Source organism: Saccharibacillus sacchari DSM 19268 (genome assembly GCF_000585395.1).
Taxonomy (GTDB): domain Bacteria; phylum Bacillota; class Bacilli; order Paenibacillales; family Paenibacillaceae; genus Saccharibacillus; species Saccharibacillus sacchari.
Genome location: NZ_KK073875.1, coordinates 553872 through 669214 on the forward strand (window position 1 = coordinate 553872; position 115343 = coordinate 669214).

Annotated in this window: 96 protein-coding genes, 2 tRNA genes, 1 pseudogene and 1 riboswitch (2 of these 100 cut by a window edge); of the genes and pseudogenes, 29 read left to right on the forward strand and 70 right to left on the reverse strand. The window is 53.2% G+C overall.

Going from position 1 to position 115343, the window contains the following annotated elements; genetic code table 11:
* A pseudogene (locus SACSAC_RS02500) lies at window positions 1-656 on the forward strand (LutB/LldF family L-lactate oxidation iron-sulfur protein) (its annotated part extends 757 nt beyond the left edge of the window); the annotation flags it as partial.
* A gap of 164 nt (window positions 657-820) precedes the next feature.
* Window positions 821-1528, forward strand: coding sequence for a LutC/YkgG family protein (locus SACSAC_RS02505; RefSeq protein ID WP_245608566.1), 708 nt, complete (start codon window positions 821-823; stop codon window positions 1526-1528).
* 115 nt (window positions 1529-1643) lie between these two features.
* Here SACSAC_RS02505 and SACSAC_RS02510 read toward each other — a convergent pair whose 3' ends face one another.
* From SACSAC_RS02510 to SACSAC_RS02560, 11 genes are all read right to left on the reverse strand, one after another.
* On the reverse strand, window positions 1644-2609 hold the full coding sequence (locus tag SACSAC_RS02510) for a 4-hydroxy-3-methylbut-2-enyl diphosphate reductase (protein WP_037283116.1): 966 nt from the start codon (window positions 2607-2609) through the stop codon (window positions 1644-1646).
* Window positions 2610-2750: 141 nt separating this feature from the next.
* Window positions 2751-4319 (reverse strand): sensor histidine kinase, encoded by a 1569-nt coding sequence (locus SACSAC_RS02515; protein WP_051506810.1) that lies wholly within the window; start codon window positions 4317-4319, stop codon window positions 2751-2753.
* Window positions 4320-4338: 19 nt separating this feature from the next.
* Window positions 4339-5031: a response regulator transcription factor gene (locus SACSAC_RS02520; RefSeq protein ID WP_037283118.1), complete on the reverse strand. Its 693-nt coding sequence runs from the start codon at window positions 5029-5031 to the stop codon at window positions 4339-4341.
* Between the two features lie 118 nt (window positions 5032-5149).
* Window positions 5150-6832 carry a S1C family serine protease gene (locus SACSAC_RS02525; RefSeq protein WP_037283120.1) on the reverse strand — a complete coding sequence of 561 codons (1683 nt, stop codon included), beginning with the start codon at window positions 6830-6832 and terminating at the stop codon, window positions 5150-5152.
* Window positions 6833-7141: 309 nt separating this feature from the next.
* Window positions 7142-7840: a class I SAM-dependent methyltransferase gene (locus SACSAC_RS02530; protein WP_037283122.1), complete on the reverse strand. Its 699-nt coding sequence runs from the start codon at window positions 7838-7840 to the stop codon at window positions 7142-7144.
* Window positions 7840-8496 carry a response regulator gene (locus tag SACSAC_RS02535; protein WP_037283124.1) on the reverse strand — a complete coding sequence of 219 codons (657 nt, stop codon included), beginning with the start codon at window positions 8494-8496 and terminating at the stop codon, window positions 7840-7842. Before SACSAC_RS02535 ends, SACSAC_RS02530 begins: the two co-directional genes overlap by 1 nt.
* Window positions 8408-9532, reverse strand: a complete 1125-nt coding sequence (locus SACSAC_RS02540) for a sensor histidine kinase (protein ID WP_037283126.1) — start codon at window positions 9530-9532, stop codon at window positions 8408-8410. Before SACSAC_RS02540 ends, SACSAC_RS02535 begins: the two co-directional genes overlap by 89 nt.
* A gap of 12 nt (window positions 9533-9544) precedes the next feature.
* On the reverse strand, window positions 9545-10843 hold the full coding sequence (gene liaF, locus SACSAC_RS26720) for a cell wall-active antibiotics response protein LiaF (RefSeq protein ID WP_051506811.1): 1299 nt from the start codon (window positions 10841-10843) through the stop codon (window positions 9545-9547).
* A 149-nt stretch (window positions 10844-10992) separates the two neighbouring features.
* Window positions 10993-11193: a hypothetical protein gene (locus tag SACSAC_RS02550; protein WP_037283128.1), complete on the reverse strand. Its 201-nt coding sequence runs from the start codon at window positions 11191-11193 to the stop codon at window positions 10993-10995.
* Between the two features lie 219 nt (window positions 11194-11412).
* Entirely contained in the window at window positions 11413-13350 is a 1938-nt protein-coding gene (gene thrS, locus SACSAC_RS02555; protein ID WP_037291857.1) for a threonine--tRNA ligase, read from the reverse strand.
* A 676-nt stretch (window positions 13351-14026) separates the two neighbouring features.
* Window positions 14027-14728 carry an HAD family hydrolase gene (locus SACSAC_RS02560; protein ID WP_037283130.1) on the reverse strand — a complete coding sequence of 234 codons (702 nt, stop codon included), beginning with the start codon at window positions 14726-14728 and terminating at the stop codon, window positions 14027-14029.
* 231 nt (window positions 14729-14959) lie between these two features.
* Here SACSAC_RS02560 and SACSAC_RS02570 point away from each other — a divergent pair, with 231 nt between their 5' ends.
* The 4 genes from SACSAC_RS02570 to SACSAC_RS02585 all read left to right on the forward strand — a co-directional run bounded on the left by SACSAC_RS02570 (window position 14960) and on the right by SACSAC_RS02585 (window position 20049).
* Window positions 14960-16777 (forward strand): S9 family peptidase, encoded by a 1818-nt coding sequence (locus tag SACSAC_RS02570; protein ID WP_037283133.1) that lies wholly within the window; start codon window positions 14960-14962, stop codon window positions 16775-16777.
* A gap of 252 nt (window positions 16778-17029) precedes the next feature.
* Complete coding sequence (locus tag SACSAC_RS02575; RefSeq protein ID WP_037283137.1) at window positions 17030-17998, forward strand: iron-hydroxamate ABC transporter substrate-binding protein; 969 nt, start codon at window positions 17030-17032, stop codon at window positions 17996-17998.
* A gap of 9 nt (window positions 17999-18007) precedes the next feature.
* The gene (locus tag SACSAC_RS02580) at window positions 18008-19027 is read left to right on the forward strand and encodes a FecCD family ABC transporter permease (protein ID WP_037283139.1); all 1020 of its coding nucleotides are present in this window, start codon (window positions 18008-18010) and stop codon (window positions 19025-19027) included.
* The gene (locus SACSAC_RS02585; protein ID WP_037283141.1) at window positions 19024-20049 is read left to right on the forward strand and encodes a FecCD family ABC transporter permease; all 1026 of its coding nucleotides are present in this window, start codon (window positions 19024-19026) and stop codon (window positions 20047-20049) included. Before SACSAC_RS02580 ends, SACSAC_RS02585 begins: the two co-directional genes overlap by 4 nt.
* Before the next feature lie 88 nt (window positions 20050-20137).
* Here SACSAC_RS02585 and mqnC read toward each other — a convergent pair whose 3' ends face one another.
* The 6 genes from mqnC to SACSAC_RS02615 form a co-directional block, all read right to left on the reverse strand.
* Window positions 20138-21274: a cyclic dehypoxanthinyl futalosine synthase gene (gene mqnC / locus SACSAC_RS02590; protein WP_037283144.1), complete on the reverse strand. Its 1137-nt coding sequence runs from the start codon at window positions 21272-21274 to the stop codon at window positions 20138-20140.
* A 281-nt stretch (window positions 21275-21555) separates the two neighbouring features.
* Window positions 21556-21918, reverse strand: a complete 363-nt coding sequence (locus SACSAC_RS02595) for a DUF1304 domain-containing protein (protein WP_037283148.1) — start codon at window positions 21916-21918, stop codon at window positions 21556-21558.
* A gap of 85 nt (window positions 21919-22003) precedes the next feature.
* Complete coding sequence (locus SACSAC_RS02600) at window positions 22004-23281, reverse strand: trans-sulfuration enzyme family protein (protein ID WP_037283152.1); 1278 nt, start codon at window positions 23279-23281, stop codon at window positions 22004-22006.
* A gap of 1 nt (window position 23282) precedes the next feature.
* Entirely contained in the window at window positions 23283-24467 is a 1185-nt protein-coding gene (locus tag SACSAC_RS02605) for an aminotransferase class I/II-fold pyridoxal phosphate-dependent enzyme (RefSeq protein WP_037283155.1), read from the reverse strand.
* Window positions 24468-24623: 156 nt separating this feature from the next.
* Window positions 24624-25577, reverse strand: coding sequence for a homoserine O-acetyltransferase MetA (metA, locus tag SACSAC_RS02610; RefSeq protein ID WP_037283158.1), 954 nt, complete (start codon window positions 25575-25577; stop codon window positions 24624-24626).
* 764 nt (window positions 25578-26341) lie between these two features.
* Window positions 26342-26447, reverse strand: a riboswitch (SAM riboswitch).
* Between the two features lie 352 nt (window positions 26448-26799).
* Complete coding sequence (locus SACSAC_RS02615) at window positions 26800-27153, reverse strand: hypothetical protein (protein ID WP_037283161.1); 354 nt, start codon at window positions 27151-27153, stop codon at window positions 26800-26802.
* A 418-nt stretch (window positions 27154-27571) separates the two neighbouring features.
* Between SACSAC_RS02615 and corA the strand changes: the two genes are divergently transcribed.
* Entirely contained in the window at window positions 27572-28513 is a 942-nt protein-coding gene (gene corA / locus SACSAC_RS02620) for a magnesium/cobalt transporter CorA (protein WP_037283164.1), read from the forward strand.
* Window positions 28514-28622: 109 nt separating this feature from the next.
* Here corA and SACSAC_RS02625 read toward each other — a convergent pair whose 3' ends face one another.
* The 22 genes from SACSAC_RS02625 to SACSAC_RS27855 all read right to left on the reverse strand — a co-directional run bounded on the left by SACSAC_RS02625 (window position 28623) and on the right by SACSAC_RS27855 (window position 56229).
* Entirely contained in the window at window positions 28623-29750 is a 1128-nt protein-coding gene (locus tag SACSAC_RS02625; protein ID WP_084777882.1) for an HRDC domain-containing protein, read from the reverse strand.
* A gap of 168 nt (window positions 29751-29918) precedes the next feature.
* On the reverse strand, window positions 29919-30578 hold the full coding sequence (locus tag SACSAC_RS02630; RefSeq protein ID WP_037283167.1) for an MOSC domain-containing protein: 660 nt from the start codon (window positions 30576-30578) through the stop codon (window positions 29919-29921).
* Window positions 30579-30621: 43 nt separating this feature from the next.
* Window positions 30622-31731, reverse strand: a complete 1110-nt coding sequence (locus SACSAC_RS02635) for a phosphodiester glycosidase family protein (RefSeq protein WP_037283169.1) — start codon at window positions 31729-31731, stop codon at window positions 30622-30624.
* 741 nt (window positions 31732-32472) lie between these two features.
* On the reverse strand, window positions 32473-33405 hold the full coding sequence (locus tag SACSAC_RS02640; protein ID WP_051506812.1) for a 5'-3' exonuclease: 933 nt from the start codon (window positions 33403-33405) through the stop codon (window positions 32473-32475).
* Window positions 33402-33779 (reverse strand): arsenate reductase family protein, encoded by a 378-nt coding sequence (locus tag SACSAC_RS02645; RefSeq protein ID WP_037283171.1) that lies wholly within the window; start codon window positions 33777-33779, stop codon window positions 33402-33404. Before SACSAC_RS02645 ends, SACSAC_RS02640 begins: the two co-directional genes overlap by 4 nt.
* 9 nt (window positions 33780-33788) lie before the next feature.
* Window positions 33789-34748 carry an RluA family pseudouridine synthase gene (locus SACSAC_RS02650; protein WP_281175792.1) on the reverse strand — a complete coding sequence of 320 codons (960 nt, stop codon included), beginning with the start codon at window positions 34746-34748 and terminating at the stop codon, window positions 33789-33791.
* A 65-nt stretch (window positions 34749-34813) separates the two neighbouring features.
* Window positions 34814-35404 carry a cob(I)yrinic acid a,c-diamide adenosyltransferase gene (locus SACSAC_RS02655; protein ID WP_037283174.1) on the reverse strand — a complete coding sequence of 197 codons (591 nt, stop codon included), beginning with the start codon at window positions 35402-35404 and terminating at the stop codon, window positions 34814-34816.
* A gap of 37 nt (window positions 35405-35441) precedes the next feature.
* Entirely contained in the window at window positions 35442-35984 is a 543-nt protein-coding gene (locus SACSAC_RS02660) for a hypothetical protein (protein ID WP_037283175.1), read from the reverse strand.
* A gap of 233 nt (window positions 35985-36217) precedes the next feature.
* Entirely contained in the window at window positions 36218-36466 is a 249-nt protein-coding gene (locus SACSAC_RS02665; RefSeq protein ID WP_037283177.1) for an aspartyl-phosphate phosphatase Spo0E family protein, read from the reverse strand.
* Window positions 36467-36590: 124 nt separating this feature from the next.
* Entirely contained in the window at window positions 36591-37766 is a 1176-nt protein-coding gene (locus SACSAC_RS02670) for an aminotransferase class I/II-fold pyridoxal phosphate-dependent enzyme (RefSeq protein WP_156951109.1), read from the reverse strand.
* 79 nt (window positions 37767-37845) lie between these two features.
* Window positions 37846-38346: an Lrp/AsnC family transcriptional regulator gene (locus SACSAC_RS02675; RefSeq protein WP_037283179.1), complete on the reverse strand. Its 501-nt coding sequence runs from the start codon at window positions 38344-38346 to the stop codon at window positions 37846-37848.
* A gap of 443 nt (window positions 38347-38789) precedes the next feature.
* Window positions 38790-39209, reverse strand: a complete 420-nt coding sequence (locus SACSAC_RS02680) for a DUF350 domain-containing protein (RefSeq protein ID WP_037283181.1) — start codon at window positions 39207-39209, stop codon at window positions 38790-38792.
* A gap of 25 nt (window positions 39210-39234) precedes the next feature.
* Window positions 39235-41598, reverse strand: a complete 2364-nt coding sequence (locus SACSAC_RS02685; RefSeq protein ID WP_037283184.1) for an endonuclease MutS2 — start codon at window positions 41596-41598, stop codon at window positions 39235-39237.
* Between the two features lie 188 nt (window positions 41599-41786).
* A complete protein-coding gene (locus tag SACSAC_RS02690; protein ID WP_037283187.1) occupies window positions 41787-42887 on the reverse strand; it encodes a GGDEF domain-containing protein in 1101 nt (366 codons plus the stop codon).
* Window positions 42888-42895: 8 nt separating this feature from the next.
* Window positions 42896-47002: a cell division protein ZapA gene (zapA, locus tag SACSAC_RS02695; protein WP_037283190.1), complete on the reverse strand. Its 4107-nt coding sequence runs from the start codon at window positions 47000-47002 to the stop codon at window positions 42896-42898.
* A gap of 289 nt (window positions 47003-47291) precedes the next feature.
* Window positions 47292-49721 carry a phenylalanine--tRNA ligase subunit beta gene (pheT, locus tag SACSAC_RS02700; protein ID WP_037283193.1) on the reverse strand — a complete coding sequence of 810 codons (2430 nt, stop codon included), beginning with the start codon at window positions 49719-49721 and terminating at the stop codon, window positions 47292-47294.
* A gap of 55 nt (window positions 49722-49776) precedes the next feature.
* Window positions 49777-50793 carry a phenylalanine--tRNA ligase subunit alpha gene (gene pheS / locus SACSAC_RS02705; protein ID WP_037283195.1) on the reverse strand — a complete coding sequence of 339 codons (1017 nt, stop codon included), beginning with the start codon at window positions 50791-50793 and terminating at the stop codon, window positions 49777-49779.
* Window positions 50794-51627: 834 nt separating this feature from the next.
* The gene (locus SACSAC_RS02710; RefSeq protein WP_037283203.1) at window positions 51628-51984 is read right to left on the reverse strand and encodes a hypothetical protein; all 357 of its coding nucleotides are present in this window, start codon (window positions 51982-51984) and stop codon (window positions 51628-51630) included.
* Window positions 51985-52003: 19 nt separating this feature from the next.
* Window positions 52004-52639 (reverse strand): hypothetical protein, encoded by a 636-nt coding sequence (locus SACSAC_RS02715; RefSeq protein WP_037283206.1) that lies wholly within the window; start codon window positions 52637-52639, stop codon window positions 52004-52006.
* 35 nt (window positions 52640-52674) lie between these two features.
* Complete coding sequence (locus SACSAC_RS26725; protein ID WP_051506814.1) at window positions 52675-53217, reverse strand: matrixin family metalloprotease; 543 nt, start codon at window positions 53215-53217, stop codon at window positions 52675-52677.
* Window positions 53218-53640: 423 nt separating this feature from the next.
* Window positions 53641-55539 (reverse strand): ribosomal protection-like ABC-F family protein, encoded by a 1899-nt coding sequence (gene abc-f / locus SACSAC_RS02725; protein ID WP_037283209.1) that lies wholly within the window; start codon window positions 55537-55539, stop codon window positions 53641-53643.
* A gap of 498 nt (window positions 55540-56037) precedes the next feature.
* Window positions 56038-56229, reverse strand: a complete 192-nt coding sequence (locus tag SACSAC_RS27855) for a hypothetical protein (protein ID WP_156950927.1) — start codon at window positions 56227-56229, stop codon at window positions 56038-56040.
* Window positions 56230-56363: 134 nt separating this feature from the next.
* Between SACSAC_RS27855 and SACSAC_RS02730 the strand changes: the two genes are divergently transcribed.
* From SACSAC_RS02730 to SACSAC_RS02750, 5 genes are all read left to right on the forward strand, one after another.
* On the forward strand, window positions 56364-57362 hold the full coding sequence (locus SACSAC_RS02730; RefSeq protein ID WP_037283212.1) for a LacI family DNA-binding transcriptional regulator: 999 nt from the start codon (window positions 56364-56366) through the stop codon (window positions 57360-57362).
* Window positions 57363-57551: 189 nt separating this feature from the next.
* Window positions 57552-57713: a hypothetical protein gene (locus SACSAC_RS27860; RefSeq protein ID WP_156950928.1), complete on the forward strand. Its 162-nt coding sequence runs from the start codon at window positions 57552-57554 to the stop codon at window positions 57711-57713.
* Window positions 57710-59266, forward strand: a complete 1557-nt coding sequence (locus tag SACSAC_RS02740) for a glycoside hydrolase family 32 protein (protein ID WP_037283224.1) — start codon at window positions 57710-57712, stop codon at window positions 59264-59266. The genes SACSAC_RS27860 and SACSAC_RS02740 overlap by 4 nt, the downstream gene beginning before the upstream one ends.
* Window positions 59263-60240 (forward strand): carbohydrate kinase family protein, encoded by a 978-nt coding sequence (locus SACSAC_RS02745; protein WP_037283226.1) that lies wholly within the window; start codon window positions 59263-59265, stop codon window positions 60238-60240. The genes SACSAC_RS02740 and SACSAC_RS02745 overlap by 4 nt, the downstream gene beginning before the upstream one ends.
* A 27-nt stretch (window positions 60241-60267) precedes the next feature.
* Window positions 60268-62376 (forward strand): sucrose-specific PTS transporter subunit IIBC, encoded by a 2109-nt coding sequence (locus SACSAC_RS02750; protein ID WP_037283228.1) that lies wholly within the window; start codon window positions 60268-60270, stop codon window positions 62374-62376.
* Window positions 62377-62546: 170 nt separating this feature from the next.
* Here the strand turns inward: SACSAC_RS02750 and SACSAC_RS02755 are convergent.
* From SACSAC_RS02755 to SACSAC_RS26730, 3 genes are all read right to left on the reverse strand, one after another.
* Window positions 62547-62617: transfer RNA gene (locus SACSAC_RS02755), tRNA-Gly, on the reverse strand.
* Between the two features lie 19 nt (window positions 62618-62636).
* Window positions 62637-62713: transfer RNA gene (locus SACSAC_RS02760), tRNA-Pro, on the reverse strand.
* Between the two features lie 340 nt (window positions 62714-63053).
* Window positions 63054-65144: a putative bifunctional diguanylate cyclase/phosphodiesterase gene (locus tag SACSAC_RS26730; protein ID WP_051506815.1), complete on the reverse strand. Its 2091-nt coding sequence runs from the start codon at window positions 65142-65144 to the stop codon at window positions 63054-63056.
* Window positions 65145-65521: 377 nt separating this feature from the next.
* On the opposite strand from SACSAC_RS26730, the gene SACSAC_RS02770 reads away from it, so the two are divergent.
* Genes SACSAC_RS02770 through SACSAC_RS02780 form a run of 3 tightly spaced genes read left to right on the forward strand, consistent with a single transcriptional unit; the run spans window position 65522 to window position 68019 of the window.
* The gene (locus SACSAC_RS02770) at window positions 65522-65779 is read left to right on the forward strand and encodes a FeoA family protein (RefSeq protein ID WP_037283229.1); all 258 of its coding nucleotides are present in this window, start codon (window positions 65522-65524) and stop codon (window positions 65777-65779) included.
* Window positions 65776-67794 carry a ferrous iron transport protein B gene (feoB, locus tag SACSAC_RS02775; protein WP_037283230.1) on the forward strand — a complete coding sequence of 673 codons (2019 nt, stop codon included), beginning with the start codon at window positions 65776-65778 and terminating at the stop codon, window positions 67792-67794. The genes SACSAC_RS02770 and feoB overlap by 4 nt, the downstream gene beginning before the upstream one ends.
* 24 nt (window positions 67795-67818) lie before the next feature.
* A complete protein-coding gene (locus tag SACSAC_RS02780; protein ID WP_037283233.1) occupies window positions 67819-68019 on the forward strand; it encodes a FeoB-associated Cys-rich membrane protein in 201 nt (66 codons plus the stop codon).
* Window positions 68020-68139: 120 nt separating this feature from the next.
* Here SACSAC_RS02780 and SACSAC_RS02785 read toward each other — a convergent pair whose 3' ends face one another.
* From SACSAC_RS02785 to leuB, 8 genes are all read right to left on the reverse strand, one after another.
* Window positions 68140-69360, reverse strand: a complete 1221-nt coding sequence (locus SACSAC_RS02785; RefSeq protein WP_037283236.1) for a hypothetical protein — start codon at window positions 69358-69360, stop codon at window positions 68140-68142.
* Window positions 69357-70496 carry a DUF58 domain-containing protein gene (locus SACSAC_RS02790; protein WP_051506816.1) on the reverse strand — a complete coding sequence of 380 codons (1140 nt, stop codon included), beginning with the start codon at window positions 70494-70496 and terminating at the stop codon, window positions 69357-69359. Before SACSAC_RS02790 ends, SACSAC_RS02785 begins: the two co-directional genes overlap by 4 nt.
* Window positions 70497-70705: 209 nt before the next feature.
* A complete protein-coding gene (locus SACSAC_RS02795) occupies window positions 70706-71992 on the reverse strand; it encodes a hypothetical protein (protein ID WP_037283239.1) in 1287 nt (428 codons plus the stop codon).
* The gene (locus SACSAC_RS02800) at window positions 71989-73143 is read right to left on the reverse strand and encodes a DUF58 domain-containing protein (RefSeq protein WP_037283245.1); all 1155 of its coding nucleotides are present in this window, start codon (window positions 73141-73143) and stop codon (window positions 71989-71991) included. The genes SACSAC_RS02795 and SACSAC_RS02800 overlap by 4 nt, the downstream gene beginning before the upstream one ends.
* On the reverse strand, window positions 73144-74118 hold the full coding sequence (locus SACSAC_RS02805) for an AAA family ATPase (RefSeq protein WP_037283246.1): 975 nt from the start codon (window positions 74116-74118) through the stop codon (window positions 73144-73146). It abuts the gene before it with no gap.
* Between the two features lie 228 nt (window positions 74119-74346).
* A complete protein-coding gene (locus SACSAC_RS02810; RefSeq protein WP_037283247.1) occupies window positions 74347-74754 on the reverse strand; it encodes a hypothetical protein in 408 nt (135 codons plus the stop codon).
* A gap of 206 nt (window positions 74755-74960) precedes the next feature.
* Window positions 74961-75500: a peroxiredoxin gene (locus tag SACSAC_RS02815; RefSeq protein WP_037283248.1), complete on the reverse strand. Its 540-nt coding sequence runs from the start codon at window positions 75498-75500 to the stop codon at window positions 74961-74963.
* Window positions 75501-75631: 131 nt separating this feature from the next.
* On the reverse strand, window positions 75632-76711 hold the full coding sequence (gene leuB, locus SACSAC_RS02820) for a 3-isopropylmalate dehydrogenase (protein WP_037283251.1): 1080 nt from the start codon (window positions 76709-76711) through the stop codon (window positions 75632-75634).
* 282 nt (window positions 76712-76993) lie between these two features.
* On the opposite strand from leuB, the gene SACSAC_RS02825 reads away from it, so the two are divergent.
* On the forward strand, window positions 76994-77974 hold the full coding sequence (locus SACSAC_RS02825; protein ID WP_037283254.1) for an aldo/keto reductase: 981 nt from the start codon (window positions 76994-76996) through the stop codon (window positions 77972-77974).
* Window positions 77975-78648: 674 nt separating this feature from the next.
* Here the strand turns inward: SACSAC_RS02825 and SACSAC_RS02830 are convergent.
* From SACSAC_RS02830 to SACSAC_RS02885, 12 genes are all read right to left on the reverse strand, one after another.
* Window positions 78649-80196 (reverse strand): 2-isopropylmalate synthase, encoded by a 1548-nt coding sequence (locus SACSAC_RS02830; RefSeq protein WP_037283257.1) that lies wholly within the window; start codon window positions 80194-80196, stop codon window positions 78649-78651.
* Between the two features lie 156 nt (window positions 80197-80352).
* Entirely contained in the window at window positions 80353-81345 is a 993-nt protein-coding gene (gene ilvC, locus SACSAC_RS02835; protein ID WP_037283260.1) for a ketol-acid reductoisomerase, read from the reverse strand.
* A gap of 450 nt (window positions 81346-81795) precedes the next feature.
* Window positions 81796-82293 carry an acetolactate synthase small subunit gene (gene ilvN, locus SACSAC_RS02840; protein ID WP_037283263.1) on the reverse strand — a complete coding sequence of 166 codons (498 nt, stop codon included), beginning with the start codon at window positions 82291-82293 and terminating at the stop codon, window positions 81796-81798.
* Between the two features lie 2 nt (window positions 82294-82295).
* Window positions 82296-84056 (reverse strand): biosynthetic-type acetolactate synthase large subunit, encoded by a 1761-nt coding sequence (gene ilvB, locus SACSAC_RS02845; RefSeq protein ID WP_037283266.1) that lies wholly within the window; start codon window positions 84054-84056, stop codon window positions 82296-82298.
* Window positions 84057-84790: 734 nt separating this feature from the next.
* Complete coding sequence (locus SACSAC_RS02850) at window positions 84791-85765, reverse strand: ABC transporter permease (protein WP_037283267.1); 975 nt, start codon at window positions 85763-85765, stop codon at window positions 84791-84793.
* Window positions 85766-86842 (reverse strand): ABC transporter permease, encoded by a 1077-nt coding sequence (locus SACSAC_RS02855; RefSeq protein ID WP_037283268.1) that lies wholly within the window; start codon window positions 86840-86842, stop codon window positions 85766-85768.
* On the reverse strand, window positions 86839-88374 hold the full coding sequence (locus tag SACSAC_RS02860; RefSeq protein WP_037283272.1) for an ABC transporter ATP-binding protein: 1536 nt from the start codon (window positions 88372-88374) through the stop codon (window positions 86839-86841). The genes SACSAC_RS02855 and SACSAC_RS02860 overlap by 4 nt, the downstream gene beginning before the upstream one ends.
* Before the next feature lie 168 nt (window positions 88375-88542).
* Window positions 88543-89583 (reverse strand): BMP family lipoprotein, encoded by a 1041-nt coding sequence (locus tag SACSAC_RS02865; RefSeq protein WP_037283273.1) that lies wholly within the window; start codon window positions 89581-89583, stop codon window positions 88543-88545.
* A gap of 377 nt (window positions 89584-89960) precedes the next feature.
* The gene (rplT, locus tag SACSAC_RS02870; RefSeq protein ID WP_037283275.1) at window positions 89961-90320 is read right to left on the reverse strand and encodes a 50S ribosomal protein L20; all 360 of its coding nucleotides are present in this window, start codon (window positions 90318-90320) and stop codon (window positions 89961-89963) included.
* Between the two features lie 32 nt (window positions 90321-90352).
* The gene (gene rpmI, locus SACSAC_RS02875; RefSeq protein ID WP_037283278.1) at window positions 90353-90553 is read right to left on the reverse strand and encodes a 50S ribosomal protein L35; all 201 of its coding nucleotides are present in this window, start codon (window positions 90551-90553) and stop codon (window positions 90353-90355) included.
* 12 nt (window positions 90554-90565) lie between these two features.
* Window positions 90566-91063: a translation initiation factor IF-3 gene (gene infC / locus SACSAC_RS02880; protein ID WP_037283280.1), complete on the reverse strand. Its 498-nt coding sequence runs from the start codon at window positions 91061-91063 to the stop codon at window positions 90566-90568.
* A 290-nt stretch (window positions 91064-91353) separates the two neighbouring features.
* Window positions 91354-92592 (reverse strand): glycosyltransferase family 2 protein, encoded by a 1239-nt coding sequence (locus SACSAC_RS02885; RefSeq protein ID WP_037283283.1) that lies wholly within the window; start codon window positions 92590-92592, stop codon window positions 91354-91356.
* A 613-nt stretch (window positions 92593-93205) separates the two neighbouring features.
* Between SACSAC_RS02885 and SACSAC_RS02895 the strand changes: the two genes are divergently transcribed.
* Together SACSAC_RS02895 and SACSAC_RS02900 are read left to right on the forward strand one after the other, a co-directional pair.
* Window positions 93206-93733 (forward strand): phosphatase PAP2 family protein, encoded by a 528-nt coding sequence (locus SACSAC_RS02895; RefSeq protein WP_037283288.1) that lies wholly within the window; start codon window positions 93206-93208, stop codon window positions 93731-93733.
* 168 nt (window positions 93734-93901) lie between these two features.
* A complete protein-coding gene (locus SACSAC_RS02900; RefSeq protein ID WP_037283289.1) occupies window positions 93902-95044 on the forward strand; it encodes a UDP-N-acetylglucosamine--LPS N-acetylglucosamine transferase in 1143 nt (380 codons plus the stop codon).
* 496 nt (window positions 95045-95540) lie between these two features.
* Here the strand turns inward: SACSAC_RS02900 and trmB are convergent, their stop codons facing one another.
* Window positions 95541-96302, reverse strand: a complete 762-nt coding sequence (gene trmB, locus SACSAC_RS02905; protein WP_037283297.1) for a tRNA (guanosine(46)-N7)-methyltransferase TrmB — start codon at window positions 96300-96302, stop codon at window positions 95541-95543.
* Window positions 96303-96591: 289 nt separating this feature from the next.
* Window positions 96592-96777: a hypothetical protein gene (locus SACSAC_RS02910; protein ID WP_037283302.1), complete on the reverse strand. Its 186-nt coding sequence runs from the start codon at window positions 96775-96777 to the stop codon at window positions 96592-96594.
* Window positions 96778-97062: 285 nt separating this feature from the next.
* On the opposite strand from SACSAC_RS02910, the gene mnmL reads away from it, so the two are divergent.
* The 3 genes from mnmL to SACSAC_RS02925 all read left to right on the forward strand — a co-directional run bounded on the left by mnmL (window position 97063) and on the right by SACSAC_RS02925 (window position 100030).
* On the forward strand, window positions 97063-98031 hold the full coding sequence (gene mnmL / locus SACSAC_RS02915) for a tRNA modification radical SAM protein MnmL/YtqA (protein ID WP_037283306.1): 969 nt from the start codon (window positions 97063-97065) through the stop codon (window positions 98029-98031).
* A 4-nt stretch (window positions 98032-98035) separates the two neighbouring features.
* On the forward strand, window positions 98036-98620 hold the full coding sequence (mnmM, locus tag SACSAC_RS02920; RefSeq protein WP_037283309.1) for a tRNA 5-(aminomethyl)-2-thiouridylate-methyltransferase MnmM: 585 nt from the start codon (window positions 98036-98038) through the stop codon (window positions 98618-98620).
* A 420-nt stretch (window positions 98621-99040) separates the two neighbouring features.
* Window positions 99041-100030 (forward strand): alpha/beta fold hydrolase, encoded by a 990-nt coding sequence (locus SACSAC_RS02925; RefSeq protein WP_051506817.1) that lies wholly within the window; start codon window positions 99041-99043, stop codon window positions 100028-100030.
* Window positions 100031-100114: 84 nt separating this feature from the next.
* On the opposite strand, the gene recQ is transcribed toward SACSAC_RS02925, so the two are convergent.
* Window positions 100115-102058, reverse strand: a complete 1944-nt coding sequence (gene recQ / locus SACSAC_RS02930) for a DNA helicase RecQ (RefSeq protein ID WP_037283313.1) — start codon at window positions 102056-102058, stop codon at window positions 100115-100117.
* 483 nt (window positions 102059-102541) lie between these two features.
* Here recQ and SACSAC_RS02935 point away from each other — a divergent pair, with 483 nt between their 5' ends.
* Window positions 102542-102979 carry a carboxymuconolactone decarboxylase family protein gene (locus SACSAC_RS02935; protein ID WP_037283316.1) on the forward strand — a complete coding sequence of 146 codons (438 nt, stop codon included), beginning with the start codon at window positions 102542-102544 and terminating at the stop codon, window positions 102977-102979.
* Window positions 102980-103194: 215 nt separating this feature from the next.
* Window positions 103195-104175: an RluA family pseudouridine synthase gene (locus SACSAC_RS02940; RefSeq protein ID WP_037283318.1), complete on the forward strand. Its 981-nt coding sequence runs from the start codon at window positions 103195-103197 to the stop codon at window positions 104173-104175.
* 137 nt (window positions 104176-104312) lie between these two features.
* Here SACSAC_RS02940 and SACSAC_RS02945 read toward each other — a convergent pair whose 3' ends face one another.
* The 4 genes from SACSAC_RS02945 to SACSAC_RS02960 all read right to left on the reverse strand — a co-directional run bounded on the left by SACSAC_RS02945 (window position 104313) and on the right by SACSAC_RS02960 (window position 107724).
* Complete coding sequence (locus tag SACSAC_RS02945) at window positions 104313-105956, reverse strand: hypothetical protein (protein ID WP_037283321.1); 1644 nt, start codon at window positions 105954-105956, stop codon at window positions 104313-104315.
* A 27-nt stretch (window positions 105957-105983) separates the two neighbouring features.
* Window positions 105984-106598 carry a hypothetical protein gene (locus SACSAC_RS02950; protein ID WP_342666438.1) on the reverse strand — a complete coding sequence of 205 codons (615 nt, stop codon included), beginning with the start codon at window positions 106596-106598 and terminating at the stop codon, window positions 105984-105986.
* Window positions 106595-107239 (reverse strand): cyclodeaminase/cyclohydrolase family protein, encoded by a 645-nt coding sequence (locus tag SACSAC_RS02955; protein WP_037283323.1) that lies wholly within the window; start codon window positions 107237-107239, stop codon window positions 106595-106597. Before SACSAC_RS02955 ends, SACSAC_RS02950 begins: the two co-directional genes overlap by 4 nt.
* A gap of 68 nt (window positions 107240-107307) precedes the next feature.
* Complete coding sequence (locus SACSAC_RS02960) at window positions 107308-107724, reverse strand: DMT family transporter (RefSeq protein WP_084777887.1); 417 nt, start codon at window positions 107722-107724, stop codon at window positions 107308-107310.
* A gap of 111 nt (window positions 107725-107835) precedes the next feature.
* Between SACSAC_RS02960 and SACSAC_RS02965 the strand changes: the two genes are divergently transcribed.
* The 3 genes from SACSAC_RS02965 to SACSAC_RS02975 all read left to right on the forward strand — a co-directional run bounded on the left by SACSAC_RS02965 (window position 107836) and on the right by SACSAC_RS02975 (window position 110491).
* Window positions 107836-108036: a hypothetical protein gene (locus tag SACSAC_RS02965; protein WP_037283325.1), complete on the forward strand. Its 201-nt coding sequence runs from the start codon at window positions 107836-107838 to the stop codon at window positions 108034-108036.
* A gap of 242 nt (window positions 108037-108278) precedes the next feature.
* Window positions 108279-109280 (forward strand): Gfo/Idh/MocA family protein, encoded by a 1002-nt coding sequence (locus SACSAC_RS02970; protein WP_037283329.1) that lies wholly within the window; start codon window positions 108279-108281, stop codon window positions 109278-109280.
* Window positions 109281-109414: 134 nt separating this feature from the next.
* The gene (locus SACSAC_RS02975; RefSeq protein ID WP_051506819.1) at window positions 109415-110491 is read left to right on the forward strand and encodes an FAD:protein FMN transferase; all 1077 of its coding nucleotides are present in this window, start codon (window positions 109415-109417) and stop codon (window positions 110489-110491) included.
* A 152-nt stretch (window positions 110492-110643) separates the two neighbouring features.
* Here the strand turns inward: SACSAC_RS02975 and SACSAC_RS02980 are convergent, their stop codons facing one another.
* The gene (locus SACSAC_RS02980) at window positions 110644-112551 is read right to left on the reverse strand and encodes a bifunctional 2',3'-cyclic-nucleotide 2'-phosphodiesterase/3'-nucleotidase (RefSeq protein WP_037283334.1); all 1908 of its coding nucleotides are present in this window, start codon (window positions 112549-112551) and stop codon (window positions 110644-110646) included.
* Window positions 112552-112944: 393 nt separating this feature from the next.
* Here SACSAC_RS02980 and SACSAC_RS02985 point away from each other — a divergent pair, with 393 nt between their 5' ends.
* The 3 genes from SACSAC_RS02985 to phnE all read left to right on the forward strand — a co-directional run.
* Window positions 112945-113910, forward strand: a complete 966-nt coding sequence (locus SACSAC_RS02985) for a phosphate/phosphite/phosphonate ABC transporter substrate-binding protein (protein WP_037291877.1) — start codon at window positions 112945-112947, stop codon at window positions 113908-113910.
* Between the two features lie 198 nt (window positions 113911-114108).
* Entirely contained in the window at window positions 114109-114900 is a 792-nt protein-coding gene (phnC, locus tag SACSAC_RS02990; protein WP_037283337.1) for a phosphonate ABC transporter ATP-binding protein, read from the forward strand.
* 104 nt (window positions 114901-115004) lie between these two features.
* On the forward strand, window positions 115005-115343 hold the beginning of the coding sequence (gene phnE / locus SACSAC_RS02995) for a phosphonate ABC transporter, permease protein PhnE (RefSeq protein WP_156951110.1). It continues 408 nt past the right edge of the window; 339 of the gene's 747 nt are visible here — the first part of the coding sequence; it begins with the start codon at window positions 115005-115007; the stop codon falls past the right edge of the window.

The window sequence follows — 115343 nt, forward strand, 5'->3', positions numbered from 1 at the left end:
AAGTGCTGGATAATTTGCTTTGCCGAAGCGCGGTCGGGCAGAAATTGACGAGCTATATCACGGTGATGGGTCCGCGCGAACCCGGCGAAGTCGACGGTCCCGAGGAATTTCACTTGGTGATCGTCGACAACGGCAGATCCGAGATTTTGGCCAGTGAATTTCACGAAGCGCTGCAATGTATCCGCTGCGGCGCTTGCCTGAACGTATGTCCGGTCTATCGACATATCGGCGGACATGCCTACGGTTCGATCTATCCCGGTCCGATCGGCGCGGTCATTACCCCGCTATTGGGCGGCTATGACGACTACAAAGAACTTCCGTATGCCTCCAGCTTATGCGGCGCTTGTACGGATGTATGCCCGGTCAAAATTCCGCTGCATGAGCAGCTTGTCATGCATAGGCAGAACATTGTCTCCCAAGGGCGGACAGGCGTCGCGGATCGGGTACAAATGAAAGCGGCGAGCAAACTCCTTTCTTCGCCAGGCATGTTCCGCAGTACGCTGCGCGTCGCCTATTCGATGACCCGCCTGCTCAGCCGACACGGTCGTATCGTACGCGGTCCGGGTCCGATCGAAGGCTGGATCGGAATACGCGATATGCCGCAGCCGGTCAAAAAGCAAGACGGCTTCCGTTCATGGTACGAGAATCGCGAGCGCGTCGAACGCGCAGACGCGTTCGATGCGCCTTTGAAGGATATTCGCAAAAACGGTCTTTCCGCAAAAAGTGACGCAAACGCTGCCGTTTTGCCGAAAGCCGAGCCTGGACGCGATAGTTCGGTAGAAGAAGCGGCTGCGCCGATCGGAAAAGAAGGGAGATAACCATGAGCCGGACCGAAAGCAAAAATAGAACCGCCGATATGTCTAACCGTAACCCTTTTTTGAATCGGGTTGCCGAAAGTCTCGGACGTCCCCGCCGGACGGACGATGTAACGAGACCCGATTGGAAGCATACCGTCCATCTGGATACGTTGGCCGATTCCACGCCGGAGCAGCTCGTCGAGGTGTTGAAGGAACAATGCTTTTTCATTCATACGCAGGTGATCGAATCGACTCCACAGCTGCTGCAGGCCACGCTCGACGACTTGATCGACAGCTATGGCGGAGGTTCCGTCATTCGCTCGGGCGATCCGAGATTTTCGCAATACGATTTATCTTTCCACAATGATTTTGCCTGGTCGGCAGACGCCGCACGCGAGGAAAATATCCGTCGGGCGGAAGCCGCCAATGTCGCGATCGTCTTCGCCGACTATGCGCTTGCCGAATCCGGAACCGTCGTGCTGGAAAGTCGACCCGATCAGGGACGCGCGCTGCATTTTCTCCCGGCCCACTACATTGCGGTGATCGAACGTGATCGGATCGTGCCGCGTTCCACCCAAGCGATGGCCGAACTGAACCGTCGATACGAGAAAGGCGAAACGCTCGGTTCCTGCCTCAATCTGATCTCTGGTCCTTCCAACTCGGCGGATATCGAGATGCAGCTTGTAGTAGGCGTACACGGGCCGCTGAAGGCGACGTATGTATTGATTTGAATAGTAATCAGCGAAGGAATATCCTGTGAACCCTTCCTTCGAAAATGAATACCCAATAAAAAAGAGTGTACCCGGTTGAGTCGGCTCGCGACTGTCGGGACACTCTTTTTTACTTTTATTCCGCTTGTGCTTGGACTTTCTTTTTCTCGCGCACCGGCGGCAAAAGCTTTTTCATGTCCACCGTGCGTTTGATTTCCCACGTCGACGGATCGCTTTCTTCGAACTGCTCCAGATACGTAATGACTTCCTTCGTAATCGGCGTCGGCGTCGATGCCCCCGCCGTCACTGCCACTTTGGAAATGCCCATCAGCCACTCTTGCTTGATTTCGCTCACGTCCGAAACTCGGTAAGCGGTCGTGCCCGCGATTTCTTCCGACACCTGCGCCAGACGGTTGGAGTTGTTGCTGCGCGGGTCGCCGACCACGATCACCAGATCGGCTTGGCCGGCCTGCTCGGCAACGGCTTCCTGACGCACCTGCGTCGCCAAACAAATCTCGTTATGGACTTCGGCGCCCGGATAACGTTCCAGCAGCATTTTCATGATATTTTTGATATCCCACTGGCTCATCGTCGTCTGATTGGTGATGATGATCTTGCCCGGCGGAACGTTAAGCAGCTCGATTTCTTCTTCTTTTTCGATCAAATGCACCTTGTCCGGAGCGATACCGATCGCCCCTTCCGGCTCGGGGTGGTTCTTTTTGCCGATGTAAATGATCTCATAGCCTTCGCCCGCCTTCTCGCGGATCAAGTCGTGCGTCTTGGTCACGTCCGGACATGTCGCATCGACCGTGGTCAAACCGCGATCCCGGGCACGCTTGCGTACTTCGGGCGACACGCCGTGCGCGGTGAAAATAACCGTTCCTTTCTCCACCTGCTCCAGAATCTCCAGTCGGTTAGGTCCGTCAAGGGTAACGATTCCTTCGTCCTCGAACGATTGGGTGACATGCGCGTTATGCACGATCATCCCAAGTATATAAATAGGCCGCGGCAGATCGAGGTTTTTGGCCGCTTGTCTGGCGAGCACCATCGCGTCGACTACTCCGTAACAGTAACCGCGGGGCGCGATACGTAGAACTTCCATCTATTAGCACCTGCTTTCGGATTCATGGCTTAAGCGCGAACGATCACGCATACCCCGATTATAACGTATTCGGAAGGCCGAAGAAAGGCGACCCCGCCCACGGCACGTTATCCGCGGGCAAGATCGCCTGTTTTTGTGGGATTATTTAGCGTTACGCCGCGATTTTGCGTCTTCGGATTCCGAATCGTTCTTGTCGATCTCGTCAGGTTCGACATCGATCACTTCATCTTCGGAAGATGCTTCAGCGGCAGACGCAGCTTGGATTTCCGGGAATAACGCCGGAAGCCAGATAATGAACGTGGTTCCTTCCCCTTTGACCGTCACGACTTCGACAGACCCTTGGTGCTCGTCGATAATCCATTTCGCGATCGAGAGTCCCAATCCGGTTCCCGGCGTCTTGCCGCGCGATTCGTCCGCCCGATAGAAACGCTCGAAGATATGCGGAACTTCGTCCTTGTCCATCCCGATTCCGCTATCCTTCACGCGAATCCCGACCTGTTGACGGTAAACGACGATATCGAACGATACCTGGCCTTCCATCGTGTACTTAAAAGCATTTTCGATAAAGATAAACAGCATCTGCTGCAAATAATCTTTGTTGCCGACTACGGCAATGCCGTCGAGCGCGCTCAAATCGCCCGGTACCCATTCCGCCCGATGAGGCAGGAATTGAGCGCGACGCACGACATCTTCGACTAAGGGGCCGAGCTTCAGCAGTTCTTTTTGCATCGTCTGACCCGCGTCCGCCCGAGCCAGCGAAAGCATGTCTCCGATCAGGCGGCTCATCCGCTCGGATTCATCCGCAATATCGCCGATCGCTTCGACCGACATCTGCTTCAGATCCTCTTCGCTAAGACCGGAAGGCGCACTCTGCATCGTCCAGATCTTTTTCAACAAATCGGTATTGCCTCGAATGGTCGTCAGCGGCGTACGCAGTTCATGGGAAGCATCCGACACGAAGCGCCGCTGCGTCCGGTATGATTCCTCCAGGTCTTTATAAAAGTGCTCGGTACGCCCCAGCATCCGATTGACCGTGCTGATTAACTGTCCGACCTCGTCCTGCGGCCCCGTATAGTCGATGCGCACGCTGAGATCGCTGCTTGTCTGAACGGCATTTGCCGCCTCGATCACTTTGCCGATCGGCGCCATCGATTTACGGGCCAGGAACAGACCCAGCGTAAAAGCAAAAATCAATGTGGAGAGCGAACCCAGCACAAGGATAAACCTCAAATCGGACAGCATATTCTCCGCTTCCTCCATGCTGGCTGCGATCTGGAGCAGAACGGGAGAACCTGTCGCTTTGGTTTGCAGAACTTGCTGATACATCAGAAACGGCCTTCCGTCTTTATGAATACGGCTAAATTCCGAAGTAACCAGATTAAGCTCCGGAATATCAAATTTGAAAGTATTGCTCACAAAAGCCATATTGGTCGATTGCTTCAAGGTACCCGTATCGTAATAGTACATCTGCACGTAAAGTCGACTATCGATCGTTTTCAACAAATTTTCGATATTGATGTCGGAAGTCACCATGCCGTTTTGTTCCACGATACTTTGCCGAATCTGCTCCCGAATACGGCTTTGCCAGGTATCATACGTACTCAAGTAGGTATTGTAATACACGAATGCATAAATGATCGCGCTGAACATCAGCAGCGTCAGTGCGAGGATACCCGAATACCAAGCGGTCAGGCGTAAACGAATGGACATAACAGAGGGCTGCCCCCTTTTAGGAATCGCTTCTTAAGATGTAACCTGCACCGCGGATGGTCTGGATCAGGCGCTTGTGCTCGGCGCCTTCCGTTTTTTGCCGCAACATGGCGACGTAGACTTCCAATACATTGGATTCGCCGCTGTAATCGTAACCCCAAATTTTATCCATGATCAGGTCGCGGGACAGTACGCGTCTCGGATTGAGCATGAACAAATGCAGCAGCTCGAATTCTTTGGCCGTCAATTCGATTCGTTTGTCTCCCCGGGTAACTTCGCGCGAATCGACGTTCATGACCAAATCCTCGAACGTCAGGCGTTCTCCGTCGTCTTCGCGAACGTTGTCCGTTTTGCGCCGAAGCAAAGCGCGTACCCGCGCCAGCAATTCTTCCAGAGCAAACGGTTTGACCAAATAATCGTCCGCGCCCAGGTCAAGACCTTTCACGCGGTTTTCCAGCTCGTCTTTGGCCGTCAGCATCAGTACCGGAACGGCACTGCCCGCCTCGCGCAATCGGCGCACGACTTCGAACCCGTCCACCTCCGGCATCATCACGTCAAGCACCAATAGATCCGGATCGGTCGTTCGCATCAGCTTCAGCCCTTCCGCCCCGTTCGGCGCGGTGTGAACCTCGTAACCTTCGAAAGCCAATCCTCTTCTCAGCATGGAAATGATTTTCTCGTCGTCATCGACAACCAGTATATTCGATCGCATCTTGTCCTTCGTTCCCCTCTACGTTCTTTTTTATTATTGTAGCACCCAAGCAGCAAAAACGGGAGGGTTGCCCCTCCCGCACTCCGCCAAGCTTATGACCTTTCGCTATTGAGACAAATTATTGGCCGCCGAACGGGTTGGCGAATCCATTTTCATTCTGGCTATTGTTGTTTTGGCTGTTATTGTTTTGCTGAGCCGCATTGGACTTCTCGTATTCGTTGCGGTCGCCGATCGTTACTTTCACGTCGACCTTTTGATTATTGCGCACGACGTTCAATGTAGCGGAGTCTCCCACTTTCAGTGCCTGGATCGCCGTAATCAGATCCTGGCTGGTCGCATACGGAGTTCCGTTGACGCCCGTGATGATGTCGTAGCTGCGCAGGTCGGCTTTATAAGCCGGCGAACCGTAGAGTACTTCGCTGACGAGCGAACCTTCAGTCGTATCCACGCCCATTTGCTGCGCGATGCTTTCGGACATGGTCGTCAAGCTGGCGCCGATGAACGGAACCGCTTCTTTCGGAATTTCTTCGTTGTTTTTCAATTGTTCGACGACGCCTTTAATCGTGTTCGAAGAGATTGCGAAGCCGATCCCTTGCGCTTCCGTGCTTACCGCCGTGTTCATGCCGATGACTTCGCCGTTCAGGTTAAGCAGCGGGCCGCCGGAGTTGCCCGGGTTAATCGAAGCATCCGTTTGCAGCAGGTGTTTGTATTCCGTCGTTGCGCCCGTCGTTTCGTCGGCGATCGAAATTTCGCGTTCTTTCGCGCTGAGCACGCCCGCTGTCACGGTGTGTTCGAAACCTTCCGGGTTACCGATCGCGACGACCCAGTTGCCGATCGCGGTCGCATCGGAGTCGCCCAGCGAGATCGCCGGGAAGTCGCTTCCGTCCGTGCTTTCGATCTTCAGAACGGCCAGGTCAAGATCGGCGCTATGACCGAGCAGTTTCGCTTCGTAAGGCTTGGTCGTACCGTCCAGCGTAACCTGGATGACGTCTCCGCCTTCAACCACGTGGTTATTCGTCAAGATATAGCCTGCTTTATCGAAAATGAAGCCTGTTCCCAGACCGAGCGGAGTCAATTGACCCGAAGTGGACGAGTCGGAACTGCCGTTGCTGCCGTTTCCGTTATTGCCGTTGTTGCTGTTGCCTTGGGAATCGCCATAGAAGTAGCGGAAGAACGGGTCGTTGTAATTGCCTTGCGTGCTCGACGAGCCGCCTTTGGACAGCGTCTCGATCTTGACGACCGACGGGCTGGCTTGATTCACGACGTCCGAGATATCTTTGGACGAAGCGATCGTATACGCCGCCGTAGACACGCCGCTGGAATTTGTCGCCGCTGCGGTGGTCGTGGTCGAGGCTTGAGTCGCCGCTGCCTCATCGCCGCCGAACCAGCCTGCATGTCCTGCCGTGAAGACCGATCCCGTAATGACGATTGCGCCAAGCGCGCCTGCCGCAAACGAAGTCACCATATTTTTGAACGAAGATTTCGGCTTTTGGTTATAATTCCAGTTCCCGTTCGGGGACGAACCGTTCGATCCGGTCGGCGCGCCGTAAGAGTCATAGTTGCGAACCGGACTCGGCGGCGTCACTTCGACGTCCTGCACTTTTTTTGCCGATTCCGGATCGGAAGAACCGACCGATTGGAACGGACCGTAAGAGTAATAGTAGGAAGAGCCGTCCGGGTTGGTACCCGATTGCTCGGAGGAGCCGGCATTCGATTGATTGCCGCGGTCATCGTTGTTCGCACCGTTGCTGCCTGCTGCGTTGTTGTCTTCGAAAGAGTTTCCGTATTTCTTTTCGTCCATGTCTATTTCCTCCTCGCGTTCGGGCTATGCCGAATAACGTAATTTGGTTGGGGCGTTTCGTGAAATCTCGGGTAGATCCGGCGTCGCCTTGTTTGTTCGTCGTTTGCTTCTGTAGTTATTTTCGCCCAAGAACCTTAATTGAACATTAAAAGAGGTATAAAGATAGATAAGAAAAAGTAAATTATTTTGAATTCGCTTTCTTTCAAGCTTGGAGGAGGTTTTTGGGGAAGCTGGGGGCGCTTCCGCTAAGCAAAAAACTTCTCCATGCTTAAAAGCTCCTTCCGGGGGAAGGAGCTAAGAGTTTAAGTTCTATTGAACGGTATCAGAAGGAAGCCGAAAAGTCAGGCAGTACATCAAGCCGTCGCAAATCTCACGGGCGTTGACTTCGAGCATACCGGGAGGAACCAGTTCGATCGGAATCCGGATATCGGTTCGGTTCTTAAATCTTTTGCCTACGAACGGAATCTTCTCGTACGTGCCGGACGCGAGCCTTTCCGTTTCGTCGACGATCACGATCTTCGTTCCCGGTTTGGCTACTCGGATCATTTCCTTTACAGCCCCGGCACCGTCGTTGAAAAAATTGATGCCGCCGACATGATAGACGGTATCGAAACTGTTGTCCCCGAACGGAAGGGCTTCCGCGGAAGCGTGATACAGCGAAGCGGTCCGATTCCACTTTCGCAGATGTTTGCGGCACGCCTGAAGCATGCCCAATGACAGATCCAAGCCGTGCAAATCAATATTTTCCGGCAAATACGGAAAATTGTCTCCGGTTCCGCATGACACTTCAAGCACGCGGCCTCCGTCCGGAATTTCGAGTTCGCTCAAAAACTGATTCCGGTAAGCGGCTTCGCCACCGAATTTCAACCGAAAATAGATTTTGTTCGACAGATTGTAAAAAGGAGCGATGCGGTCGTACATTTTGCGATACTTGTCGTTGTCTCCGATCGTCTGCTCTGCTCCCGGAAACCGTTGAATATCTACTGTAGCCTGCATCGAATTTTTCATCAACGGATCATGCCTTGCCGATGCGCATAGATCGCAAGCTGCGTACGGTCTTCCAGTTCGCACTTCATCAGCAGGTTGCTGACGTGCGTTTTGACGGTTTTGATGCTGATATGTAATTCTTCGCCGATCTCTTTGTTGCCCATGCCTTCCGCGATGAGCAGCAGCACTTCTTTTTCGCGCTCGGTCAGCGGGGAGGAATCGGCTTCGACGGTGCGTTGACGAATGCCCCGGGTCAAGGCTTGGGAAACGTCTCCTGTCATGACCGGCATGCCGCGGAACGCGCCTTTTAACGCATAGATCAGTTCTTCGGCCGTAACGGTCTTGAGCACATAGCTCACCGCTCCGGCTTCGATCGCTTCCATAACCAGTTTGTCTTCCAGGAAACTGGTCAACATGACGACGCGCACAGCAGGAAATTCGGAGACGACGACGCGTGTTGCTTCGGTTCCGTTCATTTCCGGCATCATCATATCCATTAAGATCAGATCCGGCATATCGCCGCCTTCGGCGGAAATGGCGCGCAAGCGTTCGATGACCTCCAAGCCGTTACTCGCTTCTCCGATCACGTCAAACCCGGGCTCCAGCATCAAGTACGTCTTCAGGCCCATCCTCACCATGTCGTGATCGTCCGCCAGCAGGATCTTGATCTTGTCCATGCTCTTCCACTGCCTTTCCTTCTGTGAATTTTGGAATATGTACGCGAATCGTGGTTCCGGCTCCGGGTCTCGAAATAATCTCTGCCCGGCCGCCCAACTTCTCCGCCCGTTCTCGCATGGTCATCAAGCCGTACGAACCTTGTTTTTGCGCCGCGCTTCCGGAAAACCCTTTGCCGTCGTCGCTGATCGACAGCAGCACTTGGCGCTCGTTCTCGCGCAGCGACAAGCTGACGATGCCGGCATGCGCGTGTTTGACGATGTTGGCCATCGCTTCCTGCACGATCAGGAACAACTGCTGCTCGATCGCTTCGGACAACCCTTCGCACAACTCGACATCCTTCACGCCCTTCAACCCGTTTTGGATGCAATAATCCGGGAACCAACGATCCAGCGCGGCGGGCAGGTCGATCCCTTCCAGTTCGACGGGACGCAGCTGCGCGATCAACGCCCTCATCTGCTTCTGGGCCAGATTCGACATCTGAATCAACTGCTGCATCACCTGCACCGAGGCATCGGGATTCAATTCCAAGACTTTCGGCAGCGAAGCGGCAGACATATGGATGGCAAAAAGCTGTTGGCTGACCGAATCGTGCAGATCGCGCGCCATCCGGCGGCGTTCTTCGCGCACGGCGCTTTCCACCAACTGCTCCTTGCCGATCGCTTCGCTCTCCCCGAGCTTTTGCAGCAGCTTGGTCTTGGTCTCGATCGAATCCATCATGACGTTAAATTCACTGTACACGCGGGCAAAAGACTGATCGTCCGTATCGCCGAGACGCAGCGCCAGATTGCCTTGCGACACCTGGAGCATCGTATAATGAAGCACGTCGATCCGACGTTGAATCCGCTGTCCCGCAACGTATCCCGTAACGACGGCGACCAATACGGCGGCAAGCAGATAAAATACCCAGATTCGCGGAGGAAAAACCCGTACGAATCCGTACAGGCTGAACCAATACAGCAAAGCGGCGAGAATCCCGCCGCTTAGCAGAAAGTAAAACATCAATTCCCATTTCGTGTTTTTCAGTAAGTTTCCCATAACCGCCCGCCTTTACCCTACGATATTGACGTTGACGTCCGAGATGAACGAGCTGACGTTAATCTTGATCCGTTTCGCGCAATCGTCATAGTTTCGCGTTTCGTCGGCGCCGCCGACCATGCCGCTTCGCGTGTTGCCCAATACGTTGTGGTTACCGAGGAAGGAGCTGGTGTTTACTTTGACTCCGACTTCCGGGTCGTTCGGCATGTAGATCACGACGTCTCCGATAAAGCTCGATATATTGATTTTCGTTGTTCCGTAAGGAATCTGTGCCTTCGTCAGATCGATGACCGTGTCTCCGATAAAATGGGAAACGTTCAACGGTTTGAGGCGGAAGTAATCTCTGCCGATATAATAGTCGCCGATAAAGCTCGACTCGTTAACGGTTTTGTCTTTTTTTTCTTTATCCGCCTTTTGGCGTGCTTTACGCATCTGTTCGCGATCGTAACCGCTATAGGCGTGCCTACTATCTTCGTCGCAACTATCGTAAAACCTTCCGTTGTCCGAAAAATCTTCCGGAAAAGGATCTTTTTCCAGCGAAACGGTGCCGCGCTTTTTCTTGTCTTGTTCGTGATTCATCGACTTTTTAAAATCTTTCATGGCACTGTCGACTTCGCTTTTCACTTCGTCCGCAATACGGGAAAAGTCGATTTTGCGCACCTGATCGGCTGTCTGTTTACCGAATTCGCGAGCCATGTCTCCGATTTTCTGGAATTCCGACGCATTGTCCGGACGGGGTTCGCGATCTTCCCGATCGAATTCGCGGCGAGCTTCGGGTTCCCAGTCATAACGTTTACCGTCATGTTTGCGTGCATGCTCGGGTTCGCTCTTCGGTTCGTCTTTATCCAGGTTGACGAACATTCGATCCAAAGGCGATTCCAACGGCTCGATCGGAGCTGGCGGAATCGGGGGTTGAGGGTTCGCTTTACTGCCCATAGACGAAAAATCGTCGGGGCTTTCCGGACGGGCGGACGGATATTCCGGAACCCGCTTCGGTTTAACCAGCGTGTAAATGCCGATCGCAATAAGTCCGGCAGGAATCAGGAATTTGAAAAACTCGCCTGTGCCGAGATCGGTAATGCCGAGATTGCGAGCTTGGAAATATCCGCCGATCGCGATCAAAATCAAATGGCCGACGATGCTTGAACTGTGCTTTTTGGCACCCAGCAGCTGCGAAATGCCGGTCACGATCAGAATGGTCGGCCAGAACGTCCGAATCAAATCTCCGATGCCGTAACTGATATAACCGAGTTGATAGGCCAGAAAAATGCCGCCGATCGCGATCAGCCATATGGCTCCGCTTTTCTTCATCACGTTCTCCTCCTTGTATGTGGGACCGGAAACTTCGATCGACGCTTCCGGAAACTCTCTTCTTGTTACATTCAGTCTACCGTAAGCCCGATCGAGGCAAAAGCGGCCCAAGAATGAAAACCGCCTCGGTCTCAAGACCGATATGGGCGTTATAATCGAATCCGGATCGAGTCGATGGCTAATTCTTCATTCCAGCCTTGCTTCAAGTCTTCTTGGCTTAAAGGCTTCCAATCTTGACCGCGCCGCGCCATCATCCCCGTCGCAAATCTTTGACGCTCTTTTTGTAACCCTTGTCCGAACAGCCGACCGTAAGCTTCTTTCAGCAATTTCTTCATCTTATGTTTTCTCATATCCCGCGCCTCCTCTTCGTTTTTTCCAGTATGCGCGAAAAAGCGATTTCTCTTAAGCGGCGCGGGAATGATTTGCTTTTCCGGCCCGAGAGCGAACTTTCGTCCCGCCTCCGGCCCTGCCGTTCTCCGCCTTGCGACCGAGCTGCCGCAGACCCGGAGCAAAAAGACGTAAAAAAGCCGCTCCTATTAAAGAAGCGGCTTGATTTTGAATATTCCACTTTAGATCTTGCGGGTTTGAATCTCTTCTTTTAACAGGGCAATCACTTCGTCCAACGGCTTCGCGCCGAGGTCGCCTTCGCCGCGCTTACGCACGGATACGCCGCCGGCTTCTTTCTCGTTTTCGCCGACTACGAACATGTACGGCGCTTTTTCCAGCTGCGCTTCGCGGATCTTGTAGCCCAACTTCTCGTTGCGCACGTCCGTTTCCACGCGAATTCCGGCTTTTCTCAAGCGATCCGCCACTTGCTCGGCGTATTCGCTGTAGTTGCCCGATACCGGAATGATTTTGGCTTGCATCGGCGACAGCCAAAGCGGCAGGTTGCCGGCGAAGTTCTCCAGCAAGAACGCGGTAAAACGCTCCATCGTGCTGATGATGCCGCGGTGGATCACGACCGGACGATGCTTTTGACCGTCATCGCCGATGTATTCCAATTCGAAACGCTCAGGCAGCAGGAAGTCGAGTTGCGCGGTCGACAATGTTTCTTCCTTGCCAAGTGCCGTCTTGATCTGCACGTCGAGCTTTGGTCCGTAGAATGCCGCTTCGCCCTCTGCTTCGTAGAATGGCAGTTCCAGTTCTTCGACCACTTCGCGCAGCATGCGTTGGGACATTTCCCACATCTCGTCGTTTTGGAAGTACTTTTCGGTATCTTGCGGATCGCGGTACGACAGACGGAAACGATAGCTGTCGATGCCGAAGTCTTGGTATACTTTGGCAATCAGCTTCACGACGCGGCCGAATTCTTCCTTGATCTGATCGGGACGGCAGAAGATATGCGCATCGTTCAGCGTCATCGCGCGCACGCGGTGGAAACCGGTCAGCGCGCCGGACATTTCGTAACGGTGCATCAAGCCGAGTTCCGCGATACGGATCGGCAGTTCGCGGTAGCTGTGCATGTCGCTCTTATAGACCATCATATGGTGAGGACAGTTCATCGGACGCAACACGAGCGATTCGTTGTCCAGCTCCATAGGAGGGAACATGTCTTCTTGATAGTGCTCCCAGTGTCCGGAAGTTTTATACAGCTCGACGTTGCCCATGACTGGCGTGTATACGTGTTGGTAGCCGAGACTTTCTTCCAGGTCCACGATGTAACGCTCCAGCGTACGGCGCAGTTTAGCTCCGTTCGGCAGCCAGATCGGCAGACCTTGGCCGACCAGATTGTTAAACGTGAACATTTTCAAGTCTTTGCCCAGTTTACGGTGATCGCGCTTCTTTGCTTCTTCGAGGAAATGCAAATGCTCGTCCAGCTCGGCTTTCTTGAAGAACGCCGTGCCGTAAATCCGTTGCAGCATTTTGTTCTTGCTATCGCCGCGCCAGTAAGCGCCCGCTACGCTCAGCAGTTTGAAAATTTTCAATTTGCCCGTCGAAGGTACGTGCGGTCCGCGGCACAGGTCAAAGAATTCGCCTTGATCATAGATCGTGATCGCGGAATCTTCCGGCAGCGCTTCGATCAGTTCGATTTTGTAAGGATCGCCCAGCTCGCCGAAAATTTTCAGCGCTTCTTCGCGGCTCACTTCACGACGCGTGATCGGCAGGTTTTCACCCACGATGCGTTCCATTTCTTTCTCGATCTTTTGCAGATCTTCCGGGTTGAGGCCGTGTTCGAGATCCATATCATAGTAGAAACCTTCTTCGATCACGGGACCGATGCCCAGCTTTACTTCATTCGTACCGAACAGACGACGTACCGCTTGCGCAGTCAAGTGAGCGGTACTGTGACGCACCACTTCCAAACCTTCCGGCGATCCCGGCATCACGATTTCGATCTGTGCGCCGTTTTCGAGCGGGGTGCTCAGATCGACGACGATTCCGTTTTGTTTGCCTGCCAGTGCATTTTTGCGCAAGCTGCTGCTGATCGATGCCGCAACGTCCTCGATGGTGCTGCCTGCTTCGTATTCCCGAACGGAGCCGTCCGGCAGGCTGATAGAGATAGCCATAATGATAATTCCTCCTTTGATTTTGAAAAAAGCAAATACGGAATCGGCACGCAAAAAACGCCCGTCCCGCGAAGGGACGAGCGTTATACCCGTGGTTCCACCCTGATTCGGCCCGGTTCCGCCATGCGTTCGATCTCGTCGATGTTGGCGGGACAAAAAGCCCTCATTGAGCACGTCAATAACGGAAGTGCGGTTCCGGCGTGATCTACTGTTCAGCTCTACGATTCGCGCAAGCGGAGATCCTAAGCGGAAGTTCGAAAACGCAGCTCGAAAGGGGTAAATGCGGGCCGGTCCGGAGGAAATTGCAGCCGAAGTTTCCTCTCTCTGGAGCGGTGCCGTGTGCCAGCATTCATGTCTTTGTCGTTGCTTTTGCTGCTGTTCATTATAAGCGGCAACGTTGAAAGCGTCAAGACCGGTGGGTGCGGCAGCAAAGTTACTCGGGTGCGGGAAGCGAGAAGACTCCGACAAAAATTCGTTCAATTCGCTGTCTCACTTGGAAAACTGGATTGGAATTTAAAATGTGGTTTTCCAAGTTCAAAGGCGTCTTTCACTGAATTTTTCTCTCCGTCTTCTCGCTTCCAGTTACATCGGACTTTACCGACACTTTGTTCTTCGATTCAACGAATTTATTTCTGTATCTTCTGTTTTTAAGTCGTTTGAGATTTTCTCGACACGCTTACTGCTGTTCCAGCAATTTCTGTAAATCTTCGATTTTATCGATCACGACGCCGGCCGTTTGGAGTTCGTCCGCGTCCCCGAACTCGGAACGGACGCCGACGACGGGAATTCCGGCTTCTTTGGCGGCGTCGACGTCCGACTTTCGATCGCCGACCATGAGGACTTCAGAAGTGTCCAATCCGCTTTGGCGAAGCAGTTCGCGCAGCACGTCGCTTTTTTGTTCGGCGTTTACGCTTCCCGCGCAAAGCGGATAAGTAATCAGTTCTTTCAGGCCGTCTTTGGCAAGCACGCGTGCGAGATAGGCTTCTCCGCAGTTGCTGGCCGTCGCCAGCTCGTAGCGGCCGGCCAAAGATTTCAGCAGTTCGGGCACGCCGGGCAGTACGTAGGATTGAGTATCCATCTTGTCTCGAAGCAGTTCGTTGTGCCGCTCTTTGTAATGATCCGATCTTTCGTCCGGTATTTCCGAGGCCAGCGTATTCCAGGCTTCGTCGCCGATCATCCCGAACGTCGAGTACACTTCTTCTTTTGTCGGCTGCTTGTTTGCGTCTCCGTTATCGATGGCTTCGCTGAACACTTGGTGATTCACGTCCAGCATCGCTTGCGAGGTATCGATCAAGGTTCCGTCCAGGTCAAACGCGATCACTTTGATCTGCGCCGCGTCGAATGGGATAGGAGTTTCTTTGGAATGGATTTGGGTCATGTTCGCGCCCTCCTGAGTTTTTATATGGTCGAAATAGAATATGTTCATCCTTTCTTATACCCGATTTTGCTCTTTTGTCTCTCGGTCGGAACCTCTATTATTTTCATTTATATGGAAAGGAGTGGCTTTTCGTCAGATGCGGGCAGGACTTATGAAATGAATAGCGAATAAATAGACATGTACGACCAGCGTTACTCATTCAAGGCTACCGGCCGACACAAGGAGGATTCCATGCTATCGTTCAAAAAACCTGATGTCGAGCAGTTCTTCCGTACGTTCGCGATCGAGACTTTCGCGGTTAGCCCGGACGAAGGACAGCTTGTGTTCAGCACCAACCTCAGCGGAAAGTTTGATCTGTGGGCCATGGATCTTCCGAACGCTTTTCCGTATCCGCTTACTTTTAACGGACAGAGCTGCCATGCCATCAAGTACGACAAACGGGGACGTTTTCTCGTGGTTGCATTCGACAAAGACGGCGACGAGAACGCACAGCTTTACGCGCTTCAACCCAAAGGCGGGGAGCTGCTTCCGCTTTGCGTGAAAGAAGGCCATCGCCATATGGGACCGATCTTGTCGGAAGACGGCAAACGTCTCTACTATACGTCGACCAAAGAAGACGCGACTTATCTAAGCGCCCTTTGCTGCGACCTGAACACGGGGCAAGAAGTCTCCGTGCTGCAAGGCTCCGGCGACGCTTCCGTCTTTTTGAGCGACATCAGTCCCAAAGAAGAATATCTCGTATACAGCAAACATTTTGCCAATACCTACGCCCCTGCCTTTATTTGCTTCGGGGATAAGCATGTCTCGCTCGATCCGGAAGCGGAAGGCGAATATACCGTCTCGGACAGCGTATTTACCGGCGATGCGGAGCTGCATTTCCTGACCAACGCGGGCGGCGACTTTACGTACTTCGCCCGCTTCGATATCGAGTCGGAGACCAAGACCAAGCTGCTGGACCTCGAAGGCGTCGATTTCACTTCGATTACTTACGACAAGGAACGCAAGCTGCTGTACCTGACGGCCAGCAAAGGCGTTTCCGATTATTTGTATACGTACGATCTGGAATCCGGCGCGCTGGGCGGCGTTCCGCTTCCTGTCGATACGCTCGCCTCGGTTCAAGTGGCCGAGAGCGGCAATCTGTACATTCTCGGACGCAGCTCGGTAAGCCCGACCAACATTTTCAAAAAAGAACGGTTCTCCGAAGAATGGACGCGCTGCACGAATTACGGCGTACCCGGCATCTCGGAATCGGAGTTGGTTCGTCCCGAAGTGCTGACCTATCCGTCGTTCGACGGTCTGGAGATCGAATCGCTGTTCTTCCGGGCACCTGAGGAGACGTCCAACGGACATACCATTTTGTGGCCGCACGGCGGACCTCAGGCAGCGGAGCGTCTGGGCTTCCGTTCGTTGTTCCAGTTCCTCGTCAGCCGCGGATTCAACATCTTCGCGCCGAACTTCCGGGGTTCGACGGGTTACGGCCTGGCGTTCTGCAAGCTGGTCGAAGGCGATTGGGGCGACGGGCCGAGACTGGACAATATCGCGGGTCTGGATTGGATCGCGGAAAACGGCTACGCCGAGCGGGACAAACTGCTACTGATGGGCGGAAGCTTCGGCGGATACATGGCTCTTCTGCTGCACGGACGCCATGCCGATTACTTCAAAGCCGTGGTCGATATCTTCGGACCGAGCGATCTGTTCTCGTTCATCGAATCGGTGCCTGAACATTGGAAGCCGATCATGAACAAGTGGGTCGGCGACCCTGTAGCGGACAAAGAAAAGCTTATCGCATTCTCGCCGATCACCTATTTGGACGGGATGACCAAGCCGATGCTTGTTATCCAAGGCGCCAACGATCCTCGCGTCGTCAAAGCCGAATCCGACCAGATCGTCAAAGCTTTGCACGAAAAAGGCGCAAACGTCGAATACATCGTGCTTGAAGACGAAGGTCACGGATTCTCGAAAAAAGAAAACGAAATGCGGGTCTACCGCGCCGTGCTGGAATTCCTGGAGAAAGCGATCAATGAACAGCCTGCAAGCGTCCAATCTTAACTTTCGTTTATTCTTCTCTTCGCCTGATAAGCTCGCTTTCTTGCCGTCGATTCGGCAGGAAAGCGAGCCTATTCTTTTTTCATCACGAATTTCCCAATACTGCTTACGCCGTTTGAGCATCATAGCTGGATCATCGTTTTACCCACTTCCCCTATTGACAAAGTGTCTGAGCCACCGTAATGTTGGGATATTGCGCTTGATTGATAACGATTATCGTTGTCAACTCGACATTATACCAAGGGAGTGTCTACCATGAAAAAACTGTTTCTGCCTCTTCTATTCACCCTGCTTCTGATCCTCAGCGCTTGCGGCAACCAAACAAGCACGCCAACTGCAAGCAGCAATGCCGCTACTGAAACGACGGCAACCTCGGAACCTGCCGCCGACACGACAGCCGAAGCCGCTACAGGCACCGTTACATACGAGTCCGAAAACGGACCGATCGAAGTTCCTGCCAATCCTCAGCGCGTTGTCGACTTGTCCAGCTATACCGGCAGTCTGCTTAAATTCGGCGTTCCGGTTGTCGGTGTTGACCAATGGACCAAAGCCAACCCGAATTTCGCGGAACAGTTGAAAGACGTGGAACAAGTATCCGCGGACGACGTGGAAAAAATCATCGAACTTCAACCTGACCTGATCATCGCTTCGAGCGACGTGAAGAATGCGGATAAACTTAAGCAAATCGCTCCCCTCGTGACGTACACATACAATAAAGTCGACTATCTGACTCAAATCGAAGAAGTGGCTAAAGCCGTTAACAAAGGCGAAGAAGGCGCGGCCTGGGTTGCCGACTTTAAAGCGCAAGCTCAAGCTGCCGGCGAAGAAATCAAAGCCAAAATCGGCGAAGACAAAACCGTTACGGTTATGGAAGGCGATGCCAAAGCCCTTTACATCTTCGGCGATGCCTGGGGTCGCGGTACCGAAATCCTGTATCAAGCCATGGGTCTGAAAATGCCGGAGAAAGTCAAAGAAGTCACTTCGTCGCAAGGCTATTACGATCTGTCGCTCGAAGTACTGCCTGAATATATGGGCGACTATGTGATCTTCAGCAAAACGCTGGCCGGAGACAACTCCTTCCAAGAAACCGATACGTACAAAAATATTCCGGCAGTCAAAGAAGGCCATGTCTATGAAGTTGACGCTACAGGATTCTACTTCAACGATGCGTTGTCCCTGGAATACCAACTCGATTTCTTCAAAAAATCGTTCCTGGGCGAGTAAGTTTGCGGGATGAAAAAGTCCGCTTCGCCTAACGTGCTCCGTTCCTTTCCGGTTAAGCTTCTGGCGTCTGTGATCCTGCTTCTCGTCGTATTCGTGGGCGCGATTCTGGTAGGCGCCAAAAGCGTTTCTCTCTCGGATATCTGGTTGGCTGTGACTAGCCCGAGCGTATCCAACGATGACATTTCGGTTATTCGGGAGCTTCGGCTTCCGCGGGAGATCGGCGCGTTGCTGGTCGGTGCCGCGTTAGCCGTTTCCGGCGCGATCATGCAGGGACTGACCCGCAACCCGCTCGCCGATCCCGGATTGCTCGGCATCACCGCAGGCGCCAATGCGGCGCTGGCCGTAGTCTTCGCTTTTCTTCCGGCTGCCGGGTACTTCAGCGTCATGGTCGCCTGCTTTATCGGAGCGGCCGTCGGCGTAATGTTCGTTTTCGGCATACTGGCGCTGCGCGGCAAGACATTGTCTCCGCTGCGCATGGTGCTGGCCGGCGCGGCCGTATCCGCGCTGCTGACCGCGCTCGCGGAAGCGATCAGCCTGGAATTCAAAATTTCGAAAAGCGTGTCCATGTGGACCTCGGGCGGCCTGATCGGCACGACCTGGGGCCAGCTTATGATCATCACGCCTATCATTCTGGTCGGTATCCTCGTGGCTGTTCTGCTTTCCCGCCAACTGACCATCATGAGCCTGAATGAATCGACAGCGGTCGGCCTGGGGCTGAATACGGGCTGGATCAAGCTGGTGCTCTGCATCGTCGTTACCCTGCTTGCAGGTGCCGCCGTATCGCTGGTCGGCAACCTGGCTTTTGTCGGACTGATGATTCCGCACTTGGTGCGCGTCTTCGCGGGAACCGATTATCGGACGGTTCTTCCGCTCTCCGCAATCTTCGGCGCCATGTTCATGGTCGGTGCCGATACGTTGGGACGGATGCTTAACGCGCCGCTCGAAACGCCGGTTGCCGCAATCGTCGCGGTACTGGGTCTACCTTTCTTCCTGTTTATCGTGCGCAAAGGAGGAAAGTCGCTGTCATGAAACCCGTATCCGAAAAAATCTCCTTACTGCAAAAACCGCAGTGGGTCGCCATGCTGCTTATGCTGTTGATTCTGGCCACCTTGGTTGTCAGTTTGGGCCTCGGCTCGTCGACCGTCTCGTTTGATCGCATACTGCCGACGTTATTCGGACAAGGAACGTTCAAAGATGAATTCGTCCTGTTCTCGATTCGGCTGCCGCGCATTTTGATTACCCTGCTGGCCGGGATGGCCTTGGCCCTATCAGGCTCGATTCTTCAAGGGATCACCCGCAATGAGCTGGCCGATCCGGGTATCGTCGGGATCAACTCCGGCGCGGGCGTGGGCGTAGCGATCTTTTTCCTGTTCGCTCCGCTTGAAGTCGGAACCTTCGTGTATCTGCTTCCCGTTGTCGCTTTTGCCAGCGCGCTGCTGACGGCAACCTTGATCTATCTGTTCGCTTACAAGCGCGGCGAAGGCGTCCAGCCGCTCAAAATGATTCTGACCGGCGTCGGCTTTTCCACGGCGCTGTCCGGCGTCATGATCGTGCTGATCTCCTCTGTCGACCGGGTCAAAGTAGACTTCATTTCGACCTGGTTGGCCGGGAATATCTGGGGAACCGACTGGCCGTTCGTTCTTGCTCTTCTTCCGTGGCTGGTCGTGCTGGTTCCGTACGCACTATTCAAGTCCAAAGCGTTGAACTTGCTGTCGTTAGGCGAATCGTCGGCGGTCGGCGCAGGCGTTACCGTGCAAAAAGACCGTATCCTGCTGCTGCTCGCCGCTGTCGCCCTCGCCGCTTCGGCAGTCTCCGTAACGGGCGGGATCGCGTTTATCGGCCTGATGGCTCCGCATATCGCCAGAGGCCTGGTCGGCCCGGCGCATCAGCGCTTCATGCCGATCTCCGTACTGGTGGGCGGCTGGCTCCTGCTGCTCGCCGATACCATCGGCCGGAACCTGGGAGACTCCGACGGAATCGCGGCAGGTATTATCGTCGCCTTTATCGGAGCGCCGTACTTCTTGTATTTGCTGCTGAAAAAACCAAGCTAACATGCAGACTGCACAGCTCAATGTGAATAAAAAGAAAAATCCCGATGCCGTTGGCACCGGGATTTTTTGTATTTGAATCGCCGATCAATTAGTTTTGCATAATGAAGTCGCGTTGTACTTTCACACTCTCGTCATCGAATACTTTAAGCAAATTATACTTGGTATCGCGCTGTGCAGGAATTTTGCCTGCCGCACGGATGATTTCCAGCGTTTGCTCGATGTTGACTTTATGCGTCGTGCCCGCGGCGGAGACGACGTTTTCTTCCATCATCGTGCTGCCGAAATCGTCGCAACCGTATTGCAGCGACATCTTGCCGACTTCCGGCCCCATCGTCACCCACGAAGACTGGAAGTGCTTGATGTTATCGATGAAAATGCGGCTGATTGCCACGTTTTTCAGGTATTGCTCAGGGGTTTGCTTTTCCACCTTCATGTTCGTGTTATCCGGTTGGAACGTCCAAGAGATGAACGCCAGGAACCCTTCGGAATCATAGCCGTTCTGGATGCATTCGTCCTGGGCGTCGCGTACCCGAAGCATATGCAGCGCACGCTCTTCGTAGGTTTCGCCGAAGCCGATGACCATCGTTGCCGTCGTGTTCATGCCGATTTTGTGCGCCGTCTGCATGACGTCCATCCAATCGCGCCACGAGCCCTTCAGGCGGCTGATTTTGCGTCGCGTGCGGTCGTCGAGGATCTCTCCCCCTCCGCCCGGCAGCGAATCGAGCCCGGCTTCGTGAATCGCGCGAATCGTGTCTTCCATCGACATTCCTGACAGCTTCTGCATTTTCATGATCTCCGCCGGAGAGAAAGAGTGCATGGTAATGTCCGGGAAATGCTGCTTGATCTTGCGCAGAATATCCAAGTAATATTGGAAAGGCAGATCCGGATTGACTCCGCCTTGCATCAGGATTTCCGTGCCTCCGACATCTTGGGTTTCCTGGATCTTTTGCAAAATCACTTCATCGGACAGCACGTAGCCTTCCGCCGAACCCGGACGACGGTAGAATGCGCAGAAACGGCAAAAAACGTCGCATACATTCGTATAGTTGACGTTGCGTCCGATAACGAAAGTCGTGATCGGTTCGGGATTTTTGCGAATCATCAATTCGTTCGCGACCCGGCCCAGCTTCTCGACGTCATCCGATTCATACAGGGCGATCGCGTCCTCCACGCTCAAGCGTCCCCCGTTTAAAGCTTTCTCCAATATTGCATCAACCGCACTCATTGCATGCAGCCTCCTTTGTGAAAATAAGTTCAAATAAAGTTGGTCGAATCCGTTCAGGCTGTACTGCAAAATCTCTATTTTAAAAAGTTAAAATTATAAAGGGTACTGCAATACAATTAATCCTATCACACTTCACATAAGATTTAAATATTTGTGAACGTTACGAGACTTGCAAAAAGAAAAATCGACTCGTCGACGCTTGCCTCAAATGGGATGAGACAAGCCTGAGCGAGCCGATTTTACGCGGTGATGCCGTTTACCTTCTATTTAAGCCGATCATTCTAAGCAAGCAGTACCGCAATCAGTGCGATCAATGCCGGAACAGTCTGAATAAACAGAATCTTGACCTTGGCCGTCGCTGCGCCGTAAATCCCCGCGACCATGACGCAAGCCAGGAAGAAGATTTGAATATGCGACGCCGCCTCCGCATTCGGATAGACCAAACCAAAGATCAATCCGGCTGCGAGAAAACCGTTATACAAGCCTTGATTGCCCGCAAGCGATACGGTCATGTCCGCAAATTTCTGCTCCAATCCGAAGGCTTTCATGCCGCGCGGTTTATTCCACATGAACATCTCCAACACCAGGATATACACGTGCAGAAGCGCAATGACTGCGACAAGGACGTTAGCTACCCATTCCATCGATTTCCCTCTTTTCGTTCAAGGTATGTATCTGCGTTCTCTATTTTAGCAGAAAAAACAGCTTACTCCCTTTATCCGAACAAAGTTAATCCATTAAAGCTTGTTCCAGATCGGCAATCAGGTCATCAATGTTCTCCAAGCCGACCGAGAAGCGCAGCAAACCGTCTCCGATTCCCCGTTCCAAACGAACTTCGCGCGGCATTGCCGCGTGCGACATCATCGGCGGATAAGACAGAATGCTTTCTACAGCACCCAGGCTGACCGCGACCAACGGCAGCTTCACTTTGTTGAGCAGGCGCTTGGCGCGCTCTTCCGACCCTACGTCAAACGATACGACCGCTCCGTAACCCGTGGATTGCTTTTCATGGATTTCGCGCCCCGGATGATCCGATAAGCCCGGGTAGTAGACCGAAGCAATATCGCCTCTTTCCGACAACCATTTCGCCAGTTTGCGCGCGCTCACTTCGCTTCGTTCCATCCGTGCGCCGAGCGTCTTCATGCCCCGGATCAACAGCCAACTGTCCTGCGGTCCCAATACCGTTCCCAGACCGTTTTGCAGTTTTTTCAGTTGTACGGCCAATTCGGGAGTCCGCGCAACCGCAAGTCCTGCCAATACGTCGCTATGTCCGCCAAGGAACTTCGTTGCGCTATGCAGAATGATATCGACGCCCTGTTCGATCGGACGCTGGTAATAAGGCGTCATAAACGTGTTGTCGACCAGCGTCAGCAGATCATGCTCTTTGGCCCAAGCCGTCACTGCGCCGAGATCGGTAATCTTTAGCGTCGGGTTGGACGGGGTTTCCATGAACACGCCTTTGGTATTCGGACGCAGCGCGGCTTTGACTTGCTCAAGATCGGTCATGTCCACGAACGTCGTCTCGATGTTCATCCGGCTCAAGATCGTCGTCAACAAGCGATACGTTCCGCCATAGACGTCCTCGGTTACGATCAAGTGGTCGCCTGCCGAGAAGATCATCAATGCCGCGGAGATCGCCGCCATGCCGGAAGCGAAAGCGTAACCGCCAGCGCCGCCTTCGAGCAGCGAGATGTAATCTTCGAGCGCTTGGCGCGTCGGGCTGCCCGAACGGCTGTAATCGTATTGCGGCGGATCATAAATATCGAAATGGTGGAACGTGGACGCCTGATAGATCGGAACGCTGGAAGCTCCCGTGGTCGGATCGATCTCCGCGCCGAAATGAATCAGCTTGGTATCGAAATGCCGGCCTTTGAGCGCTTCTGCTGCTTCTTCGGGCGTTTGGAGCTGAGAAGGCGCATGCTCGGCCTGTTCCGGCGTGCGTCCTTGCGGTTGAGCTGTTTTTTCCGTTCCTGTTTTCAAACTTTCTTCGCGGTTTTCGTTACTCATGCTAAGCCTCCGCTCCTTCCGTCTCGCGCAATGCGGCTTTCAATGCACCGTCGATATCGGCGATTAGATCGTCGATATGCTCAATACCGACCGAGAATCGCAGCAATTTATCGTCCACGCCGATGGCGTCGCGGATTTCCTGCGGAATATCGGCATGCGTTTGGATCGACGGATAGGTCATCAGCGACTCGACGCCTCCCAGGCTTTCCGCGAAAGCGACCAGCTTGATATTGCTCAGGATATGTTCGATCCAGCGCGCGTCTTTGACTTTGAAGGAGAAAATGCCCGTGTTCCCGCTCGATTGGCTATTTTGAACCTCGTGTCCCGGATGCTCCGGCAGTCCCGGGTGATAAACCGTTTCGATCTGAGGATGGGTTTGCAGGAAACGGGCCATCGCAAGCGAGTTGCTCTCGTGACGTTCCATCCGCAGCGCCAGCGTTTTCATGCCGCGCATTAATTGGTAAGAATCGCTCGGACTGAGTACCGCGCCGATCGAGTTGTGCAGGAAGAACATTTCTTCGGACAATTCTTTTCCTTTAGTGACGATCAATCCCGCAAGAACGTCGTTATGACCGCCCAGATATTTGGTTGCGCTATGCACGATAATATCGGCGCCAAGTTCGATCGGACGCTGGAAGAACGGCGTAAGCAGCGTATTGTCGACAATCGTCAAAATGCCATGCGGCTTGGCCCAGTCGGCTACGGCTTTGATGTCGGTTACCATCATCAACGGATTGGTCGGCGTCTCGATAAATACGGCTTTGGTGTTCGGCGTGCGCAGTTTTTCGATGCCTTCGAGGTCATTGGTATCGACGTAAGAAGCGGTGATGCCGAATCGGGACAGAATACGCTCAAGCAGACGGTACGTTCCGCCGTAAAGATCCAGCGACACGATCAGGTGATCGCCTTGGCTGAACAGGGCAAAGATCGTTTGCAAAGCAGCCATGCCGGAGCTGCATGCAAAGCCGGCGTCGCCGGATTCCAGCTTCGCCGATGCTTCTTCCAGTACGGCGCGGGTCGGGTTCTTGGTGCGCGTATAATCATAGCCTGTGCTGCGGCCGAGCCCAGGGTGACGATAAGCGGTGGAATGATAGATCGGGAAAGTTACTCCGCCTGTCTGCGGGTCTTCCAGGGAACCGATCTGAGCCAATGCGCTTTCGATTTTGAGCTGTCTGTCGTCCTTCATGTTCATTCCTCCTAAAGGGTGGGTGAGGCGCCTGGGTTGGGCTGCCTTAAAGTTCCTATTCGTATTGCTTCGCTGGGGGCTGCGCTTACGCTAGAAACTTTTCGACAGACGGACTTCGGCGGGATGGGATATAAATAAAAAGATTAAAAGATCTTTTTAGATGCCTGCGCCGTAGTCGCTGAATTCGGCTTCTTTGGATTGGTCGACCTGGTCGAAAGGCGTTTCTTGGTAGACGTAATAGTTCAGCCAGTTGGAGAACAAGAGATTGGCATGGGCTCTCCATGAAGACAACGGTTTTTGGGTCGGGTCATCACCCGGGAAATAATGTTTGGGAACGGCGACGTCAAGGCCTTTGGCGATGTCACGGTCATATTCCCATTTAAGCGAGAACGGGTCGTATTCGGAATGGCCGGTGGCGAAGATTTGTTTGCCGTCTTTGGTTGCGACGAGGTACACGCCGGCTTCTTCGGATTCGGCCAGGATTTCCAGTTCTTCGCTGCGCAGGATGTCTTCGCGCTGCACGTCGGTATGACGGGAGTGCGGGACATCGAAAGATTCGTCGAATCCGCGCAGGAGCTGTACATTGGTTTTGTTCATGGTATGCGAGAATACTCCAAAACATTTTTCAGCCAAAGGAATTTTGCTTACGCCGAAATGATGGTACAACCCCGCTTGCGAGGCCCAACAGATGTGCATCGTCGACGTGACGTTCTTTTTCGTCCAATTGAAAATCTGTTGAATCTCTTCCCAGTAGCTGACTTCTTCGAATTCAAGCTGTTCGACCGGTGCGCCGGTAATGATCATTCCGTCGAAACGCAGATGCTTGATCTCATCGAATGTTTTGTAAAACGTGTTCAGGTATTCTTCCGACGTATTTTTGGATGTGTGCGAGCTCGGGTAGAGTAGTGCAACGTCGACTTGCAACGGGGTGTTGCCGATCAAACGCAGCAGCTGCGTCTCGGTTGTTTCTTTGGTCGGCATCAAGTTCAAAATCGCGATGCGCAGCGGACGGATATCCTGGCTATACGCTCGGCTCTCGTCCATGACGAAGATATTCTCCTTCAATAGCACTTCCATAGCCGGCAAATTATCAGGCACTTTAATCGGCATCTACCATTCACTCCTTTTTGTTTTTTGGACTTTATTGAACCTTGAATTTGGACGGCGATCTATCAGGCATTCGGCAGCCGAAGCACCTTTCGAAATGTACGAATGGGTACAAAAAAGACCTTTTCCGGGCAAGCCGAGAAAGGTCTATAGAAAGCTAGCGCCTCTCTCATCTGTCAGTTACCATACGTTGCGAACAGAAAAGGCGTATTGCGCGAACGGAAGTAAGATTTCGTTCGGCTACGCGATTTCTCCAAAGATCGGTACGAGCGTCTAACGGCAAGTCGGGCATGGGCGCAACGTTTCTGTGACGGGAACTCCGATCGGCGCGTGATGACGCCGAACTCGGACTGCACAGGGATACACTTGTAAACGTTGACCTATACGACAGGCGTTGAACGGCTTGTGCCTCACCTTGGATCGCATGGTTGCTTCCGATGACGAGAAGAATTGAGCTTTATTCGCAGAGTCGGACATGGGCGTTACGTTGTCGTGACGATAAATACTGTCGGCCCGCTGGTCGCTTGCCTCGGATCGCACTCTGACAACCTTAATGACGCCCATGCGAATGACTCTTAACGGCTCGTGCCTCGTCTTGGATCGCATGGTTGCTTCCATAACGAGAAAGTTTGAGCGTTATTCGTAGAGCCGGACATGGGCGGTACGTTGTCGTGACGATAAATGCTGTCGGCCCGCTGGTCGCTTGCCTCGGATCGCACTCTGACAACCTTAAATGACGCCCATGCGAATGACTCTTAACGACTCGTGCCTCGCCTTGGATCGCATGGTAACTGCAAGAATTAGCACCGTACGACGAAGTCGCCGGTTGCCGGGTTTCATCGGGCTAGTCCCTCCACCTGCTCTTGATAAGATTCCACTTTTCGACCGGCGCGCGAACGCCGGAGGAAGTATTCAATTGTTGGGTTCCAGCTTGCGCCGGAAGAACTTTAGATCAATTATACACGAAAACAGTATTCAGGCAAGAAGCAGCTTATACAGGAATTAACCATTTTTTGCACACATTCGTGAATAAAAATACCGGAGTATGCACAAAAAGCCCGTATGCTTGCACTTTCCAGCTTTTCCGTATAGCTGACGGGCTCTGTTATTTTTTCGACAAGCCATACGGAGTTCGCTTCAAGAAGTTTCAACGCTGTATCGTAATTGCCTATGCTCAGTTGGACGGTCTTAGAACTGTTTTCGAATTGATGTAGCTGTAAAAGACTTACTGCTGACCTTCCCGCATCCTTTTCATCCAAGGCAAAACTTCGCTCTCCATCCTGGACATGCAGCTGTGCAGCTCTGCCCGCAATGTCTCTTCGCGATCATACTCGAACCATTCTTCATAAGGTCGATTCATCCAAAGATCCACTTCTGAAGAAGGACGGCGCAGGGCAAAATTGACATTCATTCGCCGCATGCGATGCCCGTCTTTTCGAGTCGCCTCCGTGAACAATTCAACCTTTTCCACAAAGCCGTCGACCTGACGCTGCAAGCACCATCTGGGCCACTTCCCGCTTAACTCGAAACCTTGTAATTCCAAGGTTTCACGGATGATCTTCGCTGCTTGGATTGCCATGTTTGCCGCTTCCTTCCCGCTCTTGATCTTTTTCTACATTTTAACGTTCTTGAAGCCGATAGTGTAAGCATAAACCTTCACAAACAAAGCCTTGAAAGCCCTCAGGGGGCAAGGTATACTTAACGAGGGTTTTATGAAAACAATTTTGAAAGCAAGAGGTGAATTTCAGATGGACGGCGACCCGAGGCCCAAGCGTAAGAGAACGCAGACTCTAGTTCAACAGCAGAAAAAACGGCCAACCGGCGCAGTGCCTCCAATTCTGGACATTCGCTGACAGGGGCCTTCCTGGCGACTGATTGCTTCAGCCGTGTCGGGACGACGCACGCTTCTTCGCGCCGGCCTGTTTTTTCCTGCGTTCTCCCGCAAATTCGAGACTATTCATGGACGACCGATGTCCCATTTCGAAGGAGTGAACGGCATGAAAATCCGGCACGTAAGAAACGGCGTATTCACGCTTATTGAAAATGAAAATCTGACTGATACCTTAACTGCACCCGAGGAAGGCTTTTACTGGATCGATGCCGACCTTGACGATATTACTTTACTGCAAGTTACGTTCGGCATGCATGATCTGGCCGTCGAGGATATGCTCGGCGAGGAAGAACAACGGCCGAAGATCGAGATTTACGAAAATCACTATTTTACCGTCGTGAACAGCATCCGCTTCGACAACGAAGAGATCTTTATGCGCGCCCTCAATATTTTCCTGGGTCGGCATTTCGTTATTACGGTTACGCGGCAGAAGATTCACGAGTTGCGCACGGTCAAACCGATCATGTGGGAAGAGGAAGTCAATACGCCCGACCGCTTCATGTATCTGCTGATCGACCGCGTGGTCGACAACTTCTTCGCGGTCGGCGACCGGATCGAAGACCAGATCGAACAGCTCGAAGAAGATATTTTGATGAATACCAAACGTACGCATCTGAACGATATCATCGGTCTGCGGGCAGAAATTCTCTGGCTCAAAAAGGTACTGGTTCCGCAGCGCGAGGTAATTAACATCTTGAACAAGAAAGACCTGCGCTTGATCGACGACGAATTGCAAAAATACTTCAGCGACATTTACGAAAATACCGTTAAAGTCTCAGAAGCTTTCGATACGTACCGCGATCTGATGGGCAACTTGAGAGAAGCTTATCAATCCAGTATCTCGAACCGCGCGAACGAGATCATGAAGGTCTTTACCGTGATTACGACGATCTTCATGCCGCTTACCGTGGTGACGGGCATTTACGGGATGAACTTCGACCATATGCCGGAACTGCACTGGACCTACGGCTATCCGATGGTCATCGGCCTGATGATCGTGCTGGGCTTGACGATGTATCTGTTGTTCCGCAAAAAAGGCTGGCTGTGAAGATTTTCCTTTCACGGACGGCAAAAGACCGTTTCGAACTTCCTTTGCCGAAGTCCGAAACGGTCTTTTCTTTGGCTGACGTTGAGGTTGATTCGTACCGTTTGCGCGTTCAGTCCGATCCGGTCGCGCGTTGGGATTTGGAGCGGTTGACCGCAACGGGCGCGATAACAACCTGCGACGACGTACCGGCCTTGCTACCGTTTTCCGCAGCGTGAGCGGAATCAGCTTCCGTTGTTCGATCGGCTTCCCGACGGTATCGGATACGCAGCAGCCGCAGTTGTTCATATAAAATGTCCTGTCCCGGCTCGCTCGGCGGTTCTTCTCCGTACACCTTTTTCAAAACAGGTTTGAGGAACGAGTCTCCCAATTCCGCGTAGGCCTCTTTGACCGCCAATTGCTGCTCTTGCGGAACCAACTGGATCTCGTGTTCGATGACCGCTTCGAGCGAATAGCCGTTCTTTTCCAGCGACTCCATCATTTCGACCAATTCGCGCCGCTCCAACCCGCTTTCCTGGCTGATCTGGGCCAACGAAACGCAGGTGCTGCCGGAACGCGTCGATTCAAGCAAAAGACGGGTTGCCCGCACTCGCTCCGCTTCGCGCTTGAATTTGCGTTCTTTGCTTTTGTACGTCCATGCTTCGAATTCTTCTTCGTCGAGACGATGCTCTACCCAATCCAACGGGAACGAATGCTTGCGCTCGATCGTCCGCGTATGCTCAAGGATGTTTTCGCCGTAACGGTTCACCGTGCTTTCGCCGATTCCCGGCAGTTCCCGAAGTTCTTCGAGCGTCTGCGGCAAAAAGGTACCGATCAAGCGCAGCGCGCGGTTGGTCGCGATCAGATAAGGCGCGCGATGTTCTTCCGTCGCTTTTACCCGGCGCCAAGCCGTTAGTTGCTTATACAACTCCTCGTCGGCATGCAGTTCGCTGTAGCAAATCAGCTTCTGCGTATAGCGGCCGCGCTGACCGGATTCGAGGAATTCCTGAAACGTGTCGCGGATGATCGGGCGATAACCTTCGGACAACTTGGCCGCAAGCTTGTGCCGGTATACGGCAAGCATCTCGTTCCACATGTCGCCTTCGTACCAAATGTCGCGCTCCGACTGTTCCCGATCGCCGCCGGCTTCCTCATGCCAACCGCATGTCCACAATCCGCCTTCTTCTTCGATCCACACCTGCGCGCCGCCGACTTCGTGTTCCCGTTCGATTTCCATTCGGTTCAAAAAAACGATTCCCACCTTAATCCCCCGCCTTTTCGCGAATTTTTCAGCCGAAACGCAAAAAACACCCCTCCTACATGGATATGTAAGAGAGGTGCTTCCTCCGCGCTTGTATGCTGTTAGGCTTATCATAACCTTTATATGGAAGGATCGTCAAGCTAAGTTGCTTCACGCATGCATCTTATCTCAGAGTTCAGCTTCCAAAGCGGCCAATCTTTTGACCAAAGAGCCTCGCCAGCCGTCGGCCAATTCGTCGATTGCCAACAGACTGCGAATGGCTTCCGCATCATTCTTCAGCTTGTATTTGATTTCGTTGGCGCGCATGACGGTCATCCCTGCCGGGTGACGCTCCAATAGCTCAACTTGATCTCCCGCCTGAACCGCACCTTCTTTTAACACCCGGAAGTAAAAGCCGCTGTACCCTGTGTCTTGCACCTGGGCAGGCAGCTCGGGTACGCCGTAGCGCACCGAAAGCTTAAAGCACGGCTGGCGCGGCTGGCTCAACTGCACCACGGCTTCGCCGATCGCAAACGTATCGCCGATGCAGAAATCTTCTTCGGCTCCGCCTTCGATCGATAAATTCTCTCCAAACGCACCGGGGCCGAGCTTCGGCAGCACGCCATTCTCCCAGAAAGGAAAGCGGTCCGTCGAATAAACGCATGCCGCCTTATCCACGCCGCCGTGATTTTTCAAGTCCGCTTGTCCGTCCCCTTCAAAGCCCAGCTTGCTCAAATATACGGCTCCGTCTACCGGATGCTTAAAAATACCGGTCTCGACTTCCTTCTTCCCGTTCGGTACTGCTTTGGGCAATCCGACATTCACTGCGGCAATCCGCACGTCTTTCATTCCGTCCGCCTCCTTTATTCTGAGATTCATTATGGCACGGATCTTATTGCATGGCTACCCACTGTCCGAATACCAAGGTGTTGCTCAATTGGCGCCCTGCGCTGGTTAACGTACGTCCATTGGCATAAAGAGCCGACGACGCGCCCCCGTCCAGATTCATTGCCTGCTTCGCGCCGAGCTTCTGCATGACCTGCGCCCATTGGCCCATGGTTGCGCCGCTTACCGTAGCCAGCATCACCGAACCGTCCGGCATGATCGCGATTCCGCTGCGCGCGCCGGAAGCGGTCAGGATCTTCGGATCGTTGAACCCTTCTCCCTTGGCGTCGAGCGATACTTTGCTGTCTTTGACCAAACGCGGACCTGCTCCGACAGCCGTTACGACATCGTCCCAGGCAATCGTTTTGCCTGCGGCATCGGTGTACGTAATCTCCATCTCGACCGTTGACCCGACTTCAAAACGTCCAACATTATCTTTCTCCGATCCGTGATAAACCAGCACATAGCCGTCGGACGGAATGGTTGTATTGGTATTTGCGCCTTTTTTGACGACTTTGCCTTTGCGTACCGTAACCGCGATCCCGCCGCTGAATCCGACATTGCTGCCGCGTGCGGTATTGTACATCAAGACGACGTTTTGCCCGGCTTCCGGCGTCCGGTTCACGAAAGTCGCATACCAGCCGAGCGTTTTGCTTTTGCCGGCTTTATCCGGTTTGCTGCTTACCGTGCCGCGGATATTCGCGCGAAGCGAATCCATAAGCGCCGTACCGTCTTTTTTGAAGCCGATGCTCGTGCCGTAATAACCGGTATGCACGATTTGTCCTTTCGAGATCAATGTCCCGTAAGGATCGGCCGGACCTCCGTACGAGTTGAAAAAAGCTCCGTTGATCGCCGCCGTCGCATTGCTGTTTTTGATGATCGAAGCAAAGCTTTGCGTTTGGCCGACTTGTCCTTGGGCCAAGCCCAGCGCTGCTTTCGTACCTTTCGGAATCGTGACCGTCTGTACGCTGTACGTACGCCCCGACACGGACACTTTGCGTACCGCCGTCGTAATCGACGCGGCCGCTTCGGCCTTCTGATCCCCCATCAGACCGAACACTCCCGTTACCGCCAGCACCCCTGCCAGCAGCATCGTTCCCCATTTCTTGCTTTTCATCACGAATCTTCTCCCCTTAACTCTTTATTGATTTTCGCTTGCCTACTCTCTTTAATTGGCGATGGAGGGGGCGATTTCCTGCTTCTCGGCGGCAGGAAATTTGCGCCGGGGTGACGCTGCGGGGGAAAGGGCCTGCGGATCGCTGTTAAAATCCGGTTTCTTTTCGATTGGACTTAAACATAGCTGGTGGTAAGAAACCGGATTTTAAAGGCGAGCGCTGACGCTTCCTCCGGCTCCTTTCCCCCTCCGCTCCCGCGCACATTTCCGCAACCTAAAGCGGAAATGCTTTTCCCCTAATACGCAAAAAAAGCGAGTATTTTTTTGCTGTTAGGGTAGATAAAAGGCGAAAGAGGATGACAAGAAATACTTTGTCATCCTCTTTCGCCCGGTTTTTGGCTTAGACTGCTGCGCTTTTTAAGGCTCTGTGGGTAAATCTTGTGGAGCGATGCCCATTGATCTATGAGCATTCGCTTTGCCCTTTCCCTCTTCCCCAATAAGGAAGAGGTTGGACGCTTGTTCGGTTGATCGCGTGCGTGCGCAGGAGCGGAGGGTGGGAGGGAGACGAAGAAGCCGAAACTTTCCAAAGGAAAGTCTCTTCGTAAGCATGTGCTAGCGCTCGCATCTAAAATCCGATTCCCTCCCCCCAGCCATGTCTTACTCCAATCAGGGGGAATCGAATTTTAGCGGCGATCGAGTCCCCTCCCACCCGCAGCGTCTCCCAAGCACAAGCACCCAAAGCGGTCAGCCGAACACGTCAGCGCCCAGCATCTTCGTTAGGCTGCTCATCTCGAGTTCCTCGAACTTCGCGGCCACCTTCGCGTCGTCCAGCTTGAACTCGCACGGATCGATCGGGCACTCCACCGGAACCTCGCAGTGAATTTCGGCGAGTTTGCGAGACATATGCAGCATATCCAGGTCGTTTTCGATCTTGGTGCGAACGGAGTTAGTCAATTTATCGAGATTGGCGAGAATACCGTCGATATCGTCGAACTCCTGCACCAGCTTGATCGCCGTCTTTTCCCCGATGCCTTTGACGCCCGGATAGTTGTCGCTGGCATCGCCCATCAGGCCTTTCATATCGATGATCTGCGAAGGCTTCAAGCCTTTTTCCTCCATCAGAAACTCCGGCGTATAGACTTGGTAATTGCCGTAGCCTTTTTTCATGATGATGACCTTGATCCGTTCGTCGGCCAATTGAAGGAGATCGTTGTCGCCGGACAAGATCTGCACATCCATGTTTTGCTCGCGGGCGCATCGTTTGGCGATGGTGCCGATACAGTCGTCCGCTTCGTAGCCGGGCACGCCGATGTTCGGAATATCCATCGCTTCGACGACTTCTTTGACCAGATCGAACTGCGGAATCAGGTCGTCGGGAGCGGCGGAGCGGTTGCCTTTATACGATTCGAACTGCTCGGTACGGAACGTGCGGCCGCCCATGTCCCAGCAGCACGCGATATGCGTCGGGTCGAATTGCTGAACGGCGTCCCACATATACCGCACGAAGCCGTAAATGCCGTTGGTCGGTACGCCTGTTGTCGTGCGACGGATATAGCCTTTGAGCGCTGTCGCATAATAGGCGCGGAACAGCAGCGCCATGCCGTCGACCAGCATCAACGTAGGTTTGCGTGCCAGTACGTTTTCCGGAAGCCCTTCAATCCCGTTATGTTCGCTCATTGATCGGTCTCCCCTTTGCTCCAGCTTTGTTCATACTGTTCAGGTTTGAATCCGATCGTTACATTCGTGCCGTCCGTCACGACCGGTCGCTTGATCAGCATGCCGTTCGAAGCCAGCAGTTCCGCGCGTTCCTCTTCGTTCAGGTCGGCCAACTTATCCTTGAGTCCGAGCGTCTTGTAGACTTCTCCGCTGACGTTGAAAAACTTTTTGGATTCCTGACCGCTTTTCGCAAACAGGTCCAGCACTTCATCCTTGGCGGGAGGCTGCTCGTTGATCGGAATCAGCTCCAGCTCATGTCCTTCGTTTTTCAGCCATTTGATCGCGTTGCGACAAGTGCTGCATTTGGCGTAGTGGTACACTTTTAGTTGGGTCATCGGTGTCGATCACATCTCTTTCTTTGATTCATCGTTTTGCAATCGCTGCTTTAACTCTTCCAGGTCAGGCGGAAAAGGGGCTTCGAACGTCATTCGCTCATGCGTGCCGGGGTGAACGAAAGCTAGACGGAATGCATGCAAAGCCTGACGACCGAGAAGACCGTCCAGCCGCTCCGAAGCCTGTCGTTCGTCTGCCGTAATCGGAGCGCCAGGCGCATATTTATACATATCGTCGCCGATCAGCGGACAGCCGATATGCGTCATGTGTACCCGGATTTGATGCGTGCGTCCGCTCTCCAATACAAGCTGCACGAGAGACGCGCGAACTGCCTCATACTGCTCCAATGTGCGGTAACGGGTCGCGGCGGGATAGCCGGACTCGGTGACGATCCGCACATGCGGATTGTCGGGATCGCGGTCGATCGCGCCTTCGATTCGGCCGCTTTCCGGCTGCGGGCAGCCATGCACGAACGCGCGGTACATTTTATCCACGGTTCCTGCAATCATCTGCTCGGAAATATGCTGGTGCACGTACGGATTCTTGGCAATGGCCAGCACGCCCGACGTTTCGCGGTCCAAGCGATGCACGGGGCGAAAACGCACCTGCTCGCCGCGTTCGCGCCAATGCTGCACGACGCCGTTCGCAAGCGTACCCGTATAATGCCCATGCGTCGGATGCACGATTACGCCTGCCGCTTTGTTGATAATCAGCAGATCTCGATCTTCGTACAGAATATCCAGCGACATCTTTTCCGGCAAAATATCATCCGATTCTTCCCGCTCCATCCGAAGTTCGACCACGTCGCCTTCCTGCACGTGCGCGCTGATATAGACCCGCTCGCCGTTCAGCGTAATGCCTCGTTCGGTCATTTTCAGTCTTGAGGTCAGCTTGCGCGATACGCCGAGACGGGTGCTCATCAACGTCTTGAGCGTCCAGCCCTGTTCGCGCGCCGTTACGGCATACACAATGGGATCGTAATAACCATGCTGCGGCTCGATCCCTTTTTCTCTCGGAAAATCATACGGTTCGATCTCTATTCACCCTGCTCTTGTTCATTTTTATCGTTGGAAAATACGCGGGCACTGCGCACGTATTCCACGTCGTCCACTCTAAGCTTGAGATTGGCGGCGCGTGCCGCGCTAAAAAAGTAATCCGACAACCGATTCAGATACTTCAGCACTTCCGGATTCACCTCGGACGTATCGGTCAACGCCACTACTCGACGTTCCGCGCGCCTGCATACCGTTCGGCAAACGTGTAACGCAGCCGCAGGCGGGCTTCCTCCCGGTAAAATGAAGCGTTCCAGCGGCGGATTGTTTGCCTCCAACCGGTCGATCCACAGTTCCAATCGCTCGGTCATCGCCGCATGGGTCTTGTACGCTTGCTGCGTTGCCGGCGTATAGGCCAGATCCGATCCGCAATCGAACAATTCCTGACCGACGACGGCCAGTTGTTCGCGCAGATCCTTGAACCGGTCATCCTGAAGAAGCGACGCGGCCTGGCCGACAAAGCTGTTCAATTCGTCAATCGTGCCGTACGCTTCCACCTGAGCATCGTCTTTTCGTACTCGCCCTCCGATTACAGACGTTTGGCCGCGATCTCCCGTTTTCGTATAAATGCGCATGTCCGCGTCCTCCCTTCTAGTAGCTTGGTAAAAGCGATTAACCTTCCGTCAGCTTCTGCAATACTTTGACCGCCGCGTCCTTATCCGGTGCATTGACCAGAACGCAAGCCAGCATATCTTCAGGCACATAGCCCGCATCCTGGAACATCTTCATATCCTTGACCGGAATCCCGAAAAGGTGCTTTTCTTGAACCGCGTCTTTTTCCCCGTCTTTCAAAACGCCGCTTTCGAAAACGCCGTCCGGATAATCCGCTTGGTCGAAATAGTCGTCGAGCACGATGTGCGCCCCGTCTTTTCCGTAAAGTTCAACCGTTTCCCTCGGAAGGATCACGATCGAATTACCCCCTGCCGCGTACTCAACCAGCACTTTTTGCAGATCGAACAACGGCGAATAGTTGAATTCCGCTTTCAAATCCGGCGCTTCGGCTGTCAGCTTTTCCTGAATGACGTCAATGCCTTCCCGGCTCGACGATCCTTTGTCCGACATAAAGATCAAAACGCCGTCTTCTTTACCACACCCGGCCAGCAGCATGATCGTCGCGATCAGCAGCAGCCAGATCCCCGCCTTTTTCCGCTTCACTCATATTCCTCCTTGGACAATTCCTTTCGTCACTCATGCGCATGCACGCCATAAAAAGTGTGTCTTAACCAATATATCATACCTGACCGCCTGCAAGCATTTCTGGCACTTTAGCAGCTTGGGCTTAACAAAAAAAGGAAGAGCTTCGATGCGAAGTCTCTTCCTTTCTGGCCGGTATGTACATGGATTTGGAATGCGTGTGTTGGAGTGAAATCGTACGCTAACCTCTTCAGTCAACGTACGAGTAGCATATATTCGTTGATCTTCAGATCCAGCCGGCTGCTGATTTCGACAACGGTCGCAGCGGTGAACGATTGTTCACGTCCGAACGTTTCTTCCATCTGGGCGCGCAAAACCCGAATCTCCTCCTGCAGGAAAAGTTCGCGTTCCGCCATTGCGCCGAAAACCTGAGCATTGCGTTGTACACGTGACGGTGCATCGCCTTGTTCATACCTCGGCTTTTGGAACGAAGCGGCAGACAAAAAAATTCCCCCTTGAAAAAGTTACCTGTTCGAGTCCCCATTATATAGAAGGATTCCAACAAAAGCAACTTCTTCAAGAAGGAGGTTTTACTCACCTTTTCGGTTTTTTACCCAAATAATACCTTTATGCGCCTTCGCGCTTTACTTTATAAACAAATTGTCCGATTCGGTCCAGCGCTTCGTTCAATTGGGCTACCGACGTTGCATAAGAGCAGCGCAAGAAGCCTTCGCCGCCGAGTCCGAACACGCTGCCCGGAACAGCCGCAACCTTATTTTCGACCAACAGCCGCTGCGCAAAGTTTTCCGAGGACAAGCCCGTGGACTGGATACTCGGGAACGCGTAGAACGCGCCTTCCGGTTCGTGGCACTCCAGACCCGCGTCGCGCAGTCCTTGTACAACGAGGCGACGGCGGCGGTTATACGACTCGACCATCTTGTTCTTTTCGCCCAGACCGTTAGTCAAAGCTTCCAATGCGGCAACCTGACCCATGACCGGCGCGCACATTACAGTGTATTGGTGGATTTTCAACATGGCGGAGATCAGCTCAGGGTGTCCGCAAGCATAGCCCATCCGCCAGCCGGTCATCGCGAATGCTTTGGAGAAACCGCTGACGAGAATCGTTCGATCTTTCATCCCGGGTGCAGCAGCAAAGCTCGCATGCTTGACTGCTCCGTAGCTCAATTCGGCATAAATTTCGTCGGAGATGACAATGAGATCATGCTTTTCCACGACCTTCGCGATCGGCAGCCAATCTTCGGCCGTCATGGTCGCTCCTGTCGGATTGCTCGGATAACACAGAATCAACACTTTGGACTTCGGCGTGATGCTGGCTTCCAGCGCTTCGGCCGTCAGCTTGAATCCGTCTTTCGCAAATGTCTCGATCCCCACCGGAATCCCGCCTCCGATCGACGTGATCGGCGAATACGAGATATAGCAAGGCTCAGGCACGAGCACTTCGTCGCCCGGACGAATCAAGGCCCGCAGCGCGAGGTCGATCGCTTCGCTGCCGCCTACCGTGACCAGCACCTCTTTTTCCGGATCATAAGACGTTCCGAACGAGCTGTCCAGATAAGACGAGATCGCTTCGCGGAGTTCCGGCATGCCGGCGTTCGACGTATACCGGGTGTAACCGCGCTCCAATGAATAGACGCAAGCTTCGCGCACATGCCAAGGCGTGACGAAGTCCGGTTCGCCTACGCCGAGCGTGATGATATCCTTGCTCGCGCTCACCAGATCGAAAAACTTGCGGATGCCCGAAGGCTTGATATCGCGTACCAGCGGCGACAAATAGCGTTCCATCGAGCCATGTTCGGAGTCCGAAGGCTGCTGAGTTCCGTTTACGTTCAATTCCCGGTTAGTAATCATCGTTTCGCATCCTTTACGGCGAGATCAGCAGACGGCGATCTTCTTCGTGCTCTTCGAAAATGATCCCGTTTTGCTTGTATTTTTTGAGTATGAAATGCGTTTTGGTCGACAGGACGGATTCGATCGGCGACAGTTTGTCCGAAACGAAACTTGCGACTTCTTTCAAGCTGAGGCCTTCCACTTCGACGAGCAGATCGTAAGCGCCCGACATCAGGAATACGGCCTTCACTTGCGGGTACAGGTAAATGCGCTCCGCAATCCCTTCAAAGCCGCGTCCGCGTTCCGGCGTAATCTGCACTTCGATCAGCGCGGTCACTTTCTCGTCGTTGACCTTGCTTTCGTTCACGACCGTCGCGTATTTCACGATGACGTGATCCTGCTCCAGCTCCGCGACCGCTTCGCGAACTTCTTCTTCCGACACGTTCAGCATCGTCGCCAGCAGCCCGTGCGTCCGCCGCGCGTCTTCTTCCAACAATTCGAGAATATCCAGCTTCAGCTTGTTCGTTTCCTTCACTACGCATGCCTCCAGATGATTTCGCTTGATAAGTGACTCTTACAGTCAGCTTCGACTTGCTTTGTTGTACCCCATCTTACCCCAAAAAATGCCCCTCCGCCACCGTCCCCGCCCAATTCAAGCATACCGCCCCTGCCCCAAAAAGCGCTTCGAGCGGATTTTTCGCTTCTTTCCCCTACCCAAAAACCCCCGCTTCCGACGGAAGCAGGGGTTGAGCTTTTGAAGAAGATTCGATGCGTCGCGCCGACCCAGCGGAGGGGGAAGGTTCAGTGCAGGAGCTAAAGCATTTCGAAGAAATGCACTTCGGAAGCCTATGCTATATTTCGCCTTTGCAGTCGGGAAGCCCCTACTTTAAATATAATCGAGCTTCCCGACTGCAACACGCGACCGAAACGAACCTTCCCCCGCAGTGCCTCCGTCGCGCCTACTCACCGAATCTTCGCTTACAAAACCGAAACTCCGATGACGTAGGACAGCGACACCGACAAGATCATCGAAATCAACCCCACCGCCCGATTATCGTTCCCGATCTCCTCATCCACCTTGAAAAACGGCGTCACGAACTCGAACAGGAAATAAGCCAGAAGCAGCAGCACGAAGCCGACCAACGACCATAACATGCTTTCGTAAATCGTCGAACCCGACTCGATGCAAAAGCGCAAAATATTGCAGATCCCGAACACCTTGCCGCCGGTCGCCATCGCGACTGCCAGATTCCCTTTGCAGATCTCGTCCCAGCATTTATAACGGGTAACCCATTCGAAAATAGACAGAAAAACGACCAGCTCCAGAACGGCTACGGAAAAATAAGCGACGGCTGCTCCGATCGGAGTCGCCAACAACGGATCGATAAACGTGTTCATTGAGTTCGAGACCTCGTTCCTTCCGTTAGTTGAGCTCAGCCACGGTTACCCCGTTGCCGCCCTCGCCATAGTTACCCAACCGGTATGACTTGACGAGCTTATGACGACGCAAATGCTCTTGGATACCCGTACGCAAAATGCCCGTTCCTTTGCCGTGAATCAGATACACTTGACCCATATTCGATAAGAACGCTTCATCGAGGAAGCGATCCGTCTCGATCAAAGCCTCTTCCAGATTCGTGCCCCGCAGATCCAATTCGGAGCGCGTGCTGTCATCCTTGGTGCGTTTGACCGCCGTGACCGGCTTTTGCTTCGGCGCGGCAACCGGAGCCGTTTGCACGCGTTCGAGCGAGTCGAGCGACACCTTCATTTTCATGATGCCGACCTGTACCAGCGCATCTTTGCCGTCCAGCTCGATGACATGACCGCGTTGGCCCAGATTCGACAAAATGACTTCGTCGCCTGCGCCGATTTTTTGCGAAGCCTTCGCTCCGGTCGGCTTTTTGACTTTTTTCACACGTGCTTCAGGTTCGGCTTCATCCAACTGTCTGCGAGCCGCGATCAGCTTATGCTCCTTGACCGAAGCCCCTTCCTCCATCGCCAGACGGCGCAGCTCGGATACCACCTCGTCGGCTTCCTTGCGCGCTTTGGCGATGATGTCTCGCGCTTCGTTCTCGGCTTTTTCGAGTCTGGCTTCGCGCTGGGATTCCTGCTTCTCCAGTTCGCGTTCGTGCCGGGTACGCAGCTCTTCCATCTCGCGGCGCAGACGCTCGGCTTCTTCGCGCTCCGCTTCCGCCCCGAGCCGGTTTTCTTCCAGCGCGCTGATCATGTTCTCGACGCGCAGGTCTTCTTCTTTGACCTCGCCGCGAGCAAAGCTCAAGATTTTGCCCGGCAGTCCCAGACGCTCCGCGATCGCGAACGCGTTGCTTCGTCCCGGCACGCCGACCAGCAGTCGGTATGTCGGACTGAGCGTTGCCACGTCGAATTCCATGCTTGCGTTGATGACGCCGTCACGCTCGTACGCATAGGCTTTTAGCTCGCTATAGTGGGTCGTGGCGACCATGCGGCAGTTGAACTGGTGAATGTATTCCAGAATCGCGATCGCCAGCGCCGAACCTTCGGCCGGGTCCGTGCCTGCGCCGACTTCGTCGAGCAGGACCAGGCTTTTCGGCGTCATGTCTTTCAGAATGCGGATAATGTTCGTCATATGGCTGGAGAAGGTACTGAGACTTTGCTCGATGCTCTGTTCATCGCCGATATCGGCGTAAATCGCGTCGAACACGCAAAGTTCGCAACCCTCATCGGCAGGCACGAACAATCCGGACATCGCCATCATGCTGAGCAAACCGATTGTTTTTAACGTAACGGTTTTGCCGCCCGTATTCGGTCCCGTCACGATGATGCTGGAAAAGTCTCCGCCCAGCTCGACGTCAAGCGGAACGACGGCTTTCGAGTCGATCAGCGGGTGACGGCCTTTGCGAATGCGCAAATAGCCGCGATCGTTCATGGTCGGCTCGGTAGCTTTCATCCGGTGAGCCAGACGTCCCTTTGCAAAAATAAAGTCCAACTGCGCCAACACGTCTACGTCGTACGCCAGCAGATCTGATTGTTCGCCGACGGCTGCCGTCAGCTTTTGCAGAATGATCTCGACTTCTTGAATCTCGCGCAGCTTGGTCTCGCGCAGCTTGTTGTTCATCGCGACAATCGCTTCCGGCTCGATGAACATCGTCGCGCCCGAGCTGGATTGGTCGTGCACGATGCCGCCGAAGTGCGAGCGGTACTCGGACTTCACCGGAATAACGAAGCGGTCGCCGCGGATCGTGATCAACTGATCCTGAAGCATTTTCGCTACGCTGGACGAACGGATCATCGACTCCAGCTTTTCGCGGATACGGGATTCCCCGCCTCGCAGCTCGCGCCGGATATTGGCAAGCGTCGGGCTGGCGGAATCCATCACTTCGGCGGATTCGCCGATGCACGAATTGATAAGACGCTCCAGCTCTTTTTGCTCCGAGATCAGCTCGGCAAGCCCGTCAAGAAGCTCAACCGGATGCTCCTCGTGCACGGTCTGGATAAATCGGCGCAAACGACGCGAACCGTACAGCGTCGTTGCGATGCCGAGCAGCTCGTGCGGGTTCAGCATGCCGCCGATTCGCGCGCGCTGCACGGCCGGACGGATATCGACGATGCCGCCGAACGGCGGAGATCCTTTCAAACGGTCGACGTGAAACGCTTCGTGCGTCGCTTGAAGCAGCTTCTGTACCGACGACAGGTCGGTATCCGGCTTCAATGCGCGCGCGGCTTCTTTGCCGAGCGACGTCTGCGCCTGATCGGCCAGCGCGCTCGAGATGCGTTCATATTGCAATATTTCGAATATTTTATCGTTCAAGAACGTGACAACTCCTTATCGGTTCTGGAGCCTGGACTTGCGCTCCGTCCCTTGATTATAGCGGATTCCTATCGGCGAAACCATGATCGCGTGCCGATGCTTCTCGGCAGACGAAAGCCCTCCCGCGTTCGGCGTCGCCGGGTTTTGGGGAGGGACTGCCGATTCTGAACTTTTCTTCTATGGATGTTCTATCGCCTTTGCTGAGCAATATCCCGGCCCGCTTCATACTGCTCCACTCGATTTTTGCCCGAGCGCTTGGCGCGATACAATGCAGCGTCGGCTTTGCTGAACATCTTTTCCGCCGTATCCTCCGGTTCGTATGTGCATAACCCCACGCTGACCGTAACCGGATGATTTCCCATGTACGAATAGTTGGCACTTTCTACAGCAGCACGGATTCGCTCTGCATACTCCGCCGACTCCTCGATACTTTTCTCCGTAAAAATAACCGCGAACTCTTCGCCTCCGTACCTGGCGGCAAAATCATTCGGCGAGATATTCATGCCGAGCCGGATCGAGACCTCTTTAAGCACCAAATCGCCGATCAGATGACCGTACGTATCATTAATCTTTTTGAAATTGTCGATATCGAACACGGCTACCTGAATTTGCAATCCGTTTCGCCGGCTCTGATCGACCAAATCTTCGAGATACTCGTAAAACGTGACATGATTGTACAACTGAGTTAAAGCGTCCGTCTTGAGCATCCGCTGGGAAACGGCTTTGTCGACGAGCATATCCTGTTGGGACTGCGTTAACTGTTCAACTTGTCTGCCGATCTCGATTGCGCGAACAAGCACCGTGCGTCCCAGAATCAACGAGGCGACCAGCATGAACGCCGTAAGCAAAAACTCCTCGATGCTTCGTTGATAAAACAATCGCTCTACGGCGAAATAAAATACCGTATAGATGGCGATATTCAGCGCGCCGAACACATCCATCAGCTTGCGGTCAAAGTAAATCAGCGGGACAAACATGGGAAGAATGAGCAAAATGCCGGGCGCATTCTCCATGTATACGCCCAAGTTCAAGTAATTGACGTAAGCCAGCGTCAAACTGACGCCGACCACAACCTGCCTTCCGTAACGGCGCAGCCGCACATACAACACTTCGCCCAGGCCGGCAATCAGCAAAACCATTAGGCTCCTGCCTATAAGCAACCCGACGTCGCGCTGCGTTTCAGTGCCTCCGCCCGAGAAGAAGTAGCTTACTTCCACAGCCAATACCATGGCCGCCACGATCCAATAGGCGTTAAGAATCTGCCGGTTCAGATTATCGACATTACCCATGATTCACCCTAATGCTGCTCCTGCTCCAGCAATTCCATCCATTCGTTATATTCCTTGCGCAGGGCCGCATGCTCCTCCTGAAGTCGGGCATATTCCCGTTCGGCCGCTTCGCGCTTATCTTTATCCAATTCCCGTTCGACATGAAGAACGCGAAGCTGGTGGGAAAGAACTTCATATTGCTCCGTCACCTGCCCTAGTTCGTTTTGCAGTCGTTCACGCTGCGCATCTTCGCTTAATACGCCGCTCTCGGAAGCCAAGAGCCGTTGTTCAAGCTTCGACTTTTCCTCGTCCCATGCAAGCCGGCGTTCCTTAAGCTCTTCCAACTCGGATTGCAAACGACGGGCCTGTCCGTTAAGCTCCTGAACGGACTTTTCTGCCATAAGAAGTTCGCTTCGCAGATTGCTGTTCTCATTTCCTTTTTGCGCTTCGCGCACCGCAGCCTCTTCCAGCTTGCGTTCTGCCGCATTCTTTTGCTTGGTCAACAACCGCTCACGCTCGTTCAACTCTTCCAGCTCGCGACGCTGACGCGCGGTCTCGATCCGCCACGATGCTTCGCGGCCGCCAAACTCTGCGACGCGAGAAGAAAATCGTTCGCGTTCTTCTTGCCATTTCTTCTCGGCCTCCAGAAGATCATTCGTCTCCTGCTCGGCTGCTTCCAAAGCTTCCGTAGTACGCAATCGCGCTTCGCGCTCTCCTTGCAATTCGCCCTCAAGCCCTGCCACTTGCGTTTCCAGACCTGCAACGCGTTCGCTCGATGCAGCTGCGGCCCGGCGAATATCCGCCAATTGCGCAATCAGATCTTGTTCCCTGCGTTCCGCAACGTCGCTGCGATCGCGGGAAGCCGACAATTCCTGTTTCAGCACGGCATATTCCCGCGCGCGCTCTTCCTCGCCCGACGCCAGAGCTTCAAGAGCACGTTCCAACTCTTCCTTTTGTCGGCGCAGGCCATGCGCCTGCTGCTCCAAGTCGCCAACAAGCCGCTCTTGGCGATCTCTTTCTTCGTTCCATGCGGATTCGCGACCTGCATACTGCTCCAATTCGCCGGACAAGTCGGACAATTGTTCTTCCAGTTCAGCCAGGCGGCCTTGCAGTCCATTCACTTCGGCTGACAGTTCGCCATTTCTCCAAGCAATGGAATCGCGATCGCTGCGGATCTGATCCAACTCTTCCTGCACGCGGTCCCGAAGAACCGCTACCTCGCGCTCGCGTTCTTCAGCTTCGCCCAACCGACCGATCAACGCATCTCGTTCATGCAAAGCGGATTCGATGCGTTCGTGCAGCGTCGCAATCTCGGATGCCGCTGCACGTCCGGCTTCTTCAAGCAAATCAAGCCGTGCGGCTGCCGCAGACAATTCGGTCTCCAGTCGTGACTTAGTCTCTTCCAAACGAGCGGATTTATCATTCAGACGCGCCTCGCTATCGTTCAGTTCGCGAATGCGTTCTTCCAATCGCGACCGTGTTTCATCAAACTCTTCGCTGCGCGCGGACAATTCCGCTTCAAGAGATTGCTTTTCGTTTCGCAGCCTTTCAATCAGGCCTAATGATTCCTCCAGACGCTGTTCGACTTCCGCTTTGCCTTCAGCCAAAGTCAGAGCCTCAGTGCGAACAGTCTCCAATTCAGCTTCCAGCGCACGTTTCTCGGCTTCAAGAGCATCGGCGCTTTCTCCCATAGCCGCCAAGCGAAGCTCCAGCGAATCTTGCATGTCCGCAAGACGTCTGGATGTTTCCCGTTCGCTTTGAAGCTCGATATCGCGCGCATCGCGCTCTTCTTCGACCTGAGCAATGCGCGTCCGAAGTTCTTCGGCTTCCTGGCCCTGCTTACGCAGGTCGCCTTCCAACGCACGCTCGCGTCCGATCAGTTCATTCAGCTCTTCTTCGAGTCGAACCGCTTCACCTGTCAGATATTCTTCGCTGCCGCTCAGTTCAGCCACACGCGATTCCAGACGCAAACGCTCTTCTTCAAGCTTGGCTGCGCGCTCTTGCGTTTCAAGAAGCTTCGCTTCCAATTCCGCAATTTGCGCGCCGCGTTCCAGAGCTTCCTGCTCTTGGTTCGAGCGCAGAACTTGCCAAGCCTGCTCGGCTTGAACGTATTCGTCCAGTTGAGCACGCAACGCCGAACCTTCCGCTTCCGCTCCGGTCAAGCTGCCGCGCAAATCGGACAATTCGTTTTCGAGTTCCGATTTTTGCGCTGCCAGTGATTCCAATTCGCTTTCGAGACGGCTGCGCTCACTGCTAACCGTATCCAGTTCGGCAGTCAGTCGTTCTTTCGATTCGCCTAAGCTCATCCATTCATTTTCTAACTCTTCTTTTTCGGCAGATAAAGATTCCAATCGACCTTCGAGAGCCAACTTATCACGGTTGAGCGCTTCGGCTTGTTCTTCGAGCAGACTCTTTTCCTCTTGGATATTTCTCAATTCGTCTTCCAGGCGACGCGCGGTTTCGTTTGCCGCTTGCAGGTCCGCTTCCAGGCGATTTTTCTCCGTCGATACGGAGGCAAGGTCAGCTTCAAGACGTTGCTTGTCGGCTCCTTCCGCTTCCAGATCCTGTTGAATGCGAAGTTTATCGGCAGCAGCCGCACCCAATTCGCTTTCAAGACGCACTTGTTCGCCTGTTGCTGCTTCAAGCTCGCCCGCAAGACGCGTATTGGACATTCCAAGCGCTTCCAATTCGCTTTGAAGCCGCTTGGATTCTTCTTCGCGGCTCGCAAGCTCTTCTTTCAAATGCCCGCGGGAAGCTTCAGCTTCCTCAAGCAGTGATTCAAAAGCTGTTTTCTCATCCATCCAAACGCGTTCTTGCTCTTGCCAGAATTCCAACTTCGCTGAAAGTTCGGCATTCTCGGCTGCCATTACAACTTCGGCTTCCGCAAGTTCAGTCGTACGACGTTCAAGCTTTTCATGCTCGCTCTGGCGCTCGCCAATTTCCAGACGCAGACGTTCCTGCTCTTCGCGCAGATCCCGTTCCGTTTCCTTCAACTCGGCAAGCCCTGCTTCCAGCTCGGTACGGCGGGCTTCTTCTGCTGCTTCGCGATCATGCAGTTCTTCCAAACGAGCCCGCGCCTCTTCATAACGCTCGGACAATTCATGTTCGCGGCTTCTCGTTTCATTCAGCTCCGACTCCAGACGCGCATGTTCCTCGCTCCAGATGCCTTCGCCTTCTTCCAGCTCGCTTACGCGCGCTTCCAACTTCGAACGGGTTTCGCTCGCGGCGAGCATGGCTTCATCCAATTCGGAGACGCGAAGCCGGGCCTGCTCGCTTTCAGCTTGAAGCTCCTGCTCGCGCGAACGCGAACTTGCCAGTGCTTCGTTCAGTTTTTGATTTTGGGCTTCGGCGCGAACAAGAGATTGTTCCAACTCTACAACTCGTGATTCAAGTTGCGTTCGCAGTCCCTGAAGACGCGCTTCTTCTTCGCGCAGCAAGCCTAATTCCAGTTCCAGCTCTTCGAGGCGCGAATCGCCGGTCGATAACCGTTCGCGCAGTTCTTCGCCTTTGCGCTCCAGATCGGACGCCAGCTCGCGGCTTTCGACTAAGGCAGCCTGATCGCGATCGAGCTCCAGGCGAACCGCTTTCAGTTCGCCGGACAGACTCTCGTTCGTTTTACGTTCCGCAAGCAGCTTCTCGTTCGCCGTCTTGAGCGCCTGGCCGGATTCGGCGCCGGACTTCTCCGCCTCGCTCAGTTTAGTCTCCAACTGCTTCTTCAATCCGTTCAACCGTTCCAACTCGTCGTTCGCGCGCTGGATTTCCTGCTTGCGAGTCTCCAGTTCCTTTTCCGCTTCAGTCAATCTGGCATTCTCCGCACGAAGCTCGTCAGCGGCCAGCATATCCGCTTCGCGCTGCTCGCGAAGTTCTTCCAATTCCGCCTCAATCACTTCCGACTTCGCCGAAGCTTCGTCCAGGCGTCCTTGCAGATCCTGATTCATCACATTCGTCTCCGCCATATTGACCGCAGCCAACACCGCAATCCGAACCGTGTCCAAGCGCGGATGCCCGGTCGCGATCGCGATCATGCGCTCGTCGACCAAACGGGCTACGCGTTTGACATACTCTTGGCTGCTTCCGAAAATTTTGTAGGACGTTCCGTAAATTTCCACGCTGACTGTTTTCCGTTCTTCAGCCATCTTCGCCCGCTCCTCTCCATAAGTTCAATAATCTATTGCAAGGCAGGCGTGACCCGACTTGCCGGCGTTCAGTCGCCTTTTCATTTCATTGCCTCGTTCAATCGCTTCATTATAAAAAATTAGCTCTATCAGGTTAAAACGCCCCGGCCAAGCAAAAGTTGCTCAAGTCGTCGGAGTCGATACGAGCCTACGGCCAAAAACCGCACCCTTCTTTAGAGCCCGGACCGCGAAACGGACCGGATTTCTAAAGAATTCGATGCGGTTTGACTCTTCTCCTGCCGGAACCTGCTTACTTTCTCAATTCCGCGGCGAAAGTTTGTTCCAACTGAGTCACGACGTTTTGCTGGGCTGCCGCGACTTCTTCGTCTGTCAACGTACGCTCCGCATGGCGGTACGTAAGAGCAAGCGCAACGCTTTTCTTGTCCGAAGCGACGCGATCGCCCGTGTAGACGTCGAATACGCTGACGTCTTCCAGCAGTTCGCCCGCGGATTGACGCACGGCTTCGATCAGTTTCCCTGCTTCAAGCGTCAGGTCCACCACAACCGCGATATCGCGCTGCGCGGACGGATAACGCGGCAGATCGCGGTATTCGATCTCCGGCGTCGCGCTTGCGTACAGTTCGTCCAGGCAAATCTCGGCCGCATACGTATCGTCGAGATCGTAATCCCGTTGCAACTGAGGATGAAGTTGTCCCAGCACGCCGATACGTTTGCTTGGCGCGCTTGTCAGATAGAGCGATGCGGAACGTCCCGGATGGAAGCCGTCCGGCGCGTCGGCGCGGAATTCCGCTTGAAGTCCCAGCTCGTCCAATACGGCTTCGACCGCGCCCTTCAAGTCGAAGAAGTCGACTTTGCGCGATGCCGCTCCGACCGTACCGTCTGCGCGATTGCCCGTAAGCAGCAGCCCCAGCATGGTCAGTTCAACGGGTTGCACCGTCACTTTTTGCTCGCTGGCGTGGAAGACTTTGCCGATCTCGAAGAAGGACAGATTCGCGTTTTTGCGGTTGCGGTTGTACTGCGCCGATTCCAAAAGCAGCGGCACGAGGCTCGTGCGCAGCACGCTGCGATCTTCGCTCATCGGCATCGCCAGCGGAACCGCATGAGTACCTGCCGAGAAGGCGGTGAAACGCTGCGTGTTCTCCGGGCGGGTGAACGAGTACGTGATCGCTTCGTGGAATCCGCCGTGCGTCAGCGTACGGCGCGCCGAATAACGAACCGCCTGCGATTTCGTGTACGCGCCCGGCGTCGTCGGTCCTTCGATCACGGTCGTCGGAATGTTATCGTAGCCGTGGATACGGGCCGCTTCTTCGATCAGGTCGACGTCGCGCGTAATGTCGCCGCGGCGCGTCGGCACCTGCACGTCGATGATGTCCTGCGCGCTGTCCGCGCATTTGAAGTTCAATCTCGCGAAGATCGCTTTGACTTCCAGCATCGAAATGTCCGTACCCAGGTAGGCGTTCAGCTTCGATAGGGACAGCGAAATTCTTTTCTCCTGAATTTGGCCGCTGCGCTGCTCGACAATACCATGCGCGACCGAACCGCTCGCATGGCGTGCCAGCAGCAGCGCCGCGCGATCCAGTGCCGCGATAACCGCAGACGGATCAACTTCTTTTTCAAAACGCAGGCTGGCTTCCGAACGAAGACCCAGCTTTCTCGATGTCTTGCGTACCGAAGAACCGGAGAATTTCGCCGATTCCAAAGCGATGTTTACGGTCGTTTCCGTTACTTCCGTCTCCAATCCGCCCATTACGCCTGCCAACGCGGCCGGACGGTCATTGCCCGTAATCAGCAGCATCGACGGGTCAAGCTTGCGTTCTTGACCGTCAAGCGTGGTCAGCACTTCGCCTTCGCGAGCCGAACGCACGCCGATGTCTTTGCCCAGTTTGTCGGCATCGAACGCGTGCAGCGGCTGTCCGCATTCCAGCATCACGTAGTTCGTAATATCGACCACGTTGTTCGTCGGACGAACGCCTGCCGCCATCAGGCGATTTTGCATCCATTGCGGCGAAGGACCGATCTTCACGCCGGAGATGTAGCGGATCGCGTAATGCGAGCACAGATCGCCGTTTTCGATCGTAACGGTAGCTTTCTCGGAAGCGGAACCGCCGCCTTCGATCAGATCGATCGCAGGCAGCTTCACGTCGCGGCCCAGAATCGCCGCCGTCTCGTAAGCCGCGCCGATCATGCTCAGGCAGTCGGAACGGTTAGGCGTCAGATCGAATTCCAGCACGGAATCGTCCAGGCCCAGCACTTGCGTGATCGGCAGGCCGAGTTCGGTGTTTTCCGGCAGAACCAGAATGCCTTCTTGCTGGTCTTTCGGCAGCAGCTTGTCGTTCATGCCCAACTCGCTGGCCGAACAGATCATGCCTTGCGAAGCGACGCCGCGCAATTTGGCATTTTTGATCTTGAAGTTGCCCGGAAGCACCGCGCCTACGACGGCTACCGGTACTTTTTGTCCGGCGTCCACGTTTTTCGCTCCGCATACGATTTGCAGGTCTTCGCCGGAACCGACGTCGACCGTGCACACGTTCAATTTGTCCGCGTCAGGGTGCTTTTCTTTATGCTTCACGTAACCGACAACCACGCCGGTCACGCCTTGGTTGCGCTGCTCGATCTCGTCGATCTCGATCCCGGACCGCGTAATTTTTTCTGCTAATTCTTCAGGCGTCACGCCGTCGATATTCACGTACTCGGATAACCATTGCGTCGATACTTTCACTGTCCGCTCACTTCCTTATCTGATTTTGATCTTCTTTTATTTTGCAAAACGAACTCTATTGACGCGCGAACTGCTCCAAGAAGCGTTCGTCGTTGTTGTAGAAATGACGGATGTCGTCGACGCCGTATTTCAGCATCGCAATGCGCTCCACGCCGATACCGAACGCGAATCCGCTGTATTGCTCGGGATCGTAGCCGCTCATCTCCAGCACGCGAGGATGAACCATGCCGCAGCCGAGCACTTCCAGCCAGCCCGGTTCGGTCGCGCCTTTTTTCTTGTACGTCACGTCGACTTCGGCACTTGGCTCCGTGAACGGGAAGAAGCTCGGACGCATGCGAATTTGGGTGTCGCTGCCGAACAGTTCCTGCATGAAATGCAGCAGCGTGCCTTTCAGATCGCTCATACGGATGTTTTTGCCGATGACGAGTCCTTCGATCTGGTTGAACTGGAAAGAGTGCGTCGCGTCGTCATCGTCGCGGCGGTATACTTTACCCGGGCAGATGACTTTAACCGGAACTTCGCCGCTCATCGCTTCCATCGTGCGCACTTGAACCGGGGACGTCTGGGTACGCATCAGCAGGTCCTCCGTAATATAGAAGGAATCCTGCATATCGCGCGCCGGGTGATCCTTAGGCAAATTCAGCGCTTCGAAGTTATGGTAGTCGGTCTCGACTTCAGGGCCTTCCGCGATGCGGTAACCCATGCCGATGAAGATCTGTTCGATCTCTTCGATTACTCGCGTGAGCGGATGTACGGCGCCGCGCGGCAATTTGCGTCCCGGCAGCGTCACGTCGATCGTCTCCGAAGCCAGGCGGCGCTCCGTTTCTTCGCGTTCGAAACGCTCGTTATGCGCGCCGATCGCCGAATCGATCGCGTCGCGCACGTCGTTTGCCAATTGGCCGATGACCGGACGCTCCTCCGCCGACAATCCGCCCATACCGCGCAGGATTTCGGTCAGCTTGCCCTTTTTACCTTGGTATTTGACGCGCAGCTCGTCGAGCTGTTTCGCGTCCGCCACGCTTTTCAAATGCTCAAGCGCTTCGGCTTTCAGTTGTTCCAAACGTTCTCTCATCGTCCGCAGACTCCTTTCCCGCATGGGGAGTAGTAATGGTTGCTTTTTTATGAAAAAGACCCGAAAAACAAAAAGATCTTCCCGCCCCAAGGGACGAAAAGATCGCGTTACCACCCTAATTCAGAAGCTTTCCCGCCGATTGTCGGCATAGGGGAAACGTTGCGGCCGCAGCGGCCGGACTTCTCTCAGAGACGAAAATAACGGATCGTCAACCCGGCTTTCCTACTGGCGTACGCACAGCGTCCCGTTCAGAAAGCGGCTCCGGAGCGAACTTCGGCATCGTCGTTGTCGTAAAAATGCTCTCAATCCATGGCATTTTTTCCCTGTACGGCGGCGTTGCTTACTCTTCTCCATCATCGCGGCGATTCATATGATGAAACTATTGCAAGTTGCCCATCTATTCTACTAAAAAGCCGCAGGCATCGTCAATCGGAATTTGATGGGCCTACGACTTACAACATTGGACGTCTCTATTTATCTTTTTCGTTCAGTTCTACTAATTCCTTTTTCACCTCGCAGATCTCGGCTATGGAACAATACCCAAAATCGCCATAGTGCTGAAAGCAAGCCTAATACAGCACCAACTCAAAACTACTAGATAAAGATGCTTTAATCGAGTCCGTTCCGACTTCGAGGCTTGCAAAAAGTGAGCCTGGAGGTCGTTTCATAACCTGCTCAAGCAGGTAACGAGAAGAAAGAAAAACGAAACAGGGTGACGCTGAAAAGACCCTGGCGTCACCCTGTTTGCACGTACAAGCATGAATCTCTTTAGTTTTCATTCGTAAAAAAACTTTTGGGACAAACGTTTAATGACTATGTCTATTCATATCGATATTAGTTGGATTCTTTTGCATCATACTTCCCGGTATTCTTGGTGACGACATAATCTCCATTTTCATCTTTTACCGCGATTACTTCATCCAAATCTTTGTTTTTAATTGTATAAAGTTTACTTCCGGCTTTGAATTTATTTGAGAACACACCATCGTAACTTCCTTCGTGCTCTACATACTTATCTATTTCGCCAATTTCTTTATCTACTGCATCTGATTTTTCTTGAGTGACTTCATACAGATTATTATTATATACAACAAAGTTAGAATTCCAGTCAGTCTGTTTTTCAGCATTACATCCAGTAAGTGCAAACAAGACTAAAATGCAACTCAAAATGTAGAAACTAACCTTGTTCATGATGTCACCTTCATTTCCATTATTTTTTTGTATCTTTTGCGTTAACTAGTTCTTCAATTTGGGTTAAATCTTGAATTCCTCCATTAGATGGGGGTTGGATTGTATATTCTGAGGTTGTATTCATTTGGGATTGAAGGGACCTATTTGGGTTGATTAAAAATTTTCCTTGATAGGCTCCTTTAATGACATAAGCATCTTCAGCAACTGGACCTTCATATTTGTCTAAAAATACGATGGCTTTTTGTCCGATCTGGAATACAGGATTGTCTTCAAAAACAATATTGATGTTCTGTATCTGTCCGTCCTGATCTACCTGCGTCAATCCTCCAGTTTCCAATATTTTGATGGAGTTTTGATTATATTCACCTTGATGAATTTTTGATACTGAGCTGTTCGTTAATGTAAAAATGACATCAGAATAATTCACTGTTTCTTGTTGTTCCGCTTCGATTTCTACGATGAGATCAGAACTTTGGATTAATTCAGGAACTGTTTCATAATATTCTGCCACATCTCCAGACATTTCTAAAACGGAAATATCTTTTTCAATTTTTTGAGCATTTATATTATTGAAAATATTTGAACCTAAGGCAACTCCTCCAAAAACAATCAGAGATACTGATGCATATTTTATCCAAGTACTCATTTTATTCATTTGTTAACCTCCTAAGTATATAGATACAATAAAACTTATTTGTATAAATGATTAATTCCCGCAATATCGTCAGATCCAGGTTTAAAAACGGCTCTACCATCTGCACTAGTACACATGATTTGTTTTGTATCTGTAACATGTGCTAGGCCCATTCCGTGACCCATTTCGTGACTGAAAACTCCTTTCTTATAAGTTGACGACATACTGTCCATATAGTAAAAATTAGCTTCAATTACTGAACTATTGATGTTACCAAAAGTTATAAAGTCTCTGTAATTGGTGCACTTGGCGTTCCATCCTGTATTTCCATAGTTGTCAGCGCGAATGGTAAAGTCCCTCTTTTGATCCGGAGTATTTGGAGTAAATACAATCTTCGTGTTTGTAGCATTCCAATCCGCTGCCGCATTTATGAAAGAAGTTTGATAATTTGAGGGCACGGAAGACAGAAAAGTATAAGTCATCTTATTGTCTCCGTAACTTCCTCCTAACAAGTTATAAGCTTCTGCAGAAGTTGTGCCAAAAATAGAAGTAGCAGCAATAGTTGAAATAAATGCACAAGCTAAAAATCCTTTTTTCATAAATAAACCCTCCTGAATTCAATGTATATTGCAATTTAAAAACTTTGTTTTCTTCTTTCTTTTTTATTGAACGATTTCCAATTGTAATTAGTTTTCTTTTTTCTTTAAAATTATTTGTATTTTTCCAAATAAATAAAATGGCTCTTCTCTATAAGTTGTCCTTGACAGCAGTAGGGCCCGTTCAAGTTGAGCTCAACATATGAAATGAGCCATGTTTCGGTAGCCATAAGCTAGTGAAGTACACCCGCTTTTTTCTCCACAGTAGGGACAGGCTTTTTCGGGTTCAAAGCCGATGGGGAATGCCCCGGCCTTCATTTCGTTGTTTGATTTACTACACCCTCTACAAGGAAAATCCAACCATGAGCTTCTTCAACCTTATACTAATCAAGCGCAGTAAAATAGAGTCGCTTCTCCGTCATTACGTTAGTGTCCTAAATGAAACTTAGTCAATTCTTTTTTTATCTCATTAATCTCGCTCATCGTATCGGCTGAAAAGATTTCCGGCAATCCATTAAGCACCGATTTGCGCTCGCTCTCACTTGTCCGATTTTCCGCTTCTCCCCGCAGCAGTTCCGCCAGCCTCAGCTCCAGCATCAACCGCCGTTCGTTTTCCTCGCGTCCGCCCGGATTTTTCACCCGCAGCTTCTCGTTCTCTTCCTGTTCCTCAAGAGTCCCTTCGAACAGCGCAAAGCCGCCTTTCCCGTCCAGATCGATCATCCGGTTGGCTGCTTTGCGCACCAGCATCCGGTCGTGCGACACAAGCAGCAGCGCGCCTTCGTACCGCATGAGCGCCGATTCCATCACTTCGCGCGTGTCGATATCGAGGTAATTGTTCGGCTCGTCGAGGATCAGCAGATTGGCGCCGCCGAAGTATAATCGAATAAACGCCGCCCGGCACTTTTCGCCCATGCTGAGATCGCCGATCTTTTTAAAGACGTCTTCTTTCGGAAAAAGAAAACACCCCAACAGCGTGCGCGCTTCCGTCTGCGTCATGTTCGGCAGTTCCAATAGGCTGTCCAGCAGCGTTTGATCAACAGGCAAGCCTTCCAGCTCCTGCGAAAAATAGCCGATCTTCACATTGGGATGAAGCACGACCTCGCCGCTTGCGGGAGACAGCTTGCCGTTCGCGAGCCTGAGCAGCGTCGTTTTGCCGCTTCCGTTCGGTCCGCGCACCGCAAGCCGATCCCCGCGATCCAACTGGAAGTAAACGTTGCTCAAAACATGCTGTTGTCCGTACGCAAAATTCACATGTTCGAACCGCAGCAGCGTCCGTGCTTCGAATCCTTCGTCTTCCAGGTTCATCTTCAACTGCGGCGCTTTGCGCACGCTGCCTACGCTCTCCGCGTCCAGACGTTCCAATTGCTTTTGCTTGGCGTGATAGCGGGACACGTTCTTTTTCGCTTTGGCTTTGTAGTAGCTTTGCGTGATCTTGACTTCATTCTGATGCGTCGCCGAGTTGTGAGCCTGCAAAAACCACTGTTGGTAATTGCGGATCGATTCTTCGAGCGCTTTGCGTTGCTGCTCCTGCTTTTTGTGCAGAGCTTCGTGTTCTCGCAGTTCTCGCTCTTTATGGCCTTTGTAATCGGTGTAGCCGCCTCGGTATTTCGTGATGCCGTCGGGATTCAGTTCGCAGACGGCGGTCGCCACCTCGTCGATAAACTGCCGATCGTGCGAGACGAAAAGCAGCGTTCCCGCGTAGCTTTTGAGTTGTTCCTCCAACCAATGCAGACTTTCCTCGTCCAAATGGTTGGTCGGCTCGTCAAGAATCAGCAGCTTGGGCGACTTGGCGAGCAGGGCGGCGAGACGCACCCTTGTTTTTTGCCCGCCGCTCAGCGACGCATACGGCAGCTCCCAAGTCGACTTCGGAATGCCGATCCGCTGGAGCTGCTTCTCGACTTCGTTTTCCCAATTGAAGCCGTCTTCCGCCTCGTATTGTTCCAACGTCGGCCCATAGGCCGCAAGCGCAGCTTCCGCAGTCTCGCCGGAGCCGCTCATTTCGTGCATCAGGCGCTCCAACCGGACTTTCAGTTCGTACAACTTTCCGTTTTCCCGATACGCCCGCTCCAATGCCGTCGTCTCCGCAGGAACCTCTTCGTGCTGCTTCATCATGCCCCACTCTTCGATCGGCAAGATCCGCTCCACATTCCCGCCCGTCGCTTCGTCCATCCCGGCCAGAATGCGCAGCAGCGTCGTTTTGCCGCATCCGTTACGTCCGAACAACGCGAGGCGCTCGCCTTCCGTCACTTCTACATTTATCTTTTCAAACAGTAAACGTCCGTCCCATTCTTTCTCCAAATCTCTTGCGATCATCCATGTACGCATCAATTCTTCATCCTCTCCGGGTTCAAAAAAAGTCCGCAGGGCGGCAAACGCCGCTGCGGACTTCGAGAGTGAATGATTGGAAAAGAAACGTACGTTTCGATCGGAGCTTAAGCGTAGTACCTTGTCAACACTAGAAGTAAGGTTGCCTCGGTCTGAACCGCACCTAAAGCGTGTGCGGTTCAGACCGAGGTAAACCTCCGATTAAGAATTGACAAGGTATTATATACGCAAAAAAGGCAGCCAGCTCCCGATGGAAGACAGACGTATCCCTCTCGCACTCATGCCGCAGCCGAACAAATTGCCGTCCGCCTGTGTCGTATCGCTTTTTCGGACCAGCCGAAAAACGCGAAATTGCTGAGTTAGATGAGGACATTCGTCGTAAACTTCATCGTATAGTGGTTACCTCTCAAATTCTACAGAATGGATGAATCCGTGAAATCGATTGAACAACGCCATTATAACCAAGCTTTCGCGCTGCCGCAACCTTTTTTCTCCAAATCAGCCGAACATGTAGCCCCAAACAGCGTGCAGCCCGGTCCCCGCCAGGAACAGCACGCCGCCCAGAAATGCCAGATACGTCAACAAACCGACTCCTGCGATCAAAGCCAAACCGATTCCGTTTCCCCGTTTTCCGTGCATGCGGTCTTCCATATCCGTCCACTCCCCGTTATTCCGATGGGGCTTATTCACCTATGCTTCTCCCCCGGTAAAAAGCCCTTCTTTTATGTTATCGGCATCAAGCGAACTTCCCGATACCCCTTATCTGCAAAAGTTCTGTGAACATGGTAAAATCGGCATAGCGAAAGCGAAAGGAATGAGCGGACATGAATACGACCATATCGGATATCGCGCAGATGGCGGGCGTCGCCAAAAGTACGGTATCGCGTTATTTGAACGGCGGCTCGGTCAGCGTCAAAACGAAGCAAAAACTGGAGCGCATCACCCGGGAAGCCGGATATGTGCCCAATACGTTCGCCCAGAGCCTGAAAGCCAAGCGCACCAATCTGATCGGCACGATCGTCCCCCGGCTCGACTCGTTCGCCGCCGCGCAAACGATGACCGGGATCGACGAGGAGCTGCGCGCAGCCGGAGGTCAAATGCTCGTGTATAACGCCGGACAGGAACGCGAGCGGGAGATCGAAGCCATGCATGATCTGGCAAGGCAAAAGGTTGCGGGAATCATCCTGATGCCGGCCCAAGTGACGGACGAGCATCTGCTCGCTGCCGAAGCGGCGGGGATTCCTGTTCTGTTGGTCGGCCAAGGAAACGAAGCGCTGCACAGCCTGGTGTATGACGATTACCAAGCAGGGCTGCTCATGGGTCGTTATGTTTTGGAAAAAGGACATCGCCGCATCGCTTACCTCGGTGTTACAGAAGAAGACGAAGCGGTTGGACGTCGACGGAAAGAGGGATTTAAACAAGCAGTGCTGGAATGCACGGATTGCGACGTTTTTTATTATGAGAGCAGCTTCAAGATCGCAGACGCCAAGCTTGCGGCAGAACGGATTTTGGATGAATGCGGACCGACGCTGATCGTATGTGCTACCGATAATATCGCGCTCGGCGTGGTGAAAACGGCGCATGTGCGCGGGTTATCGATTCCTTCGGAGCTGTCGATTACGGGCTTCGGCGGATATGAGGTGACGTCGATCATTCACCCGGAGCTGACAACGGTTCGTTTCCCGTACTTCGAAGCTGGCAAGCTCGCGGCGCGTCATATGCTCAAGCTGACGGCTGGCGAAGATGTCGAGCGTTTGACGGTGATGGACGTGGAAATGTTGGTTCGAGAAAGCGTTGACAATTTGAACAATTCTTCTGTATAATGCAAACGGAACCGGTTCCGAATCGAGCGAAAAACGCTGAACTTTCGGAACCCGGAAGTCTGCCCCACACAGAAGGATTATTTTTAATTATTTTTGGAACCGGTTCCTTTAAAGTCCTGTTCGTTTAGGAAGCTTGAGGGCTGCGGGAGAAAATCGTTTCGGTCGCGTGTTGAACTGGGGAAGCTGGAATTGGATTTGATGATGGGGCTTCCCCAGTTCAAAGGCGAACGCTATCGCTCCTGCACTGATTTTCCTCCTCCGCTTGATGGCTTCGGAAAAGAAAAGGGCTTTATTTTAGTTAAAAACGGAACCGGTTCCGTTAAAGATATGGAGGAATGTCTGCACCTATGAAAATGACAAAAGAACAAAAGTATCGGCTGTTGGAGCAAGCGGAGCCAGGGGAACTGGAAGAGCTGGCTGCAAGGGCCGAAAATTGCGAATGGCGGCAAGGTTATCATATTCAGCCGCATGCGGGACTGCTGAATGATCCGAACGGGTTCGCTTTTTACGACGGGAAGTATCATTTGTTTTATCAATGGTTCCCGCTGGGGACGGATCACGGGATGAAGTATTGGTATCACGTGACGTCTTCGGATCTGGCACATTGGACGGATGCGGGCATCGGATTGGAACCGGGCGGCCGTTACGACTCGCACGGCGCGTATTCGGGCAGCGGGATCGTCAAGGACGGCAAACTGCATCTGATGTATACCGGCAATGTGCGGGACGAGAACTGGGTTCGGCATCCGTATCAGTGTCTGGCGATCACGGACGGAAGCGGGTTGGCGACGAAGCTGGAGCAGCCGGTAATCGGAAGCGTGCCGCCGGGGTACACGGAGCATTTCCGCGATCCCAAAGTATGGCGGGACGGCGAGGGTTATCGATGCGTGATCGGTGCGCAGCGAGATGACCTGACCGGGACGGCGGTGATGTATCGTTCGAAGGATTTACTGGATTGGACGTTCGAAGGCGAGCTGCATACCTCCCTCTCTTCGTTCGGCTATATGTGGGAGTGCCCGGATTATTTCGAACTCGGCGATCGGGGCGTGCTGCTGTTTTGTCCGCAAGGGATACGGCCGGACGGCGAACGATTCCGCAATATTTATCAGTCGGGCTATATGCTGGGCAAGCCGCTGGAGTCGAACGGACGAAATTTTGAACACGGCGAATTCGTCGAGCTGGATCGCGGTTTCGACTTCTATGCCCCGCAGACGACGGAAGGTCCGGACGGGCAGCGCATATTGGTCGGCTGGATGGGACTGCCCGATCTGGAGTATCCGACGGACGACAAAGGCTGGGCGCATTGCCTGACGCTGCCAAGAGAGTTGTCGCTGCGAAACGGCAAGCTGATCCAGCGTCCGGCGGCGGGATTAATCAGTTTGCGCGACAAGGAGATCGAGTTCTCCGCCGAGTTGAACGAGGAAAGTCGCAGCTTTGCAGGAGTCGAAGGTACGGCTTACGAACTTCGAGTGGCGATCTCTCCTTCCGCGTCCGATTCGGAGCACGGCACGTTCGGCATTCAATTCCGCACCGGGGAAAACGAACGGACCATGTTGAGCTACGACGTTTCAAGCGGTGAAGTCACGCTGGATCGTTCGCAGTCCGGCGCCTCGCTGAGTCCAGACTACGGCACGACTCGAAGCTGTAAGCTGAGCGACCAACATGGAAGCCGAACGGTCGAATTCCGCTTGTTCGTCGATACGTCGTCCGTGGAAGTGTTCGTGAACGACGGCGAAGAGACGTTTACCGCCCGCTTGTTCCCCGACTCCGCGAGCACCGGGATTTCGTTTTTCGCGAACGGCGGCACAGCGGCATTCGAAGGTTCGTACTGGTCACTTCGCGAGGGATCGATTCCGCGCGGATTGCCGACCGATATTTTAGAACACGGGAAGGTGAAGCCATGAATCGACTGTATGCGATCGGCGAAGTATTGATCGACTTTATCCCTTTGCAAAAAGGCTGTGCGCTCAAAGACGTGAGTTCGTTCGAACGCGCGCCCGGCGGCGCACCGGCTAATGTCGCGGCTGCCGCAGCCAAGTACGGCGCGCGCGCATCCATTTTGACAAAACTGGGACGCGATGCTTTCGGCGATTTTCTGCTTGAAGAGTTACAAAATGCGGGTGTGGATACGACGCATGTGAAGCGCACCGACGAAGCCAATACGGGACTAGCATTCGTTTCGCTCAAAGACAACGGCGAACGCGATTTTTCTTTTTACCGTAAACCCTCCGCCGACCTGCTGTTATCGGAAAACGAGATTGATGCAGCGTTATTCCAGGCCGGAGACATTCTGCATTTCGGTTCGGTCGATCTGGTCGACAGCCCGATGAAGCAAGCGCATCGCAAAGCCATTCGTGCTGTCAAGGAAACAGGCGGCCTGGTCAGTTTCGATCCCAACGTGAGGCTGCCGCTTTGGAACGACGCCGAAGATTGCCGACGCGCCATTTTGGAGTTTTTGCCGAAAGCGCATCTGGTCAAAATATCGGACGAGGAGCTGGCGTTCATTACCGGCATTCAAGACGAGGAAACGGCGATCCTTTCGTTGTTCCGAGGCGATGTGCAGGCCGTTGTCTATACTCGCGGCGCACATGGAGCCGAGCTGTATACAACCAACGTCAGCTACGCGGCTCCGGGCTTCCGAGTCGATGCTCAGGATACGACCGGCGCGGGCGATGCCTTTGTAGGCGGGTTACTGTTCCATCTGCTTCAAAAAGAAGCCGTGCCGTCGAATCTGACTTCCCTGCTCGACGAGCACCATGCGGAGATTCTCCGTTTCGCCAATGCCAGCGGCGCGCTGACGACAACGAACAAAGGCGCGATCTCCGCACTGCCGGAAAAATCCGCCGTCGAAGCACTTATGCAGTCTCAATACGTATAACCCCCTATTCGGAAAGGAATGACAATCATGTCTGAAAATCGCGATATCGCCCTCGAAGTCGTCGAAGCGATCGGCGGCAAAGAAAACATCGCTTCATTCGCGCACTGCGCGACACGTTTGCGTATCATGGTGCGGGATCAAGATAAAGTCGATCAAGCCCGTATCGAAAATACCGACAAGGTCAAAGGCGCCTTTTTCAACTCCGGCCAATATCAAATCATCTTCGGGACAGGCACGGTAAACCGGATCTTCGAAGAAGTCGAAAAGCTCGGCATCGAAAGCACGTCCAAAGAAGAAATCAAAAGCGAAGGCAAAAAGCAGGGCAACGCGTTCCAGCGCGCGATTCGTACATTCGGCGACGTATTCGTTCCGATCATTCCCGTGCTGGTCGCCACCGGTTTGTTCATGGGGCTGCGCGGCCTGCTAACCCAGGAGCTCGTGCTTTCTTGGTTCGGCGCGACGCCGGAAAGCATCCCGCCCAACTTCCTGTTGTTCACTCAGGTTCTGACGGATACAGCCTTTGCGTTCCTGCCGGCGCTCGTCGCTTGGTCGGCATTCCGCGTATTCGGCGGCAGTCCCGTACTCGGGATCGTGCTGGGCTTGATGCTGGTCAACCCGGCTCTCCCGAATGCTTATGCGGTCGCTGACGGCAGCGCGGAAGCTTTGACGATGTTCGGCTTTATCCCCGTCGTCGGCTACCAGGGATCGGTACTCCCCGCCTTCTTCGTCGGCCTGTTGGGCGCGAAGTTCGAGAAGTTTTTGCGTAAACGGGTGCCGGAAGCGCTGGATCTGATTCTGACGCCGTTCATTACCCTGCTCGTGATGATCACATTGGGTCTGTTCGCAATCGGTCCGGTGTTCCATTCGCTGGAAAACGTCGTGCTGCACGGGACTACGTTCCTGCTTGATCTGCCATTCGGCATCGCGGGTCTGTTGATCGGTTTCTTCCACCAGATCGTCGTCGTGACCGGCGTGCATCACATTTTCAACTTCCTGGAGATTCAACTGCTTGAACAAACCGGCTCCAACCCGTTCAATGCGATCATTACTTGCGCGATGGCAGCTCAAGGCGCTGCCTGCCTCGCTGTCGGTCTCAAAACGAAAAACGCCAAGCTCAAAGCGCTGGCGCTGCCTTCTTCCTTCTCGGCGTTCCTCGGCATTACGGAACCTGCGATCTTCGGCGTCAACCTGCGTTATATGAAGCCTTTCGTAATGGGTCTGATCGGCGGCGCCGCAGGCGGCTTCCTGGCTTCGTTCCTGCATTTGGCGGGTACGGGCATGGCGGTCACGGTTATCCCGGGCTCGCTGCTGTACCTGAACAACCAATTGCCGCTGTATATTCTGTGCAACCTGGTCGGCGCGGCCGTTGCCTTCGCACTGACTTGGCTGTTCGGTTATAAAGACGAGCAAGTTCTGGCGGTAGACGGAAACGAAAGCTCTGCGTCGAAAAAAGAACCCGTTGTCTCTTTCGCTTCTGCCGCAAAAACGCCAAACAGCGCTGCGGTATCGCCCGCATTCTTTTCTGCCGTCGCAAACGGAGAACAGAACGGGCAAAAGGTCTCTGCCGCCACTTCTTCCGCGTCTGATTCCGGCGCTGCAATGCATACGGCAGAATCGAACACCGAAGAAGAAAAAGCTAGGGATGCTCAATCCATGACTTTGAATGTCAAAGCTCCGATTACGGGACGCGTACTGCCTCTCTCCGAAGTTCCCGATCCCGCCTTTTCCGGCGGCCATATGGGAAGCGGAATCGCCATCGAACCGTCCGAAGGCCGAGTCTTCGCTCCTTTCGATTGTACCGTCGCCCACGTCATGGACAAAAGTAAACACGCCGTCATCCTCGAACACGATAACGGCGCCCAACTTCTGATCCACGTCGGCATCAACACCGTTTCGCTGAAAGGCGAAGGCTTTACGACCCATGTCAAAAGCGGCGATCGCGTAAGCGAAGGCCAACTGCTGCTGGAGTTCGACCTGAACGTCATTCAAGCAGCAGGACTGTCTTCCATCACGCCGATCCTCGTACCCGACGGTATCGACGCCGTGTTGGACGTACAGCCGCAAGCTGAAGGTACGGTAACGGCTGGCGAGCAAGACGTGCTTGGTGTGCAAGTCTCCGCTTCGCAATCTGCTTAATCCGGAAACGAAAAAAACCTTCATTCCGCCAAAATGGTCGGAATGAAGGTTCTTTTGCGTGCATGCATAAGCTTTTGAACAAGTCTATATCGATGAACCGAACAATTCTACATACCTAACAAACAAATCAGAAACAAAAAAAGAAGCCCTCTACGGACTTCTTTTCGTGAAGCGGGTGATGGGAATCGAACCCACGCTACCAGCTTGGAAGGCTGGAGTTCTACCATTGAACTACACCCGCATATGTAACTAAAAGGAAATGGTCGGGACGACACGATTTGAACATGCGACCCCCTGCTCCCAAAGCAGGTGCTCTACCAAGCTGAGCTACGTCCCGACATAATGTGTACCTTTTTTCTTGCACTGTCCTCTTGGGGACAAGAAATAATATACCATGTACCAAGACGCATTGCAAGCATTATTTTAAAAAAGTGATTCGCCAACAGAAGCGAAACACTTTTATCTCTTACCTATCCCCACTCTTTTTGAAGAAGTGTTTCTAAAGCAGCCACCCTAGCGGAGGGGGAAATTCAGTGAAAGACGCCTTTGAACCCGGAAAATTCCTCTAAAAATTTCAATCATCTTTTCCGGGTGAGACAGCGTCTTGTGAAGCATTTCGAAGAAATGCACTTCGGAAGCATATGCTGGAATTTCCCCCGCAGCGCCTCGTAAGCTCCCTACCCCAACTTCTGCAAAAACATCCTCTCGAATCGGCCCGCCGGAACCGGACGGCTAAACAAAAACCCCTGCGCCTCATGACAATGCTGACTCCGCAAGAACTCCAGCTGCTCCTCGTTCTCCACGCCTTCAGCCGTCACTTTCAGCTTAAGGTGATGCGCCATCGACGTAATCGTCGATACGATCGCCGCATCGCTTTGCCCGCTCATCACTTCGCTGACGAAGGAGCGGTCAATCTTCAGCCGATCGATCGGCATGTTTTTCAAATAATGCAGCGAACTGTAGCCCGTCCCGAAGTCGTCAATGCTGATATGCAGTCCAAGCTGCTTGAAGCGTTTGAGCTGCTCGAAAGCCGCGTCTTTATCGACCGTCATGCTTTCCGTAATCTCCAGCTCTACGTATTGCGGGTCCAGACCGATCTCCTCCAACATTCGGCCGATCTGTTCCGCAAGCCTCGGCTGACGGAATTGTCGGATCGAGAGATTGACCGACATGCAAAGCGGATCATATCCTTTATCCTGCCATTCTTTGTTTTGACGGAAAGCTTCATAGAGAACCCACTCGCCGAGCGGCACGATCAGGCCGCTCTCTTCCGCCAAAGGAATAAACTCGCCGGGAGAAACAGGGCCTCGCACCGGATGATTCCAACGCACAAGCGCCTCCATCCCCAAAATGTTCCCATGCTCGACAGACATTTTAGGCTGATATTCCAGAAAGAACTCTCCGCGCTCCAAGCCTTTGCGCAGATCGCTTTCCAAAATCAACTTTTCCCGGGCAATGGTCGTCATGCCTTTGGAGAAACGTTTGACTTCGGACCCTTGTTCCTTGGCTAGATGCACGGCCGCATCCGCGCTTTGAAGCAAACCGTCCGCAGCATGGCCGTCTTCCGGATAAACGGCAATCCCTGCGGATAACGCTACATAATGCTCCATTCCTCCAACATTAACGGGCCTCTCGAATTCGATCAAAAGCGCGTGCGCTCGCTTCATCGCCTCATCGCCGCCGCTTTCAGGCAAAACGACCGCAAACTCGTCGCCGCCCGTGCGGAAAACCTCTTCGGGCCCTTCCACATGATTTTGCAGCATTTCCGATACGATTCCGAGCAAACGGTCGCCCGCTTCGTAACCGAGCGAATCATTGATTGTTTTAAAACGATTAATGTTGAGCACCATGAGAGCCGTCTTGCCGGAATACGCTTCATCAAAACGCAGATTCAACCTTGCGTGAAGGCTGCGACGGTTCGGAAGTCCGGTCAGATCGTCATTGTAGGCCAAAAACTCGATCCGTTCCTCCGCTTCGCGGCGCTCGCGCAGCGGCTCGGCAATCGCCAAACGCAAGCCCTGGCTCACCAGGATCGCATAAGCCAGAGCATGCAGCCCCGAAGCCATTAATAAAGGAAGCCCCGACGAATTCCCTGCCTGAAGCAGCAGAATCTGGGCGACAACGACGATTCCGAGGGACTGCACCGCAATCCAGGGGGCTTTGCTCCGTGTTTGACGATAGCGCACGAACAATACGATCGCCGCGAGCACGGCAACGCCTAATCCCAGAATCATCAGCGTCAGTTCCAGACCCGCAACGCCGGCAGGCTGAAGCTCTGCGCGCACGAAGAACAATAATCCAGCCAACGCCGCGGTCGACAACGGCAGACCGAAATACAAAGCTCGGCTCGGCACACGGCCCGGACGCTCAGGCAAAGCAAAAAGCAGCAGAAGCCCGAACGCGTAAACGAGGGCCGACAACGACAGCAACCATTCACTGCCAACGCGGCCCGGTATCGACTCCGTTGCAAAATGATATAAATTCGTCAGCAGATACAAAAGCTCGATTGAGCCTGCCGCTCCCATCAACTTAACCATTCGCTTGCTGTAGCTGCCAATGCGACGGTCGAATAACGGCGTTGCGTGGAAGTACACCGTCAAACATGCCGTCACCGAAAAGCAAGCCGTTAACAGCAATAAAGCAGAAGCCCAGCGGCTCTCTGCTCCAGTGGCGTAGAAGAAGTATTCGACTGCTTCACACGCAAGAATAAGAACAAAGACGGAAAGGGTGTAAAAGGTCAGTTGGCGCGATGCCGAAGTTGTATTCATAAATTCACTTCCGTCCTGCAGGGATGTCATAGTATACGATCAGTCTCACCTTCGCTGTTTAAATTCTACGCCGTCTTGCTAACTCCTGCTAAGCTTCGTCAAAATCAGACAAATTTCTTTGAGCAAGCAAGAAAAAAGGTTCCTGCTTCGGAACCCGTATTCCCCGTACGCTTTTGAACCGGTATATTCATGAAAAAAATAATGAACGGCCATTTTTTTGCTTTTTCATCATACTTAAGCCACCGCATAAAGTAAAGCGGAAATCCTGCGTTTTTATGACAATTATCACAGCTGTTATTAAAGGCCGGTGATACATTACGAAAAAAGATAGTTGATATTCATTCTCACCGGAACTTGACCGGTATTGGAGGATTTTTATGTTGCTTAAACACGGATCGGATCTCCCGCTCGCACTGGGTCATATGAAGCCGGGCGATACGGTCGAACTTCATGCGCTGCATTGCGCAAGTCCATTGTTGCGCCGTCGATTACGGGACCTCGGCGTAACGGAAGGCAGCGCGTTGAAAGTATTGCGGCTCGGCCTCTTCGGCGGCCCTCTTACCTTCGAATGCGACGGCCAGCATATCGGTATCCGCCGGGACGAAGCCAACCGCATGGAGGTTGCTCCCTTATGAGCGAAGTCGCGTTGCTCGGCAATCCGAATACCGGAAAAACTTCTCTATTCAATATGTTGACCCGTTCTTACGAAACGGTAGGCAACTGGTCGGGAGTCACGGTCGAGAAAAAAGTCGGCGTATTACGCGGACGCGGCGGACGGATTGTGGACTTGCCGGGATTATATTCGCTGCTGCCTTTGACCGAAGACGAAAGTGTTGCCGCGCGCTTTTTAATGGAAGAATCTCCTGCCTCTCTTCTCAACATCGTGGATGCCTCGCAGCTGGAACGCAATCTGTATCTCACCATCCAACTGCTGGAATGCGGGCGTCCCATGCTGATCGGCTTGAATATGGTCGATGTGGCGCGCAGCCGAAACATTACGGTGGACGCAGCTTTATTGCAACAAGAGCTGGGCGTCCCCGTCGTCTCCATCGTCGCCCGCAAAGGAACCGGATGCGCCGATGTTCTTCAAGCTCTTGGCAGTCTCGCGCAATCCGAAAAAAGCAGCTTCCGGATTGATTACGGTCCTGTGATCGAATCAAGCGTAACGCGAATGTCCGAACGATTAAATCAAGCTGCCGAAACCTCCTCCTCCAATCTTCGTTGGACGGCTCTTCAATTACTGGAAGGCAACGAAGCCGTACGCTCCTTTCTATCAGGAAGCGACGTCCTCAGCGATCTGGATGACTTGATTGAAGAAACAAGCCAACAATTAGGTCTGACCGGCGAAAAGAGCGATATGCCGACATATCTGCGTAAAATTCGTACAGAGCGAATCACGCAGATTTGCGCAGTCGTCTTGGATCGTTCTGCCCAACGCATTCACACGGCAACGGAACGGATCGACACCATTTTAACGCATCGGATCATCGGCATTCCGCTTTTCCTGGCCTTGATGTTCCTCATCTTCAAGTTAACCTTCGATTGGCTCGGCAGCCTGCTGTCCGATCAACTGGACGGATTGATCTCCGGTACATTGAGCGGCTGGATTTCTTCGGCACTGGATGGGCTTGGAGCTTCGGCATTTACGCATGCGCTTGTCGTGGACGGTATTGTCGGCGGCGTCGGCGGCGTGCTGGTCTTCTTGCCTCAGATTTGTATTTTGTTCATGCTCATCTCCTTCATCGAAGATTCCGGCTATATGGCACGGATCACGTTGCTCATGGATCGGACTATGGAAGCTGTCGGACTTAGCGGAAAAGCCTTTATTCCTTTTATCATCGGCTTCGGCTGCAATGTCCCGGCTATTATGGCTGCACGAACGATGGAGCAGCGCAAAGATCGCCTGCTGACCACGCTGCTCGTGCCGCTGATGTCCTGTTCGGCACGTCTTCCCGTGTACGCGCTGTTTGCCGGTGTCTTTTTTGCTTCCGATCAGGCTCTTGTGGTCATGGGATTGTATCTGATGGGCATGGTGCTCGCTTTGGCGCTTGCCAAGCTGTTCTCTCGTACGCTGATGAAAAGTGAACCTTCGCTCTTTGTCGTGGAACTCCCGCCGTATCGCATGCCGCAACTACTGTCTTTGCTGCGCATGACGTGGGAAAAGGTTAAAGGTTTTTTGCGGAAAGCGGGAACGATCATCCTCGCAGGTTCAGTAATGATCTGGTTCTTGTCCAACACGGGCCCAAGCGGCTTCGGCGTGAATATGAACGACAGTTTCCTGGCCTCAATCGGCGGTGCATTGTCCGGAATTCTGACTCCGCTCGGCTTCGGTACCTGGCAGGCGGGCGCAGCACTCATTACCGGATTCATGGCTAAAGAAGTCGTCGTCTCTACCATGAACATCATCTACCAGGTTCCGGACATGGCAGGACTGGAGCACCAGGTTGCTATGGCATTCACGCCGCTCCAAGCCTTCAGTTTTATTGCGTTCATTCTGCTCTACATCCCTTGTCTGGCTACAGTCGGCGTCATTCGCAAAGAAACGTCTTCGTGGCGCTGGACTTTCTTTTCCATGGGATACTCGCTTGTGCTCGCCTATATCGTCGCTATCCTCATTTATCAAGGCGGCCGACTGATTGGACTGACTTGATTCGAAAAGAAAGGAAGATTGCTCATGGTCGATTGGATCATTGCCATTTTGGTCATTGCTTATTCCGGTTACGTACTGATTCGATTCTGGAAAAAAAGCAAAAAAGGCGCCTGCGCCGGATGCTCCGTTCAATCCGACGGCCGGACGCCGAGCGGATGCCCGGGATGCTCCTCCTTGCTTAGCGAAGAGGCTCGCCAAGCCGCGCATAACCGTCACTCCGAGTAAGGTTGCCGGCAATCAAAAAGCCCCGAACTTCCGTTGTGCATATACGGATGCTCGGGGTTTAAGTCTTGAATCGACATGCGCGGACGCACGTCTTTCGAATAATTACGATCGATTGTTCTCTTACTTGTACCGACTGTGATTATATCGTTCAACCACATCCTCCACGCGCGCGGGGTTCTCTTGATCGGCAGCGAGAAAAGCTTCGATCTCGCGTCCCGTTTCGGTCGGCGTTTTCCACGGTCGGAACACGTAACCGCGGCGAATAGCCGCTTGCACCAACTTGAAGTACTCGCGTCTCGGTCCGTCCGGCGGCTCGTCAACCTTTGCGAATGATCGTTTTCTAGACCGTTTGCGCGGCTCCAGCTTCTCCGTCGTATCCGCATACGCAACCTGCTCCGGTTCTTGAATCGCCCGTACCGTGATGCGCAGATTTTCCAACAGCCGCTTCAACCAGTCCGGCAGCCATTCCGCCAGAATCGTGTACAACCATCTGAGCAGGAAAAAGAGGATAGTGCCGATCGATGCCAAAACGATCGCCGCGACTCCCCAGGCTATCCAGTGCATCCAACCGACTTCTTGATCCTCAAGCTCGTCTTGCGGAGGCACTGTTTCTTCCGGCTCCGCGAATTCGTCCCCCGTCGGCATCGGAGGCTCGATCGCCTGACCGTCCAAGGTGCCGCTCCATAAAAGACGCCAAAGATGAACGATCCAATCCAGCACCACAGCCAGCTGCGTCGCCCCTCCGATCAGCAAAACCAGCAGCATGAAGCCGATCATGAACACCGCATTGAATCGCTTCAAACGATTCATCGGCACCTCTTCATCCCCGTAGACGCCCATCGCTTCGCGAACTCTCAGCTCGTTCCAGCGCAGGAATAAACCGAGCATCACGACTGTCAACGCGATATAGACCGACAAGCTGTACGGCGACAAAAGAGCGCGTTGCAGCGTCCAAGCGTAAACAAAAACACCGGCAACCAACCAACAGCAAACAATCAACGTTTCTTTTCGATCCCTGGAAGCCCGTCCGGCTCGCTGAACGCCTCTTGCTCCGCCCAACCCCAGCACGATCAATAACAAAATGCCCCGTCCGTCTATGAGGCCCGCCGCGATCAATAAAGCCGAGGACAGTACCGGAAAAGCCGTCGCTGCCAGGTACGCCGCTTCGGTACGAAGCCGATAGCCCGCAGCGCCCCCGGCGAACACGCTGATTCCGATCAGGACAGCCAATAGATACGGCGACAAGTCGAATACGTATACAGCCAGCAGCAAAAGCAGCGAATAAACGAGCGCGGTATCGCGAATCGCGGCAAACAGCGCTTTTTTCAACAGTAATTTCATGCTCCGACCTCCTTGCGATCGGCGGCTCTATCAACTTTCGCGCTTTTGGCAAGAGTAATAGCAGAAGGTTCGCCGGGATCAATGACGCTGACCCGATGGCCAAGATGCTCGAGCTGCTTGCATGCCTGTCCGATGCTTGCGGGATCAGTGCTCGTAATCACGAGATAATCTTTGGCAAGTCCTTGCTTCGGCTGTTTGGCCTCTTCGATCAGACAATCCGACAGTGTATTTTTTTGCTGAAGTCGAATGCCCGCCATCGCCTCCATGATCAGCTGCCTTTGCACCGCTCCGCTGCCTGAAGGAATACGTCGTTCGTTCAAACTGTGCGCGTTATGTACGAATCCTACCGGAACTCCGCTTGCGCTCAGAGAGGTTGCGCAGGTCGCGGCAAGACTAATCGCATGCTCCGCTTCAGCCTCGCCGCCTCCTTGTTGAAGTCCGGGCACGACTTTGCCGATATCCAGCACGATCATCACATTCGGATCGGCCGAGTATCCTTGTTTATAAACTTGAAGACCGCCCGTGCGCGCGCTGGCTTTCCAATCGATCCGATTCATGGGGTCGCCCGCCGTATACTCGCGCGAGCCTTCGATCAGGAACGGATCTTCCATAATCCAGCGACGGACGGACAAATCCCCCTGCCAGTTGTGCCAGGACAGCGGCAGTCGAGCATGGTCCAGCAGAGCCGGATACACGATAAGCGGAGTTTTGATATTTTCGGAGCGCGCCTGCTCGATAAAACCGAACAAATCGCCCGAAGTCATAAACACCGTGGAAAGTTGAAAAATGCCTCGCCCTTCGCAAGTCAAAAAGTGCCGACGAACGACCCGACGACGAGGCATCAATGCGAATCCGCTTGTATGAGTCTGATACACGCTCCCAAGCTCCATCTTTTGGGAAGGCTGTCCGCGAAACCGGAACGCTGCGGGAAACTCCGACTCCAAACGCAACCAGGCAACCGGAAGACGCTTATCGTTTTCAATGACTTCAATCATTTCCAAGTCGTCGCCTGCGTGGCAGCGATCGTGATTAAAGCTCCGATGATACCGAATTCCCCGCATCGAAAAACGTCCCAGTAGTTGTGCTTGCAGCGTAACCAACAAAGCAGCCGTCAACATCATCCAGATTAAAGCCAAACAATCCCTCCTCCATTGCTATAATAAGCTCTGATTCTTTTCCTTATTCCCCCATTATAACCTTAAAGATCGTAAGCAGGCAAAAGCGTGTCAGTTCTCAAAGCAAAAAGCGGCTTCTTCTCGAAGACGCTTTAGCACGAACATTATGTTTGAATAAAAAGGTAGACTTTCTGCTTTTGATGTCGGAAACTACGTTGAAGCGAACACATTCAATCTTGCTCTTGCTTGCTGCCGTAACGCGCGTGGTTATAGCGCTCGACCAGTTTTTCTAGCTCGATCGGAGACATTTCGGTGTAGCTGCTCGACGACAACTCTTTTCCGTTTTCCAAAGGCGTTCGACTGGATCGAAGGGGATACCCTTTGCGAGAGGCACCTAGCAGCACGCTGCGATAGCGCAATCTCGGATCGTTGCCCGTGTACTCCGCTTCGTGCCGCTTGCGGCGGAAAAGGCGCATCAGTCCCCCGCTTTTCTCGGTTGCGATCTTTTCCGCTTTATCGGTATAATTCGAATCGCTCTGAGCGGAACGCAATTCGCGCATGAGGCCGAATTTGGAAGCGAGATTTCGGATCAGGTTGCGTATCCCGTTCGGTAACCAGCGACCGAACAAACGGTACAGCAGCCAACCGACCGCAAGCGCCGCCGCGATCCAGAATAAAGCGAGCAGCGCGTAACCGATGACTTTCAACCACAGCGGCGGTTCGCTCGCGCCTCCCAATCCATCCAGCTGGGAATAATCCACGGTCGGCATCTGAGCCTCGGGTTGAACGCCCGGCGGATTCCCTGGCAAAGACCCGCCGAATATCGAAAGCCACCATTCGCGAATCGCGTTCAATACTCCTGTAGGCCCGCCGATAATTCCGGCTAACACAATAAGGAAGGCCACGATCCACGTTAACTTTCGATTGGCCGCCAATACATTCGCGAGCGCGGACGTTTGTTCGCCGGCCGCATTACGAACGCGATCGCCGTTTAAGAGCAATAAAGTCAGAGCCAGAATCAACGTCGCGACCAAATATAAAAACGGTCGATAGCCCATCAAGCCGACGCCCCGTCCGGCAATGATATAGACGATCAATATCGCGGCCACTCCGGTTAACGGAATACGCAACCACATATTGTCCCACAGCTGTCGACGACCGACGATCAGCCCCCGCAAAGCGATAAGAAGCAGTACCGCCGCGCCGGCTCCTTTTTCCAACCATCCGCCCGGGAACGCAAGCAGCGATACCAATGCGACTCCGAACGGCAAAAATGAAAATGCAGCAGATACGCGCTTCTCGGCTTGTCGCAGCCCGATCCAGCTCGCAAAAGCATGAATCGCAAAAATCGGCAGGACCAGCAAGATATCCGGTATTTTCAATACATAATGCGCCAGCAAAACGACAACGGCATACACCGACAGCGTCTCGAGCAGCGAGTAGGCAGCAGGGCGGCCGAAGTCTTTCAACAAGGGAAGACGAGTAGAAACAGGCGGCGTTTCGGCTCGTTTGCTCATAAGACCGCCTCCTCGTTACGCGCCGATACGCGGTTTTGGGAAGAACGGATTTTCGGCGAAGTCCGACCCGAATCGCTTGTCCCGAAGCCTGTAATGCCTACCCGATGGCCCCGTTTTTCCAGCGATTCGACGGCTTGTTCCAATTTCTCCGAACGGTGGGCCGTGATGACCAAATAATCGATCGGCTCACGAAACTCGCGCTGTTCTTCAAGCTGAAGCAGTTCCTGAAAAGGCATTCTCGATTTTAATTCAAATCCAGACATCGCTTCCATCATTTGATTCAAATGAACAGGACCGTAATCCATCTCGATTCTCATTCCCGGATCGCCCAACTGCGAACCGCCGTTATGCGCAAATCCGGCTGCCATTCCCTGACCGATCAACGCAGAGGCGCAGGTCGCGGCCAACGATAGCTGACGTTCGATCAGTTCGGTACGGGTCACGACGCTCCACATGGATTCGGAATCTTCGACGTTCAAAAGGATCATGACGCGCGGATCGGCCGAATGCCCGCTTTTGTGCACTTGAAGCCGGCCCGTTCGCGCGCTCGCTTTCCAGTGAATCCGATTCATCGGATCACCCTGCGCATACTCCCGTACTCCGGTGATCAAAAACGGATCTTCCACGATCCAGCGGCGCACCGCAAGTTCCCCCTGCCACGTTTTCCATGAGATCGGCAGTTCGCCGTCTCCGAGCAAACTCGGGTAAATGACCATGCGCATATTCAGGTCGATTTTTTTTGAAGGCGCATACAAACCGAATAAATCGCCGCCCGTCATCGTTGCCGAGTCGATCTTGTAAATACCTCGGGTCTGGCAATCGATACGATGGGTCCGCGTCAATTTGGTGCGCGGAGGCAGAGTAAACAGACTGGTATGGTTCTGATAAATGTTGCCTTCGCTCACGCTCGTATCGTCGCTGCGCGCGAAAAGCAAGGCCGACGGCAGCATCGCTTCCAGCCTTAACCACGGAACGGGCAGCAACTTGCGGTTGGAGAGCGTCTCCACCATCTCGATTCGTTCTCCTGCGCGGCAGGTATATTTGCTGAAATCGCGCTGATAGTCGAGTCGTGCCAACGCCGGTTTCCCGAGCAACCAGCCTTGCACGACAACGATCAGCCCGACAAGGATCAGAAATCCGAGCAGCGCCATTTATCTCACTTCGCTTTCCAATCCCGCTTCGCTCGGCACGGGAATCCGGTCCGTCAATTCGGCCAAAATGCGTTCCGCCGGATTATCTTGCAGATCGTAGCGATTGTTCAACACAAGGCGATGCGCGCATACCGGAGAGAGCAATGTTTTAATATCGTCCGGCAACACATAATTACGCCCTTTGAGCGCCGCATAAGCCTGGCAAGCACGCAGTAATGACTGGGTCCCCCGCGGACTGATGCCTAAAGCCAGCTCCGGATGATTTCTCGAAGCGTCGGCCAGCGCGACGATATAATCCAAAAGATCATCGGCAATCGTGACGCGGCGGCATTCCTGCTGGGCGGCGATCACTTCTTCCGCCGTAGCGGTTCTCGCTGTCGTTTCTGCCGATAATCCTTCCGCCTGCACGGTACGACGCAGGATTTCGCGACCTTCCGGCGCCGACGGATAACCGAGCTTCATCCGAATCATGAACCGGTCCATCTGCGCTTCCGGCAGCGGAAATGTTCCTTGGTTATCGACCGGGTTTTGCGTGGCAAGCACCATGAACGGCTGTTCGAGCTTCATCGTCTGACCGTCTACGCTGATCTGGCGCTCTTCCATGCATTCCAGCAAACTGGATTGAGTGCGCGGCGTCGCCCGGTTGATTTCGTCGGCCAGCACGATGCGCGCGAACAATGGACCCGGACGAAAGTGGAATTCACCATCTTTTTGATTGTAAAAATGAATACCCGTAAGATCCGACGGCAAAAGATCGGGAGTGAACTGGATCCGCTGGAAAGTCAGGCTGAGCGAAGAAGCCAGACTTTTGGCCAGCATCGTTTTCCCCGTTCCCGGTACATCCTCAAGCAGCACGTGCCCGGAAGCGAGCAATGCGGTTAAAAGCAAATCGATTTCCTCGTCTTTGCCGACGATAATTTTTCCGATGTTCTGTTTGAGTCTCGAAGCGAGTTCCTGTACGTTTTGCATGAACATTCCTCCGTCTTTCCCAATGCCGGGATATGTATTTATATTCGATTAGACTTTCCTAATTATTCCTACCTTACTATTTTAACAAAGACGATAGCGTTTTCCAAACCTCCGATTAGCGAGCTGCCGTTTTCGAGCTCTAACTGAAACAAAACCGGAAGGATCAAAAGATCGCTTCCGGTTTATTCCGTTTGCCCGTATCGGCCGGGCCGAATCAGCCTATCGCCGTTCGGATTATTTCTGGTGTTGGAGTTTCTCAAGCTTTTGGCTCATGACCGCCAGGCGGCGCTTCAAATCAAGCTGCCAGCGTTTATCGCCCATTTGTTTGGCAACGCCGAGCAGGTCAAGCGATAAATCGATCTGGTTGCGGACCGATTCCATCTTATTTTCGCTATCGAGACTGACGCAGTTGGCAAAAATCTCTTCGTCGTCTTCCAAAATGTAATCCTGGAAATCGATCTCCGACTCGCCGTCGCCATGCGCGTACTCGGCCAGAACTTCATACTCGCTCTCGACTTTATAATGAACTTCGATTCGTTGGCATACCGGACAATAGAGCAAGGGAACGTTATGAACTTGGGTTCGATAGTGGGTCAGCGTTCCTTTTGTTCCGATCATGCTAGCTCCGCAGCAGAAACTCATGGCCGTTCACCCTCCTTGTTGGCTTACTTCTATTATACTTAACCATTTTTGGGACATTTACATAGGCTTGGCCTTCATATTAGCATGTAATTTCCGTGCATGCCAGAGGGCAAGGGACAAAAAAGCCCCCTTCCCGACAAATGCCGGAAAGAAGGCTTAAGCTATCCAATGTTCAAGCAGCAACGTCGCTGCTTAGCGAACGCGTCTTACAGGGTTTTGTCGCCTGGCTTCCAGTTCATCGGGCACAGACCGCCGGATTGCAGAGCTTGAAGCACGCGAAGCGTTTCTTCAACGCTGCGACCCACATCGTTATGGTTAACGACTTGGTATTTCAGTTCGCCTTCCGGATCGATGATGAACAGGCCGCGCAGTGCAACGCCTTCTTCTTCGATCAGAACGCCGTAGTCGCTTGCCACTTTTTTCGTGATGTCCGAAGCCAGCGGGAAGTTGATTTTGCCAAGACCGCCGATTTCCGTAGGCGCCGCGATCCAAGCCTTGTGGCTGTGTACGGAGTCGATGCTCACGCCCAGGACTTCAGTGTCCAGCGTTTGGAAATCGCCGTAAGCGTCGCTGATTGCCGTAATTTCAGTTGGGCAAACAAACGTGAAATCCAGTGGATAGAAGAAGAATACGAGCCATTTGCCGCGGTAATCTTCGAGAGATACTTTGCCGAAATCCTGTCCGTCTCCGGATACAGTTTCCATTGTAAAGGCCGGAGCCGGTTTACCTACCAAACGTTCTGCCATTGTCGAAAATCCTCCTTCAAAATGACACCCGGTGAAGAGTGTTTTCTGAATATTCTGAAACTCATGACACTATGTTATCACCGGGATTTTTCGAAGTCAAGATTATAACGCTTATTTGTTTATAATAATTATCATTTGCGAATCGCGTTGAGAATTTGCTCGCCCATTTGCGTCGTGGACAGCGCGTCTCCGCGTCCAGCCGCGATATCACTTGTACGATGTCCGGCGTCGAGAACCTCGGCAACCGCACGTTCGATCGCGTCCGCCGCTTCTCCGTATCCGAACGTCAGGCGCAGCATCAATGCCGTAGACAGGATCGTCGCGATCGGATTCGCCAGTCCTTGTCCGGCGATGTCCGGCGCGGAACCGTGGACGGGCTCGTACAGGCCGTAGCTGCCTTCGCCCATCGAAGCCGACGCGAGCATGCCGATTGAACCGGTCAGCATCGCGGCTTCGTCGCTCAGGATATCGCCGAACATATTCTCGGTTACGATAACGTCGAAGCTCGACGGACGACGCAGCAGCTGCATCGCGCAGTTATCGACGAGTACATGCTCCAGCTCGACTTCCGGATAGTCGGCCGAGATGCGAATGACCGTTTCTCTCCACAGGCGCGACGTTTCCAGTACGTTCGCCTTATCGACCGAAGCCAGCTTTTTACGGCGCTTCATCGCGATATCGAAAGCTTGGCGGGCGATCCGCTCAACCTCGGTTACGTTGTATGCGCAGGTATCGACCGCTTCTTCGCCGTGTTCCGTTTGACGACGGAATTTTTCGCCGAAGTAGATGCCGCCCGTCAACTCGCGCACCACCATCAGATCCGTGCCTTCCAGCACTTCGGGCTTCAAGGTGGATGCGTCTTTCAGACAGTCGAATACGACAGCCGGACGAAGATTCGAGAAAAGGCCAAGCTCTTTGCGAATGCCGAGCAGCCCGGTTTCCGGACGCAGCTCTTTGGGATTGTTGTCCCATTTCGGACCGCCGACCGCGCCGAGCAGTACCGCGTCCGCGCGCTTGCACACTTCGAGCGTTTCCGCCGGAAGCGGCGTGCCCTTCTCGTCAATCGCGATGCCGCCGAACAGCGCATGCTCCGTTTCGAACGAATATCCGAATACTTCGCCGACCTTTTGCAATACTTTTTCCGCTTCCGCCACCACTTCCGGTCCGATGCCGTCTCCTGCGATTACCGCGATCTTTTTCGTCTCAGCCATCTGTCGCACTCCCTATTCTCCATGGAATTCCGGCCGGTCAAAGCTTAGATTTCCGTTACCGTCCCGGTTGTAAACCTCTATTCAAAAACAGTAACATACTCCGTCAGAGATTGACCAAGATATAGAAACTATCAGCTTGATAGGAGTTGCCTATAAAGGATCCAAAATGTCGATACTTACATAATGAAATTTGCTTCTGTTTGTACACATTGGTAAAGTAAACGGGTAAAGATAAACGAATACGTTTTCTTCAAACTATGGCCAAGGAGCTGAGCGACGAACATGGAATACGCATACCTGGGAAAATCGGGGCTGAAAGTAAGCCGTATTTGTTTGGGAACGATGAATTTCGGAGGACAGACCGACGAAAAGGATTCGTTCCGCATCATGGATGCCGCGCTTGAAGCGGGAGTCAATTTCTTCGATACTGCAAACGTTTACGGAGGTAAAGACAACGCGGGCTTGACGGAAGAAATCATCGGACGTTGGTTCAAGCAGGGCGGCGGACGCCGGGAAAAAGTCGTGCTGGCGACGAAAGTATACGGCGGCATGAGCGATCCGCACGACGGACCGAACGGCGACCGCGGTTTGTCCGCTTACAAAATCCGCCGTCATCTGGAAGGTTCGCTGAAGCGTCTGCAAACCGACCACGTCGAGCTGTATCAGATGCACCATATCGATCGCAACGTCGGCTGGGACGAGCTGTGGGGCGCGTTCGAGGTTGCCGTGCAGCAAGGCAAGATCGGCTACGTGGGTTCCAGCAACTTTGCCGGTTGGGATATTGCCGTCGCGCAGAAGGAAGCGGAAAAACGCGGCTTCCTCGGCTTGATCTCCGAACAGCATAAATACAGCCTGCTTACCCGCCAGCCGGAGCTTGAAGTACTGCCGGCTTCGCAATCGCTGGGTCTCGGCGTCATTCCTTGGAGCCCGCTCGACGGCGGACTGCTCGGACGCAACGCGCTGAAAAAGATCGAAGGCTCGCGCAGCGGCGGCAATGCCGAGCGCGTCGAGAAGCATAAAGAGCAGTTGGAACAGTTCGCCGAATTCAGCGCCGAGCTGGGTCATCCGCAAGATACGGTAGCTTTGGCTTGGGTATTGGCGAATCCGGCGGTCACGGCTCCGATCATCGGACCGCGTACGCTGGAGCAGTTCGAAGACGCGCTGCGCATTCTCGACGTGAAATTCGACGAAGACGCGTTGAAGCGTCTGGACGAAATCTTCCCGGGACCGGGCGGTTCGGCGCCGAACGCTTACGCTTGGTAAACGTTCGGGCTACCGCTTCGCTTAAGATCAGGCGAAGCTTGGGCATCAAGCAAGTATGCTGACAGCGGACCGCGCTACCTGTGCGGTGCGAGAATGACGAAGAGCATGACCAATGCGGTGGATAGACTTTCGAGGATTTGTTTGATAAAAAGCGAAAAAACAAACGAGAGGTGCTCCGATTTTCGGGGCATCTTTTTTTGGCTGGGCTGGGCTGGGCTGGGCTGGGCTGACGGATTGTATGTCCTTTAGAAGCCCAGATCAACCCCCGCCGCGATTTTAACGGATCGCATGTCCGTCAAACGCTTTTTTCTTTGTCTTTTCCGCCGAAATTCAGCAAATTTTCACGCTAAGCGTCATCTCGATCCGTTAAAATTCCGCAGCCGCTCCAAATGCCCTCTAAGCGTCATTTCAATCCGTTAGAAATTTTTCTATTACCTTTTCAACTCTTAATCAGAGGATTACGTTTGGCGTTGACAAGGTTCTAGCTGCGAATCGCTTATCAAGCCAGCTTTTCAACGAAAAACCCGACTTCCATTTGCTTGAAGGAAGTCGGGTTTTTGAAAAGACGCCTTATATAGATATAGCGAATCTTCTCGTCGAGCGTCAAAACGTTCCGCCGCGATCGATTCCGCAATTGCCTGTCTAAATCCCGCACGTTTGGTTCGGCTAAAACTTTACCAGACTTTCTCCGCGCCTTTGCGGCCGCCCGGCAAACGGCGCTCCGCCGCCAAACGGTTGAGCGCATCGATATACGCACGAGCGCTGGCTTCCAGTACGTCGGTACTTACGCCGCGACCGCGAACCTCGGTCTCGCCTTGGCGCATCGTAACATGCACTTCGCCGAGCGCGTCTTTTCCGAGCGTAACGGCTTGGATCGAATAATCGACCAGCGTCACTTCTTCGCCTACGGCCTGATCGATCGCGTTATAGATCGAATCAACCGTGCCGTTCCCGCCTGCTTCGGCGCTGCGATTGCCTTCGCCTGCCACAGAAACGGTTACGCTAGCCTTCGGCGCAGCTTCGGTCGCGAACGAGAAGCTAAGCGATTCCAGCCCGTATTGCTCAGGTGCATCCGGCAGACGCTCTTCGAGCAAGGCCAGCAGATCTTCGTCGGTAATTTCTTTCTTTTTGTCCGCCAGGTCTTTGAACTTGGCGAAAGCTTCGTTCAACTGCTCTTCTTCCAGCTTATAGCCCAATTCAAGCAATTGCTCGCGGAAAGCATGACGACCGGAGTGCTTACCGAGTACCAGCTTACTTTCTTTGAAGCCGACCGTTTCCGGGGACATGATCTCGTACGTCGTCTTTTCCTTGAGCATGCCGTCCTGGTGAATGCCCGATTCGTGCGCGAACGCGTTGGCGCCGACGATTGCTTTGTTGCCTGGCACGTTCATGCCGGTCAGCTTGCTGACCAGGCGGCTGGTACGAGCAATCTCGCTCAGCACCAGTCCGGTTTTCGCGCCGAAGTAATCGCTGCGCGTTTCCAGTGCCATCGCAATTTCTTCGATCGCCGTATTGCCGGCGCGCTCGCCGATTCCGTTGATCGTGCCTTCGATCTGATCCGCGCCGTTCAAAATGGCTGCCAGCGTATTGGCGGTCGCCATGCCGAGGTCGTCGTGGCAGTGCGCGCTCAGTTGAACCTTTTCGATGCCCGGCACGGTTTCTTTCAAATGACGGAAAATGGCGCCATACTCTTCGGGGTTCAAATAACCGACCGTATCCGGAATATTGACGACATAAGCCCCTTCCCGAATCGCCATCGCTACCATCTCGGCACGGAAGTCCGCTTCGGTACGACCTGCATCCTCCAGCGAGAACTCGATCTTCGAGAAGTATTTTTTGGCGTAACGAATCGCGGATTGAGCCGCTTCCAACACCTGATGCTTCTCCATCTTCAGCTTGTATTTTCGGTGGATCGGCGAAGTTGCCAGGAAAACGTGTAGACAAGGGTCTGCCGCGCCTTTCAGCGCTTCGCGCACCGCGTCGATATCGGCTTCGCGCGAGCGTGACAAGCCGACGACGCTGGCATTTTTCACAGCGCGCGCAACCGCGTTGACTGCCGCCAAGTCGCCCGGAGAAGCGGCCGGGAATCCGGCTTCCATCCGATCCACGCCGAGTTTTTCCAATTGATGAGCAATCTCGACTTTTTCTCGCGTGTTCAGGTTGACGCCGGGCGACTGTTCGCCGTCGCGCAGCGTCGTGTCGAAGATATGAATTTTCCGCACGGTTTGGCCTCCTTCATGAAGTTCGAATGAATGCGCAAAGGGGCCACCCCGGACGCCGCATTTTTGCGGCGCGGGATAGGCCCCGTCCCGATACGCTGTCATCGCCTTGCGCCGTACTCACGACCTGGCGACAACAGGCATCAAGCTTCAGGTATCTTACTTTTTGATCCAGTGCATCATATCGCGCAGTTGCGAACCGACAACTTCGAGCTGGTGCTCGGATTCGTTGCGGCGCGTTGCAGTCAGGAATGCACGGCCGGATTGATTTTCCAGCATGAAGTCGCGCGCAAATTTGCCTTGTTGGATATCGCTCAGTACTTCTTTCATGGCTTTCTTCGTGTCTTCGGTTACGATGCGAGGACCTGTTACATAATCGCCGTATTCCGCTGTGTTACTGATGGAATCGCGCATTGTGGAAAGGCCGCCTTCATACATCAGGTCAACGATCAGTTTCAGCTCGTGCAGGCACTCGAAGTAAGCCATTTCCGGCGCATAGCCGGCTTCAGTCAGTGTTTCGAAACCAGCTTTAACCAGGGCGCTTACGCCGCCGCACAGTACGGCTTGCTCGCCGAACAGGTCGGTTTCGGTTTCTTCGCGGAACGAAGTCTCGATAACTCCGGCACGCGTACAGCCGATGCCTTTTGCGTAAGCCAAGCCGATTTGTTGAGCTTTGCCTGTTGCGTTTTGGTGGATTGCGATCAGGCCCGGTACGCCGAATCCTTCTTCATAGGTTCTGCGAACCATGTGACCCGGGGATTTTGGAGCAACCAGCAGAACGTCGTTGCCTTCTTTCGCTACGATTTGACCGAAGTGAACATTGAAGCCGTGTGCGAACAAGAGTGTCGCATCGCTTTTCAGGTTCGGTTCGATTTCGCTTTTATACACGGAGGCTTGCGTTTCGTCAGGCATGAGGATTTGAACGACATCGGCACGCTTCGTTGCTTCTGCAACCGACAGTACTTCGAAGCCGTCTTCTTTTGCTTTGTTTGCCGATTTGCCTTCGCGAAGACCGACGATTACCTGAAGACCGCTGTCACGCAAGTTTTGTGCGTGTGCATGTCCTTGGCTTCCGTAGCCGATAATTGCGATCGTTTTTCCTTGAAGTACGCTCAGGTCTGCATCATTTTCGTAATAAGTAGTAATTGCCATTCTTATTTCCTCCTTTGTGTATAAAGCCTCAACCCTGCCCAAACAAGCGGGTAGCTCAGCGGAGTCGCCGATTTTCTGCAAGTTTCTGTTCGTGCGGGGAAGTGGGGCGCTGCGGGGGAAATTCGTTCAAATCGCTGTCTCACTCGGAAAGTTGAATGCATATTCAAGTAGTGGCTTTCCGAGTTCAAAGGCGATTTCAACTGAATTTCCCCCTCCGCTGGAGCGCTTCCGCAAGCGAACAACACTTTTCGAAAATTCACGGACTTTTGTAGGGAAAGTCGTAAAGACTGACTCCGTTCAGCTCCCCGCTTGTTCGGGGTATGTGTGCGGATGCCGGGAGCGATGGTGTATCGCTTCCGGCTTATCCAGGCATCCGTCGTGTGCGTCTTTTCTATTCTATAAATTCGATTCGCCAGTGAGGCTCGTTTTCCTGCTTGGGGACGGACTGCTTTAGGCGTTGCCGCGGATCATGGCGGTCACGCCGGTGCGGGACAGCTCGCGGATGCCGTAAGGAGACAGCAGTTCGATCATCGCATCGATCTTTTCGGTGTCTCCGACAACTTGAACCATCAGGCTGTGGGTGCCGATGTCGACGACCGCGGCGCGAAAGGTTTCGACCAATCCCATAATCTCCGGACGGGCGGTCGGCTCGGATTTGACTTTGATCAGCGCCAGTTCGCGGCCGACCATCGGATTCGCGCTCAGGTCGACGACTTTGATGACGTCAATGATTTTGTACAATTGCTTTTCGATCTGTTCAACGGTTTTGTCGTCGCCCGTGGTTACGATGACCATTCGGGAGAGCCCTTGCTCTTCCGATTGGCCCACTGTAATGCTCTCGATGTTGAATCCGCGGCGGCCGAACAATCCGGATACCCGTTGCAGCACGCCCGGTTGGTCATTCACCAGGATTGAAATCGTGTGTCTGGTCTGCGTCGTATTCGTCATCGTTATTCGTCCCCCATCAACATTTGATCCAGCGTCATGCCCTGCTGTACCATCGGATACACGTTCTCGCCTTTTTCGACTACAAAATCAATGACGACCGGTCCCGGCGTATCCATCGCTTCCTGCCAAACGGCTCTTGCTTCCGCTTTGGTCGATGCGCGCAGGCCCTTAACGCCGTAAGCTTCAGCCAGTTTTACGAAATCCGGGCTGCCCGCCAGATCGATATGGCTGTAGCGGTTTTCGTAAATCAATTCCTGCCATTGGCGAACCATGCCGAGCACCTGATTGTTGAGAATAACGATCTTGACCGGAATGTTGTTAATCGCACAGATTGCAAGTTCTTGCGAACACATCTGGATGCCGCCGTCGCCGTTGATCGAAATGACCATACGGTCCGGCTGAGCCATTTGAGCGCCGATCGCAGACGGAAGTCCGAAGCCCATCGTGCCCAAACCGCCGGAAGTGATCCATGAACGCGGATGATTGAACTTGTAATACTGGGCGGCCCACATTTGGTGCTGACCGACGTCCGTCGTGACGATGGCTTCGCCTTTGGTCGTCTCGTTGAGCAACTCGACCACCCATTGCGGCTTCAGGCCGATCTCGTCTTCCTTGTAATCGTCTTTGTAACGGAACGGCTTCTCCGCTTTCCATTGTTGAAGCTGCGAGCGCCATGCGTCCGCACGATCGGCGCGAGTCACGGTCTTGTTCAGCAACTCCAGTACCGTCTTTACGTCGCCTACGATCGGAATGTCCGTTTTTACGTTTTTGCCAATTTCCGCCGGATCGATATCGATGTGTGCGATTTTGGCTTTGGGCGCGAATCCGTTCAGCTTACCGGTTACCCGGTCGTCGAAGCGCGCTCCAATGCTGATCAGCAAGTCGGCATCCTGAATCGCCATGTTCGAAGTGAATGTTCCGTGCATACCCGGCATGCCGAGCCATTGTTCATGGCCGCTCGGGAAACCGCCCAGTCCAAGCAGCGTAGTCGTAATCGGAATGTCTGTTTTGTTGACCAGTTCCAGCAGTGCTTCATGCCCGCCGGAGTAGACCACGCCGCCACCCGCCAAGATCAGTGGACGCTCGGCTTGCGCAATCGCTTCTGCCAGACGATCCACCTGCAACTTGTTCGGAATCATACGCGGGTTGTATCCTCTCAAAGCTACAGGTTCGGTATGAGGCTGGAACAGCGTCATTGCCGCCGACACATCTTTTGGAATATCGATCAGGACCGGACCTTTACGACCTGTGTTCGCGATATGGAACGCTTCATGGATAATTCGAGGAAGCTCGTCTACGCTGCGCACCAGGTAACTGTGCTTCGTGATCGGCAGTGTGATGCCAGTGATGTCGGCCTCTTGGAAAGCGTCGGTTCCGATCAGCGTGGAGGCCACGTTACCCGTAATGACCACGAGCGGCGTCGAGTCCATATAGGCTGTCGCAATCCCTGTTACCAGGTTGGTTGCTCCGGGACCTGAGGTCGCGATACAGACTCCGACTTCACCCGCTGCGCGAGCGTAACCGTCCGCTGCGTGAATCGCGCCTTGTTCATGTCGGGTCAATACGTGGTGGAAATCTTTGAAGCCGTACATCGCATCGTAGATATACAACACCGCACCGCCCGGGTATCCGAACACGCATTTTACACCTTCAAGTACCAGGCTGCGGAGCAGGATATCCGAACCTGTCAGGACTTCTTGTTTATCCACCCATTTTTCTTTCAATTCTTCCGTCGATCTCGCTTCTGGCATTTGTGCGCTCATCGTTTTTCCCCCTTCCAAAGATTACATCAATCTCACATCGTCAGTTTGTAAAGGGCCTTCAAAACGAGCTTTTCCCGTTTATCGGCAACGTCTTTGCTATGCGGACTACGAATTTGTATAGGTCTGAAAAACCAAAAAACCTTTCGCTCCGCAAAGCAGACAATCTGCTTCGAGGGACGAAAGGTTATAATCCTCACGTGGTACCACCCAAATTTGCCGACGCCTCGCAGCGCACAGCCTCAAGCGGGTCTAAAATCGGGTTTCCGATTCCAAACTCGCGGTTCGTAACGCGAACCTCACGATTTTCCCTAATACCCGAATGACCGATTAAAACGGCACTTCATTCGCTTTTCAGGAAAACAGCTCCGAGGTGAGCTCGTATATAAGGGATTTTGGCGGTGGATTGCAGCATGTAGCTTCCCCGCTCTCTGGCAAAAGGGCCCTTAAAACTTCGTCCTCTTCATAGCCGATCAGTTATTCAAGTTCTGTTTGTTGCTGAATGTTAGGATTATTATATGACTTAAGTTTTGGGGAAGTCAACACCTATTTTCAACAAAAAATAAAAAGGTGATCGTTTACATACGCACCACGCATACTCCATGTCCGTTACAGGCGAACAAAAAAATCGATTCCCCCTTTTGCTAAAGCAGTTTGGGAGAATCGATTTTTCTACTTGTTCATGAGCGAAAGATGCTAAGGAAACGTTGAAAACCTTGAAAACCGTATACGTATCCTCAGCGTTTTCCGGGGTCGTACGCTTCCCCGAGCGCTGCCGGAGCTCTCGATTTGCCGATTGCGACAACAAGCACGATAACCGTCAGAACGTACGGCAGCATCAGGATGAAATCCTGCGGAATGCTGGCGGACCATTCGAACAGCTGGACGTAGTTGCGGATCGCTTGCGAGAAGCCGAAGAACAATGCCGCGCCCATAATGCCGAGCGGATTCCATTTACCGAAGATCAGAGCCGCAATCGCGATAAAACCTTGGCCGGAGACCGTTGTGTGCGAGAACAGGCCCGTGGTCGTCAGCGTGATTGTTGCACCGCCCAGACCTGCCAGCGCGCCGCTCAGCATAACGCCGATATAACGCATACGATTTACGTTGATGCCCATCGTGTCTGCTGCGCTTGGATGCTCGCCTACGGAACGCAGACGCAGACCGAATGTTGTTTTATTCAGGACATAATAAGTCACGAATACCAAAATGATCGCGATGAACGTTGTCGGATACGAATTCAAGATACCGGCGCCGAGAATCGGGCCGATAACCGGAATCGAAGCGAAGTCAGGGAAGTTCAACTTCGCCAGGCGGTGCAGCAGAAGCGGAGTCTCGCCCGCGCCGTCGAACAGCAGCTTGACGAGATACAGCGTAATGCCTGTCGCCAGGAAGTTGATGACGACGCCGCTGATGGTCTGATCCGCTTTGAACGTAATGGTCGCGACCGCATGAATCAGCGAGCCCAGCACGCCGACCACGATTGCCGTAAGCAGGCCGACCCACGGCGAAGCTCCGCCCATTCCGGCTTGTTCCGCGTAATGCGTACCGACCGCTGCGGCGAACGCGCCGAACACCATCAAGCCTTCGATCCCGATATTTACGATACCCGAGCGCTCGGAGAACAATCCGCCGAGTGCCGCGAAGATCAAAGCCGTCGAAAAGACGAGCGTCGTGTTAAGCAGATTGCCGAAGATAAGAAGAGAATCCATTTACAACACCTTCTCTTTCTTGCGCTTATACACAGGCTTGAGGAGGAAGCGTACAATGCCCTGTGCCGCGATGAAGAAAATAATCGACCCGATTACGATTTGAATGATTTCCGGCGGAACGCCGGCATCGAAGCTCATGCCTGCCGATCCGTAAGTCAGCGAGCCGAACAATCCTGCGCCTGCCAATACGCCGAACGGGTGGGTCATACCGAGCAATGCGACGGCAATCCCGTTGAAGCCGTAGCCCGGCAATGACGAGTATACGCTTTGGTAGTGGAACACGCCCAAAGTCTCGAACGCACCCGCAAGTCCTGCGAACACACCACTGATAAACATCGCCTTCACAATGTTTTTGCTTACGTTGATACCTGCATAACGAGCAGCTTCAGGGTTGCTGCCGACTGCGCGCAGTTCGAAACCTTGTTTCGTTTTCCACAGGAAGTAATAGAAGAACGTCGAAGCCAGCATCGCAAGCAGAATCCCCCAGTGTACGCGAGCATTGCCCATCATCTGGGACAACCAGTCGATCGAAATCGAAGCGGAAGGCTGAATTTCTACCGAACGCTGGTTACCCGGCATCAGCAAGAACGTACGGACAATGTAGTTACATAGGAACAACGCCGTCCAGTTCAGCATGATCGTCGTGATAACTTCGTTAACGCCGCGTTTGGCTTTGATATACCCTGCCAGAGCAGCCCAAAGGCCGCCGAACAATGCGCCTGCGATAATCGCAAGCGGCGCATGGATCAAAGCCGGAAGTCCCGTAAGCTTGATCCCGATCAGCGAAGCGCCAGTCATGCCCATAAGCACTTGACCTTCCGCACCGATGTTGAACATCCCCGCACGGAAAGCAAAAGCAACCGCCAGACCCGTCAGAACGAGCGGTGTCATCTCACGCAGCGCCTCACCGAAACCGTACCAATCGCCGAATACGCGCGAAATCAACGCACCGTAAGCCGTGATGGGATTGTAGCCGCCAATCATCATGACGACCGCTCCCAGCAGCAGGCCCATTACGATAGCCGCCAACGAAACGATAAACGAATCGCTCGCGAACCATTTCAGAAATTTATTCATGCCTTTGTTCCTCCCTGCCGACTGCCCGCCATCATCAGGCCAAGCTCTTGGTCATTCGTCTCTTCCGGCCTTACTTCACCGATGACTTTGCCTTCATAGACGACAATGATTCGGTCAGACACGTTCAGGATTTCGTCCAACTCGAACGAAACAAGCAGAACCGCTTTGCCCTGATCACGCTGTTGGATCAGTTGGGTCTGTACGAATTCAATCGCCCCGACATCAAGGCCGCGCGTTGGTTGAGCCGCAATCAGGAAGTCTGGGTTTTTGTTGATTTCGCGAGCGATAATCGCTTTTTGCTGGTTGCCGCCCGACAAGGAACGGGCTTTGGTCTGAATGCTTGGCGTGCGCACGTCGAAAGCATCGACCAACCGCTTGGCGAGGTCATTGATCGCGCGGAAGTTCAGGAACCCGCGCTTTGTGTAAGGCTCTTTGTAGTAGCTCTCGAGCACCATGTTTTCGCTGACGGAGAAGTCCAGTACAAGGCCGTGTTTGTGACGGTCTTCCGGAATATGGCCGACGCCGGATTCGGAAATCTGGCGAGGCGTATGGTTGCCGATTTCTTTGCCGTTAAGCACGATCGATCCGCTGTCGATCTTGCGCAGTCCGGACAAAGCTTCGATGATCTGGGTTTGGCCGTTGCCGTCAACCCCCGCCACGCCGACGATTTCGCCGCGACGCACGTCGAAAGTCATGCCGTCAAGCAGCGTGATGCCTTCCTTGTTTTTGACGGAAACATCTTTCACTTCGATGACTTTTTCTCCCGGTTCGGCCGGCTTTTTGTCTACTTTGAAAGAGACGTTGCGACCAACCATTTTTTCGGCCAGTTCGAACGGGCTAGTCTCGCTCGTTTTGACGGTGTCGATGACTTTACCGCGACGGATAATCGTCACGGTGTCGGAGACGGACATGATTTCTTTCAGTTTATGGGTAATCAAAATGATCGATTTGCCTTCGGCGACAAGCTTGCGCATGATCTCGATCAGTTCCGATATTTCCTGCGGAGTCAATACGGCGGTCGGTTCGTCGAAAATCAGGATGTCCGCGCCGCGATAAAGCGTTTTGAGAATCTCGACACGCTGCTGCATGCCGACGGAGATATCTTCGATTTTAGCATTCGGATCGATACGGAACCCGTATTGGTCAGACAGCTTTTTGACCTTTTCCGTGGCTGTTTTATAGTCGATCTGTATACCGCCTTTGGAAGGCTCCATACCCAGGATGATGTTCTCGGTCACGCTGAATGACTGAACCAACTTGAAATGTTGATGCACCATTCCGATTCCGAGTTCGATCGCTTTGTTGGGACTGTCGATCGCGACGGCTTCCCCATTCACTTCAATATGCCCTTCATCCGGCTGATAGAGCCCGAAAAGGATGTTCATCAGTGTCGATTTACCCGCGCCGTTCTCGCCGAGCAATGCGTGAATCTCGCCTTTTTGAAGCTTGATGCTGATCGCATCGTTGGCGACGATCCCGGGAAAACGCTTCGTAATTTGCTTTAACTCGACTACGGGAGTTGCAGCAGCCATGGAATCACCCTTATCTATCATAGTAGTATGACGCAAAAGCGAAACGGGAAACGGTTCGTTTCGCGCGAGCAGTGTGTGGTATGCGTTTTTCATTTAGCCGTAAACGTAACGACAAGGCCGGGTTCAAGGAACCGGCCTTGTCACTAGTATTATATCATCGCTCGGTGATTATTCAGCAGGAACCTTGATTTCGCCGTTTACGATTTTTTCTTTATACGACTGAACTTCGTCCAGAACTTCTTGAGGCACGTTAACGTTCGAAGTATCCGCGATACCTACGCCATCGTCCTTAAGACCCAGAGTCGTGATCGTGCCGCCTTTGAATGTTCCGTCGATCACTTGTTGCGATACCGTCTTGATTGCAACGTCTACGCGTTTGATCATCGAAGTCAGAGTGATTTCTGTACCGAATTCGATCGATTGGTCTTTGTCTACGCCGATAACCCATACTTCTTGACCTTGATTTTTGCGGTCGAGAGCTTCGTTGAAGACGCCTGTGCCTGTACCGCCGGCAGCTTGGAACACGATGTCCGCGCCGTCGTTGTACAGAGTTGCAGCAGCCGATTTGCCTTCGTCCGGCTTATCGAATCCGCTTGCGTATACAGCCGTGAATTGAGCATCAGGGTTTGCAGCTTCGATGCCGGCTTTGAAACCAACTTCGAATTTCTTGATTGTCGGGGAGTCCATGCCGCCTACGAAACCGATCTTGTTCGTTTTCGTCATTTTACCGGCAACCACGCCGACGAGGAACGCGCCTTCGTTCTCAGAGAACAGAACGGATTCAACGTTCGGCGCATCGACGGCAGCGTCGATGATCGCGAAGTTGGAATCCGGGTTTTGCTTGGCGATTTCGCCCAGCGCGCTTTCGAGCGCGAAGCCGATTCCCCAAGTCAGGTTATATCCATCTTTAACGAATTGGTTCAGGTTGGGCTGATAATCTGCTTCACTTTTACTTTGCAGGTACTTAACTGTAACACCTTGTTCTTTCTCAAGAGCTTGCAGAGCTTCCCAAGAAGTTTGGTTGAACGACTTGTCGTTTACGCCGCCAGTATCGGTAACCATAGCGATTTTGATGTCGCTTGTTGCAGCGGTTCCTTCGCTGTCGCCGCCAGTTGTCGCAGCAGTGTTGCTGCTATTGTTGCCACAAGCAGCCAGAACGAGTGAGAAGGCCAGTAGCATGAAAAGCGATAGTTTTACAGCTTTCTTCATTTTGGATAGTTCCCCCTTAGAATCTTTGCCTGCATAAGTCGAGCGCTTGTTGTATAGGTCTCGCGTTAACTCAACCCGAAGCGTCTCTCTCAACAGGATTGCTTTCGCTTTACAGATTATACATTCAGTACGCCGCAAAATCTACTATTAAAAATCGATTTCCGAGACAAAATTCGTATTTTTTGCACTGAGATCGCTTACATCAGTCATAGTTAACATATGCTGTGACTTAATAACGAACAATCGCTTTTTTCGTTTAAGGAAACATCGCCTAAACGCTTTACCGTAATGAATCAAACCTATAATAGATGAAGATAAAAAAAAGATCCCCCATTACGAAATTAGATTTCGAATGAAGGATCTTGCCTACGCTTATATTAAGCGTTGATTTTTTCTTTTGCTGCGGATGCCAGTGTGTTGAACGCCGTAAGGTCGTTAACAGCCAGCTCAGCCAGCATTTTACGGTTCACGTCGATACCCGCCAATTTCAGGCCGTGCATCATTTTGCTGTACGACAAACCGTTTTGACGTGCAGCCGCGTTGATACGAACGATCCACAGTTTGCGGAAGTTGCGTTTTGTCTGACGACGATCGCGGTAAGCATAGATCAGGGATTTGTTAACTTGCTCTTTTGCTGTTTTAAAAATGCGGTGTTTGGAACCGAAATAACCTTTTGCCAGCTTCAGTACTTTTTTATGACGACGACGCGTCACGAAACCGCCTTTAACTCTTGCCATATCTAAAGACCTCCCAGTCGATTATGTTGAAACTATTTGAGTTGCTTGAGTTGTTGTGCCAGACGTCTAACGTCGCCTTGAGCCATCAGATGATCGGCTTTCAGGTTACGCTTAGCGCGCTTGGATTTGTGCGAGAGCAGGTGGTTTTTGTGCGAGCTGTAACGCGTCACTTTACCTGTACCTGTGATTTTGAAACGGCCTTTCAGACTGCTGTGTGTTTTCATTTTAGGCATTTTACTTTCCCCCTATTGGTTTTTCGGAGCCAAAATCATAATCATGCTGCGGCCTTCGAGCTTCGGTTGACGATCGACGATCGAAATTTCCGCAACTTCGTCCCGTACGCGTTCCAGCACTCTTTGACCAAGCGAAGCGTGCGTGATCTCGCGGCCGCGGAAACGCACGGAGCATTTCACTTTGTCGCCGGCTTCAAGGAACTTGACCACGTTACGCAATTTCGTGTGATAATCGTGTTCTTCGATGTTCGCGCTGAAGCGAACTTCTTTGAGCTCGACGATCTTTTGATTTTTGCGTGCTTCTTTGTCTTTCTTTTGTTGCTCGTAACGGAACTTGCCGTAATCCATGATCCGACAAACCGGCGGTTTTGCTTGTGGCGCCATGTTCACCAAATCTAAATTCAGGTCCGCTGCCATCTGAAGCGCTTCACGAATCGGCGTAATTCCGATTTGTTCGCCTTCCGCGCCTACCAGGCGTACTTCGCGCGCCCGGATTTCCTCATTGATCATATGGTCCTTACTAATAACCGTCCACCTCCGAATCGAGTTTGTTGCAAGGGCTTATTTGCCCATAATAAAAGGGATACGGACAAGCTGTCCGCATCCCGGTGATCTTCAATCTTCATGAGGAAAAACTCTTCATAAACGATCGGATCGGGAACCAGCCGACATATACCGGACAGGTGAGAAGCGGAAGCTTCTGCTTTTGAATCCTAATAGTTAAACAACACTTGGACTACTATACCGGATAACCGGAAGATTGTAAAGTGTTTTTCGAAACTTTTTTTGCCGACTCCAGATTAGCTTTGTTCGCTCTGCATCTCATCGATCCGAACGACGCGAGTATGCTTAGTGTGGCTCCATTGTTTGTTGTTCTGCGTGAAGAACGCATAGAACGTAATCGGGAACCACGACAGCAGATAGATCGGGAAGAGCAGCATGTACGCGTACACTTTCCACGACTTCACGTTTTCCAAAATCATGGCTACGAAGAACACCGCAACCTGAGCCACAATCGCGACGGCAGCTACCCATAATGGAAGCAAGCTGTACATGGTCACGATATGAGGTCCGTTAAACAACGCGATGTCGCCGTACAGAACGGCCGTAAGAAGAAGGGTCAACAGTACGATGTAGACGTTAACCGCGTACAGCGCCATATCGAACTTCACGATGCTGCGATCACGGATACTCTGCCACAACAGCGGGAAGAAATATTTGCGCGCTACGGTAAAGTGTCCTTGCATCCAACGCAGGCGTTGTACGGAAGAAGCTTTGAACGTCAGCGGCTTCTCGTCGTAAATTTTAGCGTGGTAGTTGAACTTCGGGTACACGCCGCGTTTTACGCAACGCATCGTGAACTCCAAGTCCTCAACCAAGCTTGTCGCGCCCCATCCCATATCCTTCAGCAACTTATTGTCGAAGCACATGCCCGTACCGCCAAGGAAGTTGGCCATGTTCAGGTTGTGACGGGACAACTGCCACAGACGGTTGATGTACCAATAGGAAATCCCGTAAGCGGCCGTGATCCAAGAGTCGTTCGGGTTCTTCGTGTCGATATAACCTTGAATGACTTGCGCGCCCTTGCACAGATCATCGTTCATGCCGATCAGGAAGTCCGGGTGTGCCAGGTTGTCGGCATCCAGCATAACGATACCGTCATACTCGCGATCCAGCTTCCACAGTTCCTCCAGCATCCACTCGATGGCATAACCTTTGCCTCGAAGATTCGGGTTGACCCGAACGCAAGCGTTCCAACCGTGCTCGCGCACGATATCGGCGGTCTTGTCGGTACAGTTATCGCAAATCACGAACACATCGTACAGTTCTTTCGGATAGCGCAGCTTTTTGAGGTTCTCCATCAAAGCCCCGATCACTTCTTCTTCGTTATGCGCAGCGACCAAAATAGCGAAAGACTTTTGCGGCTCAAACGACTTTTCTTTTTTCTTTTTGTACAGTCCGAACAATGCAAATCCGAACTGGTACACTCCGATTACGGCCAGCAGCACCTGGAGCGTCATAAATATTCCTTGCAGCATGGTTGGTTGAACCCCCTTTTTTTACCCCTATGTACACAGTAAGATTGTTTTTTATTTTTGTCTTCTGTGCCTTGTTTTCCTTAGCGACCTTGAATGACCCGTTTTTTGTGTTAGGCTTGGCGTAAATCGTTCTTTTCGATTCTGGCGATTTTGCGGACATTTGTCAAAACCGTGAAATCGCGATGCAGGGCAAAAAAAGAGCGCCTTGCCGTCAAATTCATCACAGTGGCCTGCTGATTCGCTTCCGCATCCTTGTTTATCTGCGGTTTGCTCCGGCTTTTGCGCTTTTGGTCCCGTTTCAGCATTCTGAAATTCGGGGACCTGCCCACCTCCCGTTCTTCTCGCCCTTAATTAAACGCGAGAGCACTGATAAAAGTTGGGCAATTTCGGTTAATTTTTTTTAACCCTATTATAATTGCCTTGAATCATTGTATAATTCGGGGTTGATAGAGTCAAAGTTACAACCAGATGTGGAACTGCCGTTCGGCTTGACCGTAGCTCAGGCGTATTCAAAGAATAAGTAGCGTCTTGGGCAAGGGCAAGCTCCGGCAGCAAAAAAAGACAGCCCCGTCGCCTTCTCCAATCGCCCGGGCTCTTTATCCGGAGGGATGTTATGCGTAGTTTGCTGATCAAGCTGAGCCAATTGGACCAGCGCATTTTCAAATGGGTCAACGGACGTCTGCACCATCGCGTTCTGAGTGTCCTACTCTACTATTTGACCCACTTGGGCGGTGCCACGTTCACGATCACGGCAACCGTTCTCGCGTCGTGGCTCGCGCCGGCGCCGTGGAATTCCGCCGCCCTGCATTCGCTCGTCGCACTGGCTGTCAGCCACGTCCCCGTGGCCGTCGTCAAAAAGCTGTACCCGCGCGTTCGACCGCACCTGGCGTTGCCCGAGACGAACACATTCCGCAACCCGCTCGTGGATCATTCGTTCCCGTCGGGACATACGACCGCGATCTTCTCGGTCACGGTTCCGATCATGCTGCTCATTCCGTGGAGCACGGCCATACTGCTTCCGATCGCCTTAATTGTAGGAACTTCCCGCATGTACCTCGGTTTGCACTATCCGTCCGATGTACTGGCCGGCGGCGTGATCGGTTCGTTGACCGCTTGGCTGACGGTTGCATTATGGCCTTAAAGCGGCTATCGTAGAGGGGTATGAAGCTCGCTATTCGGCAGGTTTGCAAACCGCTCGAACGAACAGCCGAACCTGCCCGGGCGTTTGCCGGGCAGATCGAAAAATCGGCCCGTCTTCCGCGCTGCATGGCGTCGGCGACGGGCTTTTCCGAAAAAGGTGACGAAAAACGTGTCCAAATACAGAGTCCTGATCCTGTCGGAAGGCTTCGGCGCCGGACATACGCGGGCCGCCTACGCCTTGTCCGGCAGCCTTCGCAGGCTTTGCCCCGACGTTCAGACCCGCGTGCTCGAACTCGGAAGCTTTCTGAACCCCAAGGTCGCTCCTCTGTTCATCAATGCTTACAAAAAAACGGTGGTAACCCAACCTCGTTTCGTGAGCATGGTGTACAAACAGCAGTATAAAAAGTCGCTCAATCGTCTGACTACGCTGGCTCTTCATCGATTGTTTTACGCACATGCAAGAGAAGTCATCGAGCAGCTCAGGCCGGATTTGATCGTGTGTACGCATCCGATTCCGAGCGCGGTGATTTCTCGCCTCAAGCGCCTGGGCCTGCGAGTGCCTCTCTGCACGGTCGTAACGGATTACGATGTCCACGGAACCTGGATCAGCTCGGGCGTGGATCATTATCTGGTCTCTACGCAAGAAGTGAAAAACAAAGTTCTGCAGCGCGGCGTATCGCCTTTTCGGATCGACGTGACCGGCATTCCGGTGGATCCGAGCTTCTGGGAACATCCGGTCAAAGCAAGCATCTTGCAGGAAATGGGTCTTAAAGCCATGCCGACCGTGCTCGTGATGAGCGGCGGTTGGGGCCTGATGAACGGTGATGTACTGAATCCCTATCTGACCCGTTGGCGGCAAGACATCCAATTGGTCTTCTGCGTCGGAAGCAACGAAAAAGCGATGCGCAAGTTAAAAAAAGACCCCCGTTTCCAGCATGAAAACATTCATGTGATCGGGTATACGAAAGAAATCGACAAGCTGATGGAAGCTTCCGATCTGTTGATTACAAAGCCCGGCGGGATGACCTGCACCGAAGGCTTGGCCAAAGCCCTCCCGATGTTATTCCACAATCCGCTGCCCGGCCAGGAAGAAGAGAACTGCGAATACTTTACCAGCAAAGGCTGGGGAGAACGCTTGTCTTCGCTCGAAGTCGTCGGCAAATGGATGACCCGTCTGACGGACGAAGAACAATACGCGGAACTCGCGAGCAGACGCGCCGAGAGCCGCCGCAACATCGAAAAGCTCCGCCCAATGCAAAGCGCCAAGCGCATCATCGAAATCCTGGAAACGACAAACAAGGTGCCCCAATAAGCGTATTCGCTTGGGGGCGCCTTTCTTTATTGAGTTCCTGTTCGTTTTTTTGTGGGGAAGACCTGGGGGCGGCTCCGGGGGTGTTTCGTTTCGGTCGCGTGTTGAACTGGGGAAGCTGGATTGGAATTTTACAAGGAGGCTTCCCCAGTTCAAAGGCGAACGCTTATAGCATAGGCTTCCGAAGTGCATTTCTTCGAAATGCTTCAGCTCCTACACTGAAACACCCCCTCCGCCTCTCGGCCTTCCTTTTTTTCAAAAAAAAGAACGAACTCCATAAAAAAAGACGACCCCGCTCATGGGGTCGTGAAAGGATAAAATCTTCTTTTGAGGGTAAGGTACGCGACGAAGCGGAGGGAGAAATTCAGTTCGAGACGCCTTTGAACTTGGAAAACTTCCTTATCCAATTTAAATCCAGTTTTCCAAGAGAGACAGCGGCCTCGAACGAATTTCTCCCGCAGCGGCTCAAGCGCAACTCAACCCCTCGAAGAAGAAGATTTTATTCTTCTCCGGCCTCTTCAGCGGCCAAGGCGGCCCGTTCATCGGAGGAGATCCGGTACGGCTCCATTCGGATTTCGTCGTAGCGTTCCAACGCGCGCTCGCCGATCACGACTTCGCAGCGGTGGATGTTCATGCCTTTGCCCATGAATTTATGCTCATACTCGGTCATGACGTGTTCTTCGTTGATTCCGTCACGGTGCAGGTTCAGGCTGATATTGGTCATTTGCAGCCCCGAGTCCGCGAACGAGTTCAACGAGAATTCGAACAAGGTCTCCGAGTCGGTCTTGAAATGAATTTGTCCGTCGGTGTTCAGCACGCGCTTGTACATCTCCAAGAAACGCGGGTGCGTCAGGCGACGGCGGGCGTGCTTTTTCTTCGGCCACGGATCGCTGAAGTTCAAGTAAATGCGATCCAGTTCTCCAGGCGCGAAAATATCTTCGAGCTTTTCCACATTGGCGCGCGCCAGCATCAGGCTCGGCGGCGTCTCGTGGCCTTGCTCTTCCCAAGCCGCTCTTGCTTTATCGCTTGCACGGCGAACGAGTTCGTCGTACATGTCGATGCCGATAAAGTTGGCTTCCGGCATGCGTACGCTGGTTCCGCTGATAAAGCGGCCTTTGCCCATGCCCAATTCTACAAAGATCGGATGGTCGTTGCCGAACAACTCGGCCCAACGTCCCTTATACTGTTCCGGTTCGAGGACAACCAATTCCGGCTGTGCCTGCAGGTTTTCCAGGATTCCTTTTCTTCCGCGTAAACGCATGTCATTCCTCCGCTATAAAAATCTCGGCCCGGTGATCTAGGTATCGTCTTGCTTTCGGCCCAATAGTACGCCGATACGTCCTGGATCTGAAAAGATGCCGTAGCCTCCGCCTTATTGTGCCGAACTTCCCGCTAAAAGTAAAGATAAAAGCAAGCTGCATCCATGAAAAAGAAGCCCTTCGCGAAAGAAGGACTTCGTGGGACGACCCGCTGTTCCGAGCAAGCCGTCGATCTATGCCGGGATAATGATCCGGTTAACCGAAAAGGGGCTGACAGCTCCCTGTCCTCGTTTACTCCGTGCGATCCGCGGCAATATCGAATGTCTTTTCAAAAGCAGTACGAATTTTCTTGCGGGCATCAATTTCGATCTTATGACCGCTATGGAAACGTACACCGGTCAGTGCCAGCGCTTCTTCGCGAGTCAGCTCAACCGAGATTCTTTCTTCCGAATGATCCGGTGCAAATTGAGTCGTCATTGTCAATCACCTCTTCATTTCTATAGAATAATCGGCCTGTGCCGGGATAAAAAGAGAGCGTTACCATCGTTGATGCGACGCTGCTTTCCCGTCTTCCGATCTTGAGATAAATATAACACATCCATGTAATATTTATCAAGCGCAAAATTTATTTTTTTATCACTATTTTTAACGTTTCAAATTATTGTTCACGGAATCAACCTTTTTTACCGTACGCAATTTTGCTAAAATTAAAGATTGACTGATAGAACGTGTTTCCATATTGAAAGGAGTTCGACTTTTATTATGAGCATCTCTTCACCTACTTCGACTCTTGAACCGCAATCGCCCCTTTTATGGAGCGATAAAAGATTCCATACCTGGAACACCGAAATGCACGATCAATTCGGTGATAAAGTCTTCAAAGTCATGCTCGACGCCGGCTTCTCGTGCCCCAACCGCGACGGCTCCGTCGCCAAAGGCGGCTGCACGTTTTGCAGCGCGCGCGGATCGGGCGACTTCGCCGGAAGCCGTCGCGACGATCTGGTGACGCAGTTCAACAATATCCGCGACCGCCAACATCTGAAGTGGCCGAGCGCCAAATATATCGGGTATTTCCAAGCGTATACCAATACGTATGCCCCGCTCGAGACGCTGCGCGAATACTATGAAGAGATTTTGAAGCAGCCCGGCGTGGTCGGTCTTGCCATCGCTACACGCCCGGACTGCCTGCCCGACGACGTCGTGGATTATTTGGCCGAGCTGAACGAGCGAACTTATCTGTGGGTCGAGATGGGTCTGCAAACGATCCACGAATCCACGTCGAAGCTCATCAACCGCGCGCACGATACCGCCTGCTACGAAGAAGCGGTTGCCAAACTGCGCGCGCGCGGCATTCGGGTCTGCGCCCATATCATTTACGGTCTCCCGCAGGAAACGCACGAGATGATGCTGGACACCGGGCGCGCCGTAGCGAACATGGACGTGCAGGGAATCAAAATTCATCTGCTCCACCTGATGCGCAAAACGCCGATGGTCAAACAATATGAAGCCGGACTGCTCCGTTTCCTGGAACGCGACGAATATATTAAACTGATTGTCGATACGTTGGAAATTTTGCCGCCGGAAATGATCGTGCACCGGCTGACCGGAGACGCGCCGCGCGACCTGTTGGTCGGACCGATGTGGAGTTTGAAAAAGTGGGAAGTGTTGAACGGAATCGACGACGAACTGAAAAACCGCAATACCTGGCAGGGTAAATACTGGAGGGGCTGACGTCATGGGATTTGTATCGGTACTCAATTTTGCCCAACAGTTGATTCAAAAAAGGCTGCAACCCGGCGAAATCGCCATCGATGCGACAGTGGGCACGGGAGCGGATACGTTATACCTCGCTCGAACAGTCGGCGCGCGCGGAACGGTCTACGGGTTTGATATTCAACAAGCCGCATTGGACCAGGCACGAGCACGGTTGGAAAAAGAACAGGAAGCCGGGACGCGCCTTGCGGCTACGGAACTGGTACTGCGCAGCCACTCGGAAATGGCGGAAGTTCTGCCTGCCGAGCAGCAGGGCAAGATTGGCGCCGTGATGTTCAATCTTGGCTATTTGCCGGGTGCCGAGGACTTGAGCGTGATGACCGTTCCGGACTCGACATTGCCGGCTCTCCACGCAGCTCTGTCCCTGTTGCGTCCCAAAGGCATTTTGACTGCGATCCTGTATCCCGGGCATGAAGGCGGCGGCGCCGAAGCTTCGGCTGTCGAGCAATGGGCCGGCGAATTGCCTGTCACGACCGCACGGGTGATTCTGTACCGCCAGCCGCAAAGACCGGATGCGCCCTACCTGATGGCCGTAGAGAAGATATAAAAATTCACGCATGCCCTGACCGCATCGAAAAGTCGGGGTCATAGTCGGAAGTACGGGATCATCCCCGTACTTCCGGCTTTTTCTCCGTTTTTCGATCGTTGGACGGGCGTGCCCAAGTTACCTGATTGAAGCCCTGCCCCAGGATCAAATCCTCATTCCGATCCGATCAATCTGCTCAAAAGCGGGTATAGATCACCTAAAGGCATTAATTTCGAAACACTTGATCTCCAGCAAAAATCGGACCTATTCGAACTCAGGGAGGGACGACATGTTATGTTATTCAACCGATCGCCATTACAGTCACCTTCGGCTCGTCTCGAGCCCAAGCGCAAAAAAATAACGGCACCTCTCAAACCCAGACGTCAGCCCGTTAATCGCTCTCACCCCCATGAAACGGAAATGGAACGAACTTCATTTTTCATGCTGAGCGGTACAGACGAAGTCTCCATTTGCGTAAACGTCTGGCCGATCTCCAACCCCAAAGCCATCGTTCAGATCTCTCACGGCATGGGCGAAAACGGCGCAAGATATGCCGCACTCGCCCAAACTTTAAATGCTGCCGGGTACGCGGTATATGCGGGCGACCATCGGGGACATGGACGTACAACGGGCAACACGCCAGCCGGCCCGCTGCGTCAAGGTTACGCCGGTCCCGATGCGCTAAACGGAATGTGCCGCGATCTACTGACGATTGCCAAAGAAATCTCTCAACGCCATCCGGGCATTCCGATTATTTTGTTCGGGCACAGCATGGGCTCGTTTTTGACGCAGAAGCTCATGACCGACAACCCGTTCATGTATGCGGGGTTCATTCTGACCGGCAGCAGCGGACCTCGTGCGGAAATGCCTCTTCGACTCGGCCGCGCTCTGGCAGCGGCCGAAGCTCAGGTGCTGTCGCCTGCTTTTGCTTCACCGGCCTTGAATGCCCTCGTATTCGGTCCGTTTGGACGAGGACTCGGTCCGCGCCGCACATTCTTTGACTGGTTATCCCGCGATGCGGAAGCCGTGGATGACTTTATTCGCCGCTATGGACGAACCTTATTCAGTTGCGGATTCTTTCGTGACTTTTTCCGACTTCTGCTGGAGATTCAAAGGCCGGAACACGCTGAGCGTCTCGACCGATCCAAACCCGTATTGCTTTGCTCGGGCGAACATGATCCGGTTGGCGGCGCGGAAGGTCTGGCTAGTTTAAAAGAATTCTACGAGTCCGCGGGGATCGATGATCTGGAATGCCGACTGTATCGCGAAGCCCGGCACGAACTGGCTTTTGAGACGAATCGCGGTGAAGTGACCGAAGACTGGATCCGTTGGTTGGATCGCCGCTTTTCCCAGCCCAAACAACGACATTCCACATCGAAAGATGCGCAAGCTTCCAGCCACCAATCAGCACCGCTTGAAGCAGAACAGTAATCGCGACCTATTTTTCTAAATCAAAAAGACCTCAACGTTCGCTTTTACGCGGACACTGAGGTCTTCTTTGTATAGATAGATTAATTACGTCTCGTAATCTTCATAGTAAGCAAATAGATTCGAATCGTCCTCGGGCGGCGCCTCCATCTCATAATATCCGTCATCCGAGCCTCCGCCGCTTTCGGCATCGCCTTCGCGATTTTGGAAAAACTCCAGGAACGGCTGACCGTATTTCCGATATTTGACTTCGCCCACGCCTTTGATCCGCAGCATTTCAAACTCCGTTTTCGGCTTATGGACACTCATTTCGCTCAAAGTCGCATCGTTGAAAATGATATACGACGGCACATGCTCTTTGGAAGCCAGTTCCCGACGGATCAGACGAAGCTGCTCGAAAATGGTCACTTCCGTCGCCGAGAGTTTCACTTCCGCGCGCGGACGGCTGCTGCGCGATCCGGACGACGCGGCGAACGACGCTTTGCGCGCTTCGCGCTGGAACACCTGGCGGCCGCCTTTGAGCACTTCCGTGGCGAGCGGACGCAGCTTCACGACCGGATACTGCCCTTCGGTCAGCTCCAAATAGCCTTCCGACGCCAACACGTTAATCATATCGACGATTTCTTTTTCCGTTTTGCCGTTCAGCATGCCGTACGTCGAGAGTTGGTCGAATTTGTATTGCAGCACTTTTTTGTTGCGCGATCCCTTCAGCACGCCTGCAACCATCGAAGCGCCGAACCGCTCGCGCATCCGGTAAATGCAGGAAAAGATTTTTTGCGCGTCCACGGTAATATCAATGATCTCCCTGTCGTCGCGGCACGAGCTGCACGTTCCGCACGGCTCGTCGCCATGCTCTTCCCCGAAATAATCGAGTTGGGCGCTGCGCAGGCACCTTGTCGTATAGCAGTAATCGACCATCAGTTGCAGCTTGCGGTATTCGTTGTGACGCCGTTCTTCTTCTTGTCCGTTTTGCTCGATCAGGAACTTTTGCACGACGATATCCTGCGCGCTGAACAACAAGATACATTCGCTCGGCTCGCCGTCGCGGCCCGCGCGGCCGGCTTCCTGTACATAGGCTTCCATGTTTTTCGGCATGTTGTAGTGGATGACGTAGCGGACGTTGGACTTGTCGATCCCCATCCCGAAGGCATTGGTCGCGACCATGACCTGCACGTCGTCATATAAAAAGGCTTCCTGCGCGCTTTCGCGTTCATCGTCGGTCATGCCCGCATGGTAACGCCCGGCGGCAAGTCCTTTCATCGACAATTGGGAATACAGCTCGTCGACTTCCTTGCGCGTAGCGGCGTAGACGATCCCCGCTTCGCTGGCGTGCGTTTTGGCATAGTCGTAAATGTATTCTTTTTTGTTCTCGCCACGCAGCACGGAAAATGCCAAATTGTCGCGGCCGAGTCCGGTAACGAACATCTTTGCTTCCTGAAGCGCAAGCAGCCGGACGATATCGTCCATGACCTGCGGCGTCGCGGTCGCGGTAAACGCGGCTACGGTCGGACGGAGCGGCAGCGAATCGACGAACGGCGCGACGGAGAGATAACTGGTACGGAAATCGTGGCCCCATTGCGATACGCAGTGGGCTTCGTCGACCGCGACGCAATCGATGCGCAGATTCGCCATCTCGTCTCTGAACCAGTCCAGCTCCAGACGCTCCGGCGCGACATACAGCAGCTTCAGCTCGCCGCGCTGCGCCGCGCGGATGCGTTCGTTCACTTCGCGGCCGCTGAGCGTGCTGTTGATGTACGCCGCCGCGATTCCGTTCGTCACGAGCGCGTCCACCTGGTCCTTCATCAGCGAGATCAGCGGCGAGATGACCAGCGTCAACCCGTCCATCATGAGCGCCGGAATCTGGTAACAGATCGATTTACCGCCGCCTGTCGGCATGATGCCGAGCGTATCGCTGCGCGTCAACAGGCTTTCGACGATTTTCTTTTGCCCTTCGCGAAAATCCGGGTACCCGTAGTATTTCTGCAAAAGCTCGCCGGCCTGCTCCATCAGTTTGTTTTCTTCGATAGCCATTATGCAAAACTCCTTAAAGGGAATGCCGCAGTCGACATCCCCGTGTATTCGTTGCTTTCCAAGTGGCTTGTCTCACTTTAATAGCAGGTTTACGTTCGGCTGAAACGCACACGGTTCTAGTGCGATTCAGACGGGCGTAACCTTACATCTACTTGAGACAGGCCCTAAGCGCCCGGCTGGAAGTCCGTCTCAATGTGGAAGCTTCGGCAAGGGTGGCGCGGATCAAGATGCTTGCCCGATCGGCGCGCGGGACGCGTTCTTTCTATATTTTACCGGGCATCGGGGATTGGGGCAACCGCTGAATGCGAACGAATATTCTTTTTTGAAAAAGTGGTCACAAATAAGAAGGCGGGTTTGTCTTATTGATCGACAAGGGACAAAAGTTCCTGTTCGTTGGGGAAGCTGGGCGGCTGCGCTGAAGGACAGAACTTTTTGAAATGTCGATCGATTCGACAAATTTTAGGATAAGGGAGATTAAAAGATATGGAACAGCGAATGAACATGCAGCAGGTGCTGCCGGATGTGTATAAGAAAATGATGGAACTTGAAATGGAGATCAAGGCTACGGGGATCGATCCTACGATTTTGGAGCTGGTCAAGATTCGGGCTTCGCAGATGAACGGGTGCGCGTTTTGTTTGAATATGCATACGCAGGATGCGCGCAAGCTTGGGGAGACCGAGCAGCGGATTTATGTGCTTCACGCATGGCGCGAGGCGCCTTTTTTCAACGATGAGGAACGGGCGGCGTTGGCATTGGCCGAAGCGGTTACCCGGTTGGACGGTCACGGCGTGCCGGATGGCGTGTACGACGAAGCGATTCGGCAATTCGGGCGCGAAGGTACGGCGAAGCTGATCATGGCGTTGGTCGCGATTAACGGTTGGAACCGGATCGCGGTATCGACCCGGCTGATGCCGGTTTAACGGACGCATTAAAGAAAGATACCTTAATACAGGATCAAGTTTCGTTGCGCGGACAGCCTATCCAATTGGAAAGGGTTGTCCGTTTTCGTTATTCCTAGCCTTTTGGCGGCGGCTCTGGTATAGTGGACTCGGCGAATCGCGGCTATGCAAAAGGTTTTTGTGCATCGCCCGCGCTTGCGCCGAGATCCTTTTCCCAGAATGGAGTTCATCCGATCATGGCTTATACGAATAAACGGCCGGGCGGCAAAAAGCGCCCTCCCGGCGTCGCGAAAGATACGTCCTACGCTGCACGCGAACAAGCAAGAAAAGAAAAAGCGGACGCTCAATCCCGCAGTTTTACCGTCAAAGAATCTGCCGAACTGCTCGCTTTCCTGCTGGAAGCCATGAGCGGCACGGGCCGCAACTCGGTCAAGTCGATGTTGTCGCACGGTCAGGTTCGCGTAGACGGCGTAGCCGTTACGCGACACAACCACGAACTGCAACCCGGACAAACGGTGGTCGTGGGCAAAGAGCGCGCGAAGCCGAAAGCGAGACTCACCGGACTGCGCATTTTGCATGAAGACGATGACGTGATCGTGATCCGCAAAGAAGCGGGACTGCTGTCGATGTCCGCATCCCGCGAAGAAGACAATACGGTCTACCGCCAACTGATGGGACATATCCGCTTAACGGATGCGCACGGTCGCCTGTTTGCTCTGCAATTGCTGGAAAAAGACGCTTCAGGCGTGATGCTGCTGGCCAAAAATGAAGCGGCCAAAGAAGCGATCCTCGAACAATGGAGCAACGGAATCGCCAAACAAGCCTACACCGTGCTGGTTGAAGGCAAAGTGAAACGCGAAGCGGATACCGTCACGTCCTGGTTACGCGAAACGAAAACGCTCAAAATGTACGCCAGCCGCAAGGAAGGCGACGGCTTGCACGCGGTGCTTCATTACAAGCTCCTTAAAGCCGCCAGCCAAGTCTCCTTGCTCGAAGTCACGACCGACACCAACCGCAAAAACCAGATTCGTGCCCAATTCGAAGACATCGGCCATCCGATCGTCGGCGACAAAAAATACGGATCGACGCTGCGCAACATGGGTCGTCTGGGTCTGCACGTGCATGAGCTGACGTTCGTTCACCCGACCAGCGGCCGCACGACTAAGTTCGAGACTGAAGTACCGAAGACGTTCTTGGCGTTGTTCCAGGAAAACTAGAACCGCTATGGATAGACCAAAGCCCCCGACCTCTGCGAAAAAGCATAGGGATCGGGGGTTTTATTTTTCACAACGACTTTACGCCGGATATAGACAGGGATGAAAATCGCGTCCAGACTGTATCGGGTCTTGCTTTTTTAAACGACGTAATCCCCGAATCCAACCGCTTGCCCGTCGATCCGCGCCAGCGTCGTGCCGTCTTCGCCTCCAGCCAACTCCAGTCGACGGCTGTGCAGGCTTCGATAACTCGCGTTGCCTCCGTCTTCACCGAAAATCGGGGCACGCTCACGCATAAGCTCGGCAAAGCCTTCCAGATCTTCAACGTCAAGGCTCTCCGCTTCTTCCACGCTTGCCGCTTCGATCACGACTGCGTTGGATACGCCCGTGCTGCGCACGTTCATCCGGTCTTCTTGCTCTTCCGCTTCATAGGCATGTCGCAGGAACACTGCCAGATAGACACCGCCGACCAACCCGAACAAGGCTTGCTCGTCTCTTATCCATTCTCCTTTGGGCAGAACGCCGACGATACTCGGATCTTCTCTTTCCGGGACCGGATACAACGCCATGACCACGCTGCGATCCGGCAAAATGCGCGCATACGGACTTTCGTGTCGCGGATCGCCTTCGCTGTATCCTTCGCCCGGATGGAAGAAATACGCCTGGTTAACGCTGCTGCCCAACTCGTAGGACAGCGGAAGCGTCACGTCCCAGCGATGCTGTTCGTTATCGAATTCTTCCGATCGCTCCCACATCCCGCCTGCCGCATACGCATCGGTCAGATACGTGTAACTATGCAGTTCGCGGTCCGATCCGTCTTCAAGCGGCTTGAGCACTTTCTTTTTAACCTCGACGGGCACGAGACGATCCATCGCCGCGACCCGTGCTTCTTCCGGTGCTTCATAAAACAGGAATCCGGCGTATTCGGCGCGAACCAGCTGCGGCGGCAAACGAAAATCTCCGTATTGCAAATAATCGAACGCGACATTGCCGTCTTTGGGCGCGTCCGCGGACAAACCTCGCGCATGCGGTCCGGCCCAAGCGCCTCCGATATAGTGCAGCGAGCGCTCGCTCCATAAATAATCAAGCATGCTGTTCAGATCGGCCGTAATGTCCGCATCGTCCAGCAGCAGCCGAGCGCATGTAAAGGCCTGTACCCAGTGCCAGAACCAGGGCTGCGAACCGTATTCGTGCATGCCCCGTTCGCGAACGCGCGCAAGCAAAGCTTTAAGCGAACGCCGTCCGTCCTCCAGCAGCTCGTCATCTCCGTAAAACGACCCGAACAACAGCTTGGCCGCCGTGTATTTCGCTTCGTGATGTCCGTATTCCCGCAGCGGTTTGTCATAAAAACGACTATCGTACACGGCTTTAAGAGCCACTTCGAAAGCTGTTCGAAGATCTTCCGGCAAGGTCTCCCCGCTCCGTTCGGCAAAGTAAAGCATCAAACTGCCCATCAGCTCGACCGGAAGCGGGTGCGGCGATGCCTGCTTCGGATCTTCACCGAGTCCCAACGGCCAATGACCGTGCATCTCGCTTCCTTCCCCTCGGTCTTGCAGCTCCAAAACGAGGCTCAGCACTTCCTCCGCCGTAGCTTTTGCTTGCTCGCGATCAAAACGAACCCGAATATCCGGGTCGAGCGAAGCGGCGTGCAGATACGAGGCATAATAAAAATTGTTGCGGATATCGTCGTGGAACCATAGTCCGCTCGGCAGACGCTCGCGCGAAGCGGCCTGCGCCGCGACCTTCCCGACAAGTTGACGACTTCTTTTTTCCAGACTCAGCATATTACCGATTCCAACTCCTTTTCCGTACTAACGGCTGCTTCGTTTCGGCTTGAAGTCCCGTGCGCATGTTTCCAACAAAAAGCAAAACGAACGATTCTGTCCCAGCATAAACGAAGATAGATCATAACGATGATGGGCAGGCTCGTAGGCAACAAGCAGCCGACGCCCCATCCGTTGCGTTGCATATTCAATAAACTTCCTTGCGGATTCATTTTCCAACAAAATTACGTACGCATATAAGGAATGTTCTTCCGGCTCGTCGAGCGGGCTTACGCCTGCGCAGGAAAATTCGGTGACGATGCCGGCTTCGTTTAATAGCGCTAAAGCTTCCAATAACTCGATATCTACCTCAACACCATCCAGCAGACCGACCTTTTTCGGGAAACGGCGAATCTTTTCGCGTTCCGCCCAGCGCCCTAGTTCTGCTCTGCGCCGCTTCCATTGTTCGGCGGTCTGACTGCTGATGATCATTTCTTCCGGAATCGCTTGATCCGGTTGTCTGCCTTCCATGACGCTCGCTCCTTCCGCAACCCGAAGACCGGCAGGCCCGATCACTCCAACCTCCGGTCCGATCTTTCCATTATGCCATTCCTGAAGCGGCGGCGCCATCGTCCCAGGTACAAGAGACCCGATCTTCTTCAAGACTCCGATTGCTGCTGCGCCTCCTTTTCCATCGCCTGCATAACCTCGTTCAAAGCCAGCTCTTTCAATCGCTCGGCTTGAAGCATCAACCGATCCGCCCGATCGCCGTAATCTTCGCGCGCACGCTTATCGCTGCACGCGGGCAGATTGATCCGGACGGTCAAGTAGGCCGAACGAACCGCAGCTTCGAACATGACCACTCCGATTCCCAGATCCGACAGCACATGTTCGCGGGTGGCTTCGGCGATTCCTCGGGCGCTTCGAAGACCGCGCACGCCGACCTCCATCAGCTCCAGCGGAACTTCGATCGTCTTTTTGACGGCATGGACCAGCGATTCGTCTTGTTTCGACTCCGCTTGTTCGCTGACCTCGATGTATTCGGCGAAACCGCGTATGTCCGCCTTCATCAATCGCTCGCACTCAGCCGCGATTTCTTTCATTTCCCGCTCCGCGTCGTCGATGCTTTCGCGCTGCTCGGACGTGCGCTGACGATGCGACAACTGCGCGGCCATCGATGTCATCGCGGAACCCAGGGCGGCCGCAAGCGCCGATGTGCTGCCTCCGCCCGGCGTGGCTTTCGCGCTTCCGGCGCGTTCGGTAAATTCTCGGATCGATAGATCCCAAGGGGATTGTTCCTGCATGATCGTTCTCTCCTTTTCGGCCTGAATGACTTTCTCGATTTTATTCTCTTCTTATTACCCCGCTCCGATCATCGACGTCGCAGCTGAACCACGGTAATCGCTCCCAATACGACCGCGATCGCAACCCATTGATAAGCATCGAATATCTGCCCGAATAAAAGAACTTCAAGCAGCGCAATCTCGACTAACATAAGGTTATTGATCAAGCTATTGTCGGCTGCGGCCAGAAAGCGTTGACTCCAGGTCCAAAGCAGAAAAGCCGCAGCTCCGTTTACGATGCCCAAGCATAGTACGATCCCTACAAGCCCTGCACTTAAAATAGGCCTCTCTTCAAACATTAGGCCGGCTGCCAACAATATGGAGCCTCCGATTGCCATCGGAATCAAGGTTAGCCAAAAAGGATCGGCACGATCTTCAAGCAGCACTTTCCGATTTAGCGTAAGGTGCAGGGCGTAACCGATCGAAGACAGTCCCACAAATGCAATTCCGGGAAAAGGTGACCCTAATGGTTACAAGCCCCGATATCGCGGAAGCGTTGGGGGCGAAATCGGCTTACGCTGAAACGTATCTCTCCCGCTTCAATAAGCGGAGAAGAATTGCATGACAATCTCAATCCCGAATGCGTTTCGCTGACTTTTTCGTCTTACAATACGCCTTTGCATGCCGACGACTTGCAATGGATGAGCCAACGGTTAGTCGGATCGGGAATCGACTGTACGTCCATCGTTCTTCCTTATGAACAATGGATTCTATTTTCGGAACCTGCGGATCTATGGCTGGGCAAAGCTACGCGATAATCGCATCTGGGTTCCTCTCTATACTACATTTCAACGAACTCAATACGATAACTGCCTTAAAGGGGTTCGGTTAAGCGCGTACGCGTTTCCCGAATACCCGAATATATGGATGCACGCCTAAACCAAAGAATTCAAATTGCAAATAAGTAGCCAAAAAATGAATGCTAACTTGACCGTTCATGTTATGATGGACTGGAATATTATCGGATTTTTCAATACGTGGACTGGGAGTGGATTTATTCATGATTCGATTCGGAATGATCGGCACGAATTTTATTACGGAACGCTTTATCGATGCGGCGCAGCAGGCAGAAGGACTGGAACTGACTGCGGTGTACTCGCGCACGGAAGATCGCGCGCAGGAGTTTGCGAACCGTTACGGGATCGGGCTTACTTTTACGGACCTGGATGAAATGGCCGCTTCGGACCGGATCGATGCCGTTTATATCGCCAGCCCTAACTCGCTCCACGCCGAGCAGGCGATCTTGTTCCTGAAGCAAGGCAAACACGTGCTGTGCGAAAAGCCCATGGCCTCCAACGCTCAGGAAGTACGCGACATGTTTGCCGCGGCTCAAGCAAGCGGCGCCGTGCTCATGGAAGCGGTTAAGACGACGCTGCTGCCTTCTTTTGCGCTACTGCGGGAAAACCTGCATAAGATCGGCACGGTTCGGCGTTATTTTGCCAATTACGGCCAGTATTCGTCCCGTTACGACGCGTATAAGGAAGGCATGGTGCTGAACGCGTTCCGTCCGGAATTCTCCAACGGCGCGCTGATGGATCTGGGCTTGTACTGCATCTATCCGATGGTGCTTCTGTTCGGCAAACCGGAAGAGGTCAAAGCAAGCGCTTATATGTTGGAGTCCGGCGTTGACGGCGAAGGCAGCCTGCTCGCGCGCTACCCGGACATGGAGGGCGTCGTGACCTTTTCCAAAATTACCGATTCGCATGTGCCGTCCGAAATCCAGGGCGAGCTGGGCAGCATCCTGATCGACAAGATCAGCGAACCGCGCAGCGTGCAGATCCGTTATCGGGACGGCAGCGTGGAAGATCTCAGCGAACCGGCCGGCAAACCCGTGATGACCTACGAAATTCAGGAGTTTGTCGACGTCATTCGCGCGGGCGCAAGCGAGTCTTCGGTCAATTCGCACGCGTGCTCGTTGGCCGCAGCCGAAGTCATGGAAGAAGCGCGCAAACAGTTCGGTCTCGTCTTCCCCGCCGACCAAAAATACTCGCAACAAAAATAATCAAAAATTTGACTAATTTTCGCAGGATGTCGCATCGCTTCTTGGGGTATGATGAATGTGAGGACTTTCACGTACTTTTTTCCGGAAAAGGTACATTGATGAAAGCTCTATTCTAACAGGACGGTGACTTCACGATGCGGAAGCATGCAGGCAAGACGATGAAAGCAGCAGCGGCAATTCTGACCCTCGCGGCTGTACTTAGCGGATGCGGACCAGCCAAAGACGGAGCAGCGACGGCGGCACAGCCAAATTCCGATCCAATCTCGGCAACTTTCTATGTATATGATACGGTGGCAACGATCAAGATCTATGACGAGAAGGCAACGGAGCAAAACATAGACGAAATCCGTGATCTGTTAAGCAAAATCGACCTGGAACTGAGCCGGACGAATAAGGACAGCGATCTGTACAAGGTTAACGCGGCCTCCGGCAAAGAAGCGGTCAAGGTCTCGCAAGGAACTTTCGACGTGGTGAAACTTGCGTTAGCCTATGCCAATGAAACGGACGGATTGCTCGATCCTTCGATCGGGCCGCTGATTAACCTGTGGGATATCGGACACGAAGGCGCGAAAGTACCCGATAAAGATGAACTGGAAACGGCTCGCAAGCTGACCGACTATCGCAAGGTCGCCCTCGACGAAGCCAACTTGACGATCAAACTTGAAGAACCGGGCATGGTGCTCGACCTGGGTTCGATCGGCAAAGGATATGCGGCCGACCAAGTATCTAAGTATATGCACGATCACGATCTGAACAGCGCTTTGATCAACCTCGGCGGCAGCAGCATCAATGCGGTCGGCGGCAAGCCGGGCGGCGCGGATTGGAACGTCGGCCTGCAAGATCCGGTCAAAAGCCGCGGCAGCCAGCTGGGAACCGTGAAGATTAACAACGAGACGATCGACTCCTCAGGCGTCTATGAACGATTCTTCATAGAGGACGGCGTCCGGTACCATCATATTCTGGATCCCCGTACCGGCTATCCGACACAAAACGGCCTGATGAGCATTACGATCGTCAGCGACAACGCAACGGACGCCGATGCGCTCTCCACCGCTGCTTTCGTAATGGGGCTGGAAGACGGAATGGCGTATATCGAAAAACAACCCGGCGTCGAAGCCTTTTTCATCATGGACGACAGCAGTATTCATGCCACGAGCGGCTTGAAGGATCGAATCAACCTGACGTCTGACTTGTATCATGTTGCTGACTGATAAGCGGGCTACACGCGAAAAAGGCTGCCTACATCGTTTTTTCGATGCTAGGCAGCCTTTTTATAATAGACAAGAAAATGATTGGATTGAATACATTTGAAAGTTAGCCGCTCAGCACGATTCAACGTTTTTGAAGCGGGGCTATTTTGACTTTATTCCGCTTCTTGAGCCGTAAATTCAATCTCAAACCGCGCAAAACCGCCTTCTGCCATTCCGCTGAAGCTCACGCCTGCCGGAACGCCCGCTTCTCGCGCGTCCGGCGAAGACAGCAGCTCTACCTTCATCCCTGCCGGAATTCCGACCACCTGCCAGTTGCCGTCCGCCTTCGGCGTCAACATACCCGAATTGCGGATGTAGTCGGTAAGAATCTGTCTATTCTCATCCGGCGAATCCAGCACGACCCGTTGACCGTCCGGATTGGCAATCGGCGTTGAAAACGCACGATAGTTGTTGGTAGCGATCACGAACTTCTCTTCGGCTTTAACCAAGCGACCTTCATAACGCAGATCGCCGATTCGCTCCGATTGCGGATTCAGCAGTTCGCAAGAAGATGAATATTTAGCCGGCTGCGTCACATTGATCGTATACGTCACGCCGTCGATGATATCGAAGTTGAATGAAGGGAAGTCCGGATCGATCAGGCTTTGACCGTTACCTCCTTCAGGATTAACAGTCAAAAATAAGCCTGCCGCCCATTCCAGCCATTCTTTCAATTCGGCTCCCGTCAATAACACCGCGCATAACGTATTCGGATAATTATACAAATCCGCGATATGTTTCACTGCCAGCGGGCCAGCAGGAATGTTCGTATAGTACGAGGGACCGTAACGTCCGCCGGTTTTGAACGGCGCGCCCGCAGCCAGCATCGGAAGATCCGCGTAAGGCGTGCCTTGAAGTTCTTTTTTCAAATACCAACGCTGTGCGTCATTCACGATCTGCACCGAAGCACTGTCTTGAATCAAGGCAAAGAAACTATCGATCGGTTCGGTTGTCTCGCCTACCGCGGTTCGGATATACGTCAGCGTGCCTTCGTGTCCTTCGCGCACGGCTTCTGCGGTCTCGGCATCTGTTCGCACAAGCGATACGGCTTTGGAAGCATCAAATACCGGACGTGCTTCCGCATGAAAATCAGCTACGCGCCATCCCTCTTCGCTCAAAATCAACTCCAAATCGACGACTCCCAGATGGTCGCCCGCATATCCCGCTTCAACAGCCGGAATTCCGTTGATCGAACCTCGCTTGAGATCGATACCCGTTTTCCCTTCAAAAGCCGCACTCGGAAATACTTTATGCGCATGGCCGAACAAAATGACGTCGACGCCCGGAATTCGACTGAGATGCAGCACGGCATTTTCCGTCATCGGCGCTTCGGCTACCTCTTCGTAACCGCAATGGGCCAAGAGAACAATCAAGTCGGCTCCTTCGGCTTTCAATTTCGGCACAAAGGCTTTGGTTGTTTCGACCATGTCTTCGGCTCGAAGTCTGCCTTCCAGATTGGCTTTATCCCAGCTCATGATCTGCGGGGTGACCAATCCGATCACGCCGACTTTGATAGGGTGCGAGTTACCGTTTTCGTCCTCGATCATACGTTCCAGCAGCAGATACGGCGGAAGATAATGCGATCCTTTCGGCACATGTTCACCGTCGAGATACAGATTGGCATTCGTGTAAGGAAAAGAAGCCCCTTCAAGCACCTTATCCAAATACTCCAATCCGTAGTTGAACTCATGATTGCCCAAAGTCCCGGCGTCATAACCGAGGGCATTCATCGCTTGGTACGCCGCATGAATACCTCCGCTCGCGTCAAGCCCCCCCGAAGCCATATAGTCGCCCATGGGATTGCCTTGCAGCAGATCGCCGTTATCGAACAACAGAACGTTCTTTTTTTCCGCTTTCGCCTGGCGAATTAAGGTTGCCGTCTGGGCGAAACCGTACTCCAATACCGGACGATCTCCGTAATAATCATAATTCATCATATGGACGTGAAGATCCGTTGTTTCCAATACTCGCAGATTTGCTTTAATATTCAGTTTACTCTCCTCCAGTATGTAAGCTAAGATAACGCAGTTTCTTTATCGAACGTTTTTAACATTTTTTTCCGTGACTTTTTCAGATAAAACTCGTGCAATTTTCGTTTTTTGTGGTACTATCTTTTATGAAGATTAATTCACCAGTGGTAGTTAGTGAAAAAACAAAAACATTAACTAACATGTGGCGCTCAAATGTTCGCTTCTCGAAACGTTCATCAGGAGCGTGCCCGTCGTTTCCGACTTGATTAGAATGACATTTAACCATGTTTTTCGCAAGAGTGGGGCTTTGAATTTTACGTAGGTTTAACAAAAATCGTCCTCCCACTTTACTCAGTCTCAGGAAAATGCTGGTACACTTCTTTTTGTCGGCTTCGAGCCGCGGAGATTGCAAAAACAACATACCTACTCAAGGGGGAAATGATTTTGTTTAAGAAAGTACTTACGATCTGCATGTCTCTTGCCGTAACGGCGAGCCTGGCAGCTTGCGGAAGCAGCAGCAACAACGCATCGGGCGGCACGTCCACGGATGCGGGTACCGCTCCGGCGGCCGAAGGCTACGCGCCTAAGGAATTGACGGTACAATTCGTCCCTTCGCAGAACGCGGAAACACTCGAAGCCAAAGCGAAACCGCTTGAGAAACTTCTCGGCGACGAGCTCGGCATTCCGGTAAAAGTCAGCGTATCTCCTAACTATAACACGATCATCGAAGCGATGTCCGCGAAGCAAGTCGACGTAGGCTTCCTGCCTCCGAACGCGTACGTTCTGGCTCACGACGTAAGAAAATCGGCTGACCTGCTTCTGCAAGCCCAACGTTACGGCGTTGAAGAAGCAACAGGCCAACCAACCGAAGAAAAAGTCGACTTCTACAAATCCCTGATCCTCGTGAAAAAGGATTCCGGCATCAAGAGCCTGGAAGACCTGAAAGGCAAGAAAATGGGATGGCAGGACGTTACGTCTTCCGCAGGTTACGTATTCCCGGCCGCTGCCATGGTCAAAGCAGGCATGGACCCGGGTACGGACGTTCAAGGCGTAACGCTGAAAGGCCACGACCAAGCGGTACTGGCTCTGCTGAACGGACAAGTTGACGCAGTTGCGGTCTTCCAAGACGCTCGCAACACCGTTAAAGGCGACATTCCGGACGTATTCGACCAAACCGAAATCCTGTTCTCGACTGATCCGATCCCGAACGACACGATCAGCGTACGCAGCGATATGACGGACGAGTGGAAAACAAAGATCTCCGACGCATTCATCGCTCTGGGTAACGATCCGGAAGGTCAAAAAATCATTAACGACGTGTACACGCACGTTGGTTATGAAAAAGGCGACGATGCCAACTTCGCAATCGTGCGCGAGTCGGCTGAAGCTGTCGGTCAAAAGATCGAATAGTCATCTTCACCAGTTAAGGGGCTTTATGGTATAGTTTTGACAAAACCATTTCTTGTGCGCCCTCTTCCATTTTTCCATGCAGCGCCGCTTGCGGTTTTTACAGCCGCAAGCGGCGCTGTGCGGCGTTTGGAGACGGGACGAATCTGACCGGTTCCTCTCTGACACACAGAGAAGGCAAGCCGGAGAAAGCGGGCAACGATGATTGAATTTAAAAATGTAGTCAAGCAATATCCGAACGGTACCATCGGTCTCAATAACATCAACCTGACGATTAACGAAGGCGAGTTTGTCGTCATCGTGGGTCTATCCGGCGCGGGTAAATCGACACTGCTGCGTTCCGTCAACCGCCTGCATGACATCAGTTCGGGCGAAATCCTGATCGACGGAAAATCGGTAACCAAGGCTAGCGGCAAGCAGCTCCGCCGCATTCGACGCGATATCGGCATGATCTTCCAAAGCTTCAACCTGGTTAAGCGCGCAACCGTTATTCGCAATGTATTGTCCGGCCGCGTCGGTTATCACTCCACGTTCACGACCATGTTCGGTTATTTCCCTAAAGAAGACCATGACATCGCGTTGGACGCACTCAACCGCGTCAACATCCGCGAGAAAGCCTATACGCGCGCCGACCAACTCTCCGGCGGCCAACAGCAGCGCGTCTCGATCGCGCGCGCGCTGGCGCAAAAGCCTAAAGTCATTTTGGCCGACGAACCTGTCGCTTCCCTTGACCCGTTGACGACCCGCCAAGTTATGGATGACTTGCAGCGCATCAACCGCGAATTGAAAATTACGACCATCGTCAACCTGCACTTTATTGACCTGGCTCGCGAATATGCCACGCGCATTATCGGTCTGCGCGCAGGCGAAGTCGTATTCGACGGTCCCGTGTCCGAAGCGACGGATGCCAAATTCTCCGAAATCTACGGACGCCCGATCAACGAAGACGAGCTGCTGGCAGCCGACGCTCCGAAAGGAGGAGTTACGGTATGACACCCGCTCCTACGCCGGAAGCGGCGGCGAGCGGGGCACCGACTCCTCCGCCGTCCAAAAAGCCGGCGCCTACTCTGGATTCCAAAGGACCTCAGCGCTACAAAATGCTGGCGACTTGGCTATTATTCATCGTTGTGCTGTTCGTCTGCTTCGTCGGAGTAGATGCTGATTTCCTGGCTCTCTTCAGTGAAGGCGCCCGTGAAAATATGGGCCGCATCCTCGGCGAAATGCTTCGTCCGGATTGGAGCTATGCTTCGCATATCTGGAAGCCGATGGTTGAAACCGTGCAGATCGCGATCGCGGGCACGATCATCGGTGCGGTTCTTGCCGTTCCGGTAGCTCTTCTTTGCGCAGTCAACATCATGCCCAAGAAAATCGTTTCGATTCCGGCTCGCATGGTGCTTAACCTGGTTCGTACCGTACCCGACCTGCTGTTCGCCGCA

What these genes read in the sequence shown, in the direction of transcription:
- SACSAC_RS02505 (WP_245608566.1), top strand. Translation starts at nt 821, where the DNA reads ATGAGCCGGACCGAAAGCAAAAATAGAACCGCCGATATGTCTAACCGT.
- SACSAC_RS02510 (WP_037283116.1), bottom strand. Translation starts at nt 2,609, where the DNA reads ATGGAAGTTCTACGTATCGCGCCCCGCGGTTACTGTTACGGAGTAGTC.
- SACSAC_RS02515 (WP_051506810.1), bottom strand. Translation starts at nt 4,319, where the DNA reads ATGTCCATTCGTTTACGCCTGACCGCTTGGTATTCGGGTATCCTCGCA.
- SACSAC_RS02520 (WP_037283118.1), bottom strand. Translation starts at nt 5,031, where the DNA reads ATGCGATCGAATATACTGGTTGTCGATGACGACGAGAAAATCATTTCC.
- SACSAC_RS02525 (WP_037283120.1), bottom strand. Translation starts at nt 6,832, where the DNA reads ATGGACGAAAAGAAATACGGAAACTCTTTCGAAGACAACAACGCAGCA.
- SACSAC_RS02530 (WP_037283122.1), bottom strand. Translation starts at nt 7,840, where the DNA reads ATGAAAAATTCGATGCAGGCTACAGTAGATATTCAACGGTTTCCGGGA.
- SACSAC_RS02535 (WP_037283124.1), bottom strand. Translation starts at nt 8,496, where the DNA reads ATGGACAAGATCAAGATCCTGCTGGCGGACGATCACGACATGGTGAGG.
- SACSAC_RS02540 (WP_037283126.1), bottom strand. Translation starts at nt 9,532, where the DNA reads ATGGGAAACTTACTGAAAAACACGAAATGGGAATTGATGTTTTACTTT.
- liaF (WP_051506811.1), bottom strand. Translation starts at nt 10,843, where the DNA reads ATGAAGAAAAGCGGAGCCATATGGCTGATCGCGATCGGCGGCATTTTT.
- SACSAC_RS02550 (WP_037283128.1), bottom strand. Translation starts at nt 11,193, where the DNA reads ATGAGAAAACATAAGATGAAGAAATTGCTGAAAGAAGCTTACGGTCGG.
- thrS (WP_037291857.1), bottom strand. Translation starts at nt 13,350, where the DNA reads ATGGCTATCTCTATCAGCCTGCCGGACGGCTCCGTTCGGGAATACGAA.
- SACSAC_RS02560 (WP_037283130.1), bottom strand. Translation starts at nt 14,728, where the DNA reads ATGACCCAAATCCATTCCAAAGAAACTCCTATCCCATTCGACGCGGCG.
- SACSAC_RS02570 (WP_037283133.1), top strand. Translation starts at nt 14,960, where the DNA reads ATGCTATCGTTCAAAAAACCTGATGTCGAGCAGTTCTTCCGTACGTTC.
- SACSAC_RS02575 (WP_037283137.1), top strand. Translation starts at nt 17,030, where the DNA reads ATGAAAAAACTGTTTCTGCCTCTTCTATTCACCCTGCTTCTGATCCTC.
- SACSAC_RS02580 (WP_037283139.1), top strand. Translation starts at nt 18,008, where the DNA reads ATGAAAAAGTCCGCTTCGCCTAACGTGCTCCGTTCCTTTCCGGTTAAG.
- SACSAC_RS02585 (WP_037283141.1), top strand. Translation starts at nt 19,024, where the DNA reads ATGAAACCCGTATCCGAAAAAATCTCCTTACTGCAAAAACCGCAGTGG.
- mqnC (WP_037283144.1), bottom strand. Translation starts at nt 21,274, where the DNA reads ATGAGTGCGGTTGATGCAATATTGGAGAAAGCTTTAAACGGGGGACGC.
- SACSAC_RS02595 (WP_037283148.1), bottom strand. Translation starts at nt 21,918, where the DNA reads ATGGAATGGGTAGCTAACGTCCTTGTCGCAGTCATTGCGCTTCTGCAC.
- SACSAC_RS02600 (WP_037283152.1), bottom strand. Translation starts at nt 23,281, where the DNA reads ATGAGTAACGAAAACCGCGAAGAAAGTTTGAAAACAGGAACGGAAAAA.
- SACSAC_RS02605 (WP_037283155.1), bottom strand. Translation starts at nt 24,467, where the DNA reads ATGAAGGACGACAGACAGCTCAAAATCGAAAGCGCATTGGCTCAGATC.
- metA (WP_037283158.1), bottom strand. Translation starts at nt 25,577, where the DNA reads ATGCCGATTAAAGTGCCTGATAATTTGCCGGCTATGGAAGTGCTATTG.
- SACSAC_RS02615 (WP_037283161.1), bottom strand. Translation starts at nt 27,153, where the DNA reads ATGGCAATCCAAGCAGCGAAGATCATCCGTGAAACCTTGGAATTACAA.
- corA (WP_037283164.1), top strand. Translation starts at nt 27,572, where the DNA reads ATGAAAATCCGGCACGTAAGAAACGGCGTATTCACGCTTATTGAAAAT.
- SACSAC_RS02630 (WP_037283167.1), bottom strand. Translation starts at nt 30,578, where the DNA reads ATGAAAGACGTGCGGATTGCCGCAGTGAATGTCGGATTGCCCAAAGCA.
- SACSAC_RS02635 (WP_037283169.1), bottom strand. Translation starts at nt 31,731, where the DNA reads ATGAAAAGCAAGAAATGGGGAACGATGCTGCTGGCAGGGGTGCTGGCG.
- SACSAC_RS02640 (WP_051506812.1), bottom strand. Translation starts at nt 33,405, where the DNA reads ATGAGCGAACATAACGGGATTGAAGGGCTTCCGGAAAACGTACTGGCA.
- SACSAC_RS02645 (WP_037283171.1), bottom strand. Translation starts at nt 33,779, where the DNA reads ATGACCCAACTAAAAGTGTACCACTACGCCAAATGCAGCACTTGTCGC.
- SACSAC_RS02655 (WP_037283174.1), bottom strand. Translation starts at nt 35,404, where the DNA reads ATGCGCATTTATACGAAAACGGGAGATCGCGGCCAAACGTCTGTAATC.
- SACSAC_RS02670 (WP_156951109.1), bottom strand. Translation starts at nt 37,766, where the DNA reads ATGGAACGCTATTTGTCGCCGCTGGTACGCGATATCAAGCCTTCGGGC.
- SACSAC_RS02680 (WP_037283181.1), bottom strand. Translation starts at nt 39,209, where the DNA reads ATGAACACGTTTATCGATCCGTTGTTGGCGACTCCGATCGGAGCAGCC.
- SACSAC_RS02690 (WP_037283187.1), bottom strand. Translation starts at nt 42,887, where the DNA reads ATGGGTAATGTCGATAATCTGAACCGGCAGATTCTTAACGCCTATTGG.
- zapA (WP_037283190.1), bottom strand. Translation starts at nt 47,002, where the DNA reads ATGGCTGAAGAACGGAAAACAGTCAGCGTGGAAATTTACGGAACGTCC.
- pheS (WP_037283195.1), bottom strand. Translation starts at nt 50,793, where the DNA reads ATGAGAGAACGTTTGGAACAACTGAAAGCCGAAGCGCTTGAGCATTTG.
- SACSAC_RS02710 (WP_037283203.1), bottom strand. Translation starts at nt 51,984, where the DNA reads ATGAACAAGGTTAGTTTCTACATTTTGAGTTGCATTTTAGTCTTGTTT.
- SACSAC_RS02715 (WP_037283206.1), bottom strand. Translation starts at nt 52,639, where the DNA reads ATGAATAAAATGAGTACTTGGATAAAATATGCATCAGTATCTCTGATT.
- SACSAC_RS26725 (WP_051506814.1), bottom strand. Translation starts at nt 53,217, where the DNA reads ATGAAAAAAGGATTTTTAGCTTGTGCATTTATTTCAACTATTGCTGCT.
- abc-f (WP_037283209.1), bottom strand. Translation starts at nt 55,539, where the DNA reads ATGCGTACATGGATGATCGCAAGAGATTTGGAGAAAGAATGGGACGGA.
- SACSAC_RS02730 (WP_037283212.1), top strand. Translation starts at nt 56,364, where the DNA reads ATGAATACGACCATATCGGATATCGCGCAGATGGCGGGCGTCGCCAAA.
- SACSAC_RS02740 (WP_037283224.1), top strand. Translation starts at nt 57,710, where the DNA reads ATGAAAATGACAAAAGAACAAAAGTATCGGCTGTTGGAGCAAGCGGAG.
- SACSAC_RS02745 (WP_037283226.1), top strand. Translation starts at nt 59,263, where the DNA reads ATGAATCGACTGTATGCGATCGGCGAAGTATTGATCGACTTTATCCCT.
- SACSAC_RS02750 (WP_037283228.1), top strand. Translation starts at nt 60,268, where the DNA reads ATGTCTGAAAATCGCGATATCGCCCTCGAAGTCGTCGAAGCGATCGGC.
- SACSAC_RS26730 (WP_051506815.1), bottom strand. Translation starts at nt 65,144, where the DNA reads ATGAATACAACTTCGGCATCGCGCCAACTGACCTTTTACACCCTTTCC.
- SACSAC_RS02770 (WP_037283229.1), top strand. Translation starts at nt 65,522, where the DNA reads ATGTTGCTTAAACACGGATCGGATCTCCCGCTCGCACTGGGTCATATG.
- feoB (WP_037283230.1), top strand. Translation starts at nt 65,776, where the DNA reads ATGAGCGAAGTCGCGTTGCTCGGCAATCCGAATACCGGAAAAACTTCT.
- SACSAC_RS02780 (WP_037283233.1), top strand. Translation starts at nt 67,819, where the DNA reads ATGGTCGATTGGATCATTGCCATTTTGGTCATTGCTTATTCCGGTTAC.
- SACSAC_RS02785 (WP_037283236.1), bottom strand. Translation starts at nt 69,360, where the DNA reads ATGAAATTACTGTTGAAAAAAGCGCTGTTTGCCGCGATTCGCGATACC.
- SACSAC_RS02795 (WP_037283239.1), bottom strand. Translation starts at nt 71,992, where the DNA reads ATGAGCAAACGAGCCGAAACGCCGCCTGTTTCTACTCGTCTTCCCTTG.
- SACSAC_RS02800 (WP_037283245.1), bottom strand. Translation starts at nt 73,143, where the DNA reads ATGGCGCTGCTCGGATTTCTGATCCTTGTCGGGCTGATCGTTGTCGTG.
- SACSAC_RS02805 (WP_037283246.1), bottom strand. Translation starts at nt 74,118, where the DNA reads ATGTTCATGCAAAACGTACAGGAACTCGCTTCGAGACTCAAACAGAAC.
- SACSAC_RS02810 (WP_037283247.1), bottom strand. Translation starts at nt 74,754, where the DNA reads ATGAGTTTCTGCTGCGGAGCTAGCATGATCGGAACAAAAGGAACGCTG.
- SACSAC_RS02815 (WP_037283248.1), bottom strand. Translation starts at nt 75,500, where the DNA reads ATGGCAGAACGTTTGGTAGGTAAACCGGCTCCGGCCTTTACAATGGAA.
- leuB (WP_037283251.1), bottom strand. Translation starts at nt 76,711, where the DNA reads ATGGCTGAGACGAAAAAGATCGCGGTAATCGCAGGAGACGGCATCGGA.
- SACSAC_RS02825 (WP_037283254.1), top strand. Translation starts at nt 76,994, where the DNA reads ATGGAATACGCATACCTGGGAAAATCGGGGCTGAAAGTAAGCCGTATT.
- ilvC (WP_037283260.1), bottom strand. Translation starts at nt 81,345, where the DNA reads ATGGCAATTACTACTTATTACGAAAATGATGCAGACCTGAGCGTACTT.
- ilvN (WP_037283263.1), bottom strand. Translation starts at nt 82,293, where the DNA reads ATGACGAATACGACGCAGACCAGACACACGATTTCAATCCTGGTGAAT.
- ilvB (WP_037283266.1), bottom strand. Translation starts at nt 84,056, where the DNA reads ATGAGCGCACAAATGCCAGAAGCGAGATCGACGGAAGAATTGAAAGAA.
- SACSAC_RS02850 (WP_037283267.1), bottom strand. Translation starts at nt 85,765, where the DNA reads ATGGATTCTCTTCTTATCTTCGGCAATCTGCTTAACACGACGCTCGTC.
- SACSAC_RS02855 (WP_037283268.1), bottom strand. Translation starts at nt 86,842, where the DNA reads ATGAATAAATTTCTGAAATGGTTCGCGAGCGATTCGTTTATCGTTTCG.
- SACSAC_RS02860 (WP_037283272.1), bottom strand. Translation starts at nt 88,374, where the DNA reads ATGGCTGCTGCAACTCCCGTAGTCGAGTTAAAGCAAATTACGAAGCGT.
- SACSAC_RS02865 (WP_037283273.1), bottom strand. Translation starts at nt 89,583, where the DNA reads ATGAAGAAAGCTGTAAAACTATCGCTTTTCATGCTACTGGCCTTCTCA.
- rplT (WP_037283275.1), bottom strand. Translation starts at nt 90,320, where the DNA reads ATGGCAAGAGTTAAAGGCGGTTTCGTGACGCGTCGTCGTCATAAAAAA.
- rpmI (WP_037283278.1), bottom strand. Translation starts at nt 90,553, where the DNA reads ATGCCTAAAATGAAAACACACAGCAGTCTGAAAGGCCGTTTCAAAATC.
- infC (WP_037283280.1), bottom strand. Translation starts at nt 91,063, where the DNA reads ATGATCAATGAGGAAATCCGGGCGCGCGAAGTACGCCTGGTAGGCGCG.
- SACSAC_RS02885 (WP_037283283.1), bottom strand. Translation starts at nt 92,592, where the DNA reads ATGCTGCAAGGAATATTTATGACGCTCCAGGTGCTGCTGGCCGTAATC.
- SACSAC_RS02895 (WP_037283288.1), top strand. Translation starts at nt 93,206, where the DNA reads ATGCGTAGTTTGCTGATCAAGCTGAGCCAATTGGACCAGCGCATTTTC.
- trmB (WP_037283297.1), bottom strand. Translation starts at nt 96,302, where the DNA reads ATGCGTTTACGCGGAAGAAAAGGAATCCTGGAAAACCTGCAGGCACAG.
- SACSAC_RS02910 (WP_037283302.1), bottom strand. Translation starts at nt 96,777, where the DNA reads ATGACGACTCAATTTGCACCGGATCATTCGGAAGAAAGAATCTCGGTT.
- mnmL (WP_037283306.1), top strand. Translation starts at nt 97,063, where the DNA reads ATGAGCATCTCTTCACCTACTTCGACTCTTGAACCGCAATCGCCCCTT.
- mnmM (WP_037283309.1), top strand. Translation starts at nt 98,036, where the DNA reads ATGGGATTTGTATCGGTACTCAATTTTGCCCAACAGTTGATTCAAAAA.
- SACSAC_RS02925 (WP_051506817.1), top strand. Translation starts at nt 99,041, where the DNA reads ATGCTGAGCGGTACAGACGAAGTCTCCATTTGCGTAAACGTCTGGCCG.
- recQ (WP_037283313.1), bottom strand. Translation starts at nt 102,058, where the DNA reads ATGGCTATCGAAGAAAACAAACTGATGGAGCAGGCCGGCGAGCTTTTG.
- SACSAC_RS02935 (WP_037283316.1), top strand. Translation starts at nt 102,542, where the DNA reads ATGGAACAGCGAATGAACATGCAGCAGGTGCTGCCGGATGTGTATAAG.
- SACSAC_RS02940 (WP_037283318.1), top strand. Translation starts at nt 103,195, where the DNA reads ATGGCTTATACGAATAAACGGCCGGGCGGCAAAAAGCGCCCTCCCGGC.
- SACSAC_RS02945 (WP_037283321.1), bottom strand. Translation starts at nt 105,956, where the DNA reads ATGCTGAGTCTGGAAAAAAGAAGTCGTCAACTTGTCGGGAAGGTCGCG.
- SACSAC_RS02955 (WP_037283323.1), bottom strand. Translation starts at nt 107,239, where the DNA reads ATGCAGGAACAATCCCCTTGGGATCTATCGATCCGAGAATTTACCGAA.
- SACSAC_RS02970 (WP_037283329.1), top strand. Translation starts at nt 108,279, where the DNA reads ATGATTCGATTCGGAATGATCGGCACGAATTTTATTACGGAACGCTTT.
- SACSAC_RS02975 (WP_051506819.1), top strand. Translation starts at nt 109,415, where the DNA reads ATGCGGAAGCATGCAGGCAAGACGATGAAAGCAGCAGCGGCAATTCTG.
- phnC (WP_037283337.1), top strand. Translation starts at nt 114,109, where the DNA reads ATGATTGAATTTAAAAATGTAGTCAAGCAATATCCGAACGGTACCATC.